The 115,343-nt window shown below is 46.0% G+C and carries 100 protein-coding genes, 1 tRNA gene, 1 pseudogene and 1 other annotated feature (2 of these 103 running past the window's edge); of the genes and pseudogenes, 81 read left to right on the plus strand and 21 right to left on the minus strand.

Annotated features, from left to right (window positions below; all coding sequences use genetic code 11):
• Positions 1-612: the 3' portion of a YhcN/YlaJ family sporulation lipoprotein gene (locus MH117_RS22090; RefSeq protein ID WP_239332545.1), read on the plus strand. 180 nt of this gene lie to the left of the window's left edge; the window shows 612 of its 792 coding nt (coding positions 181-792); its start codon lies beyond the left edge, outside the window; it ends in the stop codon at positions 610-612.
• A gap of 185 nt (positions 613-797) precedes the next feature.
• Positions 798-1,022: a helix-turn-helix domain-containing protein gene (locus tag MH117_RS22095; RefSeq protein ID WP_019422432.1), complete on the plus strand. Its 225-nt coding sequence runs from the start codon at positions 798-800 to the stop codon at positions 1,020-1,022.
• Positions 1,023-1,044: 22 nt separating this feature from the next.
• On the opposite strand, the gene MH117_RS22100 is transcribed toward MH117_RS22095, so the two are convergent.
• The 5 genes from MH117_RS22100 to MH117_RS22120 all read right to left on the minus strand — a co-directional run bounded on the left by MH117_RS22100 (position 1,045) and on the right by MH117_RS22120 (position 5,296).
• On the minus strand, positions 1,045-1,314 hold the full coding sequence (locus MH117_RS22100) for a hypothetical protein (RefSeq protein WP_239332547.1): 270 nt from the start codon (positions 1,312-1,314) through the stop codon (positions 1,045-1,047).
• The gene (gene nagA, locus MH117_RS22105) at positions 1,287-2,462 is read right to left on the minus strand and encodes an N-acetylglucosamine-6-phosphate deacetylase (RefSeq protein ID WP_239332549.1); all 1,176 of its coding nucleotides are present in this window, start codon (positions 2,460-2,462) and stop codon (positions 1,287-1,289) included. The genes MH117_RS22100 and nagA overlap by 28 nt, the downstream gene beginning before the upstream one ends.
• Positions 2,455-3,183, minus strand: a complete 729-nt coding sequence (nagB, locus tag MH117_RS22110) for a glucosamine-6-phosphate deaminase (protein ID WP_239332551.1) — start codon at positions 3,181-3,183, stop codon at positions 2,455-2,457. The genes nagA and nagB overlap by 8 nt, the downstream gene beginning before the upstream one ends.
• A 7-nt stretch (positions 3,184-3,190) precedes the next feature.
• Positions 3,191-4,048 (minus strand): MurR/RpiR family transcriptional regulator, encoded by an 858-nt coding sequence (locus tag MH117_RS22115; RefSeq protein ID WP_239332553.1) that lies wholly within the window; start codon positions 4,046-4,048, stop codon positions 3,191-3,193.
• 393 nt (positions 4,049-4,441) lie between these two features.
• A complete protein-coding gene (locus MH117_RS22120) occupies positions 4,442-5,296 on the minus strand; it encodes a helix-turn-helix transcriptional regulator (RefSeq protein WP_239332555.1) in 855 nt (284 codons plus the stop codon).
• A 124-nt stretch (positions 5,297-5,420) separates the two neighbouring features.
• On the opposite strand from MH117_RS22120, the gene MH117_RS22125 reads away from it, so the two are divergent.
• The 26 genes from MH117_RS22125 to MH117_RS22250 all read left to right on the plus strand — a co-directional run bounded on the left by MH117_RS22125 (position 5,421) and on the right by MH117_RS22250 (position 29,607).
• On the plus strand, positions 5,421-6,254 hold the full coding sequence (locus tag MH117_RS22125) for a sugar phosphate isomerase/epimerase family protein (RefSeq protein ID WP_239332557.1): 834 nt from the start codon (positions 5,421-5,423) through the stop codon (positions 6,252-6,254).
• 57 nt (positions 6,255-6,311) lie between these two features.
• Complete coding sequence (locus MH117_RS22130; RefSeq protein WP_239332559.1) at positions 6,312-7,394, plus strand: Gfo/Idh/MocA family protein; 1,083 nt, start codon at positions 6,312-6,314, stop codon at positions 7,392-7,394.
• 83 nt (positions 7,395-7,477) lie between these two features.
• On the plus strand, positions 7,478-8,446 hold the full coding sequence (locus MH117_RS22135; RefSeq protein WP_239332561.1) for a sugar phosphate isomerase/epimerase family protein: 969 nt from the start codon (positions 7,478-7,480) through the stop codon (positions 8,444-8,446).
• Positions 8,437-8,580 (plus strand): hypothetical protein, encoded by a 144-nt coding sequence (locus MH117_RS22140; protein WP_239332563.1) that lies wholly within the window; start codon positions 8,437-8,439, stop codon positions 8,578-8,580. Before MH117_RS22135 ends, MH117_RS22140 begins: the two co-directional genes overlap by 10 nt.
• A gap of 15 nt (positions 8,581-8,595) precedes the next feature.
• Positions 8,596-9,318 (plus strand): ThuA domain-containing protein, encoded by a 723-nt coding sequence (locus MH117_RS22145; protein ID WP_239332565.1) that lies wholly within the window; start codon positions 8,596-8,598, stop codon positions 9,316-9,318.
• 92 nt (positions 9,319-9,410) lie between these two features.
• Positions 9,411-10,502, plus strand: a complete 1,092-nt coding sequence (locus MH117_RS22150; protein WP_239332567.1) for a Gfo/Idh/MocA family protein — start codon at positions 9,411-9,413, stop codon at positions 10,500-10,502.
• 398 nt (positions 10,503-10,900) lie between these two features.
• Positions 10,901-11,344, plus strand: coding sequence for a hypothetical protein (locus MH117_RS22155; RefSeq protein ID WP_239332569.1), 444 nt, complete (start codon positions 10,901-10,903; stop codon positions 11,342-11,344).
• A gap of 3 nt (positions 11,345-11,347) precedes the next feature.
• Positions 11,348-12,415: a phage tail sheath subtilisin-like domain-containing protein gene (locus MH117_RS22160; RefSeq protein ID WP_239332571.1), complete on the plus strand. Its 1,068-nt coding sequence runs from the start codon at positions 11,348-11,350 to the stop codon at positions 12,413-12,415.
• A 107-nt stretch (positions 12,416-12,522) separates the two neighbouring features.
• Positions 12,523-12,963 carry a phage tail tube protein gene (locus MH117_RS22165; protein WP_239332573.1) on the plus strand — a complete coding sequence of 147 codons (441 nt, stop codon included), beginning with the start codon at positions 12,523-12,525 and terminating at the stop codon, positions 12,961-12,963.
• An 82-nt stretch (positions 12,964-13,045) separates the two neighbouring features.
• The gene (locus MH117_RS22170) at positions 13,046-13,468 is read left to right on the plus strand and encodes a phage tail assembly chaperone (RefSeq protein WP_239332575.1); all 423 of its coding nucleotides are present in this window, start codon (positions 13,046-13,048) and stop codon (positions 13,466-13,468) included.
• A gap of 20 nt (positions 13,469-13,488) precedes the next feature.
• Complete coding sequence (locus MH117_RS22175) at positions 13,489-13,653, plus strand: hypothetical protein (RefSeq protein ID WP_169450994.1); 165 nt, start codon at positions 13,489-13,491, stop codon at positions 13,651-13,653.
• Between the two features lie 14 nt (positions 13,654-13,667).
• Entirely contained in the window at positions 13,668-15,779 is a 2,112-nt protein-coding gene (locus MH117_RS22180; RefSeq protein WP_239332577.1) for a phage tail protein, read from the plus strand.
• A 15-nt stretch (positions 15,780-15,794) separates the two neighbouring features.
• The gene (locus MH117_RS22185; RefSeq protein ID WP_239332579.1) at positions 15,795-16,472 is read left to right on the plus strand and encodes a phage baseplate protein; all 678 of its coding nucleotides are present in this window, start codon (positions 15,795-15,797) and stop codon (positions 16,470-16,472) included.
• 14 nt (positions 16,473-16,486) lie between these two features.
• Positions 16,487-17,464: an XkdQ/YqbQ family protein gene (locus MH117_RS22190; RefSeq protein WP_239332581.1), complete on the plus strand. Its 978-nt coding sequence runs from the start codon at positions 16,487-16,489 to the stop codon at positions 17,462-17,464.
• 11 nt (positions 17,465-17,475) lie between these two features.
• Positions 17,476-17,736, plus strand: coding sequence for a DUF2577 family protein (locus tag MH117_RS22195; RefSeq protein WP_239332583.1), 261 nt, complete (start codon positions 17,476-17,478; stop codon positions 17,734-17,736).
• A complete protein-coding gene (locus tag MH117_RS22200; protein WP_239332585.1) occupies positions 17,736-18,164 on the plus strand; it encodes a DUF2634 domain-containing protein in 429 nt (142 codons plus the stop codon). Before MH117_RS22195 ends, MH117_RS22200 begins: the two co-directional genes overlap by 1 nt.
• The gene (locus MH117_RS22205; protein ID WP_239332587.1) at positions 18,157-19,212 is read left to right on the plus strand and encodes a baseplate J/gp47 family protein; all 1,056 of its coding nucleotides are present in this window, start codon (positions 18,157-18,159) and stop codon (positions 19,210-19,212) included. Before MH117_RS22200 ends, MH117_RS22205 begins: the two co-directional genes overlap by 8 nt.
• On the plus strand, positions 19,209-19,874 hold the full coding sequence (locus MH117_RS22210) for a YmfQ family protein (protein ID WP_239332589.1): 666 nt from the start codon (positions 19,209-19,211) through the stop codon (positions 19,872-19,874). The genes MH117_RS22205 and MH117_RS22210 overlap by 4 nt, the downstream gene beginning before the upstream one ends.
• Before the next feature lie 186 nt (positions 19,875-20,060).
• Complete coding sequence (locus MH117_RS22215; protein WP_239332591.1) at positions 20,061-20,420, plus strand: hypothetical protein; 360 nt, start codon at positions 20,061-20,063, stop codon at positions 20,418-20,420.
• A gap of 34 nt (positions 20,421-20,454) precedes the next feature.
• Positions 20,455-22,890 carry a hypothetical protein gene (locus MH117_RS22220; RefSeq protein ID WP_239332592.1) on the plus strand — a complete coding sequence of 812 codons (2,436 nt, stop codon included), beginning with the start codon at positions 20,455-20,457 and terminating at the stop codon, positions 22,888-22,890.
• Positions 22,891-22,901: 11 nt separating this feature from the next.
• Positions 22,902-25,466 (plus strand): hypothetical protein, encoded by a 2,565-nt coding sequence (locus MH117_RS22225; RefSeq protein WP_239332593.1) that lies wholly within the window; start codon positions 22,902-22,904, stop codon positions 25,464-25,466.
• A 12-nt stretch (positions 25,467-25,478) separates the two neighbouring features.
• Complete coding sequence (locus MH117_RS22230; protein ID WP_239332595.1) at positions 25,479-25,850, plus strand: hypothetical protein; 372 nt, start codon at positions 25,479-25,481, stop codon at positions 25,848-25,850.
• A 151-nt stretch (positions 25,851-26,001) separates the two neighbouring features.
• Positions 26,002-26,148 carry an XkdX family protein gene (locus tag MH117_RS22235; RefSeq protein WP_239332597.1) on the plus strand — a complete coding sequence of 49 codons (147 nt, stop codon included), beginning with the start codon at positions 26,002-26,004 and terminating at the stop codon, positions 26,146-26,148.
• A gap of 175 nt (positions 26,149-26,323) precedes the next feature.
• Positions 26,324-26,773 (plus strand): phage holin family protein, encoded by a 450-nt coding sequence (locus tag MH117_RS22240; protein WP_239332599.1) that lies wholly within the window; start codon positions 26,324-26,326, stop codon positions 26,771-26,773.
• Between the two features lie 223 nt (positions 26,774-26,996).
• On the plus strand, positions 26,997-27,449 hold the full coding sequence (locus tag MH117_RS22245; protein ID WP_239332601.1) for an ArpU family phage packaging/lysis transcriptional regulator: 453 nt from the start codon (positions 26,997-26,999) through the stop codon (positions 27,447-27,449).
• Between the two features lie 793 nt (positions 27,450-28,242).
• Positions 28,243-29,607 (plus strand): uracil/xanthine transporter, encoded by a 1,365-nt coding sequence (locus MH117_RS22250; protein ID WP_239332603.1) that lies wholly within the window; start codon positions 28,243-28,245, stop codon positions 29,605-29,607.
• 79 nt (positions 29,608-29,686) lie between these two features.
• Here MH117_RS22250 and MH117_RS22255 read toward each other — a convergent pair whose 3' ends face one another.
• Positions 29,687-30,994, minus strand: coding sequence for a hemolysin family protein (locus MH117_RS22255; RefSeq protein ID WP_239332605.1), 1,308 nt, complete (start codon positions 30,992-30,994; stop codon positions 29,687-29,689).
• 215 nt (positions 30,995-31,209) lie between these two features.
• Here MH117_RS22255 and MH117_RS22260 point away from each other — a divergent pair, with 215 nt between their 5' ends.
• Positions 31,210-31,965 (plus strand): class I SAM-dependent methyltransferase, encoded by a 756-nt coding sequence (locus tag MH117_RS22260; protein WP_239332607.1) that lies wholly within the window; start codon positions 31,210-31,212, stop codon positions 31,963-31,965.
• Positions 31,966-32,043: 78 nt separating this feature from the next.
• A complete protein-coding gene (locus MH117_RS22265) occupies positions 32,044-33,132 on the plus strand; it encodes an MBL fold metallo-hydrolase (protein WP_239332609.1) in 1,089 nt (362 codons plus the stop codon).
• A 59-nt stretch (positions 33,133-33,191) separates the two neighbouring features.
• Here MH117_RS22265 and MH117_RS22270 read toward each other — a convergent pair whose 3' ends face one another.
• Together MH117_RS22270 and MH117_RS22275 are read right to left on the minus strand one after the other, a co-directional pair.
• Complete coding sequence (locus MH117_RS22270) at positions 33,192-35,219, minus strand: methyl-accepting chemotaxis protein (protein WP_239332611.1); 2,028 nt, start codon at positions 35,217-35,219, stop codon at positions 33,192-33,194.
• 251 nt (positions 35,220-35,470) lie between these two features.
• Positions 35,471-36,088, minus strand: coding sequence for a phosphatidylglycerophosphatase A family protein (locus tag MH117_RS22275; protein WP_343224482.1), 618 nt, complete (start codon positions 36,086-36,088; stop codon positions 35,471-35,473).
• Between the two features lie 211 nt (positions 36,089-36,299).
• On the opposite strand from MH117_RS22275, the gene MH117_RS22280 reads away from it, so the two are divergent.
• The 4 genes from MH117_RS22280 to MH117_RS22295 all read left to right on the plus strand — a co-directional run bounded on the left by MH117_RS22280 (position 36,300) and on the right by MH117_RS22295 (position 40,391).
• Positions 36,300-37,397, plus strand: coding sequence for a GerMN domain-containing protein (locus MH117_RS22280; RefSeq protein WP_239332615.1), 1,098 nt, complete (start codon positions 36,300-36,302; stop codon positions 37,395-37,397).
• Between the two features lie 116 nt (positions 37,398-37,513).
• The gene (gene rph / locus MH117_RS22285) at positions 37,514-38,275 is read left to right on the plus strand and encodes a ribonuclease PH (RefSeq protein WP_239332617.1); all 762 of its coding nucleotides are present in this window, start codon (positions 37,514-37,516) and stop codon (positions 38,273-38,275) included.
• 8 nt (positions 38,276-38,283) lie between these two features.
• Complete coding sequence (locus MH117_RS22290) at positions 38,284-38,934, plus strand: XTP/dITP diphosphatase (protein ID WP_239332619.1); 651 nt, start codon at positions 38,284-38,286, stop codon at positions 38,932-38,934.
• 158 nt (positions 38,935-39,092) lie between these two features.
• Positions 39,093-40,391, plus strand: a complete 1,299-nt coding sequence (locus MH117_RS22295) for a homocysteine synthase (RefSeq protein ID WP_239332621.1) — start codon at positions 39,093-39,095, stop codon at positions 40,389-40,391.
• 767 nt (positions 40,392-41,158) lie between these two features.
• Here MH117_RS22295 and asnB read toward each other — a convergent pair.
• Positions 41,159-43,006, minus strand: a complete 1,848-nt coding sequence (gene asnB, locus MH117_RS22300) for an asparagine synthase (glutamine-hydrolyzing) (protein WP_239332623.1) — start codon at positions 43,004-43,006, stop codon at positions 41,159-41,161.
• Positions 43,007-43,150: 144 nt separating this feature from the next.
• Between asnB and MH117_RS22305 the strand changes: the two genes are divergently transcribed.
• The 10 genes from MH117_RS22305 (at position 43,151) to MH117_RS22345 (ending at position 55,021) form a co-directional block, all read left to right on the plus strand.
• Positions 43,151-43,450, plus strand: a complete 300-nt coding sequence (locus MH117_RS22305) for a hypothetical protein (RefSeq protein WP_239332625.1) — start codon at positions 43,151-43,153, stop codon at positions 43,448-43,450.
• 54 nt (positions 43,451-43,504) lie between these two features.
• Complete coding sequence (locus tag MH117_RS22310; protein ID WP_239332627.1) at positions 43,505-43,855, plus strand: hypothetical protein; 351 nt, start codon at positions 43,505-43,507, stop codon at positions 43,853-43,855.
• Between the two features lie 118 nt (positions 43,856-43,973).
• A complete protein-coding gene (locus MH117_RS26605; RefSeq protein WP_275444781.1) occupies positions 43,974-44,102 on the plus strand; it encodes a hypothetical protein in 129 nt (42 codons plus the stop codon).
• A 244-nt stretch (positions 44,103-44,346) separates the two neighbouring features.
• Positions 44,347-50,184 (plus strand): S-layer homology domain-containing protein, encoded by a 5,838-nt coding sequence (locus MH117_RS22315; protein WP_239332629.1) that lies wholly within the window; start codon positions 44,347-44,349, stop codon positions 50,182-50,184.
• A 420-nt stretch (positions 50,185-50,604) separates the two neighbouring features.
• A complete protein-coding gene (locus MH117_RS22320) occupies positions 50,605-50,760 on the plus strand; it encodes a hypothetical protein (RefSeq protein ID WP_239332631.1) in 156 nt (51 codons plus the stop codon).
• Positions 50,761-50,817: 57 nt separating this feature from the next.
• Complete coding sequence (locus MH117_RS22325; RefSeq protein WP_239332633.1) at positions 50,818-51,420, plus strand: RNA polymerase sigma factor; 603 nt, start codon at positions 50,818-50,820, stop codon at positions 51,418-51,420.
• Complete coding sequence (locus tag MH117_RS22330; protein WP_239332635.1) at positions 51,356-52,141, plus strand: hypothetical protein; 786 nt, start codon at positions 51,356-51,358, stop codon at positions 52,139-52,141. Before MH117_RS22325 ends, MH117_RS22330 begins: the two co-directional genes overlap by 65 nt.
• Before the next feature lie 50 nt (positions 52,142-52,191).
• Positions 52,192-53,064 (plus strand): ABC transporter ATP-binding protein, encoded by an 873-nt coding sequence (locus tag MH117_RS22335; protein ID WP_343224481.1) that lies wholly within the window; start codon positions 52,192-52,194, stop codon positions 53,062-53,064.
• Positions 53,065-53,097: 33 nt separating this feature from the next.
• A complete protein-coding gene (locus MH117_RS22340) occupies positions 53,098-54,336 on the plus strand; it encodes an ABC transporter permease subunit (protein ID WP_239332637.1) in 1,239 nt (412 codons plus the stop codon).
• Positions 54,337-54,595: 259 nt separating this feature from the next.
• Positions 54,596-55,021 carry a hypothetical protein gene (locus MH117_RS22345; RefSeq protein WP_239332639.1) on the plus strand — a complete coding sequence of 142 codons (426 nt, stop codon included), beginning with the start codon at positions 54,596-54,598 and terminating at the stop codon, positions 55,019-55,021.
• A 107-nt stretch (positions 55,022-55,128) separates the two neighbouring features.
• Here MH117_RS22345 and pgtP read toward each other — a convergent pair whose 3' ends face one another.
• From pgtP to MH117_RS22375, 6 genes are all read right to left on the minus strand, one after another.
• Positions 55,129-56,472 (minus strand): MFS transporter, encoded by a 1,344-nt coding sequence (gene pgtP, locus MH117_RS22350; protein ID WP_239332641.1) that lies wholly within the window; start codon positions 56,470-56,472, stop codon positions 55,129-55,131.
• 12 nt (positions 56,473-56,484) lie between these two features.
• Positions 56,485-57,519: an ABC transporter substrate-binding protein gene (locus MH117_RS22355; protein WP_239332643.1), complete on the minus strand. Its 1,035-nt coding sequence runs from the start codon at positions 57,517-57,519 to the stop codon at positions 56,485-56,487.
• The gene (locus MH117_RS22360) at positions 57,516-58,334 is read right to left on the minus strand and encodes a DUF3919 family protein (RefSeq protein WP_239332645.1); all 819 of its coding nucleotides are present in this window, start codon (positions 58,332-58,334) and stop codon (positions 57,516-57,518) included. The genes MH117_RS22355 and MH117_RS22360 overlap by 4 nt, the downstream gene beginning before the upstream one ends.
• Positions 58,335-58,407: 73 nt before the next feature.
• Positions 58,408-59,847 (minus strand): sensor histidine kinase, encoded by a 1,440-nt coding sequence (locus MH117_RS22365; protein ID WP_239332647.1) that lies wholly within the window; start codon positions 59,845-59,847, stop codon positions 58,408-58,410.
• Between the two features lie 52 nt (positions 59,848-59,899).
• The gene (locus tag MH117_RS22370) at positions 59,900-60,577 is read right to left on the minus strand and encodes a response regulator transcription factor (RefSeq protein ID WP_239332649.1); all 678 of its coding nucleotides are present in this window, start codon (positions 60,575-60,577) and stop codon (positions 59,900-59,902) included.
• A 200-nt stretch (positions 60,578-60,777) separates the two neighbouring features.
• Positions 60,778-61,083, minus strand: coding sequence for a magnetosome magnetite crystal formation protein family (locus MH117_RS22375; RefSeq protein WP_239332651.1), 306 nt, complete (start codon positions 61,081-61,083; stop codon positions 60,778-60,780).
• A gap of 239 nt (positions 61,084-61,322) precedes the next feature.
• Between MH117_RS22375 and MH117_RS22380 the strand changes: the two genes are divergently transcribed.
• The 5 genes from MH117_RS22380 to MH117_RS22400 all read left to right on the plus strand — a co-directional run bounded on the left by MH117_RS22380 (position 61,323) and on the right by MH117_RS22400 (position 68,536).
• The gene (locus tag MH117_RS22380; protein ID WP_239332653.1) at positions 61,323-63,761 is read left to right on the plus strand and encodes an EAL domain-containing protein; all 2,439 of its coding nucleotides are present in this window, start codon (positions 61,323-61,325) and stop codon (positions 63,759-63,761) included.
• A 242-nt stretch (positions 63,762-64,003) separates the two neighbouring features.
• On the plus strand, positions 64,004-64,831 hold the full coding sequence (locus tag MH117_RS22385; RefSeq protein ID WP_239332655.1) for an AAC(3) family N-acetyltransferase: 828 nt from the start codon (positions 64,004-64,006) through the stop codon (positions 64,829-64,831).
• A 354-nt stretch (positions 64,832-65,185) separates the two neighbouring features.
• Positions 65,186-65,932: an AraC family transcriptional regulator gene (locus MH117_RS22390; RefSeq protein ID WP_239332657.1), complete on the plus strand. Its 747-nt coding sequence runs from the start codon at positions 65,186-65,188 to the stop codon at positions 65,930-65,932.
• A 62-nt stretch (positions 65,933-65,994) separates the two neighbouring features.
• Complete coding sequence (locus MH117_RS22395; protein WP_239332659.1) at positions 65,995-67,110, plus strand: alpha/beta fold hydrolase; 1,116 nt, start codon at positions 65,995-65,997, stop codon at positions 67,108-67,110.
• Positions 67,111-67,495: 385 nt separating this feature from the next.
• Positions 67,496-68,536: a glycoside hydrolase family 18 protein gene (locus tag MH117_RS22400; RefSeq protein WP_239332661.1), complete on the plus strand. Its 1,041-nt coding sequence runs from the start codon at positions 67,496-67,498 to the stop codon at positions 68,534-68,536.
• Positions 68,537-68,751: 215 nt separating this feature from the next.
• Here the strand turns inward: MH117_RS22400 and MH117_RS22405 are convergent, their stop codons facing one another.
• Positions 68,752-69,618 (minus strand): YitT family protein, encoded by an 867-nt coding sequence (locus MH117_RS22405; RefSeq protein ID WP_239332663.1) that lies wholly within the window; start codon positions 69,616-69,618, stop codon positions 68,752-68,754.
• Between the two features lie 142 nt (positions 69,619-69,760).
• The gene (locus MH117_RS22410; RefSeq protein ID WP_239332665.1) at positions 69,761-70,633 is read right to left on the minus strand and encodes an alpha/beta fold hydrolase; all 873 of its coding nucleotides are present in this window, start codon (positions 70,631-70,633) and stop codon (positions 69,761-69,763) included.
• Between the two features lie 1,054 nt (positions 70,634-71,687).
• Between MH117_RS22410 and MH117_RS22415 the strand changes: the two genes are divergently transcribed.
• Positions 71,688-73,394 (plus strand): collagen-like triple helix repeat-containing protein, encoded by a 1,707-nt coding sequence (locus MH117_RS22415; RefSeq protein WP_239332667.1) that lies wholly within the window; start codon positions 71,688-71,690, stop codon positions 73,392-73,394.
• 313 nt (positions 73,395-73,707) lie between these two features.
• Here the strand turns inward: MH117_RS22415 and MH117_RS22420 are convergent.
• A pseudogene (locus MH117_RS22420) lies at positions 73,708-74,490 on the minus strand (IS3 family transposase); the annotation flags it as partial.
• Positions 74,491-75,344: 854 nt separating this feature from the next.
• Positions 75,345-75,421, minus strand: a tRNA-Arg gene (locus MH117_RS22425).
• A 302-nt stretch (positions 75,422-75,723) separates the two neighbouring features.
• On the opposite strand from MH117_RS22425, the gene MH117_RS22430 reads away from it, so the two are divergent.
• The 18 genes from MH117_RS22430 to hemB all read left to right on the plus strand — a co-directional run bounded on the left by MH117_RS22430 (position 75,724) and on the right by hemB (position 97,731).
• Positions 75,724-76,590, plus strand: coding sequence for a hypothetical protein (locus MH117_RS22430; protein ID WP_239332669.1), 867 nt, complete (start codon positions 75,724-75,726; stop codon positions 76,588-76,590).
• 172 nt (positions 76,591-76,762) lie between these two features.
• Positions 76,763-78,043 carry a trigger factor gene (gene tig, locus MH117_RS22435; protein WP_239332672.1) on the plus strand — a complete coding sequence of 427 codons (1,281 nt, stop codon included), beginning with the start codon at positions 76,763-76,765 and terminating at the stop codon, positions 78,041-78,043.
• A 367-nt stretch (positions 78,044-78,410) separates the two neighbouring features.
• On the plus strand, positions 78,411-79,007 hold the full coding sequence (gene clpP, locus MH117_RS22440) for an ATP-dependent Clp endopeptidase proteolytic subunit ClpP (RefSeq protein WP_239332674.1): 597 nt from the start codon (positions 78,411-78,413) through the stop codon (positions 79,005-79,007).
• 12 nt (positions 79,008-79,019) lie between these two features.
• Positions 79,020-80,267: an ATP-dependent protease ATP-binding subunit ClpX gene (gene clpX / locus MH117_RS22445; protein WP_239332676.1), complete on the plus strand. Its 1,248-nt coding sequence runs from the start codon at positions 79,020-79,022 to the stop codon at positions 80,265-80,267.
• 41 nt (positions 80,268-80,308) lie between these two features.
• The gene (gene ispG, locus MH117_RS22450) at positions 80,309-81,406 is read left to right on the plus strand and encodes a flavodoxin-dependent (E)-4-hydroxy-3-methylbut-2-enyl-diphosphate synthase (protein ID WP_239332678.1); all 1,098 of its coding nucleotides are present in this window, start codon (positions 80,309-80,311) and stop codon (positions 81,404-81,406) included.
• A 409-nt stretch (positions 81,407-81,815) separates the two neighbouring features.
• A complete protein-coding gene (locus tag MH117_RS22455; protein ID WP_239332680.1) occupies positions 81,816-83,243 on the plus strand; it encodes an alanine/glycine:cation symporter family protein in 1,428 nt (475 codons plus the stop codon).
• A gap of 143 nt (positions 83,244-83,386) precedes the next feature.
• A complete protein-coding gene (gene lonB / locus MH117_RS22460; protein ID WP_239332682.1) occupies positions 83,387-85,102 on the plus strand; it encodes an ATP-dependent protease LonB in 1,716 nt (571 codons plus the stop codon).
• A 112-nt stretch (positions 85,103-85,214) separates the two neighbouring features.
• Complete coding sequence (gene lon, locus MH117_RS22465) at positions 85,215-87,539, plus strand: endopeptidase La (protein WP_239332684.1); 2,325 nt, start codon at positions 85,215-85,217, stop codon at positions 87,537-87,539.
• A 201-nt stretch (positions 87,540-87,740) separates the two neighbouring features.
• A complete protein-coding gene (gene yihA, locus MH117_RS22470; RefSeq protein ID WP_239332686.1) occupies positions 87,741-88,403 on the plus strand; it encodes a ribosome biogenesis GTP-binding protein YihA/YsxC in 663 nt (220 codons plus the stop codon).
• A 203-nt stretch (positions 88,404-88,606) separates the two neighbouring features.
• Complete coding sequence (locus tag MH117_RS22475) at positions 88,607-89,194, plus strand: non-ribosomal peptide synthetase module (protein ID WP_239332688.1); 588 nt, start codon at positions 88,607-88,609, stop codon at positions 89,192-89,194.
• 380 nt (positions 89,195-89,574) lie between these two features.
• The gene (speD, locus tag MH117_RS22480) at positions 89,575-89,973 is read left to right on the plus strand and encodes an adenosylmethionine decarboxylase (protein ID WP_028543558.1); all 399 of its coding nucleotides are present in this window, start codon (positions 89,575-89,577) and stop codon (positions 89,971-89,973) included.
• 252 nt (positions 89,974-90,225) lie between these two features.
• Positions 90,226-90,771: a hypothetical protein gene (locus tag MH117_RS22485; RefSeq protein ID WP_239332690.1), complete on the plus strand. Its 546-nt coding sequence runs from the start codon at positions 90,226-90,228 to the stop codon at positions 90,769-90,771.
• 301 nt (positions 90,772-91,072) lie between these two features.
• Entirely contained in the window at positions 91,073-92,464 is a 1,392-nt protein-coding gene (hemA, locus tag MH117_RS22490) for a glutamyl-tRNA reductase (protein WP_239332692.1), read from the plus strand.
• A gap of 30 nt (positions 92,465-92,494) precedes the next feature.
• The gene (locus tag MH117_RS22495) at positions 92,495-93,322 is read left to right on the plus strand and encodes a cytochrome C assembly family protein (RefSeq protein ID WP_239332694.1); all 828 of its coding nucleotides are present in this window, start codon (positions 92,495-92,497) and stop codon (positions 93,320-93,322) included.
• A 4-nt stretch (positions 93,323-93,326) separates the two neighbouring features.
• Entirely contained in the window at positions 93,327-94,025 is a 699-nt protein-coding gene (locus MH117_RS22500; RefSeq protein ID WP_239332696.1) for a precorrin-2 dehydrogenase/sirohydrochlorin ferrochelatase family protein, read from the plus strand.
• Positions 94,022-94,954 (plus strand): hydroxymethylbilane synthase, encoded by a 933-nt coding sequence (hemC, locus tag MH117_RS22505; RefSeq protein ID WP_239332698.1) that lies wholly within the window; start codon positions 94,022-94,024, stop codon positions 94,952-94,954. The genes MH117_RS22500 and hemC overlap by 4 nt, the downstream gene beginning before the upstream one ends.
• 5 nt (positions 94,955-94,959) lie before the next feature.
• A complete protein-coding gene (gene cobA, locus MH117_RS22510; protein ID WP_239332700.1) occupies positions 94,960-96,570 on the plus strand; it encodes a uroporphyrinogen-III C-methyltransferase in 1,611 nt (536 codons plus the stop codon).
• A 162-nt stretch (positions 96,571-96,732) separates the two neighbouring features.
• The gene (gene hemB, locus MH117_RS22515) at positions 96,733-97,731 is read left to right on the plus strand and encodes a porphobilinogen synthase (RefSeq protein ID WP_239332702.1); all 999 of its coding nucleotides are present in this window, start codon (positions 96,733-96,735) and stop codon (positions 97,729-97,731) included.
• Positions 97,732-97,846: 115 nt separating this feature from the next.
• On the opposite strand, the gene MH117_RS22520 is transcribed toward hemB, so the two are convergent.
• Entirely contained in the window at positions 97,847-98,524 is a 678-nt protein-coding gene (locus MH117_RS22520) for a Crp/Fnr family transcriptional regulator (RefSeq protein ID WP_239332704.1), read from the minus strand.
• An 82-nt stretch (positions 98,525-98,606) separates the two neighbouring features.
• Here MH117_RS22520 and hemL point away from each other — a divergent pair, with 82 nt between their 5' ends.
• Genes hemL through MH117_RS22535 form a run of 3 tightly spaced genes read left to right on the plus strand, consistent with a single transcriptional unit; the run spans position 98,607 to position 102,537 of the window.
• Complete coding sequence (gene hemL, locus MH117_RS22525) at positions 98,607-99,908, plus strand: glutamate-1-semialdehyde 2,1-aminomutase (RefSeq protein ID WP_239332706.1); 1,302 nt, start codon at positions 98,607-98,609, stop codon at positions 99,906-99,908.
• Positions 99,909-99,922: 14 nt separating this feature from the next.
• Complete coding sequence (locus MH117_RS22530) at positions 99,923-100,828, plus strand: RluA family pseudouridine synthase (protein WP_239332708.1); 906 nt, start codon at positions 99,923-99,925, stop codon at positions 100,826-100,828.
• The gene (locus MH117_RS22535; protein ID WP_239332710.1) at positions 100,825-102,537 is read left to right on the plus strand and encodes a LysM peptidoglycan-binding domain-containing protein; all 1,713 of its coding nucleotides are present in this window, start codon (positions 100,825-100,827) and stop codon (positions 102,535-102,537) included. Before MH117_RS22530 ends, MH117_RS22535 begins: the two co-directional genes overlap by 4 nt.
• Positions 102,538-102,583: 46 nt before the next feature.
• Here MH117_RS22535 and MH117_RS22540 read toward each other — a convergent pair whose 3' ends face one another.
• A complete protein-coding gene (locus MH117_RS22540) occupies positions 102,584-102,748 on the minus strand; it encodes a hypothetical protein (RefSeq protein ID WP_239332712.1) in 165 nt (54 codons plus the stop codon).
• A 267-nt stretch (positions 102,749-103,015) separates the two neighbouring features.
• Positions 103,016-103,293, plus strand: a binding site (T-box leader).
• Positions 103,294-103,407: 114 nt separating this feature from the next.
• Between MH117_RS22540 and MH117_RS22545 the strand changes: the two genes are divergently transcribed.
• The 10 genes from MH117_RS22545 to minC form a co-directional block, all read left to right on the plus strand.
• Positions 103,408-106,077: a valine--tRNA ligase gene (locus MH117_RS22545; RefSeq protein WP_239332714.1), complete on the plus strand. Its 2,670-nt coding sequence runs from the start codon at positions 103,408-103,410 to the stop codon at positions 106,075-106,077.
• A gap of 126 nt (positions 106,078-106,203) precedes the next feature.
• Positions 106,204-107,580 (plus strand): bifunctional folylpolyglutamate synthase/dihydrofolate synthase, encoded by a 1,377-nt coding sequence (locus tag MH117_RS22550; RefSeq protein WP_239332716.1) that lies wholly within the window; start codon positions 106,204-106,206, stop codon positions 107,578-107,580.
• A complete protein-coding gene (gene murC / locus MH117_RS22555) occupies positions 107,543-108,961 on the plus strand; it encodes a UDP-N-acetylmuramate--L-alanine ligase (protein WP_239332718.1) in 1,419 nt (472 codons plus the stop codon). The genes MH117_RS22550 and murC overlap by 38 nt, the downstream gene beginning before the upstream one ends.
• A gap of 574 nt (positions 108,962-109,535) precedes the next feature.
• Positions 109,536-110,897, plus strand: coding sequence for an SPOR domain-containing protein (locus MH117_RS22560; protein WP_239332720.1), 1,362 nt, complete (start codon positions 109,536-109,538; stop codon positions 110,895-110,897).
• Positions 110,898-111,035: 138 nt separating this feature from the next.
• Positions 111,036-111,653, plus strand: a complete 618-nt coding sequence (locus tag MH117_RS22565) for a Maf family protein (RefSeq protein WP_239332722.1) — start codon at positions 111,036-111,038, stop codon at positions 111,651-111,653.
• Between the two features lie 108 nt (positions 111,654-111,761).
• Positions 111,762-112,448, plus strand: a complete 687-nt coding sequence (gene radC, locus MH117_RS22570; RefSeq protein WP_239332724.1) for a RadC family protein — start codon at positions 111,762-111,764, stop codon at positions 112,446-112,448.
• Positions 112,449-112,491: 43 nt separating this feature from the next.
• Positions 112,492-113,526 (plus strand): rod shape-determining protein, encoded by a 1,035-nt coding sequence (locus MH117_RS22575; RefSeq protein ID WP_028543576.1) that lies wholly within the window; start codon positions 112,492-112,494, stop codon positions 113,524-113,526.
• 18 nt (positions 113,527-113,544) lie between these two features.
• Entirely contained in the window at positions 113,545-114,513 is a 969-nt protein-coding gene (gene mreC / locus MH117_RS22580; protein ID WP_275444782.1) for a rod shape-determining protein MreC, read from the plus strand.
• Positions 114,513-115,040 (plus strand): rod shape-determining protein MreD, encoded by a 528-nt coding sequence (mreD, locus tag MH117_RS22585; protein ID WP_239332726.1) that lies wholly within the window; start codon positions 114,513-114,515, stop codon positions 115,038-115,040. The genes mreC and mreD overlap by 1 nt, the downstream gene beginning before the upstream one ends.
• Positions 115,041-115,158: 118 nt before the next feature.
• On the plus strand, positions 115,159-115,343 hold the start of the coding sequence (gene minC / locus MH117_RS22590; protein WP_239332728.1) for a septum site-determining protein MinC. 472 nt of this gene lie beyond the right edge of the window; the window shows 185 of its 657 coding nt (coding positions 1-185); its start codon is at positions 115,159-115,161; its stop codon lies off the right edge, out of view.

Here is a 115,343-nt window from a genome sequence, read left to right on the forward strand (position 1 = left end):
AACGTAAACAATGGTTACCGAGGCGGCTACAATACGTATGGAACTGATTATGATATGGGGCGTAATACGTATGATGCCAACAATTACAACCGATACGGGACCAACATGGGGCGTAACTACAACGCCAATGGCAACACCAACGGCAATAGCCACGGTTTTAAACGTATGCAGTCAAGCCAGAAGATTGCCGACAAAATCAATGCTATTCCAGGAGTCAAGTCGGCCAACGTGTTTGTAACCGATAACAATGCCTATGTAGCTGTAACAACAGACTCGAATTCGCATATGAACCAAGGAACTAACAAAGTGCATCCTTATAGCTTGGACAAAACGTATACACGCTCTACGAATCATGCCAAGACAGCAATTCTTAACGACGATTTAAAATCAATAATCGGCAAGGAAGTTAAAAAGATGGCGCCTGAATGTAACAACGTATACGTGTCTGCCGACGCTAACTTTGTTGATCGTATGAACCAATACGCCACTTATGCGAAGCAAGGTCATCCGCTCCATGGCTTAAATGTCGAGTTTCAAGAGCTTGTTGGGCGTATATTCCCAACCAACGAAGCACCTAACCATACTCGAAACATGGCTCCAGGTATGAGATAACCACTTTCAATGTAAAATGGGCTCAAACACTCCGTGCCGACAAGCTGCCGCAGCTTGCAAGGCGGGTGCGCGCAGCCCATTTTTTTATTCGATCGCACCAAGTGTAATCGCCCTTCATAGTATAAATTTGACTGTATCCCTTAACCTTGTTAAATTACAAAAACTCGGGCAAGGAGGGGTGACACTTGAAGGGTAGCGATCACAAAAGCAAATTCCTACTGACGAACCGTGAGCGCGAAGTCTTTGAATTGCTTGTTCAGGACAAAACGACCCGTGATATCGCACAACAACTATTCATAAGCGAGAAGACGGTACGAAATCACATATCGAATGTGATGCAGAAATTAAATGTGAAGGGTCGTTCGCAAGCGGTTGTCGAGCTGATCAAGCTTGGGGAGCTGAAAATCTGACATTGCCCATCGCCCTGACCATTTAAACTTCTGGCTCCATGCCGGGAAGCGGTATGGATAGGAGGCTCTTTGATGAGCAGGCTGCTGCAGTATACCACTGACGGCTTGCGTCGGATAGATGAAAGGCGTCCCGCCTGCTTATCTTCGTAATCTCGAAGGTGTAGGGCGAGACGTCTCTATTTTTTGGAACGAATGGACAATCTATAAAAGGCACTCCTGTTATCTGCTCAGCAGACGAAGGAGTGCCTTTTTCTATTTTCTCAATTACATATGAGTACGGCCCTTTGCCCATACTTTTTTAATGTTGAGCTCTGCATCGGTCCAGACAAGGTCTGCTTGTTTACCGACTTCAATGCTGCCGGTCACATCATCAATTCCGATTTGCTTAGCGGGATTGATACTCGCCAGCTTGGACGCTTCTTCGACGGACAAACCGACGTGACGAGTAACAAATTGGATCGCGCCAATCATCGTTAAGGTGCTGCCCGCAAGCGAGCCGCCTTCCGTCAGACGTGCCACACCGTCTATAACCGTTACTGGCAATCCACCAAGGTCGTATTGACCGTTAGGCATGCCGGCTGCTGACATCGCATCCGTGATCAGAATCAGCTTGCCAGCCGCTTTAGAGCGTACTAGCAGCTTGATACACGCCGGATGGACATGATGTCCGTCTGCTATTACTTCCGCTGCAATACGGTCGTCTGTAAGTACGCCGCCAGCGACGCCTGGATTGCGGTGATGAACAGGCGTCATCGCGTTAAAGGTATGAACGGCTTGGTTCAATCCTGCATTTGCTGCTTCTGTTAACTGCTCATACGTAGCATCGGTATGAGCGGCCGCCGCATTGATACCGTGCGCTCGGCACCAGCGAATAGCGTTAAGTGCATTATCGCGCTCAGGAGCAAGGCTTAATTGCTTCATTACACCTGGATGACGTTCATGCCAGCCTTCCAGCCAGTCAATTTGTGCATCCATCATAAAGGCATCATTTTGGGCACCCTTGTATTTAGGGTTCACAAAGGGGCCTTCCAAATGCAGCCCTGCAAGCTGTGCATATTTTGAGTTGCTTTTCATGTAGGCATCTACAGCATCCACAACTTTGTCCAGCGCTTCGTGTGACTGTGTCATCGACGTCGCCAGCATGGTTGTCGTTCCATGTTCCATATGGAACTTTGTGATCTGGTCGTAAGCTGTGTGAGATGCATCCATAAAGTCAGCACCAAAGCCGCCATGCACGTGCACGTCGATAAAGCCAGGCATAACATAGCCATTATCTGCGTCGATGGCATCGGTCAGCCATGCTTGTTCCACTGGTGTCAGCTGCGACAGGGTACCAATATAGGCAATGCGGCCGTCCTCTACGCGAACGATTCCGTCATGGATAAGACCGTTCAGCGTCACGAGACGTGCATTTTTAAGCGTAAAGGTTGAGTTAGTCATTGAACTTTTGTGCCGCCTCCTTGTCGAGCAATACGACAACATTTGGATGAGTTTGCAGCAGGGAAGCCGGAACTTCCGTTGTTATTGGACCAGTAAGGGCGCGGTGGATAATATCTGCTTTCTCCGAACCACGGCCGATCAGCAGAATCATTTTTGCTTTTAAAATGGAACCGACTCCCATGGTTACGGCTTGCGTAGGCACTTGATCAATCGAATCAAAAAATCGAGCGTTGGCTTGACGCGTTTCTTCTTTTAATTGCACGACATGAGTACCACCATGCAATTGCTGATCAGGCTCATTAAAGCCGATATGCCCATTATGGCCAATGCCAAGGAATTGGATATCAATAGATGCTTGGGCAAGTGCTGCATCGTACTGTTTGCATTCTGCTTTAAGGTCAACTGCATTGCCATCAGGCACACGAGTATTAGTTTTGTTAATGTCGACATGGTTAAACAACTGCGTGTTCATGAAGGAGCGGTACGTTTCCGGGTGTCCTTCTGGCAAACCTACATACTCGTCCAAGTTATACGATTGTACATTTTTAAAGCTGACATATCCTTTTTCATAAAGACGAATCAGTTCTTGGTAAATACCGATGGGGGAACTGCCTGTAGCAAGACCAAGCACTGCATTGGGCTTAGTTTGAATCAGACTTGCAACGATGCCAGCACCAATCTGGTTTAGTTCTTCGTTGGTATTAAATGTCATAATGTTCATTTGTATATTACCTCCCTTTATCTTTACGGTACTTTCGTACCATGCGATACGATTGTTCGAGCTTCGGAATATGTTCGTCAAACTGCTCGCTGACCATGCCGGCAAAAATAATATCAATAACATGCAGCTGTGCAATTCGTGATGCCATATCCCCGCGACGCATGCCTTCTTCTAAGGAAGAGGCAAATAAGTTAATGTCGGCTAAGTTAGCGAGACGGTTATTACCGACCTTAGTCAGCGAAATCGTAGTAGCTCCGCGCTCCTTGGCACACTGCAAGGAATCAATCGTCTCGGGTGTTTCACCCGAATACGATATGGCGATAGCAACATCATCAGTGCCCAGATTGGCGGCCGATGTGATCTGCATATGAGGATCAGCAAAGGCGGTAGCATGCTTACCAATACGTACGAGCTTCTGATAGAAGTCCATTGCAACGATGCCTGATGTGGCAACGCCGTATAAATCGATGTGCCGAGCGCGTTGGAGCGCAGCAATCGTACGTTCTAGCGCATGAATGTCCAACAATCTTGTCGTATCTGAGATAGAACGGAGATGATTGGATTCAATTGCGGTAACGATATCAGCCAGTTTGTTGCCTGCGATAATATCTTGATAAGTCAAGGGTGTAGTCTGCTGGGCCAAGTCTGCGGCCAACTTCGTCTTAAAGTCAGGATATCCGCGAAAATGAAGCGATTTGCAAAATCGAGTCACCGTGGCCGCGGAAGTACTGGACTGCTCGGCCAACTCCGTAATGCCCATTGTCACCACATTACCCGGAAATTGAAGCATATAGTCAGCAAGCTTGCGCTCCTGCTGATGAAAATGGTCTAACTGCTGCCGGATGGCATGGAGAATACTCGACAATGTAAATCATCTCACTTCATGTAATCGTAATGCTTGGGTGTTAATACAAGCTGTCGTGCATTCATCATGTAGGGATTGTGTAATGGTTAATTGCCATGAAAAAAATTTTAATTATTTAATCCTTTGTCATGAAAAAAATTTTAGTGGATATCCCTATCATAGCGAAGAAAATAGGTGCGTGCAAGTGAATTCCATCATTGTTTCATAACCGTCAAATATAGGGTACCCGTTCATAGGAACTTCACCATATAAAGGTTGTGATAGATTGGTTTGTGTAAATTTACTTTTGCATATTCTAACAATTGCGCGAAGTATGCACGCCATACAAACTGCTTGGCGCATACAAGTAAAAACAGTCATGGGCTGCTTCTTTGCATCCCATTTTTCGTAGACTTACTGGCCATCTTGAAATTGACGCTGCTCACGGAATTGCTTGGGAGATAGGCCTAGTCGATTGCGGAATGTCCGGTGGAAATAGGAATAGCTCTGAAACCCGCACATCTCGGCTATTTGTTCTAACGACATGTAGCCATGCAAAATACGTTCACACGCCATACTTATCCGCACTTCAATTGCGTAGTCCATAATAGATTGTTGGAAGACGTCCTTGAATAAATGAGAAGCGCGTGATGCACTAACCTGAACAGACTCGGCGACATCTTGTATGCTGAAGCTTTCCGTTGCGTTGATCTCAATATATTGCTTCATGCGATGTGCAAGTTGTGTGGTCCGATCGTCAAGGCTATTCATATGCGGGTGCTGTAAGGCACGCTCGAACATAAGAAATAGTACAAATGTCAAATGTCTGACAATATCGTTCATGTGATTTTCTGGCAGGCGCTGCTCCTGCATAATCTCACGCCATATGGCTAGCATTCGATCATCAATTGCGTGATTGGATAACCAAGGAGGTTGATGGTCCAACCACCATTTCTCTATCCAAGGTCCATTAACCATCATATAGTAATCGAGGCTGTGCACCTTCGTCATGGTCTCCATGGTTTCGGGATCTTTGTATCCGATTTTGAGGTCATAGTGCTGCTTGGGGCCAAGCATAATCATCTGTCCGGGCAATATCGGGACATACTGATCATGTGTTCGAATATGAGCGCTTCCCTCAAGCTGAATACGAATAATGTAATGTTTCAGCGATGGAATAACAAGGCTAAGCGGTTTACGATGACGGGCGTATCCAGCATGCAGAATGGGGAATTGCTGCTCCATTTGATTATGTGCATTTTTGCTCAAAGTCAGCAGCTCCTTTTTACAATAGGTTAAGCTGGATTATATCATAAACAGCAGAATTGTTCATGTTAGTGCGATATACTTCATTCCCATATGCCTACAGGTATGACACAATGAAACCGTTCTATTGAAAACCTTTTCAAAGCATGGTTATGGAATGACCAACACAAATACATTGAGTATCGAGGTGGACATTATGCGTATTGGTTTGCAATTGTATACAGTCCGTGATGAGACAGAGCGCGATTTTGTTGGCACGTTGGAACGTATTGCAGATATGGGCTATGAAGGTGTAGAACTGGCGGGTTACGGTGGTTTATCGCCTGACGAAATGAAAAATACATTATCACGCTTGGGCTTGGCAGCTGTAGGCAGCCATATTAGCTTGGAGCAGCTTACTGATAATTTAGATGAGCATATTAAGATGAACTTGGCGATTGGCAGTTCCTATCTGATTTGTCCTTGGCTGCCGAAGGAACAATATGATTCTTTGGAAGCATTGGATGTTACGATGGGCAAACTGAAGCAAGCAGCGGAGCGGCTTCAGTCATACGGATTGCGTCTCGGTTACCACAACCATGACTTTGAGTTTACGACAATGGTGGAAGGGAAGACGGTATTTGAGCGTATTTTTGATGCGCTGCCAGCTTCACTATTAATACAAGAACTTGACGTGTGCTGGGTGCAATATAGCGGGAATAAACCAGTAGAGTGGATGGAGAAATATGCCGAGCGTCTGCCGCTCGTTCACTTTAAAGATTTGGCGCGCACGCCTGAAGGTGCTCCGATTACGGTTGAGCTTGGCAAAGGGGAGCTTGATCTTACGGCAATTGCTAAGGCGGCCAGTAATATAGGTGCCGAATGGTTAATCGTGGAGCAAGACGTCACGCAGCGCGGCTCATTGGAAAGCGTAGAAGCAAGCTTGGGCTGGATTACCGCTAACTTGAAAGGCTTGAATTAGCTTTAACCAACAATTCTGAATAAATATGAAGCCGTAAATAATGAGGAGGAATTTATTATGACTAAAGTATATCGCATCGCAATTATTGGCTGTGGCGGCATTGCTAACGGCAAACATATGCCATCGCTGGCAAAGCAGTCGAATGCTGAAATGGTTGCCTTTTGCGACGTTGTGGAAGAGCGCGCTGTTGAGGCAAAGGCGAAGTACGGCAAAGAAGACGCTAAAGTATACACCGATTATCAGGAAGTGCTAGCGGACAAGTCGATTGATATCGTTCATGTTTGTACGCCAAATGACTCCCATGCGGAAATTACAATCGCTGCATTGGAAAGCGACAAGCACGTCATGTGTGAGAAGCCTATGGCCAAAACATCGGAAGACGCCCGCCGAATGGTAGAAGCAGCAGAACGTACAGGAAAGAAGCTGACGATTGGTTATAACAACCGTTTCCGTGCAGATAGTCAATACTTGAAAAAAGTATGTGAGGACGGAACTTTAGGTGAGGTTTATTATGCGAAGGCGCATGCAATTCGCCGACGTGCTGTTCCAACTTGGGGCGTGTTCCTTGACGAAGAGAAGCAAGGCGGAGGTCCGCTTATCGATATTGGCACACACGCCCTCGACCTGACGCTATGGATGATGGACAATTATGAGCCGAAGGTTGTGCTAGGCACTTCATATCATAAGTTGGGCCAGAAGGAGAACGCAGCTAACGCATGGGGGCCATGGGACCCGCAAAAGTTTACGGTTGAAGATTCTGCCTTTGGTATGATTGTGATGAAAAATGGTGCGACGATAGTGCTTGAATCCAGTTGGGCGTTAAACACGACACAAATAGGAGAAGCCAAGTGTACGCTGAGCGGTACAGAAGGCGGGGCAGATATGTGGGATGGCCTTTCCATTAATGGGGAGAAGCACAGTCGTCTTTATGAGCAGAAGATTGAATTGAATTCCGGCGGTGTTGCCTTCTATGACGGCGAGACGGAGAAAGATACGGATTTGGAAATGCGTTTGTGGCTGGAAGCCATAGATCAAGATAAAGACCCTGTAGTGACGCCTAAGCAGGCATGTGTTGTATCTGAGCTGTTGGAGGCTATTTATGAGTCGGCTCGTACAGGCAAAGCCGTTTATTTTGAATAAAAGGGTTATAAAATGCACAGTTCTTCAAGTAATAGATAAGTTGTGAACAAACTCTAAATCTGCAATTGTAAGGAGGATGTAAAATGAAATTAGGTGTATTTTTAGTTCTATATGGACAATTATCGCTTGAAGAAGCATTGGATACAGTAGCAGCAAAAGGGATTGAAGCTGTTGAGATCGGTACAGGCGGCTATCCAGGTAACAAACATTGCAATCCGCACGAGTTGTTGGCGGATACTGCAAAGCTGGAAGCTTTCCGTACAGCAGTTGACTCTCGCGGGCTGACTATTAGTGCGCTCAGCTGCCATGGCAACCCGCTTCACCCGCAGAAAGATATTGCTAAGTCGTTCCATGATGATTTTATGGCAACGCTTGACTTGGCAGCCAAGCTGGGTGTGTCAGTCGTAAATGGCTTCTCCGGCTGTCCTGGCGATCATGAGGATGCAAAGTATCCAAACTGGCCAGTTGCGCCTTGGCCAAATGATTTTAAGGAAGTGCTTGATTGGCAGTGGTCCGAGAAAGTGATTCCTTATTGGAAGGAAGTTGGACAGTATGCCGCAGAGCGGGGCATTAAGATTGGCCTCGAATTGCATGGGGGCTTCTCTGTCCATTCCCCAGGAACGCTTCTGCGCTTGCGTGAAGCAGTGGGTGACGTTATTGGGGCCAATCTGGACCCGAGTCACATGTGGTGGCAAGGGATTGATCCGGTGCAGGCGATTCGTATTCTGGGGCGCGAGCAGGCGATCCATCACTTCCATGCGAAGGATACTACGATTGATCCGGTTAACGTAAACATGCATGGGATTACGGACATGCAGCCGTATACCAACATGCTGGATCGCGCATGGCAGTTCCGTACGGTAGGCTACGGTCATGATGCCAAGACGTGGGCGGATATTATTAGTGCGCTTCGTTTAGTTGGTTATGACTATGTTGTTAGCATTGAGCATGAGGACGGGCTTATGTCGATAGATGAAGGATTTACGAAGGCGGTTCAAGCTTTGCAGCCGATCTTGATGAAAGAGCCGTTAGGCGAGATGTGGTGGGTGTAAGCAGCTTTATTGTTGTTCAACCTGCGTACTTGGCAACGGGGCGGCAGCTTGATGTGCGCTGCCCCAACTCCCTGATAGTTGATTGGATCAACAAACCTAAGCCGACTTACTTGGAAATGAACATTGGACACTAAAGGAGAGAAGACATCATGACACAACTATTGACTGTAACCGTGTGGAACGAATATCGCCACGAGCACCGCAATCCGACAGTTGCCAACATTTATCCTAAAGGCATTCACGGTGCAATCGGCGAGCCGCTTGAAGCGAACTATCGCGTTCAGTATGCTACGTTGGACATGCCTGAGCATGGACTGACTGAACAGGTGCTAAATGATACGGACGTGCTGATCTGGTGGGGCCATATGGCACACGGTGAAGTGAGCGACGAGGTAGTCGAGCGTGTATATAACCGTGTTATGCACGGTATGGGCTTAATCGTACTGCACTCAGGTCATTTCTCGAAAATATTCAAAAAGCTAATGGGTACTTCATGCGATTTGAAATGGCGTGAAGCTAATGATAAGGAGCGTCTGTGGGTTGTAGCTCCGGGCCATCCGATCGTAGAGGGAATCGGCGAGTACTTCGAGCTTCCAGAAGAAGAAATGTACGGAGAGCATTTTGATATTCCACAGCCAGATGAACTGGTGCTTGTAAGCTGGTTCACTGGTGGAGAGGTGTTCCGAAGTGGCTGCTGCTACAAGCGGGGGATGGGCAAAGTATTCTACTTCCGCCCAGGACACGAAACGTATCCTACTTACTACAATGAGAACGTACTGCGCATCATCCGCAATGCGGTTGAATGGACGAAGCCATCTACGCGTCCTTATCCGTCTTATGGCAATGCACAGCCAATTGAGCCGTTGAACTAAACGGTCTATAATTAAGAATATAACGTACGGCTCACATGTGAATAACATAGTTGAGCCGTCTTTACTATGAAGAGACGGGAAGTGACCTGACGATGACAGAACAACTTACAGTGAAGCCACTTCGTGTGGGGGTCGTATCTACAGGCGGTATATTTCGCGGCGCTCATATGCCAGCATTTGTTGCTAATCCTTATACAGAGATCGTAGCTGTATGTGATCCGCATAAATCATCTGCGTGCGAGGTGGCAGATGAACTAGGCCAAGTTCGTGTGTACACGGAGTGGCAGGAAATGTTGGAACGTGAGGATTTGGATATTATTGATATATGTTCACCGAACTATTTGCATGCGACGGTAGCGATCGCTGCATTGGAGCATGGCTTCCATGTGTTTTGTGAGAAGCCTGATGCCATTTCGCCAGAAGAAGCGATAAAGATGCAGGAAGCGGCGGAACGTTCAGGCAAGGTGCTTATGGTTATGCGCAACAATCGCTTTCGACCGCGTTCCCGTTTTTTGAAGCAGTGGATTAATGACGGTGGTGCAGGTGAGCTATATACAGGGCGCTGCGGTTGGCTGCGGCGCAAGGGCATTCCGGGCAAAGGCGGTTGGTTTACGACAAAGTCGATGTCTGGCGGCGGCCCGCTAATTGACCTTGGCGTGCATATGATTGACTTGGCCGTATGGTTGATGGGCAATCCGAAGCCGATTTCTGTAACTGGAGCAACATACAGCCACTTCGGTCAAGCACACATCAAAGGTGAGACCCGTGTAGTCGAAGGCAACACGTATGATGTGGAGGACCTGGCTACGGGCTTTATTCGCTTTGATAATGGTGCTACGCTGCAGGTAGAGGTAAGCTGGGCCTCTCATATTGAGCAGGACGAGCTGTTCGTGGAGATGCGTGGGACCAAGGCTGGCTTCAGTTTGAAGAACGAGGAGTTCAAGCTGTTTACGGATATGGCGGGGGAACCGCTGAATCAAATGCCGCAAGTTCCGATGGGCGGTTGGGGACATCAAGAGAACGTGAATCATTTTGTCGATGTCGTCCGCGGCGTGGTAGAGCCGGACTTTACGCCGGATCAGGGCATTGATATGATTCGAATTCTCGATGCGATGTATCGCTCTGCCAAGGAAGGGCGCGAGATTCGACTGGATGTGGATACGCTAGGCGCTGATTTAGCATAAATAAAACATATTAATATTAACTAGGGAGAAGCCTTGCGGTATTTGCAAGGCTTCTTTTTTCGTAGAACGTCTGTGACTCCTATTCCTATATAAGCACAAACTTGATTTATTTCTTAAAAGAACAGAATGTTCAACGATCATTCAACGACTGTGCAGAGATGGCTCAATGGATCTACAATATAAAAGGAACGTATGTTCGTATTTTATTAATAGACCTATCATCAAGCGTTAGGTCTATAACATGATAAATTGGTATTAGGAAAATCAAACGTAAACGACACACCGGTTCCACAATGGAACGATTGCGCTTAAGCGCTTATGATGCGTGTGCTTCGGATTAGGTTTGATTTTTTTGTTTCAAAAGCGAGTTTAGCAGCGGGGGTGAATCTTTTAACACGATGTGGGAGCGAAGTTATCAAGCTTTACAAGTGAAGTTGGCTGCCTTATTCCCAGAAGTTTCTGCATGGTATGTGGGAAGCTGTCCTGAATCACCTGCACGTCCTGCCATATGGGTGCAGCTTATGCAAGCAGAAGATGAGAGAACAGGAGCTTGGACCTTATCATCTGCTGCATCATGGCAAATTATTTATGTGCCTGCTGTTGTAAACGGATTGCCGGACGGTATGGCACAGCTGCGGGCAGCAGAGTTGATTCGCAGCGATCTGTCCAGACATAGGCAGCTGAGTGGGATGGAAGGAGACGTGTTTGACCTTGTCTCGGTCAAGGGCGGGACCCGGTCACACGATACTTTTGTCCGGGTAACGTTAGCTGCGGAAGAGGAATTGCCGCAGGAGCTATACGATCAGGTAAAGCGGGTATCTGTACATTATGAGGAGGAATAATCGATGGGATTGCCTAGTGTAACGATTGAATTTAAGCAGAAAGCTTCTGGAGCAGTGACGCAGGGAGCGGCTGGGACGTTGGCGCTTGTACTAAAGGATGCCAGTGTCACGGAAGCAAAGGAGTATAAAGTGTTTGGCATCGAAGAGATTCCAGCGGGGTTAAGTGCGGATAACCGAGCCTATGTAGAACAGGGACTTATGGGGCTGCCAAAGGAAGTGAAGCTTGTTGTTATTCCAGCCGCAGCGACTGACTACAATAAAGCATTGGATCTGCTGGAAACGTTGAAATTCAACGTAGTCGCTTTTCCTGGTGTGGCGGAAGCCGATGTGACGGCACTATCCACATGGTCCAAATCAATGTTTGCCAATAAGGAGCGCCGTATTCTGACCGTACTGCCAAATGCAGCCGCGGATCACCCGGCAGTTGTAAACCTGGCAACGGATTATATTGAAGTTGGTACAAAGAAGTATACGGCAAGCCAGTATACGGCCCGCATTGCAGGCTTGATCGCGGGGCTGCCGCTGACCGTTGCACCAACCTTCCAAGTGCTGAACGAAGTGACCAACGTACCAAAGTTGACGAAGGCGGAAGCTGACGCAGCAGTTAATGCGGGTAAGCTCGTTCTTTACCATGACGGCGAGAAAGTGAAGATTGCGCGCGGCGTAACTTCGTTCCAGACGGTGACCGAGGCCATGGGGCCGGACTGGAAGAAAATTAAGGTGGTGCGTGTATTAAATAAGACCTATCACGATATAAAAGACACGATTGAGGATCTCTATATCGGCAAAGTACAAAATTCATACATGAATAAGCTGCTGCTGATTTCCGCTATTAATGCCTATTACGAGGTATTGGAGCAAGAGGGAGTACTTGATGTGGGCAAAAATATAGTCTCTATCGACATGGCCGCACAGCGTACTTACTTGAAATCACTGTTAGGGGCAGAAGAAGTAGCCAAAATGAAGGAGCAGGACATTAAAGAAGCAAATACGCATGATCAAGTGTTCCTCACTGCAACTCAGCGTCCGCTTGATGCGATTGAAGATGTGAAGCTTGCCGTTTATTTGTAGGAGAAAGCTACTTTTAGTGCTGTGTATAGTAGCATGCTTGTAATCAAAATGGATATGGCAACTGCTGTGGGCAGCGGAGTCATGTGAAAATAAGGGAGGAAGCTAATATGGCAACTGCATTTCATGGAGAAAAAGTAATGTCCGGTACGTTCGGGGAGGTATGGCTGGATGGAAAATTAGTGGCTGAAGCACTTTCGATGGAAGCCAAAATTGAGATTGAAAAGGAAGACGTTCCGTTGGCAGGCAAGTTTGCAACGGATTCTAAATTTATGGGCTACAAGGGTTCAGGCACCTTGAAAATGCACAAAGCGAATTCTCGTATGATTAATCTACTGAGCGAGCAGATCAAGAAAGGGATTAATCCACGGTTTATGATTATGTCCAAATTAAAAGATCCCTCCGCCGACGGTGGTGAAGTCATCACGATTAAAGATGCCTGCTTTAATGACTTAAGCCTGGTGAACTGGGAACTGAAGAAAAAAGGCGAGATCGAAGCTCCTTTTACGTTTACGGATTGGACGGTACAGGATTCAGTGAAAGCGGACTAATTGGAGATTTATCAAGCAAGACACAGGCGGTGTACAAAGTATGCCGTCTTATTACAATTCAAATGAAAAAAGGAGCTTGATTATGGGAAAATCAACGTTTGACTTATTGTTGGGAATGGGAAATGGAAAACTGCAGCGGCCTTTTAAAGAAGTGGAGCTAAAGCGCCTAAGTCAATCAGCAGGCGAGCCGGTTGTGTTTAAGTGCCAGGCCTTAACAATGGACGAGTTTGAGGAGATTCAGGAAATCTCGATGTCGATTAGTAAAAAGGGTGAATTGGAAAACTTTAGCGCCAGTCGGGTGCAGTTGTTTACGGTTCTGCAAGGTGTCGTAGAACCGAACCTGAAGGAACCTCAGCTTCTGGAAGCATACGGGGTATCCACGCCGAAGCAATTGCTTGAATCCTCCAAGCTGCTCCTGCCTGGTGAAATTACTCAAATTTATAACATGATTTCTTCCTTATCTGGCTTTGGTGAGGGCTCCATGGAAGAGTTAAAAAACGACTAAGGTCGGATGGCTATGGCGAGATGCTCTATTATTATTGGAGCCGCAAAGGCATCCGGCCTTCTATAATTCAATCGATGCCTGCCGGAGAACGACATCTGATCCGAGCTTTCTATGAGATGGAGCAGGAAGATCGGGAGAAGATGGCTAAAACGGGGCAGGTGTGGATTACGATGCCTGCTTTATAAGGGGGTGAATATAGGTGAGTGTCAGAAAAACAAAGCAATTCAGCAAGGATACGGCGAAGCAGTACCAAGATCTGTCAGCTTCCATGATCGAATCGTTCGAGCGGGCTAGTAAACAAATTCTCTCGACCCAAAGATCAATGACAGCAGAGCTTAAAAAAATGCAAGGCAAAGAAGAAGAGGCGAAAAAACCGTTTGAAGTTTTAAAAGAAGCGGGTGTTTCGGCAATGAATGCCATATCCCAAAAAGCGACGCTTGTGACGAAAAATTTGCAGCAGATTTCGAAAATGGATATGGATGCTCCACCTCTTGTGCAAAATCTATTTTATAGTTTTATGGGGTTAGAGAAAGAAATGAATCCTATACTTCAGGACTTTAAAACTAGCTTTCAAGGGGTATTCGGATTTTTGAAAATCAGCTCTGCGAGAGCAGCTTTTCGAATGATTCAATCGTTCCAGTCGGTAAAAGAACATTTAGACCTTCAGATGGATGCGAAGAAAATTTATTTTAAAGCGGTAATTGCTCCTTTCTTTGTACAAACTGCCAAAATATCTAAAGCAATTGCTCAAATTTCGGTAAAGCCGATCACGATATTTTTTAAAGCAGTGGACCTTACTGCGTCTGCTATCGCTAGCATTAGCAAAGGCATTCACTCCCTCTTAAAAAATATTAAGTTTGACAAGATGCTGACAGACGGGATTGGCTTTGCCCTGAACAGTGCTTTTGACTGGGAAAGGCAAGGGATGTCCATAAATCACATCATGGCATCGAGTCAGCCGGGGAAATCAGCTGGAACCGTTCAGAATGAAGCTGACGATTATCTTAGAATGCTTGATAGCAATATATCTAATTCTCCGTTTGACCCTGACGACATGTTGAAGGCAGGAGCTTCTGCTTTAAAAATGTCAGCTGGAGATTCGACTCAAGCGATGACGATGCTTAATTTGGCCAAAGATATGGTAGCCGTTAATCCGGCCAAGTCACTAGAGGACGCACTAGGTGCGCTTAATGAATTAAAGATCGGCAAATCGGGCATGAAAGTCGCTTACGATATAAAAGACTATGGCTTTGAAGTTGATCCGAATCAGCTTGCTGGCGCAAATGGGGATTGGAGCAAAATAAAAGGGCAGCAGGGGATTGGATTGACCGAAATGTTTAGCGGCGGTTCTGACAAACTAGGGGCAACGGCTGGTGGGATGGTCACGGTCATTAAAAATAAGTTCAAGTCGGGTTTAGCCGGCATGGGAAATGAATTTATTAAAAATTTAGCTCCTGAACTGAAGAAACTAACACCGTTCATGGGGAATATGGTTGACTTCATGACCAATTTTGGCACAACTGCGGCAAAAGCCATTCCCGTTGTCATTTCACATCTGAAACGTTTTATCGATTGGATTACGCCGTTAATCCAGCCAGTGATCGCCATTATCCAGCAGGTCGTGGAACAAGCGGTACAATTTATTACCCCATTGCTGCCACCGATTATGACCTTGTTCCAAAGCGTGTTTGGATGGATTCAGGAAAATATGCCTATCTTTCAAGAAGCGATTGGTGCGGTATTTGATTTTCTACAACCGGTCATCTATACGGTATTGGATACGTTTAATTCCTTATGGCAAACGTGGCAGGAAGCTTGGCCGATTATTCAAGATATTTTATCTACGGCGTGGGGAATCTTTGAGCCGATCTTTAATGGGATTGTCGATGTGTTTAGACTCGTCGTATTTGTTTTTAACCAAAGCTTCCGACCGATGCTTGAAACCTTGTGGACGCTATTAGAGCCTATCATGGATGGGATTTCAAAGATTGTGAACTGGGTTGGCGACAAGTTTGGTAATCTGATTGATTGGATGATTGGTGGAGATCCTCCCGATTCTCCCGGTAATCCAGCCAAACCCCATGCGGCAGGCTTACATACAGTTCCGCGGGATAACTATCCCGCACTGCTGCATAAGAACGAGGCGGTGCTGACCGCACAAGAGGCAAATCAATATCGGAATGGTCGCGGCGGCAGTCACGGCATTACGATTAATTTGAACCATCCAGTAGCACGCGATGAGGCGGACTTTACTAAGTGGGCTCAAGTGCTGCGTGCTGAATTGGAAGGTGCAGCTATTAACATGGCCTAAAAGAGGTGAGATAACATGATCCAATTTTGGCTGTCATTTCAGAACGGAGCCGAGCATCTTAGGCTCCCGGTTCCCCCGCAGACATTTGAAATGCAAACAGGTGCCACCTTAACTGCTGTTAATATTCATAGTCTGGGCGAAGCCAACGTTATTGGCAGGAGACGTTTAAAAGCAATATCACTTAGTTCGTATTTTCCAATCGTCAATGATGGCTTATGTCAGTACAGCAGCTTTCCCACACCACAGAGATGTGTACGGATGATTGAGAAATGGCGCGACAGCGGCAAGCCAATACGTTTGATCATTCAAGGACAGGGATTAAACATTAATGAAGCGATGGCGATTGAGAATTTTAACTATTCACAGAAGCATGGTCCGGAAGATGTCCAATTTACACTAGATATGAAAGAATACCGCTTCTTAACGACCGTGAGTGCTGTGCCGGCTCAAAAAGGGCAAGTAAAGAAGCAAGGCCAGACTCGTCCGAACGAGAAACAGATCCCACTTAAATATAGAGTCATGCCGGGAGATACTTGGTTCTGGATTGCTCGAAAAGTATGGGGCAGCGGTACGAAAGCGAAGTTTCTTCAGGAGCTGAATGAGAAGAAGGGGATAGGAAAGAAGACGAATACGACGGTGCTGGATGACGTTTGGCTAACCACTCATGAGTGGAGAGAGATTTATTTGAAATAAAGGGAGGTGAATAGATGAAGCTTATCCATACCTCTCGCGATGGAAACAGGACGAATATAACGGAGCTCGTTACCCGTATGACTTGGAGCGGTACTATGAGTGAAGCAGCGCGCAAACTGGAATGGTCTGTTCTAGTATCCGATCACGATTATTATATCGCTAATACTCCGATCGATCTCGGCGAAATGGTGACACTCTACGCGGAGGACGACAGTGAGCTGTTTCGGGGCTACGTCTTTCGCAAGGGCAAGTCGCTTACGGGGACTGAGATTTCTTATAATGCCTACGATGGCCTAATCTACTTGTTAAAATCAACGATTTCAATGAAGTTCGAGAAGCTGACAGCAGGCAGTATTGTGAAGCTAATCTGTAAAGAATTAAATGTACAGGTTGGTGTCTTGCCGGAATCGGATTTCCCGATTAGCTTTGTGCATATGGGAAAAAGTGCTTATGAGGCTATTATGGTAGCCTATACGCAGCTATCGAAGAAGACAGGTAAGCTGTATATCCCCCGCATGCAAGAGGGGAAGGTAGTAGTTGTGACTTCAGGAGATGTGATTGCAGACAGGCTGTTGTCCTCTGCGTCTAATTTGCTAGAAGCCCAATATGATGAAGATATCGAAAGTATGATTAACTCGGTTCGAGTGACGGATCAGAACGGTACGTTAATCAAGCAGATTGTACAAGAAGATTGGATACAAAAATATGGGAAGCTGCAGGCAACCGTGCAGCAAGAAGAACAGAAAGATAGTCTCACATTGGCAAAAGAACATCAGAATGGCATACAGAGGACAGCCTCCGCGCAAGTATTGGGCGGACACGATGCACTGGACATGATCACGGGACACATGGTCATGATGAACCATGGCATCTTGGGGAGGACTGGCCTCTTTTTTGTGAGCGGTGATACACACACCTTTGAAAGTGGGCAGCATCTCATTCAACTGGAGCTGCAATTTAATAAGATGATGGACGAACGTACAGCGGAATAAGGAGGTGGCATATGTCGCAATGGTCCTGGTTCGTCGATTACATTCGGGAGCAGGGGGCGAAGTACAATCCGCCTTATATGATGGTGGGTGAAGTATTGGAACCTTCGCCCAAGCTACAAATTCGAGTGGAGGGAATTGTGCTTGGCACGGAGGATCTGTGGGTAGCCGAATCGCTCTTGGATCGGAATATTCCAACAGGTGCGCAGGTAGCTATTATGCCCATGCAGGATTCGCAGCGATTTATCGTATTAGGTAAGGTGGTGAGGCCGTAATGGATTCCATATTTCCGTTTATTGATGGAGAACAGAGACCGGACGGTAGTGAAAATACTGAACTGCCTTTGTTCCAAGAATATGCTTGGAACTATGAGCTTAACGACTTTGTGATGCATAACGGTGAACCGCTGCTGCTGGCAGGTAATGATGCATTGCGAGTATGGATTTATAAAACGTTAAAGACGAATCGTTATCGATATCCGGCATACAGTTGGAATTATGGCAGTGAATTTGAGGCGCTTATCGGCAGTGCATTTACATCCGTAATTCAACGGAGCGAAGCCGAACGTTATATTCGCGAGGCGCTGCTCGTGAATCCATATATCGTAAGCATTGAGCAGCCAGATGTGCTGCTTGCTGGCGATGAGCTGCGGATTAACGTAACCGTCCATACCATCTATGGGGAGGTGAATGTTGATGTATGAACATAAGACGTGGGAGCAGTTGATGGATGACCTATTAACAGCAGTTCATTTGCCGCAGGTAGCTAAACGTGAGGGGACATTTGTGTATGACGTGTTATCCCCAGCAGCGCTTCAATTGGAACAAGTTTATATGCAGTTGAATCGTGTATTACAGATCGGATTTGCGGAGACGAGTTATGGCCGTTACCTCGACATGCGTGCAGACGAGCATGGCTTAAAGCGCAAGACCTCAGAGGCTGCGCAAGGATTTGTCACATTTAAGGGCAAGGCGGGGGCAGCAGTTCCTAAAGGCGTAATAGTGGCCACGGCGGATGGCACGATGTACCGCACGCAGGCCGCTGCGATTGTATCCGATACAGGAGTTGTATCGGCAGCCGTTAAGGCACTAGAAGCCGGATCTTCCGGTAATGTACCTGCGGCTATTATTAATACAATTATTACGGAACTGCCAGGCGTCCAGTCGGTGTTTAATGCTGCGCCGACCCTAGGGGGATATGATGGGGAACCAGATAGTGAACTGCTGCAGCGTCTGCTTGCTAAAGTGCGCAATCCGGCAACAAGCGGCAATGCGGATCATTATTTACAATGGGCGCTAGAGGTTCCAGGTATTGGAGACGCCAAGGTATTCCCGATCTGGCAAGGGCCTGGAACGGTGAAGATCGTAGCGCTGGGCAGTGATAAGCAGGCTCCTGGCATAGAAGTGATTGCAGAGGTACGTCGGCACATCGAGACGATGAGACCGATTGGCGCCGATGTTACCGTTGCAGGGGCAATAGAAGTGCCTGTTCATGTAGAGGTTCAAATCTCTCTGACGCCTGAAGCTGGAAGCTTGGACCAAGTACGGGCCCAGATTGAGCAGGGGATTAAGGAATACTTGCATAAGCTGGCATTTAAAGACCGTGTCGTAAGAATTGCTCGGATTGCCAATGTGCTGCTGGATACCCCTGCTGTGTTGGATTATGACCAATTAATGATGAATGGCGGTAACCACAATCTTGTACTGCAGGAAGATCAGGTAGCCGTACTGGGGACGGTGAAGTTGTTATGAGCAGTGGACGAGTAACAAGTCTTGTCTCAAGTCCAGAATCATTAGGGGACAAGCGCAGCATTATTTTAGAACAAATGCGACAATCTGTCCCTGAGTTCCTGTTGGAATCGCCGTTGTACAGTCAACTGCTGAAAGCAGAGGCAGAGCGCTTCGGGACATTGAACTACGACATAGAAGAACTGCTGCGCCAATTTTATGTAGATACCGCTACTTATGGTCTGGACTTGTGGGAACGATTCTGTGGTATCCCGGCAAGTACTGTCAAACCGATCGACCAGCGGCGTGCAGTCATCAAGTCGAAGCTGCGGGGGATCGGTACAGTCACAGCAGGCGTGATCAAAAATGTAGCAGAATCCTATTCAAACGGCGAAGTAAGCATTCGTGAGTTGGCTGCCGAGTACAAACTGGTCGTTACTTTTATTGGAAAAATGGGGATTCCGCCTAATCTGGCGGATTTACAGGCAAGTCTGCGGGCACTCATTCCTGCGCATTTGGACATCGAATATGAGTTTACTTATTTAACATGGGGAAACTTGGATCAAATGCAATTAAATTGGAACGATTTCGACGATCTTCAACTGGATTGGGAGCAGGCCGAAGTGCTGGATCATCGTCAGTCTATAGTTAGATCCAGTGTGGGGTTGACGATGGGTGAACCTTGATGCAGGTGATAAATCTGTTGGTTAAGGCGCTTTAGGTTACTCTAACGAGAGTATCAGACCAGAACAGGGACAAATAGGTACGAGATTGGCACTGGTCATCTCGTGCTGATCTAGAAGCATGCTGCGTGAGGCGGTCTGAGGTTCTATTCGATATTAGTTTGAAAGATAAGTGAAGGAGGGATAGCGGTGACATTTACATTCCCTGTGGATTCCAACAATAAGGCGGGGGCCGTCAAGTCGCTTGGCACCAACGGATTTACAGTCCCGTCGCAGTCTACCGGATTCGAAGCCAAGGAAGTGAAACGAATAAAGCTGGAAGCACGGGTGAGCACACGATTGACGTTTACGGGGACGTGCGAAGCGTTTGATATCCACAACTTTGGAGTTGGTGATATCTTCGTCAACATCGGTGCCGCTGCAACCGTTGATGGTGCGGATTGCATCATGGTACCGGAAGGTATGGGCTATACATTGAATGTACGTGGTGCGGAGCTGCATGTTATCTCGGAGCGAACACCTAAGATTCAAGTTGTGGGGGTGAGATAGGATGGGCTTGTATCCCTTGCAGGGTGGCACTCCATTGGTGGAAAAGCCGCCTGTGTTGTTGGAGCTGAAGCCGGGCGTTCAGGTGGTGGAGGCGGAGGAAGATTCTTTGTTTAAGCTGTCGGGCATTCAAGGCCGGACATTAATTAATTTGTTGGGGAATTCCGGTCGTTTTGAGGGGTTGCAAGATTGGGTGCCCTATTATTCCTCGCTTGTTTCGGTAGAACCGCTGTATAACAACATGGGGCGCAAATCTATCCAATTTCTCTCTAGCAGGAATGATGATGCAATGGGCGTTTACGCGGATATATCTGCTATTGTATTGCCCGGGAAGTATTATATCGCACTTGCTAATGTGAGAAACGGTAATTCATTACATGGTGTGGGAGTTCGTGCTGCTTCAGGAGAATATGTAGCGGAATCAGAGCTTAATAAATCAACAGACTTCCAATTAAAACATGTTGTTTTTAGAACTTCAAGCAAGGAGAATGCCAAAACATTTATATATGCTTATGCACCACATTCATTAAAGGATGAATACGGGTTTGTGAATAGCTTCCGACTATTTGAACTATCTGAAATAAATTATAATGCTGTTCGGCATCTCGAGTTAGAACAAGTAGAGTCGGTTTATCCTTATGTGGATGGGATCACTAATGTCATCAATCCCTATGTGTTTGTTAAAGCAAAGAATCTCTGCCCTTCTTTTTACGATTGGGTCCCTAAAAGAGAAGGTATATTTAGAATCGAAAGCCCGTTTGTTTTAAAAAATGTGGCTCCATCAAAAGATATGTGGCATGGAATGCCTAAAATACCTTGTGTTGCAGGACAAGCGTATACGTTTACATGTGAACATGATGGACTGATACAGCTGGCATTCCAGGATGAGAAGGATAAGATTATACACTCATCAGGGTATACAGCCGAGCAAAGCCAGACCCTTATAGCACCACAACATGCAAAATATGTAATAGTTTATATTAGCAATGATAAGAGTGGAAACTTTACGTATAAGAATCCAATGCTCACCTTTGGAACTGTTGCAGCGTCTTTTCAGCCCCCACAATTTAATATGTGGGCAGCAGAGTGTGAACTAGCCTCACATCCTATGGACGGAAGTCATGCTGACATCCTCTACGTAAACAATGAATTTAAACCATGCGTACTGGAAAAATGGAAAAAAATACGGTTAGACGATAAGTTTACGTACTCATTTTATAATTCTTACCCAGGTGGAAAGTGTGTAAGGGTTAATTATTTACTTACAGATGCTGACATCACCACCTTGCCCTTTATAACAAAACATAATGGTACATTGCTAAGAAGCGGAGCACCTTCGGGTAGCGTGGACTGTTATAGTATTAGGGATTGGGGTGAGAAGGCTCCGTTTCTAGGGCTAGGAATAAGCTCAAAAGATAGTGGATGGGGTGACAAATACACACCGTCGGATAGTGATATAAACGCATTTTTCTTAGGGTGGAAGATGTATGAAGGCAGTTCGGGTAATCCCAATACTTTGTATGATGGAACGGGGACCAAAGCATGGGTTCCGCTTGACGGTATTCACGGAAATACTGGCTCATTCTATTTGGAAAGTACTCCAACACAGCCTGTATCGAAATTTAGTTACACAAGGTTTAGCAGCTGGACACCTTACCAAATGCAGTATTTGAAAATCCTAGCTACTATTGAAGCTGTACAGAATTATGAGACAGGATCAGTCTTGTCTTCGGGAGCTAATCTCATTGAAGTAGGTTCGGGGATCAAACTACGGGAACAGATTACCCCAATGAAAGGGGAATGGAATCAGTATTATGTGCATTCTCGAGGGCTGGGAAATAAAACTGATGATTTGATTGAGAATATCGTAGCTATATATATAAACCAGATTCAGGACTACTCTTGGAATTTGTATGCTTCGGATGTCAACATTGATTATGGTATTGTAAATGCTTCATGTGCTCAACATCATTTTGATTCATCAGCTATGTATCAAGTAACCTACTTATCGCTGTCACCTGCTCTCCAAGTACCTATATATGGGTCATTGTCAGCTAATATACGAGGTTCTATTTCAGATGTACATGATTGGATGAGTGGGGCTGAACGCAGAATAAATGTATTGGAGAATCAAACATCTACAAAAGGAATATCACAGTGGATAAAAGCTACATTGTTGTCAGGTTGGGTAAATTTTGGCGAGGGTTATTCTGATGCTGCTTATTGTACGGATGATAATGGGATTGTATATTTACGTGGGTTTGTAAAGGGTGGACTAATAGGTTCGGAAATATTCATTCTACCAAAAGGATACACTCCAGCTAATAGGTTGAACTACTTCCCAGCTAGCAGCAATGGGACTATGCAGAACCTCTCTCGTGTAGAAATTAGTACTGATGGTAAAGTGACTTTTGTGCAAGGATATAACGGTTATCTAGGGCTTGATGGTATTTCATTTTTAGCTAAACAGTAAGGAGGTTGAGTATGGTTCATAAATTACCGAACGGTTTGAATAAATTTGATTCCAATGACTATGTTCGTAGGGAACATTTTAATGAGCAGTGGGAGACAATTGATAGTGCGATTGGTACCCTTCGTGCAGTGAACAATGATATTAGAAAAGAAGTAATGGATGTCATCAGACCAGAGCTTGAAGAGACTCCTGTGATAGCCATTGAATTAAAAGAGAAACTGCAAAAGGTTAGTGTTCCAAGAGATACTCCATTCAATGTAAAGGCAATTAATGGACGTACACTCATAAACTTATTGGGGTTTGACGGGGAGGGCATCTGTACAAACAGATGGACAGGAAACGGATTAACAACTGATGGAGAATCAATTAGCTCAGTGATCCCTCAGGGGGCAACCGTAACAGACGCATTTCACAGAGTACCGTATGATCCGACTCGGAACTATATAGTTATTGCAGAAGTGAAGTCGACTAGTACTGCCAGAATAAGATTAATTGAGGAAAACGGAAATGAAGTGTTCACGAGCGTCGTATCTTCTACATTTAAGCCGCATGTGATCATGGTGGATAAAGGTAAGCTGTCTGGTGCTAACCCCGTACATTTTTCAGTTGTGGTACAAGGAAAGAGCGGTGACGAAGTATTCATTAAAAAAGCTAGAGTATACGCGGTGGCAGATAATACTTATACTGCATTTAGATCTTTAGCTCTAGAGGAGATTGAAGAGCGGTTTCCTTTTGTGAATGGAATGACTAATATAAATAATCCGTATGCAAAGATTACGGGATCTAATTTGGTCCCAGCATTTACGCAATGGTTTCTAGATCCCATTACAATCTTACACGATTCCTATGTTATTCAAGCAACTACGAAGGCAGAATGGTCAAGGGTGGGTTATTACACGTTTCCCGTATTAGCCAATCAAACCTATACTTATTCATGCACAGTTGGTGGATATATTTCTGCAAGTGTTACACCTTATATGACATTAGAATTTCTTGATCATTCAGGTACATCGCTTGGTTTTAACGATGTGAAGCCATCAGGTAATGGCGTAATAAGATCTTCTGTCAAAGCTCCAGTAGGGGCTGTCAGGGCATCGTTTATATTGGCTGCTGGTGGCATAGGGACTTACAGTTATTCAAATCCTATGCTTGCAGTTGATGCAGAAACTAATTCATTTACACCACACGGACAAAGTTTATGGGCAGCAGAATGTGAATTAGCTGCACATCCGATAGATGGAAGTAATGCAGATAAGTTATTTATTAGTGATGATGGGACACCTAAGCTGCTTGAGAAGTGGGAAAAAGTAACGCTTGATGGTTCGGAACCATGGCAATTTAGTAGTTTTGCAGCAGGTGTAAAACAGGTGCGGATTAAAAATTATGTTCCGATCCATTCTAGTACAGAATCAATCTACCATATGTTTGGTGTCAAGCACGATGGCAGCCAACTAAAACCAGATGGTCATGTCATAACCCCGGATACGTTTATCTTTCAACCAGAAACGGGACATTTATATGTAGGAATTAGTAACGTCAACAGCGGTTGGGGGGAAAGTTACACACCTTCAGTTGACGAAGTTAAAGCATATTTTATGGGCTGGCGTATGACAACACAAGAATCATGGAATAGTACTTTGGAACCTTTTAACGGAGAAGGAACAAAGGGATGGAGTGCTATTTATTGTGGAAAAGGAACACCTTTTATGTATGCCAATGGCACAGTAGTTAGTGGAAGTGGTGTAGGAACACTCCCTACATCAATTAATCCTTACAATTATAGGGGCTATAAACTTCAATATCTTAAACTTGTCCCAACCATTGAAGCCGTTAAGAACTACGAAATAGGGGCGACTCTGTTCAAGGGTGCTAACATGGTAGAAGCAGGTTCTGGTATAGTACTCTCAGAAAGAGTTTATTCCGTATTAACAACGGATACAGCCGCCGCGATTGGAGATATCAATTCACCTTTGAAACAGGATATCAAAAAAGCGTTGTATATCTCGGTTAATGGAAAGCAAGATCTGAACTGGTATACTTCTGCCATCAATCCTGCAGGTCAAGAAAAGTTTAGAACATTAATACAAGGTTATAATCCTAAAAAAACGTACTGGGCTACCTATGTGTCTTTGACACCTAGTGTATCTCCAATCATTGAAACAGCTTTATCAAGCAGTCTTCGAGGAACAGTGTCTAATCTAGTGCAACAAACGGGCGACATGGAACGGCGTTTAACTGTAATTGAAAACTATTCAAGTGTAACAGATACTCCGCAATGGGTTAAACCGACATTGTTAAATGGATGGACAGCATTCGAACACCTACCAGTGGGATATAGAAAGATTCATGATGTTGTGAAGCTCAAAGGGCGCCTTGCCTCAGGGAGTGTGGGACTCAATATACCTGCGTTTGTATTACCTGAGGGATACCGCCCGAAGACTTCAACCTATCTCACAGTAAACGATTTTACTGTTTCGAGCAGATACATTTGTGTTCACCCAGATGGAACAGTAATCATTGAAATGGGTCCCTCAAACTCAATCTGTTTGGATGGGATTACATTTGACATTAGCTGAGGAGGAGTCCTAATGAAAGAAGCGATAAAAGTTAATATTGACGGATTCTACGTCGAACCAACGCTTGTTACGGATTCCGTGACAGGCGTTTTTCCTGTCATGGGATCCGAAGCAGCGAGTTCTGAACAGCAGATGCTTACCGGTCATATCGTTGCTGTTGAAGTGCCAGCGGGATTATACAAACCACGTTGGGACTTTAAGCTTGCTGTATGGATGGAAGGTATGCAGCAGGAGGAAATTAATGCGATACAAAATAATGCAGCGACAATAACAGATACAGAGGTTATTGGACGAGAGCTGGTGCAATTAAAGCTGAAAGCCATACAGCAGCAAAACGAAATTCAAGCTCTTAAACAAGAACTGATACAGGTGAAGCACGGCTAATGGTTAGGGATGGAGAATTTACAAAAGAGTTACTACCTGTGCAGGGCTGTAGTTTTCAGTAATTTATAAACGGAGTTTGAACCCCTTTTGTAAAGGTACAAAAGGGGCTCGCAACATATTAACACATAACCATATGAAAGGAGCAAAACTCATGGAATTTTGGAAACATGCATACAACCTCAACTGGATCAGTGCGGAAATATTACGTCGGGTAGTGAAGACGGATATAAATCCGTCTGGTGAGATTACCCAGGAACAATATGCTGACATTACAGGCATTACATTTGAAGGGGTGTAGTTAGACTCACATGGATGGGGTGTTTACACAAAGAGGTACTGCAAGGCAAGCTTAATAACGAATCCGCCAAAACATAATTCTGCAGTAGCAAGACAGCTTGTCATACTCGAACATATGAGCTTGAGCATGGACAATGTCATGCTCAAGCTCATGTTCATTTAAGGAGGCATGAAATATGGAGCGCTTCGATATTCTGCTAAAATGGATCGTGGCGGCTGCATCCAGTGCGATAGCTTATTTGTTTGGCGAAACGTCTTCCGTCATTGGTGTATTGGCAGCGCTTGCATGTATAGATTATGTCTCAGGAGTAGGGGCCGCAGCATTTGCTGGGAAACTGGTGAGTCGAACTGGCTTGATAGGCATAGCAAGGAAAGCGTACATGTTTGCTATGGTATCCGTCGGCCATCTAGTAGATAGCATTCTGGGCGATGCCCATATGTTCAGGGATATGATTGCTTTTTTTTATATCGCTAACGAACTGCTGTCCATCGTTGAAAATGGGGGCAGCATGGGAGCACCCATTCCTCCGGCAATTAGACAGGCTATCGCCATTTTACAGGGAAAGGGTGACAATCCTCGCAACCTTCTACGTGATAAGCCACAAAGTAAAAGAAAAAATAAATAATATCCCAAACAATTCTCTTGAATAAGAACGTATGTTCCTATATAATAAGAACAGGGCCACTATCATGACTTACTTCTCCTCATTTTTTGCAGCCTCTCGGTAGAGAGGCTGACTGTTTCTTCTCATTAAGGAGAGGCGATAGGTATGACCTGATCTGCTCCAAGACCAGCTAATCAATGTTAGCAGCGGACATTACAGAAGAAGTGAACAAGGCGGTGTTTTGATGCTATGTGACGTATTTTTTGACCTTCCTGAGATGGACAAAGAAGCCACACGTAGAAATGTTGAAGCAGTATTTGAGAAGTATCGTATGTACAAGCAGATTGGCTATGAGGTGAGAGAGACCAGACTTACATCTTCATATACTGCTCGTGTTCACGGAGAGACGAACCGTATCTCCGATCAGACAGGAGATATTGCCGCGGATAACGTTGATATACCGGAGAAGATGCGTGTTTTTTGCGAGCGTGTCGAGAAGGCTGTATCACGGCTTCCGGACAAGGAACGCCAATTAATAACGGATCGATATTTGAAGGATGATGATGTATACGATTATCAGGTGTACAACTTCACATTTGATCCGCCGCTAACGGAATATAGTTATTACAAGTTAAAGTGGCGGGCTGTATCTAAGCTTGCGATTTCACTTAATGTGCAGGTATTTGCCGTTACATAATACGCTCTGACAACTTATAGAATAACGCGTCCGCACAGGCCGGCTCATATGAATCGTCCGGTCTTGTGCAGCTAGGCGTAATGATGGTGATATGCGACTACTCAGGAACTGAACTGAAGCAGCATAACTCTTTGAAATGGTATCCGTAGTATTATTGAACACAGAAGTAATTTCCTCACATCTATCATCCGTGATGATTAAGTTATCTGCACAAAGTATAAATTCCCCTTTTTAGATGTAGACATTTATGAGGAAAAGGCGATACTAGGCATCGCCCAATGCACTCATAGGGCCAGGTGACATGTTGCGCATCATCACACTTCAGCCTCTTGGTTTTTTCCTAATAGAAGTAAGTCCCGACCACTTGCTAGATGATTACATTCTTTATCCCCAGCATTCTCCTATCCAATCCCTAACGTTTAAAAGGTTGCTACAATACAAATAATCGTTTAAGTGCTGTGGTTATTTAATAAAGTAAAAATAATCCGGGTTATTCCCCAATTGTTCTACGTCGCGTATTGTCAGAAGTTGTTTTGATGTTCATGTAAGAGATAAAGATAAGATGGTCGACGGTGTTCTGAAATAGGCTGCTCCGTGCAGCGACGAAAGTACCGACTGCCTATTTATGAAGTTCCAATCTTATCGTAAGGCACAGAGAAAACGATAGAAAGGCTCATAAGTGAACATTATCAGCCTCTAAGTACCTATTATGGGTTCTCAACCTTGTTGTGTCGTATTTTTACCTGTGACATAATGATGTAACGTCTAGGTAGAAGCGGAAGGGTGATTCATAATGGAACGGCAAGGAACCTTGAAGACGGCGCTCGCCGGCATTCAATGGTTATTTTTTATGTTTGCAAACACAATTGTAATTCCACTGACCATTGGCCATGCATTTGAACTTGGTGCGGCTGATGTAGCATTAATGATGCAGCGCTCCTTTATTTTAACAGGTGCTGCTTGTTTAATGCAGGTGCTGTGGGGACATAAATGGGTGCTAATGGAAGGACAGGCCGGTTTGTGGTGGGGAGTTATTATCAGTTTGTGCGCATCAGCACCCACGATGGGCATAACGCTGCCCGAGTTAGGGGCCAGCTTGGCTGTAGGGATCGTGCTGGCGGGTGTCACGATAATATTGCTTGGTCTATTTGGTGTTGCTGACAAATTAAGACCTTGGTTTAACCCGAATGTAATGTTTGTTATTTTGCTGCTTATTGGTTCACAGCTCATGATTATTTTCTCGAAAGGCATGCTCGGGCTGAACGATAGTCCAGAGATCCCACCAAATATCGCACTGCTCAGTTTTGCGATTATCGTGTTTTTGCTGTTATTTAATTTATTCGGACCGAAAAAGCTGCGTAACTTCTCAGTCTTAATTGGGATTATTGTGGGCTGGATTGCCTATGCCTTACTATTTGATGCACGTGTGCAGCCGATGGAAGAGGGCGGCAGCCTATGGAAGCTGTTCACATGGGGAAGTCCGACGGAACATAGTCTTAACTTAGGTGTTATCGGCGTAGCTTATGTGACGGGTCTGCTGAATATGGCTAATTCAATGGCTACCTTAAAAGGAGCGGCCGTCATTTATCGTAAAGAAGCGACACCAAGACAATACAGCGGAGCTTTTGTTGTCACCGGGATTATGCATATGCTGGCAGGATTGTTCGGCGTTGTCCCGTACTCGACGTTTGCGTCTTCGATTGGATTTTTGCAAGCTTCGCGGATACTAAACCGACTTCCATATATCATCGGAGCTGTCATGATGATGGTGTTCGGCTTTGTACCGCAGTTGGCTGAGATGTTCTCAGCGTTACCGCTCACAGTTGGCAATGCGGTACTATTTGTAGCATATCTAAGCATGTTAGGTGCATCACTTAAACAGCTGGAGGGAATATCGTTTACGAGTCGATCAATTTACCGTGTAGCACTCCCACTCTTCATCGGATTGGCGTGGATGACGATGCCGAATACAGTATGGGTACAATTTCCGGCCTTGATTCGTCCTTTGATTTCCAACGGCTTGCTGCTGGGCATGATGATTACGTTGATATTTGATCGGATCGTGCCGTGGGATCGTATTGAGGAGCAGGATCGCGCAGACGGCCAGCAGTCTTCTCAAGCTGCCGCCGCTGCCGCTGAGAAACAGGTAAGTGCGTAGCAGACGGCATTATCATGAAGCCGGGGTGAGTATGTTCCCACACGATTGCGTGGGGCGCTCTTCCTGGCTTTTTCTATCTCTATTCCGCTTGACTTGTAGAATCGAGCCTTGCTAATTTAAGTTCTACCATTTTAATTCGATGCCGGTCTTTCCGTTTGACCGTAAACTGCATACCTTCATATACATAGGATTGCCCTGATCGAAGTTCCGGATTCCGACTATATAGCCAGCCCCCGATCGTATCTGCATCCTCACTCTCCAGGTGCAAACCTGTTGTATGATTCACATGTGATAGTGGTGTTCGCCCTTCGATCAAGTAATGCCCTTCGTGCAGAGTAGCAATCTCGCGCACTTCTTCGTCATCAAATTCGTCTCGAATCTCTCCAACAATCTCCTCTAAGATGTCTTCAATGGTGATCAACCCTGCTGTGCCACCATATTCATCCAGTAAAATAGCCATATGAATATGCTCCTGCTGCATCCGACGAAGCACGATTTTAATTGGTATTGATTCCGGTAGACTGATAATGGGTCTTATTAACCGATGAAATGGATAATTCAGATCATGATCGGCTTCCAGAAACAATTGCTTCGTATTCACTAGACCTATGATATGGTCTTTGTTTTCATCTGCCACTGGGAAGCGGGTATACTGCTCGCGCTTGATGACACGGACATTTTCCTGCATGGATTTATTTTTATAAAGGCATACCATATCTGTGCGCGGAATCATAATCTCTTTAGCAGACAGATCATCAAAATTAAAAATGCGATTTACGTATCCAAATTCCGTCTTGGTGATGGTCCCGCGTTCCAGACTCTCAGAGAGAATGATGCGAATCTCCTCCTCTGAATGGGCAGCCTCATGTTCGTTGGTTGATTTATATCCGAATAGGCGCACGATTGCGTTAGCCGAGCTGTTCAGCACCCAAATAAACGGATACATCACACGGTAAAACCATATAATTGGTTTGGCAAATTTAAGTACAAGAATTTCCGCTTCATACAAAGCAATCGTTTTTGGCGCCAGTTCGCCTAATACGACCGATATGTAGGTGACGAGTGTAAATCCCGCCGCAAACGAGATGACCCGTGAAACGGGGGTTGGTATGGCCAAGGAATCAAACAACGGCTGGAGCAGTCGTACGAAAGTGGGCTCGCCAAGCCAGCCCAGGCCAAGTGAAGCAATAGTAATGCCAAGTTGACAGGCAGACAAATAGCTGTTCATCTGGGTAACGATCCTCTGAACTTCAATTGCGTTAGGCACCCCCTCCAGCACCAGCTGATCCACACGGGAAGAACGCATCTTGACGATCGAGAATTCTGTCGCCACAAAGAAGGAGGTAAGTGCGATCAGTGAAAATACGAGTAAGATGTTCCAAAGCAAGAACGTTCACCTCCAAACTTAGATAGATGCAGATGCGAGTAGTGGATACTGCGAATCATGGTATCTGCGTAATTCCTGTTCTCTTAGAGTGCTCCATCGCGGGCTGCCATTATTCGTTATTCTGGACACAAAGGTTAACAAATGCGATTGCAACCGTTAGAATAGAAGGCGTATACCTACATATAGACTTAACCATATAGGAGGATGAGCCAAACATGCCGGCATGGTATGAACAAAGTTTCGGTGAGGACTATTTACTTGTGTACAAGCATCGAGACATGCAAGGGGCGGCAGAAGAGGTGCACCGTATGGTGAATTGGCTGCAGCTTCCACAAGGGGCGCATATTTTTGATCTGTGCTGCGGTATGGGCAGACATTCTGTAGCTCTGGCGGAAGCCGGATACCAGGTAACGGGAATGGATTTGTCTGAAGTACTGCTTAGGGAAGCGCGGCTTCATGATGGGAAAGGATCCGTTACGTTTGTACGAGGAGATATGAGACGCGTGCCTTTAGAAGGCCCGTTTGACGCTGTTGTGAACTTATTTACATCGTTTGGCTACTTTGAAGAGGATGCAGACAATGCACAAGTAATCACTGAGATTGCGCGTGTATTGCGAACCGGGTGTCCTTTTATCATTGATTTTCTGAACGCAGCTTACGTGGAACAACACTTGGTGCGCCAATCAGAGCGCGTAGACGGGAACACACTTATTCAAGAGACCCGAATGATTGAAGATGGATGTGTGAAAAAGAATATTAAATTAACTACGATTACGCAGGATAAACAACAGTCCGTAGAGGAGACCACACGTCATTATAACGAGCGTGTGAAGCTGTATGGTTTGCCTGCATTCAGGCGTATGATTGCTGACGCAGGCCTGATGCTGGACCATGTGTATGGAGATTATGAAGGTTCAGAATACGATGCAGAGCGATCCACCCGTCTCATCCTAGTCGGACGCAAGCTATAAGGCATTCGTTATAAGTCAAACTAACACCTAGCTCAGACTGCAGATCCAGTAACGTTCACATGAGATGGAGGCATCTAAATGTCGGAGTCCAATCTTGTAGGGGAACTCGCAAAGCAAGATTATACAAGCCAGACGTGGGCAGAAGGCGAAAATTGGTCGATTACGGTCTGGAACGAGGATGGAGTCAACGACGCCAGCGCTATATATCAGATTCGTATTCCGCTGCCGTTCTCGCTGCGCTGGGTAAACGCCTATGCCATCTATGATCAAGCAGAGGGCTGGACATTGGTGGACCCTGGTCTGCGTACAGCCGCAGCGGAGTTGGCCTGGGAGCAGATTATCGTACAAATGAATCTGAATCAAGGGGGAGTAGCGTGTATTGTGCTCACGCACTATCACCCGGATCATCTTGGCTTAGCAGGCTGGCTGCAGCAGCGATTTCAGGTTCCCGTATTGATGTCGGAGATCGGCTGGAAGCATGCCCAGATGTTATGGGGAGCAGGGCAGACAATGACTGCCGAGATGCAGCGACTGCTTCAGCAGCACGGCGTATTACAACAAGTAAGCGAGCTTGTTGGCGAACACATGGACAGCTTTATCCCGCTCGTATCCCCACTTCCCCAGGTCACTTTGGTGGGTGATGGCGAGATTGTTCGATTTGGTGGTCGGGAGTGGCAGGTAATAGAGACGCATGGGCATGCACCGGGTCATCTCAGCTTCTATAACGAGCAGTGTCGGGTTTTACTTGCCGGAGATCACGTTCTACCCCAAATATCGCCTAATGTCAGCTACATGCCAGGAAGTGATCCTGAGCCCCTGCATCACTTCTTGCTAGGGTTAGAACGGCTGGCACAACTTGACGCTGTGCTTGTATTGCCTGGTCATAGACATCCTTTTGTTTACTTTCACAGCCGAATTGAGGATCTTCTTGGTCACCACGAGCAGCGTCTAACAGAGCTGCGAGCTATGCTTGTCACAGAACAGACTGCCCAAGAGCTTTGTTCCCAGCTTTTCGGGTCAATTGAAAGGCTTACCATCCATCAGTTCCGTTTTGCTATGGGTGAGACGCTGGCTCACTTGACTGAGTTGCAGCGGCGCAAACAAGTGACTACTCGGCAAGTGGACAAGGTTACCGTGTGGAAAGCAACAGCCCCCGCATCCGATTAAGGATGCAGGGGCTGTTTGTTCATTACAAATGAAATTTATAAGGGAATATATAATGTCTGCTACAATTTAAACTTGTTAATCTCGTCCATCATATGTCGTGTCATCAGCGTAAGTCCTTCGGCTGTTCCAAGTACTTCCTCAGACGCGGCCGCCGTTTCCTCGGATGTTGCTGCAATTTCTTCTGAAGACGCGGATATTTCTTCCGCAATCGCAGAACTTGCTTCTACGCGGCTCAGGATATCGTCTTTTTCTTGATTAATGACGATGGCAGCCTGGTTCACCGCATCCAACTGCGGTGTGATATACTCCAGTGCCTCGATAATATGCTGGAACGATACGATGGCCGTGTCCACATCTTGGCGCTGCTCTGTTACAGCACTCTGCATCACTTGAGCAGTATTTAGCATCTCAGCTGCATCGTGGGATACACCGTGAATGAGCATAGCGATAGCACGTGCGGACTCACGAGATTGCTCCGACAGCTTGCGTACTTCATCTGCTACAACGGCAAAGCCTTTGCCTGCTTCCCCTGCGCGTGCGGATTCGATGGCAGCATTAAGTGCGAGCAAATTCGTCTGTTCTGCGATCTCATTCATCGTATCGGTAATGCGATGAATTCGCTTAAAGTTTTCGTTTGACACCACGATGTTCTGAATAAAGGCTTCGAATGCTCGCTGCATATCGTGCACGGAAGTTTCGAGTTTATTCATATTTGTACGGCTGCCATCGGCAAGTTGGTGTATTTGTTTGCCGCTCTGATCAATAACAGAGACGGAATTGGACATTTCATCCAGTCTTTGACCATAACTGGATAAGGTATCACTAATGCTGACCAGGTCTTCGGTCTGTGCGCCCACACCGCCTGCTACATCTTGAATAGAAGTAGAGACCGTATCGCATGCGACACACATTTCTTGGGCAGCTTGGCTTAGCTGAACAGAAGCATCATCGATCTCGCGAGATTGCTGCTGCACTGTCCCAATCAGCTGTCTTAAGGACTGCTGCATATTAACGAGCATGCCACCAAGGGCGCCAAGTTCATCGTTGCGTTTTAAGATAGCTTCATTAACTTGTGTATTCAGTCGTCCTTTGGAAATCGCATTAAAGTTACTGCTTATCATACGGAATGCCCCAGTTAATCGATTCGAGAATAACAGGACTAATGTTATGCCAAACGCGATAAAAATAATGGAACCAATGACCAAATCCCTTTGCATCTTCGTCACACCGCTTAGCAGCTCATCTTCGTGCATATAGATGCCGGCTGAACCGCCAGTCAGCGGAATAGGTGAGAATCCGACAAGCTTGGTCTCTCCTTCATATGTATACTTGCCATTACCTGTCTCACCTGCAATCATCCGCTTGGTAATCTCTGCGAGGCCTGCCTGCTTGGCGTCCTGTGCACCTGCTTGGATCAGATTTATACGGTTGTATACCATATTAATGTCTTCATGCGCTACAACGTTAGCATCTTTGTCGACAATAAATACTCGACCTGTCTCGCCAACTTTCATGTCATTGGCGATACGACTCAATCGATCCGCCTTATGCTCCATCCAGATTACGCCGTTAACAGCACCATCGTGATACAGCGGAACTGCAAATACGATAATAAGTGTCTTGTTGTCTACCTGAGAGATTAACACGTCAGAAGTTGCTGGGCTTCCGGTCTTAGCGGTCATAAAGTAATCACGCTGTGCGATGTTTGAGCCAACCTCTGTTCCAAACCTATTAAGACCACTTTGGTCAGCGATTCCCCAGCCATTAGCTTCTTCCAAATGAAAATGGTGCTCCAATTGTTTTAACAATGATTTGGACACACCGTGCTTAAACTCGTTAACCCCGTTCATGCCACTCATCGTAATGAGGAAGCTCAGCTTGTTATTTAATGCATCGTTGTAACGCATGGCCGATTGTTTGGCAAGCTGGGGAAGCATCGCTTCTGCTGACAACTCCAGCTCTTTCTTCGCTTCAAGGTAAGAGGTTGCTGTCAAACCGATACATAATACGATCAGCAGCCCTCCAAACGTAAATATAAGCTGTTTTTTCAAAGAATTTAGTCTAAACCACTTACTTAACTTATCCAATCTGTAAACTCCTTCCGAAAATGATGCTGCTTGTTTTGACTGTTTGCCTACAGCCCCGTCGTATTCATATCGTAATAATCCTGCTAATTATGAATGATATATTTATGACATAAATGGTTGTATTTTCATTTAAAAATATGTTCATAAGTATTAATAAAATAAAAAACGAACCTGATAATGCTTTTTGGGCATCAAACAGATTCGTTGCATGAAGGCTACAAAGGTTATAGGTGCTTATGGCGATGCGCGATCTATTTCTCCGCTTCTGCTTGTTGAAGAGCGCGCATTTTCACCATATCTTCTTCTCGTTCGGCTTGCTTGCGGTGGGCAATTCGACTGCTCGCGGCTGCTGCGATTGCACCAACAATATCATCTAAGAAAGTATGTATTTCCCCGCTGCTCTTATCGTTTAAACGCTCAAGTATACCTGGCTTCATCTTGTCCACATAGCCAAAATTGGTAAAGCCAATACTTCCATATACGTTAACGATCGACAAGGCAACGATCTCATCAACGCCATACAATCCTTCATCATTTTCAACCATTTCCTGCAAGGCTGGAATCAGCTTGCCTTCCTCTGCCAGTACATCCAATTGAATGCCTGTCAGAATGGCATTTTGCACTTCGCGCTTCAACAATACTTGCTCCACGCTATATTTGCAATAATCGAGTGTTAGCTCCGGGAAATATTTGTGCTGCAAGAACAGAACCAATTCGGCAATCTGATCAGTTGTGACCCCGCGTTTTTTCAACCATGCACGCGTCTCGGCTTCCACTTTCTCGCTGTTCAGGGTGTAAGGCTTCTTTTCTATCGCTGCCTTGTCTTTGTCTAACAAATCGTTTGACAAGTTGTGCTTGTCCAGCTTCATCTGTTCACTCATACATTTCACCTCATTATTAGCATCCACATCTATCGCGCTGATTGGTGTACTTCTTTAGCATGCACGAGCGCAACAAAAATTGCAAATCTCGTCATGAATAAGCTTATCCCTTCGTATACATAGGACAAATGGGTGCGAAGACAAGCTTGGTTCGCTTGCGAACACGCATCACTACAGGTCAAGGAGGCATTAGTAACAGATGAATAATTCGAAACTGCTTACGCCACACACGAACACGTTCCGCCGCCGCTTAGGAGTGCTTGCGTGCACGCTTATATTATCCACGGGTCTAGCAGCATGCGGAGGTGAAGGTGCAATCGACGCCCCGCCCCCTGATGTAGAAACCCAGATGCTGCGTCAAGCGGAGGGACAGGCTGTCACGGATGTGAACAGTACGGGCCAACTGACAGACGATGCAGCTGCACAGGCAAATATGTTCGTATACTTAAAGGATCGCCATGGATATTTGGCACCGATCGCCTATCACTGGCAGGCTAAAGATGAGGCTGCACTGGCTAAGACTGCGCTGGAAATGCTGATTGATGGCGGCGTATATGCCAACAAGCTGCCAGCAGGCTTTAAGACGACACTTCCTAAAGGCACACGAATTACTAATCTGTCGTTAAAGCCAGAGCAGAAGCTGGCTGTTGTGGAGTTCTCGGATGAGTTCAAAAATTACGAGGCCGTTCAGGAACGTTCCATTTTGGAATCCATTGCTTGGACTTTAACGTCCTTGCCTAATGTCAAGGAAGTGCAATTGTGGATGAATTCGAAGAAGCTGACAGAGATGCCTGTTGATCGTACTCCAGTAGATACGCACATCACACGCAGTTTAGGCATTAATCTGGAGAAGGGCGAAAGCGTCAATTACTTAAAATCGATGCCTGTTATGTTATATTTCACTTCACTCACAGAGGATGGAAAATCATACTACATTCCCGTAACACGTCTGATTGAACCGTCAGAGAACCCTGTAGAAGCTGCGCTTCAGCAGATTATTCAAGGACCACAAGACAAAAAGGCGATGTCTATGGTAGCTACTGAGGCGACAAAAATAAAAAATATCGAACATACCAAGGATACCGTGACGGTTGATCTGGTTGATTCCATGTTTGAGAAGGGCGATAAAGTTCCTGCCGATCTTCTAAAATCAGTAGTACTGTCATTAACAGAGCTGCCTAATGTGGGGAAAGTTCAAATTCGTATGAACGGTGCAGCGGATATTCAGGGAACGGACAACAAAGACTATTCGAAGCCAGTCACGAGGCCGATCGTAAATCCGATGTGGAAAGGCTGAACTGGTTTGTTCACATAACCTCTATACGTTCGAAGATGATTTTCGCTTGGGACTTTGGTAGAATAGGGGATGTTACTTTTTAAACGGATTCAGGAGCATTTCTAGGAGGCACATACATGAGAAGCAACGGACGCAAGGCGGAAGATCTCCGTCCTATTACAATTCAGACCAATACGAACAAGTATGCGGAAGGCTCCGTATTAATTGAAGTGGGCGACACGAAAGTGTTGTGTACCGCTAGCGTGGAAGAACGAGTTCCTCCATTTATGAAAGGCCAAGGCAAAGGCTGGATTACAGCCGAGTACTCGATGCTGCCGCGTGCAACACAGACGCGCAATCAGCGTGAAGCAGCGCGTGGAAAGCTAACAGGACGCACGATGGAAATTCAACGACTAATCGGGCGTGCACTGCGCTCGGTTGTGGATCTGCACGCACTTGGAGAGCGTACAATCACGCTGGATTGTGATGTTCTGCAAGCAGATGGAGGCACGCGGACAACATCCATCACTGGGGCGTTCATTGCCATGGCCATGGCAATACATAGAATTAGCCAGCAGCATTCGCTGTCTAAATTTCCGATTAACGACTTCCTGGCTTCTGTCAGCGTAGGCGTAGTGCAGGGAGAACCTAAGTGTGATTTGAACTACGAAGAGGATTCGTCCGCTAAAGTAGATATGAACGTGGTAATGACCGGCAACGGGAAGTTTGTTGAAGTACAAGGCACAGGCGAAGAAAGCCCGTTCTCCCGCCAAGAGCTGAATCAATTGTTGGAGCTTGCGGAACACGGCATCATGAAGCTGATTGAATTGCAGCGTGAAGCACTTGGTGACATCGCAGGCAAGATTGATGCCCAAGCTAACGCAAGCAAGGAGGCGTAACATCAGAGATGCCTATCGTGGGAGATACGATTATTGTGGCAACACGCAATGCAGGTAAAGTCCGTGAGTTTACGCACGCTTTTTCTTCGTTGGGACTAACTGTTAAGAGCTTGTCTGACTATCCTAATATCCCCGATGTGGAAGAGGATGGCGAGACGTTCTTGGAGAATGCGCTGAAAAAAGCAAAAACGGTTGCTGAGAAGCTGAACATTCCCGTATTGGCGGACGACTCCGGGTTATGCGTTGGACGGTTGAATGGAGAGCCGGGTGTCTATTCCGCCCGTTATGCAGGGGAACACGGAAACGATGACGCCAACAATGCCAAGCTGCTTGCTGCTTTACAAGCACTGCCGGACTGTGATACGACGAAGATCAGCCAATCGGAGCGGGTACATGAGAAGTGGCTTAGCCCCGCGCAGTTCGTCTGTGCGCTTGTGCTGTACGATCCGGCGAAGAAGCAGGCTTATGAAGCTGTTGGTACGTCAGATGGTTACATTACGGACCATCCGCGTGGAACGAATGGCTTTGGCTATGATCCGCTATTCTATATTCCGTCTTATGATCGGACGATGGCCGAATTAACGACGGAAGAGAAGCAGCGCATCAGTCATCGCGGTGAAGCTTTGAGGCTATTGCGACAACGGCTGTCGATCATTTAAGCTTCATAATATATTCCAAAATAGTGCTGGACAATCGAACAGGGTTCAGTTATCGTAGAAGAAAGTAGGCACCTTTGCAATGGTATGTGAAGGTGCCTTTTCTCATATGTATCCTACAGTAACCAGATCGGCTAAATATGGATTGGAGGCTTAGAACGATGAGTGAGAGTCAGAATCAGCAGTATGGCATTGAGACATTGGCCGTTCATGCAGGCCAAGAAGTGGATCCGACAACGCTGTCGCGTGCGGTTCCTTTGTACCAGACCACCTCGTATACATTCCGCGATGCGGACCACGCAGCGAATTTGTTTGCGCTTAAGGAATTCGGCAATATTTATACACGTTTGATGAACCCAACGACAGATGTGTTTGAGAAGCGGGTAGCAGCACTTGAAGGCGGTGCAGCCGGGCTGGCTACAGCATCTGGTCAAGCAGCCATCACATACGCGATTCTGAACATTGCTGGTGCCGGTGATGAAATCGTCTCTGCCTCCACATTGTACGGTGGTACGTATAACTTGTTCTCTACGACGCTTGCGAAGCTGGGCATCAAGGTGCACTTTGTAGACCCGTCTGATCCGGAGAACTTCCGCAAAGCCATCACTCCGCAGACAAAAGCATTGTATGCCGAGACAGTAGGCAATCCAAAGGGTGATGTACTCGATATTGAGGCCGTTGCCAGTATTGCGCATGAGAATGGTCTGCCGCTGATTGTAGACAACACGTTCCCAAGTCCGTTCCTGCTTCGTCCACTTGAGCATGGTGCAGATATTGTTGTTCATTCGGCAACTAAATTTATTGGTGGCCACGGTACGTCCATCGGCGGTATTATCGTTGACGGCGGCAAGTTTGACTGGAGTGCCAGTGACAAGTTCCCTGGTTTGACAGAACCTGATCCAAGCTATCATGGCGTTGTCTATACAGAAGCCGTAGGCCCGATTGCTTACATTATTAAGGCACGCGTGCAGTTGCTTCGAGATATGGGAGCGACGTTATCGCCATTTAATGCCTTTATGCTTCTTCAAGGGTTGGAGACGCTGCATTTACGGATGGAGCGGCACAGTCAGAATGCTTTGCAAGTAGCCGAGTTTCTGGAGCAGCATGAAGCGGTTGCTTCGGTCAGCTACTCCGGTCTTCCAAGCCATGGCTCCTATGAGCTGGCACAGAAGTACTTGCCGAAAGGTCAAGGGGCTATTCTGTCCTTCGAGATTAAGGGCGGTGTAGAAGCGGGCCGTAAAGTAATTGAGAACGTCAAGCTGTTCTCCCATTTGGCAAATGTTGGCGATTCGAAGTCGCTTATTATTCACCCGGCAAGTACGACGCATCAACAGCTGGATGAATTAGAGCAAGTATCCGCAGGTGTCTTGCCTGGGTTAATTCGTTTGTCCATCGGGACAGAATCGATTCAAGACATTTTACATGATCTGGATCAAGCGATTCGTGCCAGCCAAGCTTAATGGATTGAAAGCCAGCTTTGCGTCAGTGTAATGTTGTGTTACTTGCTGACAGAGCCGACTGAATCAGGTTGGACCATATTCGGGCAAATTTTAACTTAGCGTGAATCAGAGCACAATTGGATGTGTGAACGGTCTCATAATCGGGGTCGTATGACGAACTGCACTAATTTACTCCGTCATTTCTTTAACAATTATGTAACAGAGGTATTAAATATAATAGCTGCACATTTGGTGAGGAAAGGATACGCAGGCGTGTAAAGCTGCGTATCCTTTTTAATTTATAGATGTATGGTTATTGTAAAAAGGTTAATCCCCCACAAAAATATCCGATTTTGATAACAAGTTTGGCATGTCAACTGAAATGAAATGGGGCTTGAATTGAAGTGGAAGGATACCTATTTGAATGAAGGAACTAACAATCTGTGTACGATATGAAAATGCGTACGAAATGAGAGGATGGAAATCAAAAATGTCCACACAAAGGTGGACACAAAGGCAGTATTTATTAAGTGTGAAGCATTACGTATGTGTCTATTATGGTGCATGCATGCTAACTTGACCCTGTATATAGGATGTGTTAAAAGTGTCCACTATTTAAAACATTTATTTAATTTGATTGTAATAAGGACATTTTAAGTGAAACATTGGTTTAAGAACAAGAGGATGTGGTAAAATAAAGCCTAAAATACCGTTATCCTGCTTGGAAGTGTAGAAATGTTAGTGATTTAAATGAACTCATGCATAAGAAATTAGAGTAATATTCCAATTTACAAGGTAACCTTCACGTTATAATGACGGAGCCAGTAATCCACCTGAAGCAAATATGCAAACAATTGGGGTCCCGACATCAACTGACCAAACCAGGGTAAGTTAGAGCTCGCTTCATCAGACGCGGCAATTTCACGGATTCGTGACTCATCTATAAACTGATGAAGGGGAGAAGCAGCGTCGTCAAGCCGTTCCAACGCCAGTTTGCGTACCGTATTCAGATAGCTCGGATTATGTGTTTTCGGATATGGACTTTTTTTGCGATACAGCACATCATCCGGCAAAATACCTTCCAGCGCTTTACGCAGCAGTCCTTTTTCCCGATTACCGTAAGTTTTAATCTCCCAAGGAATATTAAATACATACTGCACGAGTCGATGATCTGTATAGGGAACACGGACTTCTAATCCGACCCCCATACTCATACGATCTTTGCGATCCAGTAAAGTTGGCATGAAACGTGTAATATTTAAATACGACATCCGCCGCATCTTACGGGCTGTCTCGTCTTCGCCAGTCAGCAGCGGTACCTCATGTATCGCATCAGCGTATCGATCAGCGACATATTGATCGGCTTTAATCAGCTCCGCTATTTCAGGCTTCAGCAAGCTTTTACGCAGCGGAGCGGCAAGCGCCCATGGGAATGTATTTGCGTTTAAAGCTTCTGCGCGATGGAACCAGGGGTACCCACCGAATACTTCGTCAGCAGCTTCGCCGGAGAGCGCCACCGTGGCGCCTTTTTTGATTTCACGGCAAAATAAATAGAGTGATCCATCAATGTCCGTCATACCTGGAAGATCACGAACAAGCACAGCTTTCTCCAACGAGTTGACAAGCTCTGGGGTATCAAATTGAACGTAATGATGATTGGTGCCCAGTTCTTCCACCATGCGGTGTATCCATGGTGCATCAGCATTTGGCTGAAAGCTGTGCGCCTTGAAATGTTTGTCGTTGTCGACATAATCGACCGAATACGTATCGACTTGACCAAGGCCAAGACGGTTATAATATTGGACAGTAAGAGCCGTTAGTGCGCTGGAATCCAGTCCGCCGGAAAGCAGTGTGCCGACGGGGACGTCAGATACGAGCTGGCGTTCAACTGTATCGATTAGCAGTTCCCGTACTTCCGCAGCGGTCGCTTCGGCATCCAATTCGTGCGGTTCACTTTGCAATTTCCAATAAGCCGTTGTACGCAAGCCATTCCGATCGTAAGTTAAGGTATGGCCTGGGCGCAGCTCTGACATTGTGCTGTATACACCATGCCCGGGTGTACGTGCAGGGCCTACGAGGAAGATCTCGGCGATGCCTTCGGCGCCAATGGCCGGTTCAATCGAAGGGTGCTGGAGCAGTGCCTTCGGCTCAGAGCCAAAAGCAAACCAGCCTTCTCCACGGCTGTAGAATAGTGGCTTAACGCCTAGCCGATCGCGGGCGACAAACAGCTTCTGTTCCTGTTCGTGCCAGATCGCAAATGCAAATATGCCGTTGAATTTCTCTACGCACTGCTCCCTCCATTCGATATAGGAGACGAGCAGCACTTCCGTATCACAATTCGTCTGAAACGAATAACCGCGGCTTTCTAATTCTCGCCGCAGCTCCCAAGCATTGTATAGTTCGCCATTGTAAACGACAGCGTACGTTCCGCTTTCATGGTTGCGAATCATCGGCTGCATGCCATTAACGGGGTCAATGACAGATAGACGCCGATGACCAAGCGCGCATGATTCCGTGACCCATGTTCCTTTGGCGTCTGGACCGCGTGCGTCCAACGTAGCGGTCATTTGCTCTATGACAGCGGTATGTCCCGTCAGTTCCCGCTTCCAATCAATCCAACCTGTTATTCCACACATGTATCGTCCATCCTCTCCGATCCGTTACTTCCAGAAGACCGATGAACCGGGATGCCGGTAGATCGAGATAATAACATGGGTATGCAGGAAACGGCATAAGATGTATGTCCATCAGGAGAAGCTAATAAAAAAGGAGGGGGTGCCATGGCCAGACAATCGTATTATGTATCGATTCAACACAGAACGATTCAAGCGGAGCCAGTTGAAACATCTCATTGGGAGATCTTAGCGACCACAGAAGAAGTGGAGCACATGTCTTATTTATTAGGAGAGATCGGTGATGCGGAGACAGATGTATTACGTGACGGATTTATGCTGGTTACATCACAGTCCAACGAGGCGCTTAATGCCAGATATCAGGTCAATCTGAATGCCGTGTATACAGAAATATACAGGTTGGGCACAGAACATACCAAGGCAGAAATTAAACGGATGTGGAAATAAGTTTCTGCTCATGCGGTATGCGATCAAAATGACAGGTCAGGAGGCAATGAATTCATGATGGATATCCAGCAAGCGTCTTTCCGTAGAACGGTCGATCATAATGGCAGAATGCTGGCAGAAGTTGAAGTGGTCCCCTTTGAGCAAAATATCGGGAATGTGACTGTCTACGTGGCCGCGATTCCGAATGGCGGCTTTGAGATCGTGCAGGCGTTACCAAGTCAATCTAACACGGTAACTTCTTATGAAGCAGACGCCGGCATGGCACAGGTCATGTCAACTGCAGACAGCAGCATGTTCGTGAGTCAAGACTTTGGTCTAGACTGGAATGCCAAATCTCAATTTCTTGACAACTTATTATCGTGTGATGAGGTCCGTTGTGATCTAGAGAAGCATTTAGGATCTTAAACGAAGCAGTTGTCCATTGTAATGAACACTTGAAGCGGGCAACAATCAGTCATCGGACGATATATCTGCACGCAGCAAGGAATACACCGCGTTTATCATCACTTAAGGAGGAATCACAATGACGGAACAATTTAAAGACAATAAAGGTAATAAGTACAGCCACCAACAGAAGCATGCCAATGAGGTTGTTGCCAAAAATGCAAAACATTCCGCAGGCAAAAACCCATGGGCGACCCGAAACAAGTAGATGAGGATGAAGAGCGCGGCCTTAGGTCGTGCTTTTTTTACTATCCTATGAATTTAATGTATAACTTGTAGTACTTATTGACAAACTCCGCACATAGTCCACCTCTCGTGGACAAATTTCGAATTTTTACAATAGTTACATATGAGGTTAACATTACCAGAATGATTACTCTTTACGCTGTTCTTTAGTCGATTGTATTTATTACTACAATACGAATGAATAGAGAACAGGAGAGAGCGAAGCGATGCTACGAAGCAAACAGCAACGAACACTGCGTCACAGACTGATTCTATGGTCCTCCTTAACGGCGCTATTATGGCAGGCGGTATCGTTGCCTGTCATGGCAGCAGGTGAAGTAGAGCCAGCAGCTGCGGATCAGCAGGTGATCTCACAGGCAGATCGCGGATTCGTACAAGGGAACAACGTTACGAGCACATCTTTGGATGCGGGAGTTTTATCAACGGGGAATGTTCAACAACCAAATGGTCAAGCTGCACAACAGCAAGGAGGCCAGCAGCCAGCAGCCTTGCCAAATATGGCCTTAACAGGATTAGGACCATCGTTATTGATTACTGAAATGATTCCTGACACTACTAATATCGGGGGTTCGGATGGCTATGAGTTCATAGAAGTGTATAATAATTCAGGCCATATGTTAAACACGAAAGATTATAAGTTAGTTTATCGATATCTTGATTCGGGAGATGCTGACCTTAAATATTCACTGCCGGATAGAGTCATTCAACCAGGAGAATCTTTTGTCATTTGGTCTAAAAATACGGATAATCTTAATGAGCCAGTAGATCGGTTTAAACAATTTTATAAGCTTAATGTAGATGATCGTCTGATTATCGAATTAAAATGGGGCGGGATGTCCAACAGTAAACCTCGTGCGTTGCTATTGACTGATAGTCAAGACACGAACGTAGTTCGACCAATTGTTACTGCTGCCTATGATGTGTCTGACGTAAAAGCTGACCAAGGCATCCATTATGTTGCACCTAGCACAGGCAGCTCCATGATTAAGCAGGGCTTGTCCAGTGCTTCGCCTTTAACGGTGCGACCGGACCAACTGACGGTGGTTGAACCCATTCAGATTATGCATGCGCCTCCAGCACAAGTAGTTAAAGGTTCGAATGTTCCGATAACGGCAATCGTTAAGGGTGGCCAGATTGGTCGTATGCAGTTCATAGAATATAAGACGGATAAAATGACCAAATCACTTAAACTGGCGATGAATAGTGTCACGGACGTGGTTTATGGCGCAGAAATTCCGGCAAGTGACTTGAAGGATGCTGCTTTATTGCAATATACATTCGAAGCAACAGACGGCAGACAGCAAGCCAAATCGCAGTCTTTTGTGGTTCCAGTTATGGATACTGCCGTGGGCATGCCTGCCTATGTGCCGGAGCTGCTGGTCACTGAATTGGTTCCTAATTCGGCCAACGTAGGTGGCGCGGACGGCTACGAGTTTATTGAGTTGTATAATCCGACGGATAAGCCAGTTGATATGAAGGATTATACGATCCGTTATCGCTATCCTGACGAAGGTGCAGAGGCTGATTTGTGGTGGCGACATACGGTTCCGGTGACGATTCCAGCTGGACAGACGGCCGTATTTTGGATTATTAATGCCGAGAACGGCAGTAAGACAGCTGTAGATTTTAATGCAAACTATGGCTCAAATCTGACTGAGGGCGTTAATTTATTCCGTTTGTTCAATAACGGAATGGCCAACGGCAGCTATCGAGCGATATCTATTTCAACTAACACCGGTGTGGACAGATCTGTTGCTACCTATAACGATACAACACCTGCGGTAGACGGAACGCTGGAAAATGGAGCTGTTATCTATCAATACAATGAGTTGACGTTCCCAAATATGAAAAAGGTAAGTGCAGCAATCGAGAAAGGCACGCCAGGTACCCTTTTGCCCTATCAGAAGCTGCCTCAGCTCTTTCATGTGCCAGTTGATACGGTTCCACCACAAGTGAAGCTGCGGGAAATACCTGCGATAGCAGAAGATACGAAGGATTTGAAGCTTGTATTTGACGCTGTGGACAACACGGACGTGAAGACGTTAAAGCTGTACTACCGCACGGATGCGACGAAGCCATTTGAAGAGCGTAATATTCATTTGGTTAATGCCGCAAAAGAACTGTCCTATACGTTAGCTGCTTCAGAATTGATGGGACATGCGGCATTGGAACTGTATGCTGAAGCTTCAGACGGAACGCAGACGATTCGCCTGTCGGATATTCGAATTCCGATTCAATCGTCGCAGCAGCAGGGGGTACGTTTTAACGTTAAGGAAGGTCAATTCATTAGAGGTGACAAATGGATCAAGGCTGCATCAGGCAATGAGCGTACAGATACCTTGCAGGTGTCAATTGACGGCAAACCTATTGCTGGAAACACTTTGCAGCCTGCTATGGAGCAGAAAGTGCTGTTTTCCTTTGATGTGAACAAGACTAATATTTTCTTCCAGAACGGCGTTGTCTTTCAAAATGAGATTATTCATGTATTTGATGATTCGATTAATGGCTGGACGACGTTGACGGTGCCGATTGATGCGGACAAGCTGTCATATGGCAATGCGGTGCCGATTACGATTCGTGCGGGATCTAAGGCAGGCACTTTTGACGAATCAGACAATCTGGATGACTTTAATATTCGTAACATTCGCCTTGTACTCGCAGATGGAACGATTATTCGGGATGCGAATTATAAGGATTCGACGAAGGAATGGGATATCGGTGACAGCACCGGGATGAAGAAGCAGCACGATTTCCAATTTGCCATTCCGGACAAAAAATATAACGGGTTGGGTTACACGTGGAAAACGACTACTATAGCAGATGGTAAGCACACGCTAAAAGCAGTCGAGTCCAATGGCGATAGTCGGGAGATTAACGTCGTTGTGGACAATACAGCGCCTGAACTGAAGCTGAATGTTACACCGCAGCAGGTGGTAAAGGGCAAGTTAACAGTTCAAGCAGAAGCTGCTGATGCCTTGTCTGGTATTGAATCGGTTACGGCTGTGTTGGACGACAAGCCTGTACAGCTTCCGCTTGAGCTTAGCTCGGTATTGCTGCCCCCAGGCAAGCATCAGCTTATCGTTAAAGCTGTAGATCGTGCAGGCAACGTAACAGAACGAGCTTCCGAGCTTCGTGTGCAGGCTGAGCTGCCGGATATTCCGAAGCTTGTATCCAGTCTTATTCATTCCTTACGCACAAATGGTACGTTAACGGTTGAGGTCAAGGACCCTACAAATGATCCGTTAAACGTGAAGTTCTATGAAGGGTTTACGTTTACGCCAACTGACACTTCTACGATGAAAGTGTACCAGGCGGCAAGTGATGTAGAGCCGCCGTTACTTGCGAAGCTGCCCAATGAACAGCAGCTTACTGCACAACAGCTTCAGGCGCTTGCCAAGCTGGACAACCAGTCGGTACGACATGATTCTTGGAATCAATTCCCGTATCAGCGTTATGAGCTAAGTGTGGACAGCCGTGTGAAACCGACGGATGAACTTAGTGTGGAATGGAAAGGCAAGTCTCTTCCAGGCCGAAAAGTAACGATGTATGCATGGAATGTGCAAGCGGGCAAATGGGATGCGCTGACAACGGCAGTTGCAGGAACCGATTTGTTTTCACTTACGGGTCAAGCCGTTGTTGATGCTTATATAAATAAGGAACGTAAAGTATCTGTGATCGTTCAGGATGAAGTAGCACCTGCTGCAGATGCAGCTAGTGTGAAGGACTTTACGTTGGTGTGGATGTCCGATACGCAATATTATGCAGAGTCTTATCCGCACATTTACAAGTCTGAAGTGGACTGGATCGCGGCGAACAAAGACAAGAAGAACATTCGTTATGTGTTCCATACCGGTGATGTGGTAGATGAGATGGACAAAGTGGAGCAATGGGAACGTGCAGATACGTATATGAAAGTGTTGGAGCAGGCAGAAGTGCCATACGGCGTGCTTGCAGGCAACCATGATGTGAATCATAAGGACGAGAACTATACGGATTTCAGTAAATATTTTGGAGAAAAACGTTTTAAGGACAAGCCTTTTTATGGGGAGTCTTACAAGGACAATCGAGGTCACTACGATTTGATCTCGGTGGACGGCATTGATTTCATCATGGTATACATGGGCTGGGGCATATATGAAAATGAGATCAAATGGATGAATGAGGTGCTTGCTCAATATCCAGATCGACAGGCTATTCTTAATTTTCATGAGTATTTGCTCGTGTCCGGCGAGCGGGGACCTATTGCCAATAAGATTTATGATCAAGTCGTTAAGAAAAACGCCAACGTCATTGGGGTGTTAAGCGGGCATTATCATGATGCGGAGACGAAGATCGATGCGATTGATGATAATGGAGATGGTAAGCCGGACCGTAAGGTATACCAAATGCTTGCCGATTATCAAGGCGGACCTGAGGGTGGCGAAGGTTACATGCGTTTGCTGGAATTTAAGGCTTCGCCTGATGGCAAGCGGATCGAGCGAATTGACATGAAGACCTATTCGCCTTACAAGGACAAATTTAATTATTATGATCCCAAGGATCATCCGGGAAAAGACGAATTTGCAATCGATTGGAACATTGAACCGAAGTTGAAGCGGGTTGAGACAGATATGATCCGGGCCGATATTTATTCCAAGCATCTGATCGGGGCCGTAGATAATGTCGTTAGCGGTGGCAAGGCTTCCGTGACATGGGACGGTTTATCGGATAACGGAAAATACGCGTGGTATGCCGTTGCAGCAGATGCATTTGGTGGAACAGCGCGGTCCCCGGTATGGTTGTTAGGTCAAACGGAGGATAATGGAAGCGGCAGCAACGGTAATGGTGGCAGCGTAAGTGGGAACAATGGCGGGAAGGATAAGCCGTCTATCCCTGACGGCGATTTCGTCATATCGGCGCCTGCTGTTTTGGATGCGAGCGGCGTATGGGGACTAAGCCCCAACACGACAACAATTGTACTGGATGGATTGAAGTCACATCCTAAGCAATCGGTAACGATTGAGATGAAGCCTAATCAGGCATTAGCTGCAGACTGGAAGGCGGCTTTAAATAGGGAGATTATGCGGGAAGCCGTGAAGCAAGAATCTACCCTGCGCTTGAAGCTTGGCACATATACAGTGACACTGCCGCTTGCAGTTGTACGTAATCTGCCTGAGGGCGCGGATAAGCTGGTTATTACGGGGCAGTCAGCCTTTACACGCCAGCAGTTGGCGGCTTACGCGAAGTCGTGGGCAGCATCTGGCTTGACTTGGACAGGGCAAGCACTGCGTGTTAGCCTTGCCGTGGACATAAAAGGCAAGACGGAGTCCATTCCTGCATCTGTTCAAGGAATTACTGTGAACTTGGCAGCCAAGCCACAACAGGGAACGTGGTATGTTCAGCCTGCTGGAGCGAATACCAAGGCAGTCAAAGCTGACACAACAGACGCTGGGGTTCAAGTGGCGCTGACTGAAGGCAATGTGATGTTGGCTGCCTTGATGCCAAAGCCTGCTTTTACAGATGTCAGCGGGCATTGGGGTCAAGCGTATATTGAAGTTTCGTCGGCACTCGGTCTTGTAAACGGGCAGACCGAGACGCAATTTAAGCCGAATGCAGCGGTAACTCGGGCTGAGTTCGCATCGATGATCGTGAGAATGCTGGAGCGAGTGTATGGAACAGCTAGCTTGGTGAAGGCTGGAAGCCATTCTGCAGCAAGCTTCCAAGACGTCGCTACCGGTGCTTGGTATGCGGAAGCTGTGTCCGCAGCAGCCAGCATGAACATTGTGAAAGGGGACGGCAAGCAGTTCCGTCCGAATGACCGTGTTACACGTGAAGAAGCCATCGTCATGCTGATGCGTGCGATAAAGCTTGCTGGTCACGATGCAGGCGCATCTGCACTTACCTTTGCGGACAAGGCAGCAGTCGCCACTTGGGCGCAGCCAGCTTTGCAGGGCGCGCAGTCCCTGCAGCTTGTGCAAGGGCGTGAAGGCAATCGCTTTATGCCGCAAGGGGCAATGACAAGAGCAGAAGTGACTAAGCTTTTGATGCAGTGGTTGAATTTATAGCAGGAAATGTAAGATAACGAGTATGGAAGAGGCAGCGACATCTTGTCGTAAAAATTGCCTCTCCATGCTCGTTTTTTGTTATTAATAGTCTAATATATGTTTCTAGTTGCATCCAGATGATCTATAACGTGACTAATTACACCGTGCGTATAGTGCTCACACGCATACGAGACACTTTCTACTGACATTTTTTTGTGCCTGGAATCTTCAAAATGTTGCAGCGGTTTTTCAGGATTTTATTCAGTATCCTTTTGATGTAAAAACAAATATAGGATTAGGCAATTTGGAAGAAGTCAATAATTTAACCAAGATTATGAATGCGGCTAAATGTTCTGGTGCAGATCAATTTATTCACAGACTTCCAGACCAATATGATACCTGTGTATTTTGGTTACTCATCGTTTTGTAAATACGAGGCAGGTGAATCGTATTATTGTGTTGGAGTCGGGTCAAAAGGTTGAATATGGCTCTCATGCGGAACTAATGCAGCAAAAAGGTGTCTACGCTCGTTTATATAATATGCAAGCAGATTCGTATGAGCCGCAATCTTCACAGCTTCATAAAAAAGATGCATAATGGCTTCACTTTTTTTCGACATAAAACAGTTAAACATAATAGAGGGGAGGGGACATCGTGGATGAGGGAGAGTGGATTCGTCGTATCCAGCAAGGTGAAAAGCAATATTTAAAGCCACTAATTGAGCTGCATTATGCGGGCATCCAAAAATATTGTTATTGGCGAGTTCGAAATGAAGAAGAGTCGAGGGATTTAACGCAGGAAACGTTTTATCGCTTTTGTAGATCTATAGATAAATACACAAATAAAGGGAAATGTCGTGCTTACTTATACACAATTGCTCGAAATCTTTGCAAAGATCATTTGCGGAAGTGGAAACCCTCATTATCATGGGAAGAGACAGATGCGGCAGCAGATTATGGGACTTTGCAGCAAAGCAGTACGATAGAAGACCAAGTGGAGAGGGAGCAGTTGGTGCATGAGCTGCTGCAGTTATTACCAGAAGAGCAGCGAGAATTAGTGTTTATGCGGTTTTGTTTGGATTTGACCTTTCGGGAAATTGCTCATACAACAGGTGTAAATGTGTGTATGGTGCAGTATCGGGTGAAATCGGGGTTGAATCTATTGAGACAGCACTGGGAAAGGAGTGAATCCCATGAGGAAGAAGTCCGAACAGGACGTCATTGCGGCCCTAAAGAACTACCCTGTGCGCCCCATTAATCAGCAAGAGTTGGAAGCAACAATCAAAGGCGCAACGGGGCTGCTGAGTCGAACGGAGTTGAGCCGTAGAGCGTCGTTCGGAGAGTTTTATATCGCGCAACTTCGCTTCATCAATTGGAGGGTGTGGGTTATTCAGTTACTTGTAATTATAGGGATAGGTGGGCTGTCATACAACTCAGTCTACCAACAACAGGGAAATATTCAACTTATCATGTTCACTTCTATCGCGGCTCCGTTGCTATTGATAGTGGGTATACCAACACTAACCCGCTCATTAAGATACCAAATGATGGACATTGAGTTAAGTACGCATCATCTTCTGGAGAAGTTGACGCTGGTACGTATCAGTTTACTAGGGATGGCGGATTTAATAGGGTTGGGGCTATTGGCCGGTCTAATGAGCATATGGATGCAGATGGGATTTGCAATCATGCTGCTCTATTTGCTGGTTCCTTTCAATCTGACTTGTCTAGGCTGCCTCTGGCTATTAAATAGGTTACGCATCCCAAACTGTGGTTATTATTGTCTGATTTACAGTAGTTTCGTGGCACTGGTACAAACGATTTTAGCGTTCAACCCCTCACTTTCTCTATATCACTCATCTGCAATTGGAGTATGGCAGACATTATTGCTGCTTACGATTATTGGAATAGCTTTTGAGGTAAGTGAGTTACGTAAGACTTGTCGAAATCTCGAGACTGCATCCAGAGTGCCAATATGATTTAGGGAGGACATGCAGGAGAGGCAACATGCACAAGGAGGGAACACAGGATGTTGGAACTTACCTTGAATCGGGTAGATAAACGATTTTCTTCAAAAAAAGCGGTAAATGATATTTCGGCACGACTAACGAATGGAGTTTACGGATTGCTTGGAGCTAATGGGGCAGGAAAAACAACGTTGATGCGAATGATCTGTGGCGTTCTCAATCCAACCTCAGGTACGATTCAAATGAATGGTCAAGAAATCGGTCGTATGGGGGAGCGATATCGTGATCTGTTGGGTTATCTTCCACAGGATTTCGGTTATTATCCCGATTTTAGTGCGCAAGAGTTCCTTTGGTATGTGGGCTCTCTTAAGGGATTGACGATAAATGATTCAAAGCGAAGGGCACAGGAACTATTACACACAGTGGCTCTGCAGGATGTAGCTCGCAAGAAAATCCGTACCTTTTCTGGTGGAATGAAGCATCGCCTGGGCATTGCCCAAGCGATGCTTAACGATCCTAGCGTGCTGGTGTTGGACGAACCAACGGCAGGACTTGATCCTAAGGAGCGTGTCCGTTTTCGGAACCTAATTGCAGATTTGGGGCGGGATAAAATTGTTATTCTTTCGACGCATATTGTCTCAGATGTAGAATACATTGCCGACCAAATTTTGGTGATGAAACAAGGCGGGTTACTGATGACGGGGACGGTGGAACAATTGACAGATACGATGAAAGGTTGCGTATGGTTGTGTCGCATCCAAGCTGAGATGGTAGAGGACTGGAACAATCGTTACTGTGTGAGCAATCTGCGAAACGAAGGGGATGAGGTAGAACTGCGTATTGTATCAACAGAAAAACCGATCTCAAATGCAGCCTCGGTGGAGCCGACATTAGAAGACTTCTATTTGTATCATTTTCAGGATGAGCCGACATGAGTATCTGATCAGGAGAAGTAGGAGGGATTAGGTATGGATATCCTAACACGATTTGAGTTACGAAAGATTATTCGACGAAAATCGTTTTATTTAGGGATCTCGATTTTAGTAGTGGTGTCTATCTTTTTGACAAGTGTATTAGTTATGGGGGCATGGATAACAGGTAAGAATGGCGAGGAGTTAAAGGGAATCCAAGCAATCGCCCTGCAAAAAGAATATGATACCCAACTTGCCGGTCCACTAACGGAACAAAAAGTAGCTACCGCGGTCGAACAATATCAAAAAGTGATGCGTGATCCGAAGAACCTGAATGAGAAAGGGGAGATTAAAAATGATGCCTATGCTAAATATATAGTCAAGAATGAACAATTGAATAGTTTAGTTCGATTTTCTTTTTCTCCTGTTAGTGGATACGATCACTATATTATCGACAAGTTGACGCCAAGTGAAGCCAAAACTTTTTATCAAAAACGGATGGAGAAGATTAGTGAATACTTAAATTTTGACTATTCATATGGTAACTACTCGGACAAGGAAAGGGCATTTTTCATGCAGATAAATGAAACAATACCTGTTCCTTTTACAATGGACTATGTTACCGGTTGGAAACAAGTATTTCAAAATCTACAGAGTCTCTTTATCATTATTGCTTTTGTTACTGCAGTTTGCTTAGCACCTGTGTTTGCTGGCGAATACCAGTGTGGAGCCGATTCTATTATTCTATCCTCTCGCTATGGTCGCAACAAAGTGATTTCCGCTAAACTTAAAGCCAGTTGTACTGTTTCTTTGTTGCTGCTGTTAGTTGCACTGACGATCTATACACTCCTTATATTGGGGATATACGGATTTTATGGTGGGGGCGCTAGTGTGCAGATGATTGATCTATTGGCTCCGGTTCCCTACACGGTTTTTCAAACTTATTTGTGGGTAATCTTAATTGGCAGTCTGGGTTGCATGTTTGTGGGGATGGTCACGCTGTGGCTATCAAGCATCATGAAGAGTTCTTTTCAAGTGATCATTACAATCGGATTTTTCCTTATTGGGCCGATGTTTATTCCAGCAAGCAAAAGCAGCCGTTTGTTTAATCATATCATGGATCTGCTGCCGGCAAATATGTTTGATGGTTTTAAGAAAGTAACCAGTTACGAAGTGTTCTCGGTTTTTGGACAACTGATTCCGGAGTATAAGGTCATGGCAGGGTTTGCAATCATCATGATCGTATTGTTGCTGCCAGTTTCATACCGAGCATTTAAGAATCATCAGGTTGTTTGATTGTTATGATCTAAGCGTACCGAAACAGCAATTAATCACTTAAGTTACAGCAATAACGTATAAAGGCTCCAATCATTCGTACCTATTAAATCCTCATTAGACAGAATCATCGCCTTCACTACGAAACTTCCATGATCTTGAATTCATTTGATTCCCCTTTACACCAACTCCACAAATGCTGAGGCAGGACAAACTGATCCCGTGACGAAGTAATGAAGTATACAAGCTGTACCACTACATACGAAGGGAAGCACCCTCTATGATAACTAGAACGATGCGAGCTGTCCTATCATTTGTGCTGCTGTTTGTCTTGATCGTACAGCCAGCGCTGGCTGCTCCTAAACAGACAAAGGTGGAAGTGACATTTGTGAGCGCGGAATTGGTGGAAAATGATCATGTCGGCAACGAGTGGGCAACCGGCGCAACCGTTAACGGCAAGACGATCAAAGAAGGCGAAAGCCTTGTGCTGGCGGTGAAGGCAAACGGTTCAATTTCTTTAAAAGCTAACGCTGAGGAGCAGGACAAGTATCCGGATAAAGGAACGGCAAGCCAATCGATCAAAGTAACGGCCATTAAGGCAAAAGCTTCAGAGAAAGTATTAAATGTGACGGTGACGGAGAACCGCGGCAGGTACTCGGGTAACAAGGCTAAGTGGAAATTTATCTTTTCTGTCAAAACCAAATAACGAGCAGTAAAACAATCCCCTCCGTATACGCAATAGTTGCGATACGAAGGGGATTGTTTTGTGATCCGCGTATGCTAGTGTTACTTTACTTTTTCAACTAACCTAATCTAGGCATTTGCTGCCAGCTTGCGTATTTGCTTCTTACGCCCGATCTGAATGAGCGTCAGGAACAATGAGGCCATCACACCACTTACAAGCAGTAGAATAAAGCATCCGTTCCAGCCAGATGACTCTACAATAAAGCCTACAAGAGCACTTGCTGTCAGGTTGCCGAAGAGGTAGGCGAACAAGCCTGTCAAACCTACGGTTGTACCTACAGCAAATTTAGGCACGAAGTCAATCGCACTTAAGCCAATCAGGAATTGTGGTACGTAGATCAAGCAGCCGATCACAGAAATCGCGATGCTGATCGCCAATACGCTAGTAGATTGCCAATATACCAGTGTGCCAAGGATAACGCCGACCATACTAATAATGCACAGTGGCATCCGGTTGCCTTTAAACAACTTGTCACTCAGCCAGCCCACAAGCAGGGAGCTTGGAATGGCTGCCCATTCAAATGCTGCGAAGGCCATATGGTACTGTGATTGCGTGAATCCTTTTACATCGGTCAAATAAAGCGGGACCCAGTTCAAGACACCAAAGCGGATAAAGTAAACAAATACGTTTGCAAGGCACAAAAACCAAATAAATTTATTTTTAAGCACATAAGTGAACAATATTTCTTTTAACGACAGCTTGTCCCCTTCGGGGTTACGTTCCACATCGTCATAGTCGTTGCGGTACTCATCGATCGGCGGAAGGCCGACGGATTGAGGTGTATCCTTACCGCAGAACAAGACAAAGATCGCAATGATGATCGCTAGAATAGAAGGGACGATAAATACGCCTGCTTGCCAATATGCCGTACCGAATATCCCTAGCGCAATACCTACAATTGGAGCGATAATACCACCGCCAATGTTATGAGAGGTATTCCAGATTCCCATTTTGACGCCGCGTTCTTTCTTAGAGAACCAGTTTGCCATAACGATACTACAAGGGGGAGCCCCCATACCTTGGAACATACCATTAAAGATCAGCAGCATAAAGATAAGAGCAAATGATGACGAGAAACCGAATCCGATATTTACGATGGCGGACAGCAACAGCCCGATCGCAATAAACCGCTGGGTGTGGGCTTTGTCAGCCAGATTCCCCATAAAAAACTTGCTTATGCCGTAAGTAACAGCCATGGCAGCGCTTAACAAACCGATCTGCGAAGGCGTAAAGCCATATTCGCTGGCTAAATAAGGTGTGGACAACGTAAAGTTGTTACGTACTAAATAGTAACCAGCATAACCAACGAATATTCCCATCAAAGTGCGGATGCGGAAAATATTGTACATCTTAGCAATCATGTGCTCCGGAAGGCGTGGTACGGCTGGAGCTTTTTTTAACCAACCCAACATATTTCATTCTCCTTAACCTTTTTTAGCTGCACGCAATCTGTTCCAAAGTTGAATGATTTGTTCATGCTGAGTTAACGAATGGTGGATCGGAACAACTTTTGTGTTTAAACGGGCTATTTTGTCCCGCTGTACCGTCGGCGTTCCGAAGGATACGTGCTCCAGTATGGCGGCCGCATCCTGAGACAAGCTGTAATCGATAAACCAATCGGCGACACCTTCATTCGGCGCATGGCGCAGCTTCGAGATCGCGTTTACGGACAGTCCTGTATCCTTCGGCACACTGCTGAGAAGATCAAAGCCTGCTTCCCGCAGCTTGCGCTGATCGCCGAGAAAATTGATACCGATTACATATTCGCCAGCACTGACCGATTGGGCAGGCATATAGCCGTTTACCGTAAGGCTGCCGATATTGTCGTTCAGCTTGCGTACATAATCGGATGCTCGGCGCTCGCCCCAAGCTTCGTACAACGACAGCAAAAAGGTGTAAGCTGTGCCGGAGTAATTTGGGTCCGGCATTACGAGGCTGCCGCGATAAGCGGGGTGCAGGAGATCCTCCCACGCAGTGGGCAAAGACAAGCCCATTGGCTGAAATTCTTTGCGCCATCGCTCCTCATTGATCGCAATGGATAACTGTTCGACTTCGTATCCAGCCCAGTAGCGGTCCTCATCCTTCAAAGCAGCGGGAATAGCCGTGAGGTTCGCACTGTTGATGGGCGAGGAGAGCTTCTCCTGCTTCATCGTTAAGTGAGCGTCCACCGTACCGCCGATCACAAGATCGGCCTGCGGCTTTAAAGCTTCCTTGGATACACGACGCAGTATTTCTTCCGTCGAGAGGCGAATATACTCGTACGTGCATCCGGTGCGCTGACAGAAGGAGGACAAGAGAGCGCTGCCAACTTCCTCGCGGGCGGCGACATAGGCGACTAAATGGCGGCCTTTTAACTCGGGATATCCTTGTTCGTCCACTGTAATAGCATGATGTTCATTGGAACAGGCTGCCTGCGTCATTAGACAGACAACTAGTAGGAAGAAGAGTAATCGTTTCATCTTATATCAGCCTTTGCTTTCTTTGATTCAAACAGCTTGCCCAGGCTACTTTGCAAATAAATAGAGTTACCGTTATCGTCACCCATATATTGCATCACGATAAAGTCTGGATAGACAACAGCGTGCAGCAAGTCATTGCGGCTGTTTCGCAAGCTGTTGCCATGCTTGAATGCCGTAATGGTACCAAGCGGCTCTTGCTTTTGCAGCAGCAGCTGTTTAATCTCGACCATGTCTACAATTTCGTGGGCTTGGCGGATCTGCGTGACCAAGTAACCCTTTTCATGAAGATGTACAGCTGCTTCAGCCTTGTTGACCCGATAGGTCACATCTTGGGCATCACGTATGAAATCAGCATAATGCTCTGGTGTATAGAACAGGTTAAGCAGTTGAGTCTGAAAAGCGGACAACATCGGCGTCTTGTGGCCGGGTCCATAGAACCATTTATTTAAGGTAAAACCATCTCCTAAAGCAAATGGCTGTTCATCCCCATTCAAATATTGAATACGGCCTGTAATCACGGCCTGCTCATTAGCTGGGGCCGAACCAGTGGTCGGATCATACTCCTGCTTAATGCGATCGATGTACGAAATGATGGCATGAAGGCTGACTTCATCAGTGACCTGCACGACACCCCATTGGTCATGCACAATAGTGGCTTGCACAGGCAGGGAATCGCTTACTTTTCGCAGGACTTCATTTCTGTCCTCGATAATGACGACGTTCTCATACATGCGATCATTAAGAACGTAGCCTATACCAGACAAAAGCAATATAAAACCTGCAAACAGCAAGAAGCTCCATATAAGTTTGTTCATGATTGGTTACTCTCCTTCGATAGCATAAACAACCATCATTTCATAATCGCCTCGCAAATGTTTCATAAATGTATTATTTCTCGTTTTCCTGCATAGAAATCGTTTCCAGTGCTGTGGGTGTACAGAAACGCAGCTTGACTGTTGTACCTTCGCCTTCTATTGCGCGAAGCTCCATCTCGCCTCCCTGCTGGCGCATTAACTGTCTGCAGATGAGTAGGCCAAAGCCATTGCCAGAGTGAGAAGACAGCTTAGTATCTTCCGGCGCGAGCGCGAAATGCTCAAGTAGTTCCGTGCTGATGCCGATACCATCGTCTGAAATGGTAACGATAACCGCATCATCTGTTGTCTGCTGCTGGAAGGTGATTCTGGTCGCATCGCTATACTTGATGGTGTTATCAAGCAAATTCAGCAAGATCTGTTTGGTCTTGTCCGGATCCGCTACTATTTTAATAGAATGAAGTTTATCGATAACAGTAATGCGATACTTTTCAAGTCGCGGTTTTACAACAAACACAGCTTCTACTGCAATACTTGCGATGTCACAAATCGTTGGTGATACGGAAAACGGACTATCTCCGTATTTGGACTGGCTGAGCAGCTCTTCCACAAGCGTCAGCAGCCGTTCGCTTTCTACGGAAATATGACGTAGGCTGGTCTGAATATCCTGCTCGGCGTGCAAGCGTGGGATCAGATTCGCATACCCCATAATGGCGGTAAGCGGCGTCTTCAACTCGTGCGTCACACGATCCAGGAAGTCGCGCTGCTTGTCCTTCTCACGACTTAACTGCTCCATATGGAGCTCGATCGCGTCTGCCATCGCATGAAATGATTGTGCCAACTGGCGAATCTCTTCATAATCATGCAGTCCAATGCGGCTGCCGTAACTGCCGCCGGCAATCTTCTTAGCCATGTCGCGCAGCTGCTCGATAGGCCTGCTGAGCGAGGCAGCAAAGCGGTTCGCTACAACAATCGCGGCAATCAAGATCAGCAAGCAGGCGATCACAAAGGTTCCGTTCATCCGCTGCAGCAGCAGTGCCTCGTCTTCCAGCGGGTGGAGAAATCGGATCACTCCAATCACCTTACCGCCGACATATAAGGGACTAGAGAACAGCATCATAGGTGAGGGAGAAGCTTTTTGAATCATATAAGCTTTGTTTCCTTGGATGGCTTGTTCCATGTCTTGATTCACGTAGGGCAGCGCTGCACGTTCGGTGTCTGCCCATATACGATTGTGAGGACTGAGAAGCTGAACTCTTAATCCCATACGTTTTGACAAATAGGATGCGATCAGCGGAGCACCATTCTGGAGGGTTACTTCTGGTGTATCTTTCTGCTCGCGTTCGACATAATTGATCGTATAAATCTGTGCCTCTACACTCAGCTTTTGCAGCGAGCTTACGGCTGATTGATAAATGTTGTTTTGCAGCGAAATAATCATCACGATGTACAAAAACAACATGACGGGAATAAATAATGCTAAAATAGCCAGATTAAATCGTTTCTTTAAAGTCATGGTTGTCACCTTATCTGCCGTTCATTTGCCATCGGCACAAGACACAAGGGCATTAGCAGCAATCGATCTTGTAGCCGACGCCATAGATGGTCTTAATTCGATCGCCTTCTGGGCCAAGCTTCTTGCGCAGTCGCTGCACCATGATGTCAACCGCCCGTGTATTTTCGGGATAGTCGAGCTTCCATACCTTTAGCAGCAGGTCGTCGCGTGTGAAGATCCGCTGCTTGTTCGAGAGCAGAAGCAGAAGCAGATCATATTCCCGATAAGTTAGCGTTAACTCTTCCTCGTGTATAAAAATGGAGCGTTCCTCCGGATAGACCCGGAAAGGTCCGATCATTATTTTGCCAACCTCAGTATTCACTTGATTCTTGACGAGTCGACGCTCTATGACCTTAATACGAAGCAGCAGCTCTGTACTATGAAAGGGCTTTACGAGATAATCGTCTGCACCTAGCTGTAGACCAAGCAGCTTATCGTTCATTTGACCTTTGGCGGTCAGCAAAATGATGGGGATATCAGGGTCATTCTCTCTAAAGCCGCGCAGCAGCGTGTACCCATCTGTATCCGGCAGCATAACGTCTAAAATAATCATATCCGGCTTCTGTTTGTCCCAAATGGAAATTGCCTCCTGACCGTTGACGGCTGTAAGGACTTCGTATCCCTCTATCTCCAGGTTAAGGCGAATTAAATTCAGAATGCTCTGTTCATCGTCGACGACGAGAATGTTCATAGCAGCCTCCTTGCTAGCGAAATCCAAAGCGCTTACATAAAAAAAGCAGCCTGTGAAAAAGGCCGCTTTCATCTGTTCCTATTATACTGACAAATCGAGGTTTGTATACGTTTAAAGGCATGGCCATCTCGTGAACATCATTTAAACTTTATCTACATGAACTTCTTTAATGATTGTTTCCTTAAATAAGAGTTATTCTATTAGGCCCGATACTGAGTATCTTGGAGCACTTTAATCCCCATAACAATATTCCAGATAAATAGGATCAAGCTCAGCAGGAGCATGAACAAGATAAAGAAAATGCTGAAATGAAACTGTCCGGTAAAGAACGAGAAGATCGCTAGGACAATGCATCCTACAGGTGCGATGTGAGAGAGCAGGGCTCTGCCGGCATGTCGTTTCACATAAGGATCATTGGTGACGATGAGCAAGATGAGCGGACATAAAAATCCGGCAAAGAAAATGCTGAAATAGCTAAGTGAAGCTAGTATGTTTCGAGTTTCCATTGGATAAACGCTCCTTTAATCAAGTTATATCACAATACGTGGTTGGGCTAGCTTTCGTTTCCTACAAAAGGTAAAAGTGACGGTAATGTAAGTTTCTGATCCCTGCTTATTAGGTCTAAAGTAAGGGAGTCAAACTTCGTTACTTATGCACATGTTAACATAAAAATATATGACTATTGTAACAATAGCTAATGCTTGTTATATTGAAATTTAGCTACTAGTGAAGGCAGGTGAGATTAGTGGAGCACATTCATGGCACTTACAATAGTTACTTAGTTCTTTTGTCTTACTTAATCGCAGTGACAGCTTCATATTCAGCATTGGATTTGGCAGGCAGAATTAGTATAACTAAAGGAATACGCCGTATGTTGTGGCTTATTCTGGGTGCTACGTCAATGGGACTAGGCATCTGGTCCATGCATTTTGTCGGCATGCTGGCCATGTCCCTTCCGATACCGATATCTTACGATATGGAATATGTGGTTTTATCCGTGGTACTTGCCATATTTGTATCCAGCATCGCGCTGCTTACGGTAACACGCCGCACGATGGGTATAAAGGAACTGGTGGCCTCAGGTGTACTTATGGCGGCGGGAATATCAGGCATGCATTATGTTGGAATGGCCGCTATGATTATAGGCATTGTCTACGATAGGCTGCTAGTCCTCCTGTCGATCGGCATTGCGGCTACAGCTTCGGCGTTAGCGCTGTGGCTGCTGTTTTATTTTCGCAAGGATCAATCCCGGCATGCGGTATGGTATAAGCTTGGCAGCGCGCTTATTATGGGAGCTGGAATAGCGGGAATGCATTACACGGGAATGTACGCCGCACATTTCCATGTGGGCGACAATATGAATTATCGTTCCGGACTAGAGATTGAACCTAATAAATTGGGATACATGATTACGATAGCCACCTTATTTCTGCTCGGCATGACGGTGTTTGGTGTCTTTATTACGAAGCGATTGTCCCAAAAAGACTCGGTTATACAGGAACATGCGGGGTGGTACAGGTCATTGTATCACAACAATGCCGACGGCATCATTTCCGTTGACACATATGGACTCATTATGAGCGTGAATCCGGCTGTTTCCCGAATTATTGGGGTATCCGCAGAAGGTTACATCCATCAACACGTGTCTGCCTTCCAAATTAATGTCACGGAAGAATTGCGAACGTTGACAAAAGAACGGTACTATCAATCATTTGATATTGATTCACGAAGTTATGATACAACGATTGTCCATCCAGACGGTACGAAGGTAGAGTTAAACGTTGTTAATATACCTGTTGAAATAGAAGGGGTTGTCGTCGGCAATCATATTATTGCGCGTGATGTGACAGAAGAGAAGCTCGCTAAGGGACAAATTGAGCATCTCGCCTATCATGATGAGCTGACAGGGCTGCCGAATCGGCGGCTGCTAAATGAACTATTAGCGAAAGCAATAACCGATAATGAGTGCAGCGCTGTAGAATTTGCTGTATTGGCGCTGGATATTGATCGCTTTAAGATGATTAATGACTCGCTCGGTCATACATATGGAGACCTATTTCTGCAGGCAGTAAGTGATCGAATACTGGCTTGCGTAGACGGCGTTGATGCAGTGGTGTCACGTTTAGGTGGGGATGAGTTTATCATCATATGTCGTACCTCCATGGATGAGACAGTATGCGCAGCATTAGCGGATCGGATCGTTGAAGCGATGCGTCAGCCGTTTTCCCTCAAGGATAATGATTTCTATATTTCGACTAGTATAGGCATAGCACTGTTTCCGCAGGATAGCAAGGACCCTGTTGAGCTTATTAAACAGGCTGATGCGGCAATGTACGAAGTGAAAAAGAATGGCAAGAACGGCTATCAATTTTATACCTCCGATCTGGATGTAGAATTGTTAGGACGTATCGAGCTGGAGGCTGACTTGCGTAAGGCTGTGACGCGAAATGAATTGGTTGTTTTCTATCAGCCACAAGTCAGTACAATTGATAATCGGATGGTGGGCGTAGAGGCACTTGTGAGGTGGAATCACCCGACAAGAGGCCTGCTCATGCCGGGTTCTTTTATCCCGTTGGCTGAGGAGACGGGACTTATTTACGAGATCGGCAACTGGGTCATGTACGAAGCTTGTCGCCAAATGCGGGCATGGCATGATGCAGGCGGGCCTTTAATTCCGGTGTCCGTGAACTTGTCGACCCAACAGTTCCATCATACTGATCTGCTGGGGCAGGTCGAACGTGTCTTGTTTGAAACGGGCCTTGGCGCGCAATATTTGGAACTGGAGATTACTGAAAGCATGATGATGGATGCTACAGTGTCTACGACTATTTTGCAGGAGTTAAATAAGCTCGGCATACGTATCAGTCTGGACGACTTTGGCACGGGCTACAGCTCCTTGAGTTATTTGAAGATATTCCCGATCCATAAGTTAAAAATTGACCGTTCCTTTATCGCAGACATTTCCAGTAATGAGAATGATAAAGCGATTGTCGCTACGATTATTTCTATGGCTCAGCATCTCAAGTTGGATGTTGTTGCCGAGGGCATTGAGACGAAGGACCAGCTCGACATCTTAACGGAGAATGAGTGTCGCGAGATACAAGGTTATTACTTTAGCAAGCCGTTGTCGGCTGTAGATGTGGAACAGGCGTTTTTTGTGCCGATGCGGGGAAGCGTTGTTTAATGTACTATAGAAGATTAGAGCTATACATAGGTAGCTCTAATCTTATGTGGATTGTAACGGTCACCTTGTTAAGGACCGTATAATTATCAATTAGCAATGATTATATTTTAACTCGGAGTATTCTTTTTACAGGGTGATGTATGTTCTACAGTGCTGTAATAAAACTGGAGTATACTAGGAGAAAGACATGAGTATTCAAAAGCTTTTTTGATTAATACATATACATCAAAGGTGTGATTTAGTTGCAAGAAATACAAGGTGATTTATTCACCATGCCTACGCTGCAAGCAGATTTTGAAGCGCTTGGTGTGAAGCCTGGGATGACACTGCTGCTGCACTCATCCATGAAATCCTTAGGAGGATGGGTTGCAGGCGGGTCTGTCGCCGTCATTTCGGCGTTGGAGGAGGTGTTGACTCGTAATGGCACATTAGTGATGCCTACGCATACCCCGGATTTATCTGATCCGTCTATATGGAAATGCCCTCCTGTCAGAGAATCATGGTGGGGACCAATTATGCAATCCATGCCTGCTTTTGATGCAGACTTGACTCCTTGTCCGGAGATGGGGATCATCCCTGACAATTTCAGAAAACAAAAAGGGGCGCGGCGCAGTCAGCATCCGCAAGTATCGTTCGCCGCTTGGGGATACCACCGGGATTATATCGTTTCTGACCACAGTCTGGAACATAGTCTGGGCGAAGAATCACCATTAGCAAGAATGTATGATTTGAACGGTTGGGTGCTGCTGCTTGGGGTAGGTCATGACCATAATACCTCTTTGCACTTGGCAGAGTATCGGGCGAACTATCCTAACAAACAAACGACAGTGTACAAAGCCCCGATCATCCTGAATGATGAGCGGCGTTGGGTAGAGTACTCCGATCTTGATTTTGATTCAGACGATTTTGAGCAGATAGGATCGGATTTCGAAAATGATACCAAAAATGCACGCAGAGGCCGTATCGGAAATTCGACTGCGCTGTTGATGCCGGTTAAGGAGCTGGTGGACTATGCCGTTCAGTGGATGGAGATAAATAGAGGTACAGCGGCATCAGACTGTGGCAACTAAGATTAAATAGTATTAGAGTAGGGCTATCTTATTAAAGTTAGACGATATTAAAAAGTATTTTTTTATAAAAAAGTTCAGTTGACCGCTGAGTAAAGGAGATCTTGCTCTGGTTGAACGGGGCTTTTTTTTATTTTATACTCATTGTTGACAATAATTATCAACGTGGAAAGTTACAATATGGAGTATTAGTACGATGAGTACAGCTAAAAGAAAAGATCATTCGTTCTATTATCTATTCATGAACATTCAGCATTAGGTGGAAATGACAGCAGAGTGGATGACCAGCGTAACTGTAGTCAATTTTATTTTGACTGGTCAAGCGTCTCACATTACATTTATGAATGAGAGGTCATGATGAAATTAATTGGGGTATCGGAACAATTCCTTGTGCTGTTGGGCCGAGAAAATAATGATCAGATCCACCGTCACTATGACATCCAATTACAGATCCCGACAAGCAGCATGATTATTAATGGTAAGCGCACGACGGATCAAGTGTTAATTGACAGCAATGTCAAACATATCACCTCGTTTGCAGACGGTGATATGCTGTCTTTTCTGATCCATCCTGAGTCCAGGATTGGCCAGAACATCAGGCGCCATTATTTTAAATCTGATCGTATAGCGACGGCTCATCTTTCAGGCCTTGTGGAGCAAATTAAAGTGATCTACGAGTCGATGACTGATCTGAATAGATTAAAGAGGGTAACCCATACGATCTTGGACCGTTTTATCATTGATCCTTCTGATCTTCAACAATTAGATGATCGTGTAACGGATATGCTGAATTGCATTCACTCGGCTGACCTCGCACATTTGCAATTAGCTGATGTATTAAACAGCGTGCACTTATCCAAATCACGGCTTACTCATTTATTTAAAAATGAGATGAAAATTTCGGTGATGAGATATATGACTTGGACAAGATTGTTTCGTGCAGCCCAGTCATTGGTTTTTTCGAATGCATCGATTACCGCAACTGCCCACCAATTTGGATTTGCCGACGCATCCCATTTTTCTCGTGTCTTTAAAGAGAGCTTTGGTTATTGTCCCAAGCGGCTAGTTCAAGAAAAGAAGACGACCGTCTCGTTCATGTTTTAAGAGCATCGCCTTGGTAGGATTGCTTTAAGACAATCAATTACCTGCCAAAGGAGATGTGTGACATGTTTAAAACGTACCATAAAAACGAGCAGTTTAATTTGCAGATTAATCGTATGTTCGCGAAGTTAAAAGACCCGCAAGTCGAAGCAGAAGTGGCTGCTGCATTGCCAAGGCTTGTCGACACAACCTCTTGGTATGAAGTGTGGAAAGAGCTTGGCGAAGCAAGCGAAGCAACTGGCAGACTTGAAATGGCTTCTAGCTGCTATCAAGCGGCCGAATTTTACTTGCCTGAATCACATCCCGACAAAAGGGATTTGTATGAGAAGTATCAACAAACTTTTTACGAGGCACATCCAGAGCTGCCAATTGAGCATGTTAAGGTCCCCTATGGTACATCGTATATGCCTGCCATTCGGCTTAAGTCCGACAACTCGACCAACACATTACTAATTCATGGTGGTTATGATTCCTTTATAGAAGAATTTATTTTACGCGTACTGCCTTTGAAAGTTTTGGGATACGACATTATCATGTTTGAAGGACCAGGTCAAGGTGGGGCGCTGATTCGGAATGGAATGAAACTGATACATGAATGGGAACAGCCGACTTCAGCCGTTTTGGACTATTTCCAGCTCAAGCGAGCTGCGCTGCTGGGAATTTCTTGGGGAGGCTACTTGTGTATGCGCGCAGCGGCCTTTGAGAAAAGAATAAACCGCGTTGTCTGCTTTGACATCTTTTATTGTGGCATGGATGCATTGCTGCTTGGTCTTGACGAGGAAGACAAGTCTACATTAGAACAGTTGCTGGAACAAGATGCTGAGGATAGCATCAACCATTATGTCTACGCTTTGATGAAAGAAAGCATAGATGTGGAATGGAAAATAACAAAGGGGATGTACAATACCGGAACAAAGAGTCCTTACGATATGATCAGAGCGATTGAGCTGCATACGATGAAGGGGATTGAGCATCTGATTGATCAAGACGTACTGCTTCTGGCAGGAGACGAGGATCAGTATGTGCCTATTGAGCGTTTGGCTCTAATTGAAAGCAGTTTGATTCAAGCGAAATCCGTTACCTCTAAAGTGTTTACTCGTGAAACTGGGGGAGAACAGCACTGTCAGGCAGGGAGAATGGAGTTGGCTTTTGCCGAGATTGTAAAGTTTCTTCAAAAATAAGTTGGACGGCATTGCCGCCTTATATATCTGAAGAGATAGGAGCCTTCCGGCTCCTTTTTTGTTATTGTTAAGCCTCACGATCTGTTAATTTGCTTTCTCCATTCAAGACTGCACATGGTTTAACTGCAAGTACTTGATCAGGAGCTTATTCCTATTAGTTCTGCTAGTGATTGATTTCCGGTGGTATTTGTGAAAGGTGAGATAAACTTGTAAAGCGTTCTCAAGTGGGTTCTATTTGCTCCAGGATGATGGTATAATGACCGTGCATATGATGTTGTGGTATTAGATTTGGTCAAAATGAGTTATCGATATCTCAGTTTTTGAAAAGGTTTTCATCTATCTACAGCATTGCCCTACATCTATTTGGAAATGAGGGATTCAGAGCATGAGCAACACCAAGTTGATCTTGGCCGGTTACGCCGGCGATTCTGTGCTTCCGCAGGTAACCGCGGAGGATGCTGCAAAGCTGACCCATCTAAACGTCGCTTTTGGGCACGTGAAGCATGATCGGATCACCATCGATCATTTAGTGAATTTGTCCGTGTTAAATGTATTAAAGGGGTACAATCCTGAGCTGCAAATCCTATTATCCGTTGGTGGCTGGAGCGCAGGCGGTTTCTCGGAAGCAGCTTCCACACAGGAAGGCAGACGCTTGTTTGCGGAGTCTGCACTGGAAGTGCTAGAATCTGCGCCGTTTGACGGTATTGACCTGGATTGGGAATATCCGTGCTACGCGGAGGCGGGCATTACAGCGAGTCCAGCTGACAAGCAGAACTTCACCCTGCTGCTTAAAGAACTGCGCGAGATACTGGATGCTAAAGGTAAGACAGATGGTCGCCATTATTTGTTAACGATAGCAGCCGGGGCGGACCAGTATTATATCGACGGTACGGAGATGGACGCCATTCATCCTTATCTGGACTTTATCCAATTGATGACGTATGACATGCGGGGCGGCTTCCAGACGTTGACTGGACATCATACGAATTTATATACTTCTACGGGGGATTTATTCCGAATCAGTGTAGATGCTTCTGTTCGATTATTTGCATCAGCAGGAGTGCCTCGTGATAAAATTGTGATCGGTGCAGCCTTCTACTCTAGAATGTGGAAGAACGTTCCGGATGCAAATCACGGTTATTTACAAATGGCAGCTTCTTCTGGCGGGTATGGCCCTGATTATACGAAGCTGGTGTCGGAGTATATAAATATGAACGGTTATATAAGGTATTGGGATGACGAAGCAAAAGCACCTTATTTATTTGATGGCAGCAGCTTTATCACTTACGATGATCCAGAGTCGCTAGCTTACAAATGCAACTATATTAAGGCTAATGGTATCGCGGGTATTATGTTCTGGGAGTACAGCTGCGACCATACGCACGTATTGCTGGATGCTATGCATAAGGCTTACGATACAGTTTAACTGTATACCTATTTTAGAGTTCTGTTAGACGGAAGTATTTCTTGCAGTGTGCAATTGATTTTAAGCTGCTAACATAAATAATCCCCTGATCGCGATTACGGAGCAACTTCGGGCACATGCCGATAGTGATCTGTAATTCGTCAGGGGATTTTGTGTATTAAGGTGCAAGGAATATCAAATTAAGCTGATGATAGTAGCATTTAAAATTAGAGAAGCTAGTGGATGTTGTTCTTTTGGAAATTACCGCCGAGCACATCCGACACGCTTTCAATCGCAATAAATGCTTTATCGTCAATTTCATGCACGATAGCTTTCAGCTTAGCCAGCTCCAGACGCGTGACGACACAATAAATAATTTGTGTATCTTCTTTGCTGTAGCCGCCTCTGCCGTATAGGAACGTAGTGCTGCGTCCTAGGCGATCTTGGATCGCTTCTGATACTTCGTCATATTCGGAAGAAATGATCGTCACAGACTTTGATTCATTCAAACCTTCGACCACTACATCCATAACCTTGGACGCTATATAGAAGGTGAAGATGGAGTACATTGCCGAATCCCAACCAAAGACAAATCCTGCGATAATAAAAATGAACACGTTAGTAAATAGAATAATTTGTCCAACAGGCACTCGTGTTTTCTTTGAAACAAGAATAGCTACAATCTCGGTTCCGTCAAGCGAGCCGCCAAAGCGAAGTACAAGTCCTACACCAAGACCTAGAATCAGACCTCCGAATAGCACCGCTAATATTTTCTCATTCGTAAATGCCGCTGCGTGGTGCAGCCAAAATGTCGTTGCCGACATCACGATAATTCCGTAAAGTGTGGAGAAGGCAAATGTCTTACCAATTTGCTTATATCCAATGATAAGAAACGGAAGATTAATGAGGAAGATAAAGATACCAAGAGGCAGTGCTGTTAACTTGGAGATAACGATTGAAATACCCGTGATGCCGCCGTCAATAACGTCATTTGGCACGAGGAACAATTCAAGTGCGACCCCCATCAATACAGCTCCGGTAGTAATAAAAATAAAACGCTTCAAATAGTCCAATACAGTTAATTTCCGATGTGTTCTAGCCATGTAACGAGTCCCTTCTGTTGTAGATATGTAAGATTGTTGATCATTCAAAAGTATGTTTATGATAACATTTCCGTATTTCGATCACAAACAAACTTTCAAATTTAAGTAATTTGGCAAGAAAATAGGGTGCAAGCAGCTCGCTTTATGGTGAATGAATGATGTTGCCTTGTTGTTCGCGTAAAAAGGATTGGATAAGTGCAGCTACTTTACTGGGTGCCTGCTCATCTGGACCGTTATGGCCGCATTGCGGCAGTATTTGGTGTTGAGCCTCTGGCAAAGTGGCTAGTAATTGAGTAATTGGATTGCCCATGTATAGTGGACTATTGGCGCCAGATATCAACAGTGTGCGGGCGGCAATGCTGCGGTAATTGTCCAGTGTAGAATCTAGCCGCTGAACTTCCTTTAATTCCGGTACAATGGTAGGCAGCAGGCCCAGCGTATGGTTCCAGTGGTCAGGCGAGCGTTGTGACATCGCCTGAAGTGCTGATTTCACAAAATTCTCAGGCATGTGCTGGATGTTCTCATCCAAACCAAGACCTGTAAGAAAGCTAATAAAGGCATCCATTTGCCTGCCCTCTTCCATCGCTTGTTCGAACCTTGGCAGCCAATTACAAGGGATGGACTGCGTAATGGATACGGCAGGTTCATATACAACAAGCTCAGTTACGGCATACACTCGTGCCGTTTCCAGTGCAACCAAGCCACCATAGCTATGTCCAAATAAAATAGTCGAGCCGGTATGCTGAAGCACTGTGCCAGTATCTGCGATTTCCTTCTCCATTGCATATTCAGCCCCTTGTGGGCCACTGGCTTCACGTCCGCGACGGTCCATGAGGTGCACTGTATACTTGTCTGCAAGTTCCTCGGCTAATTTCTTATAATGATAAGCACTCCGACATGTGCCGTGAAGTATGACAATGCCAGGTCCGCTTCCTATGGTTGAGCAGCTAATCCATGTTCCGTCTGCTGATTGAAGCTTAGAATGTGTATATGCAGTCTCGCGAATGAAAGGCATTCTATTGTTCCTCCTTGTCTATTGCGATTATACGGGTTCGGTGCTTTATTATGCAGATAAATGAGATGGATGATGCCAGCAGCATTTTATCACCACATAAAATTTTCTATTATTTAAGGATAATATCGAAAAATAGACATTGTCCAGCTACATTATTGAGTGCTGTACATATCAACCTGCTTGTACAGGAACGAGTGATTTAGTGGGGCAGTGTGCACAGATAGAGTTCTTGTACATCATTCATCTGCGATGACACAAGTTTTCTCTGCTAGAGAGGGAATGGGCTGCCGGATTAACATTTCTCTGCTTCATCTAGGAGTTCATCGGGCAAACTTACACCCTTATTTCCTTTTGGACTTCAGATAGTTTGCATATCCCCATTATTTCTTGAATTTTCTTCGTTATAGTTTTCGCCTTTGGGCAGCGATAGTACTTATTTCTGCTTCCTTCTGTTCAAGTCCAAATAGTTGTTCAAGGGAAATGTTGAACAGCATTGAAAGTTGCCGTACCAGACTCTATTCGCGGATCACTAAGACCGTTTCTCCATTTCGAGATCATGCCTTGTTCACAGAGGATCCGAATTTTGAGTTTAACTTTTCAGCTAATCATCTTGAGAAATTCCTTGTTTAACACGCAACTCTTAATCATTTGCCTACTGAAAAATATCATATTTAATATTCCTTAATATAGATGTATCCTATGCCCCAGTTAAGGAAATTGCAGAGGCAGCCTGCGGAAAGGTTATGGGGTGGAAGGTAGGCTTAGAAAGGTGGTATTTATTATGTAGGTTGGGTCTGAATGTAAAGAACCTATAGGCATTTTGCTCAACGTATTTAGTATTTGTTCCGTTATTCACGTTGCTATTATAAATACATAGTCAATTTTTTATGGGTTACGTTCTTAAATACATTGAAGTAACAAAAAATAGTGTGACATCTCACCTATACCCACATAAATTGTAAGGAGTTTATCTCTCATTTATTGGATTTATTCAAGTGAAAGTGTATTTATTAAAAAGGGGGGATATCTGTTGGATTTTCTTCATCATAAACTTTTGAGAAAATCTCCTTTTGTAGTAGTTCCCCCGCAAAGTTGTGCAGAGATTTTTCCACCCAAACCGTATCCACCTGTATTTGGGGCCACTGGAGCCACAGGAGCGACGGGAGTAACAGGAGCAACTGGTGAAGCAGGAGCGACAGGTCCAACTGGGGCAACAGGAGCAACCGGAGTAACGGGAGTTGGGGTTACTGGTGATATAGGAGCGACAGGTCCAACTGGGGCAACAGGAGCAACCGGAGTAACGGGAGCCACAGGAGCGACAGAAGCAACGGGAGCCACAGGAGCCACAGGGGCAACGGGAGGAACCGGGGCAACAGGATCGACAGGGGCAACGGGAGCAACAGGGCCGACAGGAGCAACCGGGGTAACCGGAGCAACCGGAGCGACGGGAGCCACAGGAGCCACAGGGTCGACGGGAGCAACAGGAGCAACCGGGGCAACGGGAGGAACCGGGGCAACAGGAGCGACAGGGGCAACGGGAGCAACCGGTCCGACAGGAGCAACCGGGGCAACGGGGGCAACAGGAGCAACCGGGGCAACAGGATCAACAGGAGCAACGGGAGCAACCGGGGCAACGGGAGCAACGGGAGCAACAGGAGTAACCGGAGAGACAGGAGCAACAGGAGCGACAGGAACAACGGGAGCAACCGGGGCAACGGGAGCAACAGGAGAGACAGGAGCGACAGGGGCAACAGGAGCAACTGGAGAAACGGGAGCCACAGGAGCAACGGGAGCAACCGGAGCAACAGGAGCAACAGGAGCAACAGGAGCCACAGGAGCAACCGGATCAACAGGAGCAACGGGAGCCACAGGAGCAACCGGAGCAACGGGAGCAACCGGATCAACGGGAGCAACCGGAGCAACAGGAGCGACGGGAGCAACCGGGGCAACGGGAGCAACCGGATCAACAGGATCAACGGGAGCCACAGGAGCAACCGGAGCGACGGGAGCAACAGGATCAACAGGAGCAACGGGAGCCACAGGACCGACAGGAGCAACGGGAGCAACCGGAGCAACGGGAGCCACAGGACCGACAGGAGCAACAGGGGCCACAGGAGCCACGGGGTCAACAGGAGCAACAGGAGCAACAGGATCAACAGGAGCGACGGGATTAACAGGAGCAACAGGAGCAACGGGAAGAACCGGGGCAACAGGAGCAACAGGAGCAACGGGAACAACAGGATCGACAGGGGCAACCGGGGCAACAGGATCTACCGGAGCCTCAACAAAGGTTCTAAATTTTCTGGGAGCGAATGCTGGATTTCAGCTGTTTGTGGGTTCGAGGGGACCTTCATCGCAAGCTATACCCTATGTGGTATCGGGATCAGGTAGTGTCGTAGGTTTCTCAGGGGCAATAAATACAAATAACATACAACCGGGGACTTACATTTACCAGATATGCTTCAATGTAATAAATAATGCAGCAGCTCCATTACCTGCAAATGTTTTGGCAACGGTAACTTTAACTGTGAGCGCTGCGATTACCGGAACCATCGTATTTTCAAGCAGATCGACGGATATAGGACCCCGTACTGTTTTAGTGTCTAATGGTGCACCATATGTAGTGGCACCTGCTACAGTAACATGGACGAGTAATATACCAGGAACTCCGATAGCAAGAGATAACGCATTATCTTTGTTTTTAAATACAAACGTTTCGAATGATGCTTCTTACGAAGTTTACGCATCCACTAGCATATAAAACTTAACAACCCTATCATAAGTACAATAAAATACACTAAGATTTAAAATTTTTGAGGACATTATTACTGGTAAAGCTATAAATATAAAAGGGATACGTTGATGGAAGCACTCCACGTATCTCTTTTTTGCTAAACTCGCTTCGAACATTGGCGGAATTGGGAGGGTAGGAGCTGATTTCACCCCTACGTACCCATCTTTGTTAGATATAATGGTTATAATGAGCTTTATATTTGCTTTAGTCTTTCTTGAGTTAGGAATGTATGGGACTGCATCCCTTCCATGAGACAGGGATCAAAACACCTTGCGAGTTTAAGCAGCAGTCGTCGGAAATCAATAGGAGACTGGTTATTTAGTTTCGTTTGAATACGAATAGAGTTATAAAAATTTATGTATTCTCGAACGGTCTGTTCAACGATTGCCGTCGTTGTACAAGTGAGACCTTCGAAGTAGAACGTTTCAGACTTTAGAGTGGAATGGAACGATTCGATGGAAGCATTATCAGCAGATGTTCTGCGATGTGCGCAGGGTGTCCCATGGGTTTACGTTTCTTCACTCTGACTCGGCATTGTAGTTGCTCACGCTGCATAATCCGTTGTACACGTTTAGATCTTCTTCTCCATTCGAAGCAGTGCGGTGATCTTTCGGTAGCAGTAGCGAAATTTATGCTGCGTGCAAATCGCCCAAATTTGTTCTATTACATGATCTTTACGCTCTACGTTGTCATACGATGCTTTCCAACAATAGTACGTAGCACGAGAGAGTCCTAGCCATGCACAAGCTTGAGCAATACTTATTTCTCCTCGGATGGATTCCACCCAGGTGATGTTGATTTCAGATAACACCTCCTTTCCAACTCCTTGTAATTTTTTAGCACATCCAATTGTTGTCTAAGGAACCGATTCTCTGCCTTTACTTTTTCGAGTTCTGAAGTATATTCAGGTCCTTTTACCATAGCTATATTGCTTGCCGACAGGTTGCTTTAGACGATGGAGTTGGCCTTCTCGATACCATTTCATCCAATTCTTTAACTGTGTCATGTTTCGTATTCGTAGCTGATCCATGACTTGTCGTATTGGAATACCTGCTAGTCTCATTTAAATCGCTCGCATCTTCACTTCCATGGGATAGCTCACTCTTGTTCCAAACACAAAAACACCTCCAAGGTTGTCTCCATGTCTTACGACATGAAATGATTCACTTGAAGGTGTTTTGATTTGTCTCATATTAGGGGGTCAGTCCCCATCAAACGTCGGTAGGCGTTTTTTCTGATATTGCTAAATCTTGCTCACGGTACATAACTCTATGGATTCATTCCGTATCTTAACAGCTATGTATAAGGAATACCTTTCAATTTTTGAACAACAACTCATGTAAAATAGAATGCGATAAAAAATAGAAGTTATTCATTTCCTAATTTGCAGCTTCATTAATATGCATTTCTGTATCAGCAGGTAGAACAATAAAGGCATGATATTGGAAGCTTACAGCTGCACTTTTGTTTGGAATGACAGAAGTAATCTGATTTGCTCGTTTGTGAAGACATGATAAATTTCAATTTTCGTGGGGTATAGTTTGTATCATTTCATTAAACACTATGTGAGGATAAGTTTTGTCTAACTATTTGAGAATCCAGTACTACCTGTATTTATTATCGAATCGTGCTCGTTTGCGCGCATGATCCGAATTATTCAAGTTGTAATAGGATACGAAGGGTTCATCCAAGCTGCAGTTTACTGACTTTTATCTTGCAGCGTGATCAACTCTAACGAGATGTTTTTCTAGACGTGGATGATTCATGCGCAAAAAAACCTCCTACACGGAGGTAGAAGGTTTGTTAAGTACTTATGTTAGTGTTCCGCGCTGGGAACGTTAATTAGGCTTCTTTCATTAAACCAACTGAAACATTCAACGCCTGATAAACGTACATATATGAGGACTAAGATAAGAATGGCGTCCCAGGAGGGATTCGAACCCCCGACCGACGGCTTAGAAGGCCGTTGCTCTATCCAGCTGAGCTACTGGGACATTTTTGAGAACATTTATGATTTTAGCAAAAATTAAGCATCTGTGCAACAACTTTATTTAAATTGATCACTTTCAAAATGTGACAGCTGCTGTTAACCCTTGTGCCTTAGGCATCTAAATGCGGATTATGTTATAATGCAATACGAATTCGGCATGCACATTCTGGCATGCGCTGCCTGCACTCCGCAGTTTGACACTTACGGCTATAACGAAAGTAGGTGATGGTTATTTCAGATTCAAAGTTAAATGGTGCAAGCAAACAAAATGTAATTCTATTTCCAAAGACTTATGAATATTACCAAATGGAATTGACACGCCTATTGGAATCCGAGCGTTATTCGGAGGCGGTTGGTTTACTGCGATTCCTTCTCCAGTGCGATGGTGAGGATGAAGGAAGCAGAATGGAGTGGGCGGCACTGTATGAATGGTTGCTGCAAGCATTCCCGGATCTGGAAGAGATACAGGAACTACATATACATAGAGATACTTTGATATCAGACGGCAATGATGAAGAGCCGGAATCTGAGCAAGAAGTACTGAAGATGCAAATGCGCGACAAGTTGCAATTAGACAATCAATACATAGCGAAGCTTCTGCAGACGCTGCGAGATGAGCAGTTGGACGAGCGCAAGTGGCTAGTGCTGGAGCAGCTTGCGGTGGTGGACGATGAGACGTTGAATGATGAGCTTATTTATATGCTGGAGACGGAAAAGCTTCACTCTCTCGTACAATTTGGCTTGCTGCAGACGTTGAACAGGCGTGGTACGACAGGCGCGGTCACCTTTTTCCATGGTAACGAACAGATTGTAGTTGACATCGAGCATACGCCAATGGACTATGCTTCATTTCCATATGTGCTTCAAATCCCTGCGGAAAAGGTACACGATGCAGCGGCGGTGAGAGAGCCCTCGCTTGCTTATTTTTCTCAGGAGATGTGGCAACAATTTCTTAAAGCTATTTACGGCACTGCATTATATGATCGTCTGCGGGACAGCAATGAACAGGATAGCCAAGTCTGGGCAGCAGCACTGCACCGATTAGTGGCTGGCTTACTTCATCTGGAAGAAGAGGAAACTGAGGTGAAACGGATCTATAACATCTCCGGTGATCTTCGAATCCCATACGAACAAGCGCTTCGGGCACTAGCTAATTCATTGCGAAGCGGTTAAGATGGTAGATAAGGACGAATAAACGGACACTACGGACCGTTGGAAACGTGCACATTATGGTAGAGAGCTTGCCTTGAAAAACTATTTATAGTCAGATATAATATAATGGTTATTTCGAACGTGCAAGGGTACCACTCTAGCCATGTGAACTTTTTGGAGGGGAAGGCATAAAATGAAAGCAACTTGGGAAAAAATAGAGAAGAACGTTGGAGTATTGGAAGTAGAGGTCAATGAGGATCGCGTTAAGAACGCTCTTGATCTAGCGTTCAAGAAAGTTCAGAAGCGCGCAAACGTGCCTGGTTTCCGTAAAGGAAAAGTGCCTCGCCAAATTTTCGAAGCAAAATATGGTGTAGAAAGCTTGTACCAAGACGCGATTGATATCTTGCTCCCTGAAGTATACTCCGAAGCAGTTAAAGAAGCTAACGTACAACCGGTTGACCAACCGGAAGTGGACGTAGAACAATTTGGCAAAGGCCAAACGTTCAAGTTCAAAGCTAAAGTTACAGTGAAGCCTGAAGTGAAGCTTGGCGAGTACAAAGGCCTTAAAGTGGAAGCTGAGAGTGCTGAAGTAACGGAAGAAGACTTGAATGCTGAGCTGGAGCGTCTTCAACAACGTCATGCTGAGCTAGTCATCGTAGATGAAGATACAGCTAAGAACGGTGATACAGCTGTGATCGACTTTGAAGGTTTCGTTGATGGCGAACCATTTGAAGGCGGAACAGGTGAGCGTTACAGCTTGGAGCTTGGTTCCAACTCCTTTATCCCAGGCTTTGAAGATCAATTGGTTGGCTTGGGAACAGGCGACTTCAAGGATGTTGAAGTAACATTCCCTGAGCATTACCATGCTGAGCACTTGGCAGGTAAGGCAGCTACATTTAAAGTTAAAGTTCACGAGATCAAGCGCAAACAGCTTCCAGTATTGGATGATGAATTTGCGAAAGATGCAAGTGAATTCGACACGCTTGACGAATTCAAAGCAGATTTGAAGACTCAACTTCAAGCTCGCAAAGAACGTGAAGCAGAAGCGGCTCGTGAAGCTGCAGTAGTGGAGAAAGTTGCTGAGAATGCAGAAGTAGAAATTCCGCATGCAATGATCGAAACAGAGATTCAACATATGGTTAAGGACCTTGACAATCGTCTTCGCTCCCAAGGCATGAACATTGATATGTTCCTGACATTGTCCGGTCAGACAATCGCTGATCTTCGTGAGCAAATGCAACAAGAAGCGAACAAGCGCGTGAAGAACAACCTTGTTCTGGAGCAAATCGCTAAAGAAGCGGAATTGTCCATCACGGAAGAAGAGTTGTCACAAGAACTTGAGAATATGGGACAAGCTTACCAACGTTCCGCTGAAGAGATCCGTACGATCTTGGAGAAGAATGGTTCGCTTGATAACCTGCGTGAAGAAGCACTTCTTCGCAAGACAATCAAGTTTATTGCAGAAAATAATTAATCGCATATTGGCTGTGGCTTAAGACCACGGCTCAACAAGATAAGGCACGTCAATATATATTGCGTGCCTTATTTTTTCCATCTAGAAACATTTCATTACATACGAAGTATACATAGGTAATAGTGCTGTTCCGTTTTGATTATCAACACCAATACATAACGTTCACAGTTTATCGTTTCACCACCCTTATCGGGGGTACATATGAAGTAAGTCGTAGATATTTTGTTGTTGTCGGAGTTGCGTGACTAAATGCATATGCAGGCATCATACACTGTGATAACGGTGTGAATATGACATTGCGTCCGTAACATGGTAAAATGAGATTGTATAGGCTTGTGAAGCTAGATAAAGAAAAGAGGTCGGTACCATGAACTTAGTACCTATGGTCATCGAGCAGACGAATCGCGGCGAACGCTCTTACGATATTTATTCTCGGTTGCTGAAAGACCGCATTATTTTCCTTGGCAGCGCTATTGACGATGATGTCGCGAATAGCATTATCGCCCAATTGTTGTTTTTGGCAGCGGATGATCCAGAGAAGGATATCTCCTTATACATCAATTCACCTGGCGGTTCCGTTACAGCTGGGATGGCAATTTTGGATACAATGCAGCATATTAAGCCGGATGTATCCACAATATGTGTAGGTTTGGCAGCGAGTATGGGCTCTTTGCTCTTGACTGCTGGAGCACCTAACAAGCGCTTTGCGCTGCCTAACAGTGAGATTATGATTCATCAGCCGCTTGGCGGCGTGCGTGGTCAAGCGTCTGATATTAAGATTCACGCAGATTGGATTATTAAGACAAGACAGAAGCTCAACCAAATTTACGTGGATCGTACTGGGCAGCCGATGGAGAAGATCGAACGTGATACAGATCGCGATAACTTCATGAGTGCAGAGGATGCTAAAGAATATGGTATCGTTGATACTGTTCTTCAGCCGGGCCACTCGATGATGAAGTAAGGAGGGAATAGCGTGTTCAAATTTAACGAAGAGAAGGGTCAGTTGAAGTGCTCCTTCTGTGGGAAATCCCAAGAACAGGTCCGCAAGTTGGTCGCGGGACCTGGTGTATATATTTGTGATGAGTGCGTTGAACTGTGCAGCGAGATCGTTGAAGAAGAACTCGGTCACGAAGAAGAAGTGGATCTGAAGGATATTCCGAAGCCGAAGGAGATTCGCTCTATTTTGGACCAATACGTTATTGGTCAGGAGCAAGCAAAGAAATCTCTTTCTGTAGCGGTCTATAACCACTACAAGCGTATCAACTCACAGAGTAAGCTGGAAGATGTTGAATTGCAGAAGAGTAATATTCTGCTCGTAGGTCCTACTGGCTCAGGTAAGACCCTGCTTGCACAGACGATGGCGAAGATTTTGAATGTTCCTTTTGCAATTGCGGATGCAACTTCCCTCACGGAAGCTGGATACGTAGGCGAAGACGTGGAGAATATTCTGCTTAAATTAATCCAAGCTGCAGACTATGATGTAGAGAAGGCAGAACGCGGTATTATCTATATCGATGAGATTGATAAAGTAGCCCGCAAGTCTGAGAATCCTTCTATTACACGTGATGTATCTGGTGAAGGCGTTCAGCAAGCGTTGTTGAAGATTCTGGAAGGTACGGTTGCATCGGTTCCTCCACAAGGTGGACGTAAGCATCCGCATCAAGAATTCATCCAGATCGATACAACTAATATCTTGTTTATTTGCGGCGGAGCATTTGATGGCCTAGAGCAGATCATCAAGCGTCGTGTAGGGAAGAAGATTATCGGCTTTAACGCTGATGGCGTTCAGAAGGATTTGAAGGCTGGCGAATATTTGACAATGACATTGCCGGAAGACTTGCTGAAGTTTGGCTTGATTCCGGAGTTCGTAGGTCGCTTGCCTGTCATCTCGACATTGGAGCCGCTTGACGAAGATACACTCGTACGTATTTTGAGCGAACCTAAGAATGCATTGACAAAGCAGTATCAGAAGCTGCTGGAGATGGACAATGTAAAGCTCGAATTCGAGGGTGGTGCGCTCGAAGCGATCGCACGCGAAGCAATTAAGCGTAATACGGGTGCGCGCGGACTTCGTGCGATTATTGAGGGGATTATGCTGGATGTGATGTACGAAGTTCCATCCAGAGAAGATATAACAACGTGTCTCATTACTGAGCAGGTTGTTCGTGAACGAATCATTCCGGAACTAACGGCGGAGAATAAGAAAGAGGAAAGCGCCTAAGGGCGCTTTTCCGGCGTTAATCCGTATGGGAGAGAATGAACATGTATTTGCGCCAACAAACTAGACCTGTACAAGTAGGAAACTTGACGATAGGCGGCAATAATGAAGTGCTTATCCAGAGCATGTGTACCACCAAGACGGCAGACGTCGAGGCAACGGTAGCTGAGATTCTACGGCTGGAGGAAGCGGGTTGTCAGCTAGTACGTGTTACTGTTAACAATCAGGAAGCTGCTGAGGCCATCAAAGAAATTAAGAAGCGGATTCATATCCCGCTTGTAGCGGATATTCACTTTGATTATCGCTTAGCGCTTAAGGCGATTGAGAACGGAATTGATAAAGTTCGTATTAATCCAGGCAATATCGGGCGGCGAGAGAAAGTTGAAGCTGTTGTGAGAGCCTGTAAAGAGCGCGGTATTCCAATTCGTATCGGTGTAAATGCGGGTTCTTTGGAGAATCATTTGTTGGAGAAATACGGTTATCCGACTCCGGAAGCGATGGTAGAGAGTGCTTTATATCATATAGGAATCTTGGAAGAACTCGATTTCCATGATATTATTGTGTCACTCAAAGCTTCGGATGTGCCGATGGCCATCGCAGCTTACTCCAAAGCAGCTGAGGTTATTCCATATCCGCTCCATCTAGGTATAACTGAGGCCGGAACGTTGTTTTCGGGTACAATTAAGAGCTCGGCGGGTCTTGGTGCTCTATTGTCACTTGGAATCGGCTCCACTGTTCGTATTAGCTTAAGTGCAGATCCAGTGGAAGAAGTGAAAGTGGCACGTGAATTGTTAAAGTGTTTCGGACTTATTTCGAATGCTGCTACGTTAGTGTCATGCCCGACATGTGGACGACTTGATATCGATTTATTTTCGATAGCCAATGAAGTAGAAGAGTACATTTCCAAGATCAAGGTACCTATAAAAGTATCTGTTCTTGGGTGTGCGGTTAACGGCCCTGGTGAGGCGCGTGAGGCCGACATTGGGATTGCAGGAGCTCGTGGAGAGGGATTGCTGTTCCGTTATGGTGTCATGATTCGAAAGGTGCCGGAAGCTGAATTGTTAAATGAACTAAAGAAAGAAATTGATCATATTGTAGCAGAGTATGAACGAACAGGTGAAATTCCTGGTCGTAAGCACTAGCAGATACACTAAAGATGTGAGTGTGCTGAAGTTATCAGTGTTTTGTTTGCTATCATGAATATTATACCTCCAAATCTTGCGCAAGCTTGATTTGGAGGTTTTTTGTTGTTAAGTAACGGTGTAACATTACCTTACAGTAATTAACGGGAATTGGATATAAAATAAAGAAAAAAATCCATTAATTATAATAAAAAGACGAATGTAAGCGCTAAACACTAATCATCATCCATATTTTTCATGGTGATTAAAATATTTTATAAGCATTCATAGTTATCATGATGAAGAAGAATGCACATTTTTTTTGCTATTTATAGCTTGATAAGTTACAATCTTAAAATGTTGTGTGTTAAGAAACATGACATAACACCTAGGGGGAATTAGTTTACATCGAGAAGGAAGGGTGCGATTCATGTTTGATCGTTTACAAGAATGGGTAGCTATCTTTAATGAGTATTGGTACTTAATGTTAATTTTTATCCTCATTGTGGTTGGATTGATGTTCTCAATCCGCACTAGATTTGTGCAACTATCAGCTATCGGAGAAACGTTCCGACTTATTACAGGTCGAGAGCGTGAAACCGAATCAGATAAAGACAAAGGGAAAACCGGCGTATCTTCATTCCAGGCTTTTGCGATGAGTACGGCATCACGCGTTGGTACAGGGAATCTGGCAGGGGTTGCAATTGCGATCTCATTAGGAGGACCAGGTGCTGTATTCTGGATGTGGGTTATCGCAATCATTGGGTCTGCATCGGCATTTGTAGAATCGACGTTGGCTCAAATATATAAAGTGCGGGACGGAAACGCATTCCGTGGAGGCCCTGCCTATTATATGGAAAAAGCGCTTAATGCGCGTTGGTTGGGTATTGTTTTTGCAATACTCATCACATTCAGCTTCGGTTTTGTCTTTAACTCCGTTCAGGCCAATACGGTGAGTGCAGCTTTTAGTGATCTGTTTGGCTTCAGCCCGTGGGCGATGGGGGCGACACTGGCTGTATTGGTTATACTCACCATATTTGGTGGTGTGCATCGAATTGCCAAAGTGTCTGCGGTTATAGTACCGATCATGGCGCTTGGATACATTGGAATCGCTTTGTTTGTTATTATGCTTAATTTTGACCGTATTCCTGAAGTGTTTAGCTCCATCATTCGAAATGCTTTCGGGTTTGAAGAGGCCGTAGCAGGTGGTATTGGAGCGGCAATTATGAACGGAATCAAACGTGGCTTGTTCTCGAATGAGGCAGGTATGGGGAGTGCGCCGAACGCGGCGGCTACGGCAGCGGTTAGTCATCCCGTGAAACAAGGGTTAATCCAATCATTTGGCGTATTTGTAGATACCTTGTTAGTGTGCAGCTCTACAGCGTTTATTATTTTGTTCTCTGGAATTCCTACCTCAGGGGAACTTAATGGGATTCAACTTACACAGCATGCGCTTGCAGCTGAAATCGGTGGTTGGGCTCACTACTTTATCGGTTTTGCTGTATTTATGTTCGCATTCAGCTCTTTGATTGGGAATTACTATTACGGCCAAAGCAACATTGAGTTTATTACGAAGAGTAAAGGCTGGATGTTCACCTATCGAGTGGGTGTTGTTCTTATGGTATTGTTCGGATCCGTTGCTAAGATCTCTTTAGTATGGGATATGGCAGATATGTTTATGGGGCTCATGGCGTTTATTAACCTAATCGTCATCTTTATTCTCGGGAGGATTGCAGTTGCGGCGCTTAGAGACTATTCAAAGCAGCGTAAGGAAGGCAAAGAGCCTCAATTTTATGCCGACACGATACCGGGTCTTAAGCACGTAGAATGCTGGGAGCGTCGTCCGTCTGAATCTTGATTAAAGTTTAATTTTATCTGTTCTCTCTTGAAAAGTAACTTATAAGGAGTCCGGCAAAGGGCAATACTACCAAGTATTACACTTTGCCGGACTTTTTTTGCGCCTTGATTAGGTGCTGTAGGCGTCACGGGAGGATGAGATCAGTGAATTTAAGTTTAATACTAATGTTAATTAATGCTTTTTTTGCAATTGTTATTGGAGTTTATTTCTGGAACCTGTTAAGAAGCCAGAAAACAAACCGATCAGCGGTAGACAGAGAATCTCGTAAAGAAATGGATAAACTGCGTAAGATGCGTTCCATATCTTTAACGAAGCCGCTTGCGGAGAAGACGCGGCCGTCAACAATGAATGATATTGTAGGTCAACGAGACGGTCTGCGAGCGATGAAAGCTGCTTTGTGCAGTGCTAATCCACAGCATATCATCGTATATGGACCGCCTGGAGTCGGAAAGACTGCGGCTGCACGTGTTGTGCTGGAAGAAGCCAAGAAGAATCCGACTTCGCCTTTTAATCAAGAATCCAAGTTTACCGAAATTGATGCGACTACGGCTCGATTCGATGAACGCGGCATTGCCGATCCGCTGATTGGTTCTGTGCATGATCCAATCTATCAAGGAGCAGGGGCAATGGGGGTAGCAGGAATTCCGCAACCAAAGCCAGGAGCAGTAACAAAGGCACATGGCGGTATGTTGTTTATCGATGAGATTGGCGAGCTGCACCCTATACAGATGAATAAACTGTTGAAGGTTTTGGAAGATCGAAAAGTATATTTGGAAAGTGCGTATTACAATTCGGAGGATACGCATATCCCTACCTATATACATGATATATTCCAGAACGGACTCCCTGCGGATTTTCGCCTGGTAGGTGCCACCACTCGTTCGCCGCAGGAGATCTCGCCTGCACTGCGTTCTCGGTGCATGGAAATCTTTTTCCGGCCTTTATTGCCCGAAGAGATCGAGACAATTGCTGAAAACGCGGTTAAAAAAATCGGCTTTCCCCCATCGTCTGAAGCGGTACACGTACTTAAGAAGTATGCAACCAATGGGCGAGAAGCGGTTAATATCGTACAGTTGGCGGTGGGATTAGCCTTATCGGAAGGGCGAACAAGCATAGAAGCAGCCGATGTGGAATGGGTCGTGAACAGCTCACAAATCGCGCCTCGTCCAGAACGGAAGATTGGAATTGAACCGCAAGTCGGACTCGTTAACGGATTGGCAGTCTATGGCCCTAATATGGGGTCGCTGTTAGAAATAGAAGTGTCAGCGATACGGATGAAGAATGGTCAAGGTAAGTATACGATTACAGGTGTCGTGGACGAAGAAGAGCTTGGTGGCGGCAGTCGTACGCTCCGTCGTAAAAGCATGGCGAAAGGTTCAATCGAAAATGTGCTTACTGTGCTGAGGGGCTGTGGCTATGAAACGGCAAACTACGATCTCCACATTAATTTCCCTGGAGGCTCGCCAGTGGACGGCCCATCGGCTGGTATTGCGATGGCGGTAGCCATTGCGTCGGCTATTAATCAATGGCCTGTGGACCATAAGTTAGCTATGACAGGGGAAATTGGTGTTCATGGTCGTGTGAAACCAGTAGGTGGTGTGCTTGCTAAGGTGGAGGCGGCATTTCAGGCGGGTGTTACCAGAGTTATGGTGCCGAAAGAAAACTGGCAGGAGATTTTCTCGAATTTGAACGGACTTCAAGTTATTCCGATCGATCATATTGAAGAGGTGCTTCAGCATACATTTGGCAGCCAAATGCGTGAAGATTTGCCGCAAGTGCCGAAGTTATTTGAGCGTAATGCCGTTTCGACTGTTCCGCTGATGCATGCCGAAGGGACAGAAACGAGCCATGCAGATTAATTCGCTTTTAATCTCTTTACAAAATCGGCTGATGCCGGTTGGTGTTTTGTGGCGCAATTTGATAAAATGGTAGTTACACATTTAACAGGAGAACCTTGGGGGTGCCATAATCATGGGGCTTAAACTAGCAAAGGGACGCAAGCTGCCTCTATTACCGCTAAGGGGTCTGCTTGTCTATCCAAGCATGGTTCTGCATCTGGATGTCGGGCGGGACAAATCGGTAAAAGCGCTCGAACAAGCAATGCTGGAAGATCAGATATTGCTCTTAAGCTCGCAGTCGGAGGGCAGTATTGAAGAGCCGACTAAAGATGATATCTTCCAGATCGGCACAATGGCTAAAGTTCGTCAGATGCTGAGACTGCCCAATAATACGATACGAGTATTGGTGGAGGGTGTGTCCCGCGCCGAGATTGTTGAGTACGTGCCTAACGATGAGTATTACGAAGTCCAGGTTCAACTCATCCAGGAGCAGACCGAGCTGACACCAGAGATTGAAGCGTTAATGAGGACGGTATTGTCACAATTCGAAAGTTATGTCAACCTTTCGAAGAAGGTGACGCCTGAGACACTTGCGGCTGTTTCCGATATTGATGAGCCTGGGCGTTTTACAGATGTTGTAGCTAGTCACCTTCCGCTCAAGATGAAAGATAAGCAGCAGATTTTGGAGATAGCCGACGTTAAAGATAGACTTATTCAACTGCTTGATATGTTGAATAATGAAAGTGAAGTTCTTGAACTGGAGCGTAAGATCAATCAGTCTGTGAAGAAACAGATCGAGAAGACCCAGAAAGAGTATTATCTGCGTGAACAGATGAAAGCGATCCAGAAAGAGCTTGGAGATAAAGAAGGACGTGCCGGTGAGATCGAGGAACTTCGGCAGCAATTAGGTGAATTGGAAGCGCCTGATAAAGTCAAAGAGAAGATTACGAAAGAAATCGATCGTCTGGAGAAGATGCCTTCTACTTCTGCAGAAGGTTCTGTTATTCGTAATTATATCGATTGGCTCTTCCATGTGCCGTGGTCGAATGTGTCAGAGGATGATCTGGACCTGGATAAGGCGGAGCAAATACTTGAAGCCGATCATTATGGGTTAGAGAAACCGAAAGAACGCGTCCTAGAGTATCTTGCGGTTCAGCAGCTGGTGAAGCAGATGAAAGGACCGATTCTTTGTCTGGTAGGTCCGCCGGGTGTTGGTAAGACATCATTGGCTCGCTCCATTGCGAAGTCGCTGGAACGCCAATTTGTTCGTATCTCGCTAGGTGGAGTGCGCGATGAAGCAGAAATTCGGGGACACCGTCGAACTTATGTAGGGGCTATGCCGGGCCGAATCGTTCAGGCGCTGAAGACAGCGGGAACGATGAATCCGGTCATGTTGCTAGACGAGATCGACAAGATGGCCTCGGACTTCCGTGGTGATCCATCATCGGCGATGTTGGAAGTGCTTGATCCAGAACAGAACAATACGTTTAGCGATCATTTTATCGAACTGCCTGTGGACTTATCTAAAGTGATGTTTGTTACAACAGCGAATGCGGTACATAATATTCCTCGTCCGCTCCTCGATCGGATGGAGTTAATTTCGTTATCCGGTTATACAGAGCTCGAGAAGCTAGAGATTGCCAAGCGTCACTTACTTCCAAAGCAGAAGCGAGATCATGGGCTGGAGGAAGAACAACTGGTTCTCGACGAAGAGGTCATAACAAGAACGATTCGTTTGTATACACGTGAAGCTGGCGTACGCCAATTGGAGCAACGATTGGCTGCTTTGTGCAGAAAGGCAGCTAAGCGAATCGTCTCGGAGAAGGCAGAGGCTGTAACGATTCAGTCGGAGCAATTGGAGACATACCTAGGCATTCCTCGGTATCGATACGGACAGAGCGAGCAGCATGACCAGATCGGCATTGTGACTGGATTAGCCTGGACAGAGGTTGGCGGTGACACATTGACGATTGAGGTGACGGTTGTTCCAGGCAGCGGCAAGCTGTTGCTGACGGGCAAGCTCGGCGATGTGATGAAGGAATCGGCACAGGCTGCATTCAGCTATGTTCGCTCCAAGGCAGAGCAGCTGAAGCTGGAATCGAACTTCCATGAGAAGGTGGATATTCATATTCACGTGCCTGAAGGCGCGATTCCAAAGGACGGTCCGTCAGCTGGTATTGCCATGGCGACGGCACTAGTGTCCGCCCTGACGAAGTCATATGTGTCTAAGGATGTTGCCATGACGGGGGAGATTACGCTGCGTGGGCGTGTTCTGCCGATTGGTGGGCTGAAGGAGAAGTCTTTGGCTGCGCACCGGGCGGGAATCCGAAAGGTGTTGTTCCCGCACGATAATGAACGTGATTTGCAGGATGTTCCAGAGAGTGTGCGGTCTGAACTAACGTTTGTCCCTGTGCAGAACCTAGATGAAGTGCTGCAGCATGCGATCGTTGCAGAGTAGTCCGTTCGGTTTGTTTGTATCATGTTGCATGTGACCTTTCAGCGGGCGCGGTGTTGCGCCCGCTGTTGTTTTGATTGCGTGTGCTGATTCAGTGCACACGCAGTTGGAGGTTGCGGCAGTATTGTATCATTTATTTTACCTAAATTTAAAAATGACACCGTGTAAGTTTCTAGGTCATACACGAAGGAAGGTGGCACAACGATGAAAATTACATCGGCTGAATTTATTATAAGCGCGGTTGGCCCTGCGCAATATCCAGAGGATGGGCTGCCAGAAGTAGCGCTAGCAGGACGGTCTAACGTTGGCAAGTCGTCGCTTATTAACAAACTGATTCAGCGACGCAACTTGGCTCGTACCAGCTCGCAGCCCGGCAAGACCCAGCAATTAAACTATTATCGTATTAATGAAAATGTATACTTCGTGGATGTTCCTGGATATGGGTTTGCCAAGGTATCCAAGACGCAGCGCGAGGCATGGGGCAAAATGATCGAAGCCTACATCCAAGAACGTGAGCCGCTTAAGCTGGTGATGCAAGTGATTGACCTTCGTCATCCGCCAACTAAAGATGATGTCCTCATGTATAACTGGTTGACACATTATAATATCCCGCTATGTATCGTTGCTACTAAAGCTGACAAGCTGCCAAAAAGCCAATGGCAGAAACACTTGAAGCAGGTTCGAGTGACACTGGGCATGCGACCTGATGCCCCTCTTATTATGTTCTCTGCTGAAACAGGTGCAGGCCGTGAGGAATTGTGGGAAATTATTAACAAGTATGCTGTCCAGAGTCCATCTGAAATAGACGAAGCGAAGACTGTGAATGCGGGGTTGTCCCAGGAGTCGTCAGCGGACGAGCTTGTGTAAATGAATTCGATTAATTGCATGTAAATACGTTAAGGATTCGCTTGAATGCAAGAAACAATACGAATTTTACGTGTGGATTCGGAATTCTTCCGATTTTTTCAGAAATCTAGAGCTATATGCGACCTCAACGACAGGAATTGTTGCTTATGATGTAGTATAATAATGATAAGTAACAGAAGGTTTAAAGAATTGAGGAGATATTTATGGCTAGGCGGTTAGCCACAGAGTATGTGAAGGCCCGTATGCAGTTGACAGAAACTCAGTTGTCCCGATTTATACAATCTTTGGTCGGACAGTCATTAGTCTGGCATGTGAAAGTATTGGAGAACGGTAATCAAGAGGTGGTTCTTGAGGACGATCAGGGCGATGAGGTTACTTTCCTGTTCGAGAAGCAAGGCAATCGGTATGTCTGTGTAACGTCTTGCCGCTTGGTGCATCCAAAGTTAACTCAAGTGATGCATAAACTTGTGGCGACATTCCGCGGAGAAGCGGTGGTCAACCGTATTTTTGCAGGATTTACAATGACTTATTATTATGTAGAAGGTGCAGTTCGGAAGATCGAGGAGTATAAAGACGACCAATTCCGAACAATCTACGAGCATAAAGATACCGTTCGTGAACTGCAGCTATTGTATAAACAGGATACGGTGGAACAAGAAATTTCATATATTCAACGTCGGATTAATCGTCTGCTTGACGCGCGCAACCGCGCCATGACGGATATGGACATCACACATATTGATCAACAACTGAATGAATTGGTTCATCAGCTATTTGTACTGGAAGCTTGAATTGGCAATGTTAGGAAGGCGGTCTCATCTGAGGCCGTCTTCTTCTTTTATATATACAGTAAGGGCTGCGGGGTTTATTTCTCGAACAAACTGGAACAAGCTGTTTGTAAAAAGTGATGAACCGAACAAGCTTCCGAACCATATGTTGATGAAGGGTTCTGAATGTTCGGAACAAATGTCTAATGTAAGATTGAAAAAAAAGGTTGCAATAATTGCTGTAAGATGTTATTTTTAATCTCGTTGAAAACAATATAGGAACCAGGATTCACTCAGGACATTGTATGTTGCGAGAGATTTTTCCCTCGGGAAGTGAATGACGTAGGTCCTAGCGGATGAAATTTTTTTCAAACATTTTATTCCTAGGAAGGGGGAACCGAAAGATGGAATACTCAACTTTCGGAAGACACGTTGCTGTTGATACGTGGGGAGTCGACTTTGACTTACTGAACAATGCTGAATACCTCCAAGCACAACTGGTGGACGCTGCTGAAGCATGCGGTGCGACAGTACTATCTGTTCAAGCCAAGCAATTTGAGCCTCAAGGAGCAACAGTACTTGTGTTGTTGTCGGAAAGTCATCTTTCTATCCACACTTATCCTGAACGTGGATTTGCTGCAATTGATTGTTACACATGTGGAGAAACAGTTGACCCGCAGCTGGCAATTGACTACCTGGTCTCCGTACTGAAACCAGAGAAGACTTATGCAAAAAAATTAGTTCGCGGAATCGGTGAGATGGAAGTTGTAACGCCTGAAATCAAAGTTTCTGAGCTCGTATAATTTCATTTGTCAGTGTTACCGATACGTAGAACGTATCATAGGAACATGTTATGCAGAAAGGCCCGCCATCATCGGCGGGCCTTTTTGTATCCACAAGTATGCTCTTCAACAGTTGTCATATCGGAGGCAATATTTCATATCCTGCTCGGCCCGTCTGCCGCATACATATAAGGAGATAAGCTTATCCAATGCAGCTTATTGTTTATCATTTATGAACCTTTATGATATGTTCAGGAAGGAGGCATGAGCGTCATGCGGAGCAAAATAAGAAAGCCACGCCGCGTTCTAATGGCTGGGCTGGTGCTAATTCTGACAGTGTGGGTTCTAATGCAGTTGTACACGGTATTGTTCGATAGAGAGCTGCCTGGCAATGCAGAACGATCTTTATACGAAGTAGTCAATTTAAATATGAGAATGCTTGAAGGTGCGACACAGAGGGCTAGTAAGGCGACGACAAGCGCTGACTGGAATGAATGGAAAACAAACGTTTATGCCGCTTCGTTTGCACATGAGCGTCTAATACAAGCTGTAGGGGGGAAGACACTTCCCAAGCTGCCTTCTCTCCAGCAAATAGAGGATTATATCACGATTGCACAGATTAGCGGTGATAAGCCGTTGAGTGAAGCAGAACGAAAAATGGCAGCGGAGGCGGTAGGTCTAATGGCGCAAATCTGCCAAAAGTATGAGGGTATTATGAATATGAATGGGCAGCTTATCTCTTCGAAAATTGAAGAATTAGCGTTCGCGGAAAAGCGGCTCCAACACATGCTGATTCTTACTGCAGATGCAGAAAAGTGAGGCTGTAAGCTATTTGCGCGGTCAAGAATTTCTAAGTTGTGTGTAATCCGGCGCAAGGGGAGATAATTGAAGAAACAACGTTGCGAAAGGCAGCTTGATTTGAGTAAAATAGATGTGGATCTATTCAAATCAACGGTTGTATAAGGAACTTAGTAAAGAGAGACAATATAGAACAGTTTAACTGGAATGATTTTCATGGTTTATTCAAATTTAACGGATGTTAAGTTGTCGAACTATGCTATAATGATAATTATTATTATCTCGATAATGTTCTAAATATGTGCAAAGCAGGTGAGCATCCATGCATGTTGTAGTCGTCGGCATGAACTATCGTACGGCGCCTGTCGAAATTCGGGAGAAATTCGCTATTCCTGAAGAGCAGTGGACCGATGCGATTCAACAGCTGAGACGTATAAAGAGTGTGCTTGAATGTGTCATCGTGTCTACATGTAACCGAACTGAAATGTATGTAGTAGTTGATAGGCTTCATATGTGCGGACATTTTATCCGAGGATTCATGGAGCAGTGGTACGACATACCTAGACAGCAGTTCACTCCTTATTTATACATTTATGAAGACGATCAGGCAGTAGAGCATCTATTTCGTGTCACATCAGGGCTAGACTCTATGGTGGTCGGGGAAACTCAGATATTAGGTCAAGTGCGGCAATCCTTTTTATTTGCGCAAAAGCAAGGGACTACTGGCACTTGTTTTAACCATTTGTTCAAGCAAGCGGTCACTTTAGCGAAGCGGGCACATGCGGAGACTAACATTAACGACAACGCAGTGTCTGTCAGTTACGCGGCCGTTGAACTTGGCAAACGGATATTTGGTTCGTTTCAAGGCAAGAAGGTGCTTATACTCGGCGCGGGCAAGATGAGCGAGTTGACGGTAAAGCATCTGTATTCGAATGGTGCTGCTGAGGTTATGGTTGCGAATCGTACGTTGGCGCGTGCAGAGGAATTGGCACGTCAGTTTAAAGGACGGGCCTGCACGTTGGACAATCTGGATACGCTTCTGACAGAAGCAGACATCGTTATTAGCTCGACGGGATCTCCTTCTTATGTGTTAACAGGGAAGGACGTTGAACAAGTTATGAAGCGACGCCGCTCACGTCCCCTATTCTTAATTGATATTGCGGTTCCACGTGATCTTGATCCTGCCATTGCAGATTTATCGAGCGTATTCCTGTACGATATTGACGATCTTGAAGGGATTGTACAGAGCAATCTGGCGCAGCGGAACAAGGAGGCTCTCAAGATCGAGCATATGGTTGCCCATGAGATTAAGCAGTACCACCAGTGGTTGAATATGCTGGGGGTCACGCCGCTTATACGAGCGCTACAATCCAAGGCGGAGCGTATTCATCAGGACACCCTAGACAGTATGTTTAACAAGCTCCCTGACTTGTCGGAGAAAGAAGCGATCATTATCCGCCGACTCACAAAGAGTATGCTGAATCAGATGATGCATGACCCGATTCTCCAGATTAAAGAGCTTGCCGCTAACAGAAATGGTGATGAGGCGCTGCACTATTTCTCAGAGCTGTTTGCGCTGGAAGATGAGCGAGCAGCGACGAACGGCAGCCATGAGCAGCCGTCCAAGTTGAGCGCAGCGCATCCAGTACGCGACACGGCGGATGAGCCGGAGCCGGTAAAGCCTGCATTATCATGGGCTGCTGTCACATGGTAATGGACGTATGACGGGAGGCGACAGGCGCACATGGTAACCAGTAGTTGGACCTACGATGCGATTATTTACACATATGCCCTGAGCCTTCTGTTTTATTTCTCTGATGTTGTAGGTGTGAATCGGAGAGCGAAGCGGATGGGCACAGGGCTTCTTATTTTTGTATGGGTGCTGCAGACGGTCTTTTTGCTGGTACGCGTATTGCGGCATCAGGACGTGCCAATGTTCAGCAGCTTTGAATTTATGTTTCTCTTCTCATGGATATTAGTGACGACATCATTAGTGATTAGCCGATTTTTCCATATTGAGTTTATCGTCTTTTTTGTGAATTTAATCGGGTTTGCCTTATTAATTGTAAATATGTTAAATGATCCAACTGCGCCGTCTGTAATGAAAGAATGGGAAATGATGAGGAACGTCCTTACGTTTCATATTGCCCTTGCTGCATGTGGATTTGCAGCGCTTACGGTTAGTGCGATTTACGCAGCGATGTATGCATTTCTACATCAACGGCTGAAGTCCAAGAAATGGTCGGATGCTGTTCGCCGTCTCCCAAGTTTGGAACGAATGGAACGATCTTCCTTTATTGCGTGTTCCATCGGCATGCCGTTATTTTTATTATCTTTATCTGTGGCCGTTGTTGCGGTGCTTCTTGGGAACCGTATGGAGCTGCTCCTTGACTTTAAAGTCTGGTTTACAATAGCGGTTCTAGTTTTGTACGGTGTATATTTGATTAAGAGGCGAGGCGGATCACTGACAGGTTTGCAAATTGTATGTTTTAATATGATCTGTTACGCGGTGATGTTGCTTAATTATGGTCTTAATGCTGTATCGACATTCCACCGCTGGATGGGAGCTTGATGATATGAATGAGCAGCTGCAAGAGACTGTTGCATTGATCGATGATTGCCCGCAGTATGCTATTATGCTGAACGTAAAGCATAAGCGCTGCGTTGTGGTAGGCGGCGGTCAAGTCGCAACGCGAAAAGTGAAGCAGCTGCTCGAAAGTGGCGCCGAAGTGACCGTAGTCAGTCCGACGCTGACACGGACGCTTTGGCGCTTCGTGCAAGATGGCACTATTTCGGTTGAGGAACGAGGCTATGTAACGGATGATGTGAAGGATGCCTTTCTTATATTTGCGGCGACGGATAATCACAGAGTGAACTTGATGATCGCAGAGGATGCAAAGCAAGAACGGGTTATGGTTAACGTAGCACATGCACCGGATCAGTCGGATTTTACGAATCCAGGTGTTTTGCGATACGGGCCTGTGCAGATTAATGTGTCTACAGGCGGAGCCAGTCCTACGTTGACGCGTCATATTGTGGACAAAGTAGATCGCATTATTGATGAGCGTCTTGGTCTGCTGGCAGAGCATCTTTATGCCGCGCGGTTACAGGTGCAGCAATGCAAGATAGATGGGCCAGCCAGACATGAATTGCTCCGTCAGTACGGAGATGCATGCTGGCAATCTTGGGAGCATAATGCTCCTTTTCCTGTATGGAATGAGTGGTTGGAACAACATTACACAGCAGCGACGTTAAGCAGGGAGGAAGCAGAATGAGAAAGATTCGTGTAGGTACACGTCAGAGCGCACTTGCATTAACACAAACAGGCCAAGTAATCGCGGCGTTGGAGGCGATTTGCCGTGAGTACGATTTGCCGTTCGAATTTGAGATGCATAAGATAGTGACCAAAGGCGATCGTATTTTAGATGTGACGTTGTCCAAGGTTGGCGGCAAGGGGCTGTTTGTCAAAGAAATCGAGCAGGCGCTTATCGATAACGAGATTGATATGGCAGTACATAGTATGAAGGACATGCCTTGGGAGCTGCCGACAGGTCTTTGCATCGGTGCGATTCCGAAGCGGGTTGATCCGCGCGATTGCCTAATTATGAGCAAAGGCTCCTCTATAGATGATCTTCCGCAAGGAGCTAAGGTAGGCACAAGCAGTTTACGTCGATCCTCGCAGCTTCAAGCCTATCGAAAGGATCTGGTCATCGAACCTCTTCGAGGTAATATCGATACTCGATTGAAGAAGCTTCAAACAGAAGGTTTTGATGCGATCGTCCTTGCTGCAGCCGGGCTTTTTCGGATGGATTGGGAGGACAAGATTACATCGCATATCCCAATAGATATTAGCCTTCCAGCAGTTGGACAGGGGGCGCTTGCAATTGAATGCCGTGAAGAGGATGAGCAGCTGCTGCAGTTGCTTGAACACTACCATAGTGAAGATACGGCGCGTGCTGTTCGGGCGGAACGGGCATTTTTAGGACGTATGAACGGCGGCTGTCAAATTCCAATTGGTGCGTATGCTGCTCAACATGAGCAGACTGGACAACTAACGCTGACAGGCATGGTTGGCTCTCCAGATGGTAGCACTATTCTTAAAGTTGTTAAAGAGGGCGATCACCCTGAGAATTTGGGAAATGCAGTAGCGGAAGAATTGCTGAGCCAGGGTGCGGAACAACTACTTGGTCCATTGAGGGGTTGATATTTATGGGGGGAAGCGATCGTGGCGTCATGCAAGGAAGCTTAGAAGTGAGCACGGTTGGTGTTGTATATTTGGTTGGAGCTGGGCCTGGGGATGCAGGGCTGATCACAGTCAAGGGCATGCGTTATTTGCAAGAAGCAGATGTGGTCGTCTATGACCGACTCGCTGGCCCACGCCTGATACAGATGGCTAAACCAGGCGCAGTCAAAATATATGTCGGGAAGCTTCCAGACCGGCACGCTATGAAGCAAGAACAGATCAATCAACTGCTCGTTGAGTTGGCATTGGAAGGAAAGCGTGTGATTCGGCTTAAAGGCGGCGATCCCTGCGTATTCGGACGTGTCGGAGAAGAAGCAGCACTGTTGAAGCAGCACGGCGTGCCTTTTGAGATTGTACCGGGTGTAACTTCTGCAGTAGCGGTTCCCGCTTATGCAGGTATCCCCGTTACCCATCGGGAACGTGCATCTTCCTTTAGTGTAATTACCGGACATGAGATGCCCGAACGACTGGATGAGCGTGTGGACTGGGAAAAGCTTACACAAGCAACAGGCACATTGTTGTTTCTTATGGGAGTTGGGCGAATTCGTGTTATTGCAGAGCAATTGGTTCGACACGGACGTTCGCCAGAAACACCAGTAGCCATCGTTCGCTGGGGGACGCGTGCTGAGCAGCAGACCCTTGTAGGCACATTGTCCACAATTGCGGATGAAGTAGCACGGACAGGCTTTAGTTCGCCTGCTGTAATTGTGGTTGGTGATGTTGTGCTTGAACGTGAACTGCTGCAATGGGCAGAAATGCGGCCGTTGTTCGGGCAACGTGTACTGATCACACGTGCACGCACACAATCAGAAACGTTTGTGCGTGCGATTGAAGATCTTGGCGGTGAACCGTACGAGTATCCGGTTATTGAGGTTCGTATGCCTCGTGACGAGCAGCAGTTGGAGCAGATTGATCGTGTTATGGCTAGACTGCATTCTTATGATTGGATCGTGCTGACAAGCGCAAACGGTGTCCAATACTGGATGGAGCATATGAAGCGTACGAAGACGGATATTCGTCGTATAGCAGGGGCGCGCATGGTGGCAGTAGGGCCCAAGACGGCTCAGGCCATGCAGGAGTACGGAATTATTCCTGATCGAGTCGCGGAACAGTTTAGTCAAGAAGGGGTATGGTCGATCCTTGAGCAGGAAGCACAACCAGGACAACAAGTGCTTCTGGCGAGAGGTGATCTTGCGCGACCTTGGTTGGGCGAGATGTTGCGCGGTGCTCAGATACAGGTAGATGAGCTTGACATATACGAAACAATCCTTCCCGACAACAACGATCCGCATATGGTGGAGCTGCTGCAAGAAGGTGCAATTCAAATTGTGCCGTTAACCAGTTCGTCTACTGTTCATAACCTGCTCGAATTGCTCCATCAGTCTGGGGTAGAGAATGCGGTAGAGCTTTTGAACCAGACCATTATCATATGTATTGGTGAGATTACAGCGAATACAGCGCGGAATGCCGGATTGAAAGTAGCGGCAGTGGCGAAAGAAGCAACGATGGACGGTGTTATGGAGAGCATCCTGCATGTCGTGGAACTGCAGCGCCGAGAAATGAGAGAATATTGCTAGATAACGTCTATTGCATACTGATGAATACAATGGATGTTGTGTGCGATATTAGAAGTGTGGCAATCAAAAGGTTTGCTGTAATTCCATTATTGGATAAATGACAAAGATTAATAATAACCAAAGGATGTAATGCCTGAATAGGGCTGAAGGAGGACATTGATAATGGCATATCCGATTACACGATTACGTCGTTTGCGTAAGACAGCAGGAATTCGTAGTATGGTGCGTGAAACGATCTTGACGACAGATGACCTGCTCATGCCTATTTTTGTTACACATGGCACTCAAATAAAAGAAGAGATCAGTTCGATGCCAGGTATTTATCATTTTTCACTGGATATGCTTGATGTTGAAGTAGATGAGATCGTTCGCCTTGGCGTTCCTGGAATCGTATTGTTTGGCGTACCAGCGTCAAAAGACGCGACGGGCAGTTCAGCATACGATACCAATGGTATTGTTCAACAAGCGACTCGCCAAATTAAAGCGAAATATCCGGATCTGGTGATTGTTGCGGACACATGCTTATGTCAATTTACCGATCATGGTCACTGTGGAATGGTGCACGTCCATGAGGTGAATGGTCGCACAGTAGGTGATGTTGACAACGACGCTTCGCTTGCGTACTTGGTAAAGACCGCAGTATCCCAAGCGGAAGCAGGAGCGGACATCATCGCACCTTCCAATATGATGGACGGATTCGTCCATGCGATTCGATCAGGATTAGATGAGGCAGGATTCACAGACATTCCCATTATGTCGTATTCTGTAAAGTATGCATCGGCGTTCTACGGTCCTTTCCGTGAAGCGGCGCATTCGACACCTCAATTCGGAGATCGCAAGACGTATCAGATGGACCCGGCCAATGCGCGTGAAGCATTGCGTGAAGCAGAAGCGGATGCGGTAGAAGGCGCCGATATGCTTATGGTCAAGCCCGCGCTTGCCTATATGGACATCATTCGTACGCTGCGCAACCGATTCGATCTTCCGATCGTGGCCTACAATGTCAGTGGAGAATATTCTATGGTTAAAGCAGCTGCTCTCCAAGGCTGGGTAGATGAGCGAGCAATCGTGAGTGAGATGCTGCTTGGTATGAAGCGTGCAGGAGCAGACCTTATTATTACGTACTTTGCCAAAGATATGGCTAGATGGTTGAACAATTAGTACCTGCATGTTGTAAACCTGAATCAGGATGTAAAACAGGCCGATGAGGACACGACAATCCACAACTGGATTGCCATTGTTCCTGATCGACCTGTGAAATAAGTACAGAGCTTTCCTATCCTACATAACTGCTTTGATACAGCTTTGTCACGTCTAGTGTATACTCTTTGCGTCCTAGCGTTAGGATACGTTGATGTTCTAATTCTCGTAACACTTCATCAAGGACCAGAAGATCAACGCCTGCAAGACCTGACATAGAATTACGATCGAACTCAGAGCAAATAACAATTTTGTCGCCGACTCGTCTGCCATGAAGCTGCGCATTCCTTACAATGTTCTTAACGATGCGTGCGGAAGGATCAAGGAACGTCAGATCATACACATCTCCGTTCGTTGCACGCAACCGACTGCACAACTGAACCATAACTTTCTGTGCAATATCGTAATGTGCCCGCAGCAGTAGATGGAAGCTTTCATTGGTGACGGTTAGGAGCACGGTCTCTTCCAGCGATTCCGCTGTAGCAGAGCGTGGCTTGCCGTCAATGAGTGCGAGCTCGCCGAAGCAGTCACCTGTTTGAAATACGTCCAGTATCTTCTGTTGCCCTTCCTTATTGGAGGTAAACACTTTTACGGAACCGCGAATGATGATATAAAAAGTGTTTCCAGGATCGCCTTGCTTAAAAAGTACAGTTTGCGCGGCAAATTCATGGCGTGATGTGATAGAAAAGACGATATTAAGCTGATCGTCCGTCATATCCGCAAACAGCGGAACACGTTTAAGTAATTCAATCATGACTGTTACCTCTTTTTGCCCATGCCAATTTTCTAATAGTTTAACATATTCAATAAGATGAATATAGATAGGAGTGTTGAAGTTGACTGAAAAAAATGAGTTAAGACGTGATACCCGCTCCAAAGCAGCATTTGAGGAAGCTAAGCAATATATTCCAGGTGGGGTAAACAGCCCTGTTCGTGCATTTAAATCAGTTGGTTTAACTCCGCTTTATATGGAACGCGGAGAAGGGTCGCGTGTATATGATATCGACGGTAATGTTTTTATTGATTACGTCGGTTCATGGGGACCACTAATTCTCGGACATGCGCGTGCCGAGGTTATTCAAGCGATTCAAGAAACTGCAGCACGTGGAACTAGCTTTGGTGCGCCTACGGAGATTGAGACTAAAATGGCACGTATCGTATGTGAGCGAGTGCCATCAGTGGATATCGTACGTATGGTGAATTCGGGCACAGAAGCAACGATGAGTGCAATTCGTCTTGCTCGAGGCATTACAAAGCGCAACAAGATCGTGAAGTTTGAAGGTTCTTATCACGGGCATGCCGATAGCCTGCTGATCAAGGCAGGATCTGGCGTGGCTACGTTGGGATTGCCGGATAGTCCAGGAGTTCCAGAAGGAGTAGCCAGCAATACAATCACAGTTCCCTATAATGATTTGGAGTCTGCCAAGCTGGCCTTTGACAAATTCGGTGAAGAGATAGCTTGCATTATCGTAGAGCCGGTAGCTGGCAATATGGGAGTGGTGCCGCCATTGCCGGGGTTCCTTGAAGGCCTGAGAGCATTAACAACTAAGTTTGGCAGTTTGCTCATATTTGATGAAGTAATGACGGGGTTCCGCGTACATTATAACTGTGCCCAAGGGAGATTTGGTGTTATTCCAGATTTGACTTGCTTTGGTAAAGTGATTGGCGGCGGTCTGCCAGTTGGTGCTTATGGAGGTCGTCGTGATCTGATGGAGCAGGTTGCACCAAGTGGTCCGATTTATCAGGCAGGCACATTAAGTGGTAATCCACTTGCTATGGTTGCTGGATACACAACTCTGTCTTTATTAACTCCAGACGTATACGACAATCTGGAATCCAAAGCTGCAAGACTGCAGGATGGGTTAGAGAGAAATGCAAGAGAACTTGGGATAGCTAGTGTGATTAACCGTGTTGGTTCTATGGTGTGCCCGTTCTTTACGGATCATGAGGTCACCAATTTCGATACGGCGCGGACATCAGACCTAGATCGCTTCCGCTCATACTTTAAACATCTGTTGAATGAGGGTGTTAGCGTGGCGCCTTCGCAATTCGAAGGGATGTTTGTGTCCAATGCTCATACGAATGAAGATATAGACCGTACAATAGAAGCGCATTATGCAGCGCTAAAACAGTTGTAAGACGAGAGGTTAAGATGAGCGAACGATATTGGAAAAAGCGGGGCGAATGGTTGGAGTTTATGCCAGGTCGTGCCGTGTTGACTGATGAAGCACATATGGAACAATGGCTGAGGCACACCTTGCGTGTGCCTCTCCATCTATTCAAGACTTGGAAGACGACTGATGGGATAAAGACGGCCGGAGACAGACTGCGTTTACGTGTGTTTGCGGCTGAGCATGGCGACGTTGAACCTGCCGGTGAACCGGCGCATATTCTTTACGAGGATGACGCTTGTCTTGTTGCGTATAAGCCTGCTGGCATGCCTGTTCACGCGGCGGACGCGGCGCAAGACAAGGCCCGCAGTACACTTGCTCATGCAATTGCTTGTCATTATGCATGGACCGGACAGGAGGTGCGCGTGCGTCACATCCATCGTCTCGATGCGGATACGACGGGGCCTGTCTTGTATGCGAAGACAGCGCTATCGCATGCTATTTTGGATGAAGCTATGCGTGAGAAACGCATTCAGCGTCATTATGTGGCTTGGGTTCATGGTAAGGTGACCCCGGTATCAGGGACGATAGATGCGCCTATAGGCAAAGATCGGCATCATCGCGGCAGACGCCGAGTCACACCTAATGGTGATCGGGCGATAACTCACTATGAGGTTATGGCTGCAGGCAAAGATCATGACGGTGAAGAGACGTCAGCCGTAGCACTTACGCTAGAAACAGGAAGAACACACCAGATTCGGGTGCATATGAGCTATAAAGGTTTTCCCTTACTTGGAGACGTCTTATATGGTGGGAGTTCCGAGAAGCTGAACCGACAAGCACTGCACGGTAGGAAGCTCAGCTTCTGCCATCCTTTCGGAGGACAGCATATCGAGATTGAAGTCCCTTTGCCTGATGATCTTGAACGTCTTCTATTGCCTGTTTGAAAAATATAGTCATGCTCCCTCTGCAACTCCCATATGATGAAATAAGGAAAGAGTCTGGTCTTGTTGTATCGGCCTTTATTCCTCCGTACAATGTACGGCTGCGCACAAGGGATGGACGGCAGGATGAACTGCGGGAGGAGGAGCAGTCTGTGTATGATGAATCTTATGGGTTAAGATTTGATATTTATGAGCGCGTACATTTGGCCGATGAATTAATCGGTATTGACCAGCTTGAGGAGGTAGAGCTAACACCTCATATTCAAGTGATTCCGGCTGGTGAGCAGGTGACGGTTAGGGGCAGCTTATTGTTGTCTGGGGTCTATCTAGGCACGGGAGATGACCGCCGCAGTCAGTCATTAGAACATTGGATTCCCGTAGAGATAACACTGCCGCTTAATCGGGTGCGCAGTCTGGATGACATCTGTGTAGATATTGAACATTTTGACGTGGACTTGTTGTCCACGCGATCGTTAAATATTACCGGCGTGCTGTCTTTAAAAGGCATATACGTGGAGCAGCCTGAGCCGACTGCTTGGGAAACCGAACAATTTACTGTTGTTCACGAAGCCCAGCAGCCAGCCGCTGAAGTGCGTCAAGAGGCCTCGCCTTCGCCAGAACCTTCATGGCTTCAGGATTATGGAAGCCATACGGCTCAGCCTGATTCGTCGTCAGGATCATTGGCACCACAGCAATCGCAGTTTAACCATGAAGACCAGGTTGCAGGTATATCTTCATTGGAAAGTACGATTGAAAGTTCATGTCAGTCATCCGCTCCAGAATGGTCGGCCGACGAGGCGCTGCAGCAGCCCAATCATTTCAGCCACTTGCAATATCAAGCAGCACCCGGGGCAGCATATGCTGTGGAACAGCGAGAGGAAGAATTTCCTGCATCAAGCAGCTATGAATGGCAGGAGGAACCCACTACTGCTTATGAGCAAGCCGAAACCGTTCAGCGTGAGCCGGCTGACTTTGACGAAAGAGTCGAGGCCCGTGCGCCGCAAGCCGAACAACATGGCTTACAGCAGTCGAGCGAGCATTCATGGACGTGGTCTGATTCACCGTGGGCGACTGCATCGGTATCAGCGCTGGGGGAAGCTGAGACTGGATTAGCAGCAGAGGGAACTATATCTGCATCTGAAAGCGAAGAGCGGGAAGTTGCTCAGGCTGCTCATGTGCCTTCGGTTGAGGCGGAACAGCCGGAAGTAGATGTAATAGATTCAGATTCAGCGGGTGAAAATCGAGCGGATACCTCATCATCTGTTGAGCAGACAGCGGAAATAGATACAGAAGTGAGCACAGATAAGAAAGAAATGAAGGTGGCTATTGGAAGCACAAAGCCTGTTGCTGCTCCGCAGCAAGAGCAGGGACTTGGCTTCAGTACGCTGCTTCACTCCAGCCGTCAAGCCAAGGACAAAGAACGTGAGGCTGTAATCCGTCAAGCTGAGGAAGAGGCCGCGCAGCAGGAAGCGAGCAAAACTGTGACCGAAGATGTACATTGGCAGTCCATCTTCTTGAATCGAGTGCACGATGATAGTCATTTCAGCAGAGTGCGCATGTGTATCGTGCAAAGACAGGATACACTAGATTCTATAGCGGACCGCTACCAGTTGAATCCACGGGAACTTGCACTGTACAATCGACTTGCAGAGCCTTCCATCAGCGAAGGTCAAGTACTGTACATTCCGTCTGTTTCAGCAGCAACGTCTTAATTAGAGAACCCCCATCCGATCTGAAATCGGATGGGGGTTGTTTATGTCAAAATACATTTAACAGCAAACCAAGCAGCACAATGAACAACACAAACAAGAGTAATACATCAATCCAGGTCGGAAATATCAACGTACGCAGAAACTGAAGACAAATTAATGGAAAGACGATACTTCTGACCGTATGACGCATTCTCCACCACCAACGTTCCATCCAAACACCCCCGTATATGTTGGGATACAAATAACCGAACCTCAATTGGTTGTGTAAGTGCCGAGAATCTAGCCACTAAAACTTGTACCCTCTTACATGTTATGAAATACCAAATTCGGGATATGACTGAATATAAGCGGAATTCCTCGTTTCGTCTATTGACGGGTCTAGTTCACAAAGGTACAATATGTTGTAAATGTTACATTTGGCAGGTGGCATAAGCTGCCCAGCCATAAGCAGGAAAGCAGTACACTTATATGGATGACAAGAAAGACGCAGAGCGGGAAGAGTAAGCGTATAGACCCTTTCAGAGAGCAGAGCGAGTTGGTGGAACGTCTGCAGGTCAAGCTATCGCTGAAGTCACCTGGGAGTCGCCCCTTTGAACATGGAATGCAGCTGTTACGGCTTGATTCCTGCTAGAAGAGGACGGTAGCAGCCGTTATATGCCAATGAAGAGCTGCAGTGAATGAGAATGATGTGACGTTATATTGTCCTCTGCTGCAGAATAAAGGTGGTACCACGGAAGCAGACCTTTCGTCCTTTGAGGCGCAAGGTTTTTTTGTTGTGTTCACGACGATACCTAGATCGTGCACTTAAAAAGTCTGATGCGTTACATTTAATTGTTGCCAAATATATGACAAATTGATGGAGGGTTATTTATGGCGGAAACGAACGAACAGCAGCTATCCATGCCAACAACGTATGATCCGAAGGCAGCGGAGCAAAAATGGTACGACTTTTGGATGAAAGGCGAATATTTTAAAGCAGGACGCAATAAAGACGCGGAGCCTTTCACAATTGTGATTCCGCCTCCAAACGTTACAGGTATGCTCCACATTGGACATGCTCTCGACTTTACACTGCAGGATATTATTATTCGTACGAAGCGAATGCAGGGATACGATGCATTGTGGCTCCCGGGTTCTGACCATGCTGGGATTGCTACGCAGACAAAGGTGGAGCAAAAGCTGCGTGAAGAAGGACTTTCACGTTACGATCTTGGTCGAGAGAAGTTTCTGGAGAAAGTATGGGAATGGAAGGAACTGTACGCGAATCGAATTCATGACCAATGGAAGCAAATGGGGCTGTCACTCGACTTTTCCCGTGAGCGCTTTACACTGGATGAAGGCTTGTCTAGCGCGGTCCGCAAAGTATTTGTGGACTTGTATAATAAAGGTTTGATTTATCGCGGCAAATACATTATTAACTGGGATCCAGCAGCACGTACTGCGCTGTCTGATATCGAGGTGGAATATAAAGAAGTACAGGGTGCATTGTACCATTTGCAGTACCAGCTTGCAGATGGAAGCGGCTCGATTACGGTAGCAACAACACGCCCAGAAACGATGCTTGGTGATACGGCTGTTGCTGTACATCCAGAAGATGAACGATACCAGCATATGATTGGCAAGACGTTGGTGCTTCCAGTTGTGAATCGTGAAATTCCGATTATTGCAGATGAGTACGTGGAGAAGGATTTCGGAAGCGGGGCTGTTAAGATTACGCCTGCTCACGATCCAAATGACTTTGAAGTTGGCCTTCGTCACCAATTGCCACAGATTACGGTTATGGATGAGACTGGAAAGATGAACGAACTTGCGGGTCCTTACCAAGGTTTGGATCGTTTCGAATGCCGGAAGCAGATCGTTAAAGATTTGCAGGAGCAGGGCGTGCTGATTCACATTGAAGAGCATGTACATCAAGTAGGCCACAGTGAACGCAGCGGTGCGGTAGTAGAACCATACTTGTCCACACAATGGTTCGTGAAAATGAAGCCACTTGCGGAGCGCGCCATTGAAGCGCAGAAATCGGGCAAAGGCGTCAACTTTGTGCCTGATCGCTTTGAGAAAATTTATTTACACTGGATTGAGAACGTTCGTGACTGGGTTATCTCTCGCCAATTGTGGTGGGGCCATCGGATTCCTGCATGGCATTGTCAGGACTGCGGTCATCTAAATGTATCGGAGACGGATGTAACGGCGTGTTCTTCGTGTGGGCAACACAACTTAGAGCAGGATAATGACGTATTAGATACGTGGTTCAGTTCTGCCTTATGGCCATTCTCGACGCTGGGCTGGCCGAATGTCGACAGTGAAGACTTGCAGCGGTACTATCCAACGAACGTGCTTGTTACTGGATATGACATCATTTACTTCTGGGTATCACGTATGATATTTACGGGACTGGAATTCACAGACGAGCTTCCGTTTAAGGATGTTCTGATGCATGGTCTTGTCAGAGACAGCGAAGGACGCAAGATGTCCAAATCGCTTGGCAACGGTGTGGACCCGATTGAAGTAATCGAACGATATGGCGCAGATGCGATGCGTTATATGATTTCTACCAGCAGTACACCTGGTCAGGACTTGCGTTTCCGTTGGGAGCGTGTAGAGCAGGCTCGTAACTTTGCGAACAAGATCTGGAACGCATCACGGTTCGCCTTGATGAATCTGGAGGGTGTCACGTATGCGGATATCGACATCAGCGGTGATCTCGGCACGGCAGATCGCTGGATTTTGCACCGATTGAACGAGACAGCGCGCGAGATTACACGTTTGATCGATGCTTATGAGTTTGGAGAAACAGGACGTCTTCTGTACAACTTTATTTGGGATGATCTGTGTGACTGGTACATCGAGTTCGCGAAGCTCAGTCTTTATGGGCAAAATGCGAACCAGAAGCAGAAGACGCAATCCGTCCTTGCTTATGTGCTTGATCGTACAATGCGAATGATCCATCCGTTTATGCCATATATCTCTGAGGAAATCTGGCAGCATCTTCCGCATGAAGGGGAGACGGTCACTTTGGCGTCTTGGCCAGCCTACGATACGGCACTGGAGGCACCAGAAGCTGTACAGGAAATGACGATGCTGATGGACATGATCCGTGCTGTTCGTAACATTCGCGCGGAAGTGAATGTACCGATGAGCAAAAAGGTGGAGCTGATCGTGAAGCCTGCGGATGCTCGCATTGATGGGATGCTGCAGCGTAATATGGACTATATCGAACGCTTCTGTGGCACGTCTAAGTTGGAAATTGTATTGAATGCAGCTGTACCTAACAAAGTAATGACCGCTATTGTGACCGGGGCAGAAATGTATTTGCCGCTAGCTGGGCTGATTGATATCGATCAAGAAATTGCCCGTCTGAACAAAGAGTTGGACAATTTCATCAAAGAAGTGGATCGGGTAGAGAAGAAGTTGGCCAACGAGGGCTTTATGGCCAAAGCGCCTGAAAAAGTTGTAGAAGAAGAACGTGCTAAAGCACGCGATTACAGCGAGAAACGTGATAAGGTTCTGGCCCGCATTCAAGAGCTGAAGGAAGTCTAGTAAAGTCTAGTACAGTTATTAAAGAGACGTGCAAATTTCATAGATACATGTAAGCGACCGAATACACGGCTCTCAGGAGAGTGTCGTTCGGTCGCTTCATGACATTACACAAGAAGGATGAGAATCATGTCAGAGACGAATGGGTCCAGAGCATACGCCCCTTTTACAGAAGTGGATCAAGCAATAGATTGGATTAATTCCTTAATTCCATTCGGTATTCGCCCAGGTCTAGAGCGGATCGAATTGATGATGGAGCGGCTTCAGCATCCCGAGCGGAGGCTGAAGTTCATTCACGTAGCTGGCACGAACGGCAAAGGTTCGACCTGTGCCATCTTGACAAGCGCCCTGATGGCGGCGGGTTATGATGTGGGCACATTCACGTCCCCTTACATTGAGAAATTCACGAATCGCTTTAAATACAACAACGAAGACATTTCTGACTCGGCATTAGTGGAATTAGCCAATCAAATTCGTCCCATCGTAGAGGACATTGCACAAACATCGCTTGGTTCTCCTACGATGTTTGAAGTGTCTACGGCTATTGCCATATTGTTCTATGCGACAGTGTGCTATCCGGATGTAGTGGTGCTGGAGACGGGGCTTGGCGGCCGCTTGGATGTGACGAATATTGTCACGCCTATCGTATCCGTAATTACGAATATTGGCCATGATCATATGGATATTCTTGGCGATACAATTGATAAGATTGCATTCGAGAAGGCAGGTATCATCAAGCCTGGCGTACCTGTAGTAACCACGGTAGAGCAGCCTGAGGCATTGGATGTTATTCGTGCTAAGGCAACTGAACGCCAAGCTACGCTGTATGCGCTGAATGAAAAGTTTAGCTTCGAACGGACACACGCGATCGAAAATGAACAAGTTTTTGCTTTTCACGGTCCTTTTCGTGATGTTGAAAAAGTGGTTATCACGCTGAATGGAGCACATCAGTTGAAAAATGCATCGCTTGCGCTTATGACGCTGGAAGTGCTGCGTCAGTACATGGCATTTGTCATCGACGATGAACAGCTTCTGCAAGGGTTCCGGCAAGCGGCATGGCCAGGACGTCTGGAAATGCTCCGGGAGCAGCCGCGGCTGCTTGTTGACGGGGCGCATAACCCAGAAGGCGCTGAGACGCTTGCACAAGCACTGAGGGACACATACCGCTTTGAACGTTGTCATATCATGATGGGGATGCTGTCTACCAAGCATCATCGAGATGTCCTGCGTCATATACTACCCTTAGCGGATACTTTACTTATTACGGAACCAGACTTTCGTAAGAAAATGGATGCGGAGGATCTCGCGCAGCTTGCTGAAGAGGTGCTGGGATCTGGTTCAAAACGTCCGCATATCATCATAGAACCAGATTGGCGCCAGGCGCTGGCCCAGTTACAAGGAATGACTGCACCAGGCGACCTGGCTGTTGTTACAGGTACTTTATATTTAATATCTGACGTGCGTTCGCATGTCCTTTATCAAACAGATTCTCAAAAAGGCTGGTGAGTTCGTGTTGAATACGATGAAACATATTCATTTTATCGGCATCGGGGGCTATGGCATGAGCGCTATTGCTCGTGTAATGCTGGAAATGGGATACACGGTCACCGGATCGGATGTAGCTCAACAAGATTTGACGGAAAAATTACGGGCTAAGGGAGCTACAATTCATATTGGTCATCATGAAGCTTATGTAGGAGATGCAGATACTGTAGTATACTCTACGGCGCTTCCGAAGGATAATGTGGAGCGTGTAGCGGCAGAAGCACGCGGTATTCCCGTGCTCCATCGTTCTGAAATGCTTGCTCGCCTACTAAATGCGAAAAAAGGTGTCGCAGTAGCGGGTGCGCATGGCAAGACTACCACATCCTCTATGATTGCATATGTATTGGAACGATGTGGCGTAGACCCGTCCTTTATCATTGGCGGAGAAGTCACAAACCTGGGGACCAATGCAAAGGCGGGTACAAGTGAGTTTGTAGTAGCAGAAGCGGATGAGAGCGACGGCTCATTTTTAGCGTATCATCCACATGTTGCTGTCGTAACGAATATTGAAGCTGACCACCTTGAAAATTATGGGGGCGACTTTGAGCGTTTAAAAGCTGCTTATGTGCAGTTTTTAAGTCAAGTAGAAGCGGGCGGAACTGCTGTCGTGTGTAAGGATGATAAGATTATCCGCGACATGATCCCGGCTATTACAAGTAACGTTGTCACTTATGGCCTTGAAGCAGGGGCGGATTATACAGCTGTAGATATTACAGCGCGAGACCGTTTTATGTATTTTACGATGAAGCGCGGCGATGAAGTGCTTGGGCAAGTAGAATTGTCCATTCCAGGCAATCATAATGTATTAAATGCAATGGCAACGTTAATTGTAAGCATGCAAGCAGGGGTAGCTTTTGCAGATGCAGCAGCGTCTATTCGGGACTTCACAGGTGCGAAGCGCAGGTATCAGATCATCGCAGAACACAAGGACGTGCTGGTGATTGATGATTACGCACATCATCCAACAGAGATTGAAGCAACTCTTGTGGCGGCGAAGGCGACGGGCAAGCGTATTGTCGCTGTGTTCCAGCCGCAGCGGTACTCTCGAACTTATTTTTTGTTCGAACAGTTCAGTCAAGCGTTCGGAGACGCTCAGGAGGTTATCATAACAGACATCTATTCTCCTGCGGGCGAGAAACCAATCGAAGGGGTACACGCTTCTACGCTGGTTGATCGGATTCGAGAATTGAGTAATGCAAATACTCACTATATCCCAACGAAGGAAGAAGTGCAGACCTATCTTGAAAAACACATTCAACCTGGGGACATGGTATTGACTATGGGAGCAGGCGATATTTGGCGGGTGGCCTATCATTTGGCAGAGTACCTGCGATCTGAATAGTATAGATATCGCCTAAAGGGGCCGTCTCCTTCACCGTTAAAGTGGAGGAGACGGCCCCTTTGCGTGTCTTGTAAGCGATATGGGGTGTCCGTTGCAAGTTTGGGTGCGGTACGGGAAACCAACGTCCTGATCGTGGATGAATCATCGCTAAGAAAACACAAGTTGCTCTCATCATTGCCCACTATGAGAGTGTGGGTAAAAGAAACAGCCTTCCGTCTGAACTGTGGTGTCCATGCTAATGGACACTACACATTTCAATCATGAAGGCCGCTCTATACTTATCCGTTCAGGAGTTTCCGTTCGTTCATTCCTCTGTTATCCCCTGTTCTTGCGAGAACCGCCGCACACCAGCATGCATCGAATCAATGTTGACTGCTGGTGCCCCTCCCCTCCCGGTCCTCGTACATCATATGAGAGGTTAAGAGAATTAGTATGAGCCATTGCACAACGGCAAGCGCGTGTTTTTCTGAAACGTGGATAGGAGGGATGTTCTATTTCATATGAATCTATCATATAGCTAATAGTAAACAAGCGGACAAGGATGGTGGCTTATATGGGACAGCATTCCAGAAAAATGACATTTCGGTTTCCGGAACAGGCGGACGACTCTTATACACGTAAAATGAATCCTATTGAAGCGGATAAAAAACTGGAAGAGGAGGCTGCTAGTTCAGTTCAGTGGAGTGAATGGCAGCATATTGATATTCAAGGTGATCAGGATAAACGAAAGACGGAGCAGGTTCTGCTAAATAACGAGACTCCATCTACATCTGAAAGCAAGCTTGAACATACTGCGTTATCGCAGACAGAGTTCGTTAGCGCGGCTGTACTATCTCCAGATGGTGCAGGTTACGAGAAAATAGAATCAGAGACAGATCGTATTGAACGATCCATTCGTGAGCTGGATTCTTCCCCTGCGGCGGTTTTCCTTGAGCCACCGATGTATGATCCGGCAGCACAATCGGCTACCACAGAAGGAGAATGGCGGTATGAGCAGCAAGCAGACTCAGATGCGGTTGTCTATACGCAGGCTCGCAGCCGCAAGCCTTCACTGCTGAAAATTGCCGGCTCTGTAGCTGGTGCAGTCGCAACCGGTGCCCTGTTTGGCTTTCTGGCCTTATCTTTGTTCAAGGGGGATGTGGCACTGCCTAGTATGGACCAGGCTGTGCCAGCCATGGCCCAGTTGGGCAAAGATGCAGGCTCGAACAACGGTGGCCATACATCAGGAAGTTTGCCAATCGTAGGTGATACGGGCGGGCAGACGAATGGGGAAGAGCCTTCAAAAGATCAGGCGAATTTCCCTGTGGCTGCAATTCATATCCCAGCAAGTATTTCATATGTTCTTCAGTATGGTGTGTTCAGTCAGGCTGAGGGCGCCCAGACGGCGGCAGAAGAACTGCGGAAATTAGGCTTGGCAGCAGTAGATGCAGAAGGGGAAGGACAGCATCGAGTCTATGCGGCAATAGCGGAGAAAAGAGATGATGCGATGGTGTTAAGCAACGCGCTCAAAGAAAAGCAGATTGATTTGTATGTACGTACCATTGAGCGTCCAGAGATTACAAAAATCGCATTTGAAGGAAAAGCGGAGACACTGGAATTGTTTATGAAGCAGGGGGATGTTGTAAGGCAGTGGTTAATCCGTCACTCTTCAGCAACGCTTCAACAGGGGGATTTGGCTGCATTTGACAATACAAGCATGAATGAGCTGCGGACAGAACATCTCCGCTGGACTCAATCAGGAGAAAAACTTCAAAAACAGCTAAGCAAACAAACATCAGAAGTATGGGTAAAACTGGTTCAATCCATGAATACAGCGATTACAGCAGTTAATGAGTACAACAAAAAGCCTGCTGCAGCGCATTTGTGGAGCATCCAGCAATCTTGTATCCAATATATGATGTTGGAACAGGACTGGTTGAAACAGATGAAAGCCTGATATAATAAAGATGTGTGCTTTGCCCCGGTGCAGCCGGGGCTTTTTTCTATCGCTATATTCGGTTATTCTAATAAGTAGGCTCAGGTAGCGTTTGTCAAGCTGAGAGATAGGACGTATAATAAAGAAAGGTGTCAAAAAATGGAGAACATTCAACAAAACAATCATGTTTTGCCGCTTCTTGTGCTTGCATCCTCTTCACCGCGTAGACAGGAACTGATCCAGACGTTTGGTTTGCCATATGTGGTTGAACCAAGTGATGCGGATGAATCACTGGAGGAGCATTGGACTCCGCAAGACACAGTAGAGCAACTTGCTTTGCGTAAGGCAAGTACAATTGTAGAGATACGACAGGCTCGTAGAGATGAAGGGATTGTCATCGGATCGGATACTGTCGTAGTGCATGATCGTATGATTCTAGGTAAACCGCATGATGATTCGGATGCTTTTCGGATGTTGAGCATGCTTCAAGGAAAAGCACACGATGTGTTTACAGGCGTTGCTTGTATCGATGTTCGTACCGGTAATACGCTAGTTCGCCATCGTCACACGCGTGTGTGGATGCGGCATTTGAACAATGCCCAGATAGAACGATATATTGCATCCGGGGAGCCTCGGGACAAAGCAGGCTCGTATGGCATTCAGGGATTGGGAGCGACTATAGTCGACCGCATCGAAGGTTGTTACTTTAATGTAGTTGGCTTACCTGTGTCGCTGCTCGCAGAGATGTTAACTGCCTTTGCCATCGAGAAGCCATAGTCTGCACAGCAGAAATTGTGCAGCAGCGCCTGACGGGGTATAGAGTTTGAAGCCAGCTAATAGGATAATTATGATCTATAAGCAGCTTCCCGGAGAGGAGATAGAGGAATGGCGCATAGCCCTTTGCTTCGCGACCTTCCCCTCGAAGAACGTCCTAGAGAGCGCATGATGAAAGCGGGGGCCGAAGCATTAAGTCACGCTGAATTGTTGGCTATATTGCTTAGAACGGGAACAAAGAATGAATCTGCGGTGTTAGTTGCACAGCGGGTAATGAATCGGATTGGCAGTCTTAGCCGGTTGGCGGACCTGTCTCTCATAGAATTGACACAAATTCGCGGCATTGGTACTGCCAAGGCGCTTGAGCTCCAGGCATGTCTGGAGCTTGGCCGCAGGATGGCAAGAAGCCGTATGCTGGAGACTGCGTCGATCAGACGCCCACAAGATGCTGCCGAGCTTGTTATGGAATCGATGCGTCATCTGAAGCGTGAACATTTTGTTTGCATTTATTTGAATACGAAGAATCGTGTTCTCGCGCAAGAAACGATATCAGTGGGCACATTGGATGCTTCGCTGGTCCATCCACGTGAAGTGTTTCGGTCAGCTATCAGGCACGGAGCGGCTGCGCTTATCTGCATACACAACCATCCGAGCGGGGATCCGACGCCAAGTCGTGAGGATATCGAGATAACGCGCCGACTTATTGAAGCAGGTGAACTGGTCGGCATCGAAGTGTTGGACCATCTTATTATTGGCGATAACCAATATGTGAGTTTGAAGGAACAGAGCCTCGTGTAATATAATATTTGAGATCGTAGGAACTATAAAGGAGATTAACATCATGCTAGGTGGTTTTACAAAAGATTTAGGAATTGATTTGGGTACTGCAAATACATTAGTCTATGTACGTGGAAAAGGTATCGTCGTGCGCGAGCCGTCTGTGGTCGCAATTCGTACGGATACGAAGACAATTGAAGCTGTCGGTGAGTCGGCAAAGAAAATGATTGGCCGTACGCCTGGAAATATTCGTGCGATTCGTCCGATGAAGGACGGCGTAATTGCCGATTTTGATACAACAGCAACCATGATTAAATATTTCATTCGTCAAGCGCAGAAGCAGCGATCATTGTTCCCGCGTCATCCAAACGTCATGGTGTGCGTACCGTCTGGCATTACGGCGGTTGAGCAGCGTGCTGTTGAAGATGCAACGAAGCAAGCGGGAGCTCGTGAAGCATATACGATTGAAGAGCCATTTGCAGCTGCAATCGGTGCGGACTTGCCTGTATGGGAACCGACAGGCAGCATGGTAGTCGATATTGGCGGCGGCACAACGGAAGTTGCAGTTATCTCGCTTGGAGGTATCGTAACAAGCCGTTCTGTGCGTGTGGCTGGGGATGAGATGGATGAATCGATTATTCAATATATTAAGCGCCAATATAATCTGATGATTGGTGAGCGTACATCAGAACAGCTGAAGATGGAGATCGGTTCGGCGCTGCCGCTTGAACAGACGGAAACGGTGGAGATCCGTGGACGTGATCTTGTGACGGGCCTGCCGAAGACGCTGTCTATTTCTTCCAATGAGATTACAGATGCGCTTGCGGATACAGTAAGCTCTATCGTTGAGGCTGTTAAGGTGACATTGGAAAAGTGTCCGCCTGAACTTGCGGCCGACATCATGGACCGCGGCATTGTATTGACAGGTGGGGGCGCTCTTCTGCGCAATCTTGACAAGCTGCTTGCACGTGAGACGGGCATGCCGGTCATTGTGGCGGAGAATCCTTTGGATTGCGTAGCGATCGGAACAGGACGCGCGCTAGACAATATTCATCTTTTCAAATCCCGCAGCAGTTCGGCACTTCGTTCTAAGCGATAAATCTTAAGGTGATACCATATGGTCTGCGTCAGACACGTTCCACTGACGCCGACCATAACCATAGAACCGGGAACGAGACTGCAATACGATGAGAAGGTGTTGACACTGTTTAAGCTGTTAGGCAACAAGCGTTTATTTATATTAATGGCAGGACTTATTCTTTTTATTGCGCTTATGGGCTTTACGCTAGGTACACGGGGGCAAGTGTCATGGCCGGAGAAGTTTGTACATGACACCGTTACCTTTGTGCAGCAGATGTTCTATAAGCCGGCAGCAGCCATTTCCGGTTTTGTTGATGATGTCTCCAACTTAAAGAAGACGTATGAAGAGAATGAACGGCTGAAGATCGCACTAGCCCATTATACGCGGGATAAAGGTTTCTATAATGCAGTAGCCGACAAAAACAAACGTCTGATGGAAGATCTAAAGTTTACCGAACGGCAGAAGCAATCCAATCTTCCTTATGATTACCGTATTGCACAGGTTACATCTATTAACGTAGCTGATCCTTTTAACCAGACTCTGAACATTGATTTGGGTGAGAAGGATGGTATTAAACAGGGACTGCCCGTGATCGCCGTTGAGGGTGTAGTAGGGATGATTAGTCGCGTATATGAATTTTCCTCAACTGTTCAGCTACTAACTAATCTGGATGATTCCTCGCGTTCCATTGCAGCCACTGTACTTGGCCAGGAGAAATCATTTGGTATGATCGAATCGTATGATCATAGCACGGGTACGTTTGTGATGACCCGTATTGCAGAAGGTGATCCGCTTAAAGAAGGGGATACTATTGTATCTTCGGGACTAGGAGGCGTCTTTCCTAAAGGGCTTATTCTTGGTACCGTTATAAAGCGTGAAGTAGGCGACTTTGGATTGACTTATACAGCCTCTATCAAGCCGGCTGCGACTTATCAGGACTGGCGTGAATTGTTTGTTGTTGTACCGCAAGGCACAGCAGCGGGGAATGAACAGGGGAATCCATAATGAATCGTAACTGGATGATCTTATTTATGTTGCTCCTGTTCTTTATTGAGGGAGCGTGGCTACCTTTTCTCATACCAGATGAATGGAAAGTACGCATTATTCCGCAATTTGTCTTTATCATTGTGCTCTACCATGCGGTTTACAAACACCGACATACGGCACTACTGATGGGGCTCTGCTTCGGTTTGCTTCAAGATATCGTTTATTATGGACAAATGCTAGGCCCTCATACATTCAGCATGGGGTTTCTTGGATATTTCATAGGGCTCCTGTTCACAACACGGAATACCTCCATGGTTACGATGATGGTAATCTCAGTTATGGGCAGCTTTGCATATCAATCGATTGTGTTTGGTATTTACGCGTTGTTTAGCGTTCAACATCTCACCTTCAAATATGCTTTGATGGAGTATATGCTGCCAAGCTTAATTATTCAATTGCTCTTTGCCTTAATCGTGTATGTTCCTATGCGCAAGTGGTTTGATTCATCACCTGTGAACAATACCGCCGAGGAAGAAGAAGTCTAAGAGCCGTATCGGAGCATCTTTCCGGACGGCTTCTCTCATTTTTCTTCCTTGTTTTGTGAAGTTGTGCAGGAACTTGTCTCATTCGTAACGAAAAAGATAACGTTGGGAGGGACGAACGATGACGGCCAAGTCACTGGTGACGATTAAAGGTGTCAAAGACGGTCTCGTGTTCCTGCTTGACGATCAAAGTGATTTTGATGACTTGCTGCGTGATTTGCGCGACAAGCTTGAGCATACACCTCATTTTTTTAATGGACCAATTGTGTATGTCGATGTCAAGTTGGGGGCTCGCTCTGTAAATGA

The sequence above is a fragment of the Paenibacillus sp. ACRRX genome (genome assembly GCF_022346885.1).
Lineage (GTDB): Bacteria > Bacillota > Bacilli > Paenibacillales > Paenibacillaceae > Paenibacillus_B.

Excerpts from the sequence above, each read along its gene's own strand:
- MH117_RS22150 (WP_239332567.1), top strand. The coding sequence starts at position 9,411 with ATGACAGAACAACTTACAGTGAAGCCACTTCGTGTGGGGGTCGTATCT.
- MH117_RS22330 (WP_239332635.1), top strand. The coding sequence starts at position 51,356 with ATGAGGAAGAAGTCCGAACAGGACGTCATTGCGGCCCTAAAGAACTAC.
- MH117_RS22410 (WP_239332665.1), bottom strand. The coding sequence starts at position 70,633 with ATGCCTTTCATTCGCGAGACTGCATATACACATTCTAAGCTTCAATCA.
- MH117_RS22345 (WP_239332639.1), top strand. The coding sequence starts at position 54,596 with ATGATAACTAGAACGATGCGAGCTGTCCTATCATTTGTGCTGCTGTTT.
- hemB (WP_239332702.1), top strand. The coding sequence starts at position 96,733 with ATGGCATATCCGATTACACGATTACGTCGTTTGCGTAAGACAGCAGGA.
- MH117_RS26605 (WP_275444781.1), top strand. The coding sequence starts at position 43,974 with ATGACGGAACAATTTAAAGACAATAAAGGTAATAAGTACAGCCACCAA.
- MH117_RS22455 (WP_239332680.1), top strand. The coding sequence starts at position 81,816 with ATGTTTGATCGTTTACAAGAATGGGTAGCTATCTTTAATGAGTATTGG.
- MH117_RS22155 (WP_239332569.1), top strand. The coding sequence starts at position 10,901 with ATGTGGGAGCGAAGTTATCAAGCTTTACAAGTGAAGTTGGCTGCCTTA.
- MH117_RS22500 (WP_239332696.1), top strand. The coding sequence starts at position 93,327 with ATGAATGAGCAGCTGCAAGAGACTGTTGCATTGATCGATGATTGCCCG.
- MH117_RS22565 (WP_239332722.1), top strand. The coding sequence starts at position 111,036 with ATGGAGAACATTCAACAAAACAATCATGTTTTGCCGCTTCTTGTGCTT.
- MH117_RS22360 (WP_239332645.1), bottom strand. The coding sequence starts at position 58,334 with ATGAACAAACTTATATGGAGCTTCTTGCTGTTTGCAGGTTTTATATTG.
- MH117_RS22175 (WP_169450994.1), top strand. The coding sequence starts at position 13,489 with ATGCTCTATTATTATTGGAGCCGCAAAGGCATCCGGCCTTCTATAATT.
- MH117_RS22400 (WP_239332661.1), top strand. The coding sequence starts at position 67,496 with ATGAGCAACACCAAGTTGATCTTGGCCGGTTACGCCGGCGATTCTGTG.
- MH117_RS22295 (WP_239332621.1), top strand. The coding sequence starts at position 39,093 with ATGAGTGAGAGTCAGAATCAGCAGTATGGCATTGAGACATTGGCCGTT.
- MH117_RS22560 (WP_239332720.1), top strand. The coding sequence starts at position 109,536 with ATGACATTTCGGTTTCCGGAACAGGCGGACGACTCTTATACACGTAAA.
- MH117_RS22405 (WP_239332663.1), bottom strand. The coding sequence starts at position 69,618 with ATGGCTAGAACACATCGGAAATTAACTGTATTGGACTATTTGAAGCGT.
- MH117_RS22335 (WP_343224481.1), top strand. The coding sequence starts at position 52,192 with ATGTTGGAACTTACCTTGAATCGGGTAGATAAACGATTTTCTTCAAAA.
- asnB (WP_239332623.1), bottom strand. The coding sequence starts at position 43,006 with ATGTGTGGAATAACAGGTTGGATTGATTGGAAGCGGGAACTGACGGGA.
- MH117_RS22245 (WP_239332601.1), top strand. The coding sequence starts at position 26,997 with ATGCTATGTGACGTATTTTTTGACCTTCCTGAGATGGACAAAGAAGCC.
- MH117_RS22575 (WP_028543576.1), top strand. The coding sequence starts at position 112,492 with ATGCTAGGTGGTTTTACAAAAGATTTAGGAATTGATTTGGGTACTGCA.
- MH117_RS22305 (WP_239332625.1), top strand. The coding sequence starts at position 43,151 with ATGGCCAGACAATCGTATTATGTATCGATTCAACACAGAACGATTCAA.
- MH117_RS22190 (WP_239332581.1), top strand. The coding sequence starts at position 16,487 with ATGAAGCTTATCCATACCTCTCGCGATGGAAACAGGACGAATATAACG.
- MH117_RS22165 (WP_239332573.1), top strand. The coding sequence starts at position 12,523 with ATGGCAACTGCATTTCATGGAGAAAAAGTAATGTCCGGTACGTTCGGG.
- mreD (WP_239332726.1), top strand. The coding sequence starts at position 114,513 with ATGAATCGTAACTGGATGATCTTATTTATGTTGCTCCTGTTCTTTATT.
- speD (WP_028543558.1), top strand. The coding sequence starts at position 89,575 with ATGGAATACTCAACTTTCGGAAGACACGTTGCTGTTGATACGTGGGGA.
- MH117_RS22200 (WP_239332585.1), top strand. The coding sequence starts at position 17,736 with ATGGATTCCATATTTCCGTTTATTGATGGAGAACAGAGACCGGACGGT.
- MH117_RS22355 (WP_239332643.1), bottom strand. The coding sequence starts at position 57,519 with ATGAAACGATTACTCTTCTTCCTACTAGTTGTCTGTCTAATGACGCAG.
- MH117_RS22145 (WP_239332565.1), top strand. The coding sequence starts at position 8,596 with ATGACACAACTATTGACTGTAACCGTGTGGAACGAATATCGCCACGAG.
- hemA (WP_239332692.1), top strand. The coding sequence starts at position 91,073 with ATGCATGTTGTAGTCGTCGGCATGAACTATCGTACGGCGCCTGTCGAA.
- MH117_RS22275 (WP_343224482.1), bottom strand. The coding sequence starts at position 36,088 with ATGAAGCTGGACAAGCACAACTTGTCAAACGATTTGTTAGACAAAGAC.
- rph (WP_239332617.1), top strand. The coding sequence starts at position 37,514 with ATGAGAAGCAACGGACGCAAGGCGGAAGATCTCCGTCCTATTACAATT.
- nagB (WP_239332551.1), bottom strand. The coding sequence starts at position 3,183 with ATGAACATTATGACATTTAATACCAACGAAGAACTAAACCAGATTGGT.
- ispG (WP_239332678.1), top strand. The coding sequence starts at position 80,309 with ATGTATTTGCGCCAACAAACTAGACCTGTACAAGTAGGAAACTTGACG.
- MH117_RS22135 (WP_239332561.1), top strand. The coding sequence starts at position 7,478 with ATGAAATTAGGTGTATTTTTAGTTCTATATGGACAATTATCGCTTGAA.
- tig (WP_239332672.1), top strand. The coding sequence starts at position 76,763 with ATGAAAGCAACTTGGGAAAAAATAGAGAAGAACGTTGGAGTATTGGAA.
- MH117_RS22530 (WP_239332708.1), top strand. The coding sequence starts at position 99,923 with ATGAGCGAACGATATTGGAAAAAGCGGGGCGAATGGTTGGAGTTTATG.
- MH117_RS22370 (WP_239332649.1), bottom strand. The coding sequence starts at position 60,577 with ATGAACATTCTCGTCGTCGACGATGAACAGAGCATTCTGAATTTAATT.
- MH117_RS22340 (WP_239332637.1), top strand. The coding sequence starts at position 53,098 with ATGGATATCCTAACACGATTTGAGTTACGAAAGATTATTCGACGAAAA.
- MH117_RS22430 (WP_239332669.1), top strand. The coding sequence starts at position 75,724 with ATGGAATTGACACGCCTATTGGAATCCGAGCGTTATTCGGAGGCGGTT.
- MH117_RS22260 (WP_239332607.1), top strand. The coding sequence starts at position 31,210 with ATGCCGGCATGGTATGAACAAAGTTTCGGTGAGGACTATTTACTTGTG.
- MH117_RS22315 (WP_239332629.1), top strand. The coding sequence starts at position 44,347 with ATGCTACGAAGCAAACAGCAACGAACACTGCGTCACAGACTGATTCTA.
- MH117_RS22395 (WP_239332659.1), top strand. The coding sequence starts at position 65,995 with ATGTTTAAAACGTACCATAAAAACGAGCAGTTTAATTTGCAGATTAAT.
- radC (WP_239332724.1), top strand. The coding sequence starts at position 111,762 with ATGGCGCATAGCCCTTTGCTTCGCGACCTTCCCCTCGAAGAACGTCCT.
- MH117_RS22545 (WP_239332714.1), top strand. The coding sequence starts at position 103,408 with ATGGCGGAAACGAACGAACAGCAGCTATCCATGCCAACAACGTATGAT.
- MH117_RS22195 (WP_239332583.1), top strand. The coding sequence starts at position 17,476 with ATGTCGCAATGGTCCTGGTTCGTCGATTACATTCGGGAGCAGGGGGCG.
- MH117_RS22540 (WP_239332712.1), bottom strand. The coding sequence starts at position 102,748 with ATGGAACGTTGGTGGTGGAGAATGCGTCATACGGTCAGAAGTATCGTC.
- MH117_RS22160 (WP_239332571.1), top strand. The coding sequence starts at position 11,348 with ATGGGATTGCCTAGTGTAACGATTGAATTTAAGCAGAAAGCTTCTGGA.
- lon (WP_239332684.1), top strand. The coding sequence starts at position 85,215 with ATGGGGCTTAAACTAGCAAAGGGACGCAAGCTGCCTCTATTACCGCTA.
- MH117_RS22290 (WP_239332619.1), top strand. The coding sequence starts at position 38,284 with ATGCCTATCGTGGGAGATACGATTATTGTGGCAACACGCAATGCAGGT.
- MH117_RS22130 (WP_239332559.1), top strand. The coding sequence starts at position 6,312 with ATGACTAAAGTATATCGCATCGCAATTATTGGCTGTGGCGGCATTGCT.
- pgtP (WP_239332641.1), bottom strand. The coding sequence starts at position 56,472 with ATGTTGGGTTGGTTAAAAAAAGCTCCAGCCGTACCACGCCTTCCGGAG.
- MH117_RS22100 (WP_239332547.1), bottom strand. The coding sequence starts at position 1,314 with ATGGGCAAAGGGCCGTACTCATATGTAATTGAGAAAATAGAAAAAGGC.
- MH117_RS22390 (WP_239332657.1), top strand. The coding sequence starts at position 65,186 with ATGAAATTAATTGGGGTATCGGAACAATTCCTTGTGCTGTTGGGCCGA.
- MH117_RS22250 (WP_239332603.1), top strand. The coding sequence starts at position 28,243 with ATGGAACGGCAAGGAACCTTGAAGACGGCGCTCGCCGGCATTCAATGG.
- MH117_RS22520 (WP_239332704.1), bottom strand. The coding sequence starts at position 98,524 with ATGATTGAATTACTTAAACGTGTTCCGCTGTTTGCGGATATGACGGAC.
- MH117_RS22235 (WP_239332597.1), top strand. The coding sequence starts at position 26,002 with ATGGAATTTTGGAAACATGCATACAACCTCAACTGGATCAGTGCGGAA.
- MH117_RS22475 (WP_239332688.1), top strand. The coding sequence starts at position 88,607 with ATGGCTAGGCGGTTAGCCACAGAGTATGTGAAGGCCCGTATGCAGTTG.
- nagA (WP_239332549.1), bottom strand. The coding sequence starts at position 2,462 with ATGACTAACTCAACCTTTACGCTTAAAAATGCACGTCTCGTGACGCTG.
- MH117_RS22230 (WP_239332595.1), top strand. The coding sequence starts at position 25,479 with ATGAAAGAAGCGATAAAAGTTAATATTGACGGATTCTACGTCGAACCA.
- cobA (WP_239332700.1), top strand. The coding sequence starts at position 94,960 with ATGGGGGGAAGCGATCGTGGCGTCATGCAAGGAAGCTTAGAAGTGAGC.
- MH117_RS22375 (WP_239332651.1), bottom strand. The coding sequence starts at position 61,083 with ATGGAAACTCGAAACATACTAGCTTCACTTAGCTATTTCAGCATTTTC.
- mreC (WP_275444782.1), top strand. The coding sequence starts at position 113,545 with ATGGTCTGCGTCAGACACGTTCCACTGACGCCGACCATAACCATAGAA.
- murC (WP_239332718.1), top strand. The coding sequence starts at position 107,543 with ATGTCCTTTATCAAACAGATTCTCAAAAAGGCTGGTGAGTTCGTGTTG.
- MH117_RS22365 (WP_239332647.1), bottom strand. The coding sequence starts at position 59,847 with ATGACTTTAAAGAAACGATTTAATCTGGCTATTTTAGCATTATTTATT.
- MH117_RS22225 (WP_239332593.1), top strand. The coding sequence starts at position 22,902 with ATGGTTCATAAATTACCGAACGGTTTGAATAAATTTGATTCCAATGAC.
- MH117_RS22265 (WP_239332609.1), top strand. The coding sequence starts at position 32,044 with ATGTCGGAGTCCAATCTTGTAGGGGAACTCGCAAAGCAAGATTATACA.
- MH117_RS22495 (WP_239332694.1), top strand. The coding sequence starts at position 92,495 with ATGGTAACCAGTAGTTGGACCTACGATGCGATTATTTACACATATGCC.
- MH117_RS22550 (WP_239332716.1), top strand. The coding sequence starts at position 106,204 with ATGTCAGAGACGAATGGGTCCAGAGCATACGCCCCTTTTACAGAAGTG.
- MH117_RS22310 (WP_239332627.1), top strand. The coding sequence starts at position 43,505 with ATGATGGATATCCAGCAAGCGTCTTTCCGTAGAACGGTCGATCATAAT.
- MH117_RS22205 (WP_239332587.1), top strand. The coding sequence starts at position 18,157 with ATGTATGAACATAAGACGTGGGAGCAGTTGATGGATGACCTATTAACA.
- MH117_RS22170 (WP_239332575.1), top strand. The coding sequence starts at position 13,046 with ATGGGAAAATCAACGTTTGACTTATTGTTGGGAATGGGAAATGGAAAA.
- MH117_RS22485 (WP_239332690.1), top strand. The coding sequence starts at position 90,226 with ATGCGGAGCAAAATAAGAAAGCCACGCCGCGTTCTAATGGCTGGGCTG.
- MH117_RS22210 (WP_239332589.1), top strand. The coding sequence starts at position 19,209 with ATGAGCAGTGGACGAGTAACAAGTCTTGTCTCAAGTCCAGAATCATTA.
- MH117_RS22280 (WP_239332615.1), top strand. The coding sequence starts at position 36,300 with ATGAATAATTCGAAACTGCTTACGCCACACACGAACACGTTCCGCCGC.
- hemC (WP_239332698.1), top strand. The coding sequence starts at position 94,022 with ATGAGAAAGATTCGTGTAGGTACACGTCAGAGCGCACTTGCATTAACA.
- yihA (WP_239332686.1), top strand. The coding sequence starts at position 87,741 with ATGAAAATTACATCGGCTGAATTTATTATAAGCGCGGTTGGCCCTGCG.
- MH117_RS22185 (WP_239332579.1), top strand. The coding sequence starts at position 15,795 with ATGATCCAATTTTGGCTGTCATTTCAGAACGGAGCCGAGCATCTTAGG.
- MH117_RS22240 (WP_239332599.1), top strand. The coding sequence starts at position 26,324 with ATGGAGCGCTTCGATATTCTGCTAAAATGGATCGTGGCGGCTGCATCC.
- clpP (WP_239332674.1), top strand. The coding sequence starts at position 78,411 with ATGAACTTAGTACCTATGGTCATCGAGCAGACGAATCGCGGCGAACGC.